111 protein-coding genes, 1 tRNA gene and 1 other RNA gene (2 of these 113 only partly in view) are annotated in these 114156 nt (G+C 52.9%); 71 read left to right on the forward strand and 42 right to left on the reverse strand.

Annotation, left to right across the window (positions count from 1 at the left end; translation table 11 throughout):
- Positions 1-100 carry the beginning of a DUF554 domain-containing protein gene (locus tag FDX14_RS09370; RefSeq protein WP_042310961.1) on the reverse strand. It extends 608 nt beyond the left edge of the window, so the window shows 100 of its 708 coding nt (coding positions 1-100); it begins with the start codon at positions 98-100; the stop codon falls past the left edge of the window.
- Positions 101-567: 467 nt separating this feature from the next.
- On the opposite strand from FDX14_RS09370, the gene FDX14_RS09380 reads away from it, so the two are divergent.
- Positions 568-2703 carry an ornithine decarboxylase gene (locus FDX14_RS09380; protein ID WP_137349412.1) on the forward strand — a complete coding sequence of 712 codons (2136 nt, stop codon included), beginning with the start codon at positions 568-570 and terminating at the stop codon, positions 2701-2703.
- 87 nt (positions 2704-2790) lie between these two features.
- Here FDX14_RS09380 and FDX14_RS09385 read toward each other — a convergent pair whose 3' ends face one another.
- From FDX14_RS09385 to mutY, 4 genes are all read right to left on the reverse strand, one after another.
- Entirely contained in the window at positions 2791-4047 is a 1257-nt protein-coding gene (locus FDX14_RS09385; RefSeq protein WP_137349413.1) for a nucleoside permease, read from the reverse strand.
- Between the two features lie 210 nt (positions 4048-4257).
- Positions 4258-5343 (reverse strand): membrane-bound lytic murein transglycosylase MltC, encoded by a 1086-nt coding sequence (gene mltC / locus FDX14_RS09390; RefSeq protein ID WP_094301040.1) that lies wholly within the window; start codon positions 5341-5343, stop codon positions 4258-4260.
- 86 nt (positions 5344-5429) lie between these two features.
- Entirely contained in the window at positions 5430-5699 is a 270-nt protein-coding gene (locus FDX14_RS09395; protein WP_003027126.1) for an oxidative damage protection protein, read from the reverse strand.
- Positions 5700-5726: 27 nt separating this feature from the next.
- Positions 5727-6779, reverse strand: coding sequence for an A/G-specific adenine glycosylase (gene mutY, locus FDX14_RS09400; RefSeq protein ID WP_042311165.1), 1053 nt, complete (start codon positions 6777-6779; stop codon positions 5727-5729).
- A gap of 160 nt (positions 6780-6939) precedes the next feature.
- Between mutY and trmB the strand changes: the two genes are divergently transcribed.
- The 4 genes from trmB to ansB all read left to right on the forward strand — a co-directional run bounded on the left by trmB (position 6940) and on the right by ansB (position 9989).
- Positions 6940-7659, forward strand: coding sequence for a tRNA (guanosine(46)-N7)-methyltransferase TrmB (trmB, locus tag FDX14_RS09405; RefSeq protein WP_038633629.1), 720 nt, complete (start codon positions 6940-6942; stop codon positions 7657-7659).
- Positions 7659-7985: a YggL family protein gene (locus FDX14_RS09410; protein WP_137349414.1), complete on the forward strand. Its 327-nt coding sequence runs from the start codon at positions 7659-7661 to the stop codon at positions 7983-7985. Before trmB ends, FDX14_RS09410 begins: the two co-directional genes overlap by 1 nt.
- Before the next feature lie 49 nt (positions 7986-8034).
- Positions 8035-8754, forward strand: a complete 720-nt coding sequence (locus FDX14_RS09415; protein WP_042310951.1) for a YggN family protein — start codon at positions 8035-8037, stop codon at positions 8752-8754.
- Positions 8755-8942: 188 nt separating this feature from the next.
- Positions 8943-9989 carry an L-asparaginase 2 gene (gene ansB, locus FDX14_RS09420; protein ID WP_038633619.1) on the forward strand — a complete coding sequence of 349 codons (1047 nt, stop codon included), beginning with the start codon at positions 8943-8945 and terminating at the stop codon, positions 9987-9989.
- Positions 9990-10105: 116 nt separating this feature from the next.
- Here the strand turns inward: ansB and hemW are convergent, their stop codons facing one another.
- From hemW to FDX14_RS09445, 5 genes are read right to left on the reverse strand one after another with little or no spacing between them, the layout of a single operon-like run.
- A complete protein-coding gene (gene hemW, locus FDX14_RS09425; protein WP_137349415.1) occupies positions 10106-11242 on the reverse strand; it encodes a radical SAM family heme chaperone HemW in 1137 nt (378 codons plus the stop codon).
- On the reverse strand, positions 11235-11828 hold the full coding sequence (locus tag FDX14_RS09430; RefSeq protein WP_038633614.1) for an XTP/dITP diphosphatase: 594 nt from the start codon (positions 11826-11828) through the stop codon (positions 11235-11237). Before FDX14_RS09430 ends, hemW begins: the two co-directional genes overlap by 8 nt.
- Positions 11829-11835: 7 nt before the next feature.
- Positions 11836-12126: a DUF167 family protein YggU gene (yggU, locus tag FDX14_RS09435; RefSeq protein WP_137349416.1), complete on the reverse strand. Its 291-nt coding sequence runs from the start codon at positions 12124-12126 to the stop codon at positions 11836-11838.
- Complete coding sequence (locus tag FDX14_RS09440; RefSeq protein WP_038633609.1) at positions 12123-12689, reverse strand: YggT family protein; 567 nt, start codon at positions 12687-12689, stop codon at positions 12123-12125. Before FDX14_RS09440 ends, yggU begins: the two co-directional genes overlap by 4 nt.
- Before the next feature lie 18 nt (positions 12690-12707).
- Positions 12708-13412 carry a YggS family pyridoxal phosphate-dependent enzyme gene (locus FDX14_RS09445; RefSeq protein WP_137349417.1) on the reverse strand — a complete coding sequence of 235 codons (705 nt, stop codon included), beginning with the start codon at positions 13410-13412 and terminating at the stop codon, positions 12708-12710.
- Between the two features lie 17 nt (positions 13413-13429).
- Here FDX14_RS09445 and FDX14_RS09450 point away from each other — a divergent pair, with 17 nt between their 5' ends.
- Positions 13430-14410, forward strand: a complete 981-nt coding sequence (locus tag FDX14_RS09450) for a type IV pilus twitching motility protein PilT (RefSeq protein ID WP_137349418.1) — start codon at positions 13430-13432, stop codon at positions 14408-14410.
- Here FDX14_RS09450 and ruvX read toward each other — a convergent pair.
- The 8 genes from ruvX to metK all read right to left on the reverse strand — a co-directional run bounded on the left by ruvX (position 14407) and on the right by metK (position 21593).
- Positions 14407-14823, reverse strand: coding sequence for a Holliday junction resolvase RuvX (gene ruvX, locus FDX14_RS09455; protein ID WP_038633601.1), 417 nt, complete (start codon positions 14821-14823; stop codon positions 14407-14409). The two genes, FDX14_RS09450 and ruvX, sit on opposite strands and share 4 nt — an antisense overlap.
- A complete protein-coding gene (locus FDX14_RS09460; RefSeq protein ID WP_032940453.1) occupies positions 14823-15386 on the reverse strand; it encodes a YqgE/AlgH family protein in 564 nt (187 codons plus the stop codon). The genes ruvX and FDX14_RS09460 overlap by 1 nt, the downstream gene beginning before the upstream one ends.
- 111 nt (positions 15387-15497) lie before the next feature.
- A complete protein-coding gene (gshB, locus tag FDX14_RS09465; protein ID WP_016154394.1) occupies positions 15498-16445 on the reverse strand; it encodes a glutathione synthase in 948 nt (315 codons plus the stop codon).
- Between the two features lie 12 nt (positions 16446-16457).
- Positions 16458-17189 (reverse strand): 16S rRNA (uracil(1498)-N(3))-methyltransferase, encoded by a 732-nt coding sequence (gene rsmE, locus FDX14_RS09470; RefSeq protein ID WP_042310938.1) that lies wholly within the window; start codon positions 17187-17189, stop codon positions 16458-16460.
- A gap of 74 nt (positions 17190-17263) precedes the next feature.
- Positions 17264-17971 carry a deoxyribonuclease I gene (gene endA, locus FDX14_RS09475; RefSeq protein ID WP_042310937.1) on the reverse strand — a complete coding sequence of 236 codons (708 nt, stop codon included), beginning with the start codon at positions 17969-17971 and terminating at the stop codon, positions 17264-17266.
- 94 nt (positions 17972-18065) lie between these two features.
- On the reverse strand, positions 18066-18563 hold the full coding sequence (locus tag FDX14_RS09480) for a SprT family zinc-dependent metalloprotease (protein ID WP_042310936.1): 498 nt from the start codon (positions 18561-18563) through the stop codon (positions 18066-18068).
- A 78-nt stretch (positions 18564-18641) separates the two neighbouring features.
- Positions 18642-20036 (reverse strand): galactose/proton symporter, encoded by a 1395-nt coding sequence (gene galP / locus FDX14_RS09485; RefSeq protein ID WP_003027074.1) that lies wholly within the window; start codon positions 20034-20036, stop codon positions 18642-18644.
- 402 nt (positions 20037-20438) lie between these two features.
- Positions 20439-21593 carry a methionine adenosyltransferase gene (metK, locus tag FDX14_RS09490; protein ID WP_006686850.1) on the reverse strand — a complete coding sequence of 385 codons (1155 nt, stop codon included), beginning with the start codon at positions 21591-21593 and terminating at the stop codon, positions 20439-20441.
- Between the two features lie 419 nt (positions 21594-22012).
- Between metK and yqgG the strand changes: the two genes are divergently transcribed.
- From yqgG to speB, 4 genes are all read left to right on the forward strand, one after another.
- The gene (gene yqgG, locus FDX14_RS25615) at positions 22013-22150 is read left to right on the forward strand and encodes a small protein YqgG (RefSeq protein WP_286364578.1); all 138 of its coding nucleotides are present in this window, start codon (positions 22013-22015) and stop codon (positions 22148-22150) included.
- A 91-nt stretch (positions 22151-22241) separates the two neighbouring features.
- Positions 22242-22373 (forward strand): acid stress response protein YqgB, encoded by a 132-nt coding sequence (yqgB, locus tag FDX14_RS09495; protein ID WP_064507034.1) that lies wholly within the window; start codon positions 22242-22244, stop codon positions 22371-22373.
- Between the two features lie 8 nt (positions 22374-22381).
- Positions 22382-24358 (forward strand): biosynthetic arginine decarboxylase, encoded by a 1977-nt coding sequence (speA, locus tag FDX14_RS09500; RefSeq protein ID WP_072014782.1) that lies wholly within the window; start codon positions 22382-22384, stop codon positions 24356-24358.
- A gap of 142 nt (positions 24359-24500) precedes the next feature.
- Positions 24501-25421 carry an agmatinase gene (gene speB / locus FDX14_RS09505; RefSeq protein WP_003027056.1) on the forward strand — a complete coding sequence of 307 codons (921 nt, stop codon included), beginning with the start codon at positions 24501-24503 and terminating at the stop codon, positions 25419-25421.
- Positions 25422-25607: 186 nt separating this feature from the next.
- On the opposite strand, the gene loiP is transcribed toward speB, so the two are convergent.
- Complete coding sequence (loiP, locus tag FDX14_RS09510; RefSeq protein WP_042310933.1) at positions 25608-26366, reverse strand: metalloprotease LoiP; 759 nt, start codon at positions 26364-26366, stop codon at positions 25608-25610.
- Between the two features lie 279 nt (positions 26367-26645).
- On the opposite strand from loiP, the gene tkt reads away from it, so the two are divergent.
- The 7 genes from tkt (at position 26646) to FDX14_RS09550 (ending at position 34304) form a co-directional block, all read left to right on the forward strand.
- Positions 26646-28637 (forward strand): transketolase, encoded by a 1992-nt coding sequence (tkt, locus tag FDX14_RS09520; RefSeq protein WP_042310931.1) that lies wholly within the window; start codon positions 26646-26648, stop codon positions 28635-28637.
- Positions 28638-28953: 316 nt separating this feature from the next.
- Positions 28954-29397: a PTS mannitol transporter subunit IIA gene (gene cmtB, locus FDX14_RS09525; RefSeq protein ID WP_042310928.1), complete on the forward strand. Its 444-nt coding sequence runs from the start codon at positions 28954-28956 to the stop codon at positions 29395-29397.
- A 27-nt stretch (positions 29398-29424) separates the two neighbouring features.
- Positions 29425-30804 (forward strand): PTS mannitol transporter subunit IIBC, encoded by a 1380-nt coding sequence (locus FDX14_RS09530; protein ID WP_042310926.1) that lies wholly within the window; start codon positions 29425-29427, stop codon positions 30802-30804.
- A gap of 22 nt (positions 30805-30826) precedes the next feature.
- Positions 30827-32104: a zinc-binding dehydrogenase gene (locus FDX14_RS09535; RefSeq protein WP_137349419.1), complete on the forward strand. Its 1278-nt coding sequence runs from the start codon at positions 30827-30829 to the stop codon at positions 32102-32104.
- The gene (gene glpX, locus FDX14_RS09540; RefSeq protein ID WP_079226009.1) at positions 32101-33072 is read left to right on the forward strand and encodes a class II fructose-bisphosphatase; all 972 of its coding nucleotides are present in this window, start codon (positions 32101-32103) and stop codon (positions 33070-33072) included. The genes FDX14_RS09535 and glpX overlap by 4 nt, the downstream gene beginning before the upstream one ends.
- Positions 33073-33087: 15 nt before the next feature.
- Positions 33088-33597: an MltR family transcriptional regulator gene (locus FDX14_RS09545; protein ID WP_038633553.1), complete on the forward strand. Its 510-nt coding sequence runs from the start codon at positions 33088-33090 to the stop codon at positions 33595-33597.
- Positions 33594-34304 (forward strand): nucleoside/nucleotide kinase family protein, encoded by a 711-nt coding sequence (locus FDX14_RS09550; protein WP_061382432.1) that lies wholly within the window; start codon positions 33594-33596, stop codon positions 34302-34304. Before FDX14_RS09545 ends, FDX14_RS09550 begins: the two co-directional genes overlap by 4 nt.
- On the opposite strand, the gene FDX14_RS09555 is transcribed toward FDX14_RS09550, so the two are convergent.
- Genes FDX14_RS09555 through FDX14_RS09575 form a run of 5 tightly spaced genes read right to left on the reverse strand, consistent with a single transcriptional unit; the run spans position 34261 to position 37339 of the window.
- The gene (locus tag FDX14_RS09555; RefSeq protein ID WP_061382431.1) at positions 34261-34944 is read right to left on the reverse strand and encodes an ABC transporter ATP-binding protein; all 684 of its coding nucleotides are present in this window, start codon (positions 34942-34944) and stop codon (positions 34261-34263) included. The genes FDX14_RS09550 and FDX14_RS09555 overlap by 44 nt on opposite strands.
- Positions 34938-35615, reverse strand: a complete 678-nt coding sequence (locus FDX14_RS09560; protein WP_137349420.1) for an ABC transporter ATP-binding protein — start codon at positions 35613-35615, stop codon at positions 34938-34940. The genes FDX14_RS09555 and FDX14_RS09560 overlap by 7 nt, the downstream gene beginning before the upstream one ends.
- The gene (locus tag FDX14_RS09565) at positions 35603-36310 is read right to left on the reverse strand and encodes an energy-coupling factor transporter transmembrane component T (RefSeq protein WP_137349421.1); all 708 of its coding nucleotides are present in this window, start codon (positions 36308-36310) and stop codon (positions 35603-35605) included. Before FDX14_RS09565 ends, FDX14_RS09560 begins: the two co-directional genes overlap by 13 nt.
- Positions 36311-36889: an ECF transporter S component gene (locus tag FDX14_RS09570; RefSeq protein WP_137349422.1), complete on the reverse strand. Its 579-nt coding sequence runs from the start codon at positions 36887-36889 to the stop codon at positions 36311-36313.
- Positions 36890-36913: 24 nt separating this feature from the next.
- On the reverse strand, positions 36914-37339 hold the full coding sequence (locus FDX14_RS09575) for a PPC domain-containing DNA-binding protein (protein WP_042310910.1): 426 nt from the start codon (positions 37337-37339) through the stop codon (positions 36914-36916).
- A gap of 374 nt (positions 37340-37713) precedes the next feature.
- Between FDX14_RS09575 and epd the strand changes: the two genes are divergently transcribed.
- The 7 genes from epd (at position 37714) to srsR (ending at position 44865) form a co-directional block, all read left to right on the forward strand.
- A complete protein-coding gene (gene epd / locus FDX14_RS09580; protein ID WP_038633548.1) occupies positions 37714-38742 on the forward strand; it encodes an erythrose-4-phosphate dehydrogenase in 1029 nt (342 codons plus the stop codon).
- Between the two features lie 39 nt (positions 38743-38781).
- The gene (gene pgk / locus FDX14_RS09585; RefSeq protein ID WP_006686863.1) at positions 38782-39945 is read left to right on the forward strand and encodes a phosphoglycerate kinase; all 1164 of its coding nucleotides are present in this window, start codon (positions 38782-38784) and stop codon (positions 39943-39945) included.
- 88 nt (positions 39946-40033) lie between these two features.
- Positions 40034-41113, forward strand: coding sequence for a class II fructose-bisphosphate aldolase (fbaA, locus tag FDX14_RS09590; protein ID WP_038633542.1), 1080 nt, complete (start codon positions 40034-40036; stop codon positions 41111-41113).
- A 191-nt stretch (positions 41114-41304) separates the two neighbouring features.
- Positions 41305-42165, forward strand: a complete 861-nt coding sequence (locus FDX14_RS09595) for a small-conductance mechanosensitive channel MscS (RefSeq protein ID WP_042310907.1) — start codon at positions 41305-41307, stop codon at positions 42163-42165.
- Between the two features lie 205 nt (positions 42166-42370).
- Entirely contained in the window at positions 42371-43006 is a 636-nt protein-coding gene (gene argO / locus FDX14_RS09600; RefSeq protein WP_079226012.1) for an arginine exporter ArgO, read from the forward strand.
- Between the two features lie 93 nt (positions 43007-43099).
- Positions 43100-43846, forward strand: a complete 747-nt coding sequence (locus tag FDX14_RS09605; RefSeq protein ID WP_003027002.1) for an oxidative stress defense protein — start codon at positions 43100-43102, stop codon at positions 43844-43846.
- 122 nt (positions 43847-43968) lie between these two features.
- Positions 43969-44865, forward strand: coding sequence for a LysR family transcriptional regulator SrsR (gene srsR, locus FDX14_RS09610; protein WP_042310905.1), 897 nt, complete (start codon positions 43969-43971; stop codon positions 44863-44865).
- Here the strand turns inward: srsR and scpC are convergent.
- The 5 genes from scpC to argP form a co-directional block, all read right to left on the reverse strand.
- Complete coding sequence (gene scpC / locus FDX14_RS09615) at positions 44862-46328, reverse strand: succinyl-CoA:acetate CoA-transferase ScpC (protein ID WP_137349423.1); 1467 nt, start codon at positions 46326-46328, stop codon at positions 44862-44864. The two genes, srsR and scpC, sit on opposite strands and share 4 nt — an antisense overlap.
- 24 nt (positions 46329-46352) lie before the next feature.
- Positions 46353-47138: a methylmalonyl-CoA decarboxylase gene (gene scpB / locus FDX14_RS09620; RefSeq protein WP_061382429.1), complete on the reverse strand. Its 786-nt coding sequence runs from the start codon at positions 47136-47138 to the stop codon at positions 46353-46355.
- A gap of 10 nt (positions 47139-47148) precedes the next feature.
- Complete coding sequence (meaB, locus tag FDX14_RS09625) at positions 47149-48144, reverse strand: methylmalonyl Co-A mutase-associated GTPase MeaB (protein WP_042310901.1); 996 nt, start codon at positions 48142-48144, stop codon at positions 47149-47151.
- Positions 48137-50281, reverse strand: a complete 2145-nt coding sequence (gene scpA, locus FDX14_RS09630) for a methylmalonyl-CoA mutase (RefSeq protein WP_061382428.1) — start codon at positions 50279-50281, stop codon at positions 48137-48139. Before scpA ends, meaB begins: the two co-directional genes overlap by 8 nt.
- A 222-nt stretch (positions 50282-50503) precedes the next feature.
- Positions 50504-51397 (reverse strand): DNA-binding transcriptional regulator ArgP, encoded by an 894-nt coding sequence (gene argP, locus FDX14_RS09635; protein WP_032940465.1) that lies wholly within the window; start codon positions 51395-51397, stop codon positions 50504-50506.
- A 170-nt stretch (positions 51398-51567) separates the two neighbouring features.
- Here argP and rpiA point away from each other — a divergent pair, with 170 nt between their 5' ends.
- Complete coding sequence (gene rpiA, locus FDX14_RS09640; RefSeq protein WP_016154364.1) at positions 51568-52227, forward strand: ribose-5-phosphate isomerase RpiA; 660 nt, start codon at positions 51568-51570, stop codon at positions 52225-52227.
- Between the two features lie 270 nt (positions 52228-52497).
- Positions 52498-53730 carry a phosphoglycerate dehydrogenase gene (serA, locus tag FDX14_RS09645; protein ID WP_006686878.1) on the forward strand — a complete coding sequence of 411 codons (1233 nt, stop codon included), beginning with the start codon at positions 52498-52500 and terminating at the stop codon, positions 53728-53730.
- A 380-nt stretch (positions 53731-54110) separates the two neighbouring features.
- Here serA and FDX14_RS09650 read toward each other — a convergent pair whose 3' ends face one another.
- From FDX14_RS09650 to zapA, 3 genes are all read right to left on the reverse strand, one after another.
- Positions 54111-54707, reverse strand: a complete 597-nt coding sequence (locus tag FDX14_RS09650) for a 5-formyltetrahydrofolate cyclo-ligase (protein ID WP_042310896.1) — start codon at positions 54705-54707, stop codon at positions 54111-54113.
- A gap of 19 nt (positions 54708-54726) precedes the next feature.
- Positions 54727-54910: non-coding RNA, 6S RNA (gene ssrS, locus FDX14_RS09655), on the reverse strand.
- 41 nt (positions 54911-54951) lie between these two features.
- Positions 54952-55281, reverse strand: coding sequence for a cell division protein ZapA (gene zapA / locus FDX14_RS09660; RefSeq protein WP_003026980.1), 330 nt, complete (start codon positions 55279-55281; stop codon positions 54952-54954).
- 167 nt (positions 55282-55448) lie between these two features.
- On the opposite strand from zapA, the gene FDX14_RS09665 reads away from it, so the two are divergent.
- The 8 genes from FDX14_RS09665 (at position 55449) to FDX14_RS09700 (ending at position 65671) form a co-directional block, all read left to right on the forward strand.
- The gene (locus tag FDX14_RS09665) at positions 55449-56027 is read left to right on the forward strand and encodes a YecA/YgfB family protein (RefSeq protein WP_137349424.1); all 579 of its coding nucleotides are present in this window, start codon (positions 55449-55451) and stop codon (positions 56025-56027) included.
- Between the two features lie 25 nt (positions 56028-56052).
- Complete coding sequence (gene pepP, locus FDX14_RS09670) at positions 56053-57378, forward strand: Xaa-Pro aminopeptidase (RefSeq protein WP_079226016.1); 1326 nt, start codon at positions 56053-56055, stop codon at positions 57376-57378.
- A complete protein-coding gene (ubiH, locus tag FDX14_RS09675; RefSeq protein WP_137349425.1) occupies positions 57375-58553 on the forward strand; it encodes a 2-octaprenyl-6-methoxyphenyl hydroxylase in 1179 nt (392 codons plus the stop codon). Before pepP ends, ubiH begins: the two co-directional genes overlap by 4 nt.
- Positions 58554-58634: 81 nt before the next feature.
- Positions 58635-59837 carry an FAD-dependent 2-octaprenylphenol hydroxylase gene (gene ubiI, locus FDX14_RS09680; protein WP_137349426.1) on the forward strand — a complete coding sequence of 401 codons (1203 nt, stop codon included), beginning with the start codon at positions 58635-58637 and terminating at the stop codon, positions 59835-59837.
- A 452-nt stretch (positions 59838-60289) separates the two neighbouring features.
- Positions 60290-61384 carry a glycine cleavage system aminomethyltransferase GcvT gene (gene gcvT, locus FDX14_RS09685; RefSeq protein ID WP_048215585.1) on the forward strand — a complete coding sequence of 365 codons (1095 nt, stop codon included), beginning with the start codon at positions 60290-60292 and terminating at the stop codon, positions 61382-61384.
- A 24-nt stretch (positions 61385-61408) separates the two neighbouring features.
- Positions 61409-61798: a glycine cleavage system protein GcvH gene (gene gcvH, locus FDX14_RS09690; RefSeq protein WP_006686886.1), complete on the forward strand. Its 390-nt coding sequence runs from the start codon at positions 61409-61411 to the stop codon at positions 61796-61798.
- Positions 61799-61975: 177 nt separating this feature from the next.
- On the forward strand, positions 61976-64849 hold the full coding sequence (gene gcvP / locus FDX14_RS09695; RefSeq protein WP_079226018.1) for an aminomethyl-transferring glycine dehydrogenase: 2874 nt from the start codon (positions 61976-61978) through the stop codon (positions 64847-64849).
- 78 nt (positions 64850-64927) lie between these two features.
- Positions 64928-65671 (forward strand): SDR family oxidoreductase, encoded by a 744-nt coding sequence (locus FDX14_RS09700; protein ID WP_137349427.1) that lies wholly within the window; start codon positions 64928-64930, stop codon positions 65669-65671.
- Between the two features lie 94 nt (positions 65672-65765).
- Here FDX14_RS09700 and bglA read toward each other — a convergent pair whose 3' ends face one another.
- On the reverse strand, positions 65766-67199 hold the full coding sequence (gene bglA, locus FDX14_RS09705; RefSeq protein WP_137349428.1) for a 6-phospho-beta-glucosidase BglA: 1434 nt from the start codon (positions 67197-67199) through the stop codon (positions 65766-65768).
- Between the two features lie 120 nt (positions 67200-67319).
- Positions 67320-68048 (reverse strand): MurR/RpiR family transcriptional regulator, encoded by a 729-nt coding sequence (locus FDX14_RS09710; RefSeq protein ID WP_042310878.1) that lies wholly within the window; start codon positions 68046-68048, stop codon positions 67320-67322.
- A 52-nt stretch (positions 68049-68100) separates the two neighbouring features.
- Here FDX14_RS09710 and yqfB point away from each other — a divergent pair, with 52 nt between their 5' ends.
- Positions 68101-68412: a N(4)-acetylcytidine aminohydrolase gene (gene yqfB / locus FDX14_RS09715; RefSeq protein ID WP_042310876.1), complete on the forward strand. Its 312-nt coding sequence runs from the start codon at positions 68101-68103 to the stop codon at positions 68410-68412.
- A gap of 161 nt (positions 68413-68573) precedes the next feature.
- Entirely contained in the window at positions 68574-69233 is a 660-nt protein-coding gene (gene trhA / locus FDX14_RS09720) for a PAQR family membrane homeostasis protein TrhA (protein WP_038633489.1), read from the forward strand.
- A gap of 91 nt (positions 69234-69324) precedes the next feature.
- Here the strand turns inward: trhA and ygfZ are convergent, their stop codons facing one another.
- Complete coding sequence (gene ygfZ, locus FDX14_RS09725; RefSeq protein ID WP_137349429.1) at positions 69325-70305, reverse strand: tRNA-modifying protein YgfZ; 981 nt, start codon at positions 70303-70305, stop codon at positions 69325-69327.
- 256 nt (positions 70306-70561) lie between these two features.
- On the opposite strand from ygfZ, the gene sdhE reads away from it, so the two are divergent.
- Together sdhE and FDX14_RS09735 are read left to right on the forward strand one after the other, a co-directional pair.
- Positions 70562-70828: an FAD assembly factor SdhE gene (sdhE, locus tag FDX14_RS09730; RefSeq protein WP_016154349.1), complete on the forward strand. Its 267-nt coding sequence runs from the start codon at positions 70562-70564 to the stop codon at positions 70826-70828.
- Positions 70809-71216, forward strand: a complete 408-nt coding sequence (locus tag FDX14_RS09735; RefSeq protein ID WP_038633481.1) for a protein YgfX — start codon at positions 70809-70811, stop codon at positions 71214-71216. Before sdhE ends, FDX14_RS09735 begins: the two co-directional genes overlap by 20 nt.
- Positions 71217-71315: 99 nt before the next feature.
- On the opposite strand, the gene fldB is transcribed toward FDX14_RS09735, so the two are convergent.
- Positions 71316-71837 (reverse strand): flavodoxin FldB, encoded by a 522-nt coding sequence (gene fldB, locus FDX14_RS09740; RefSeq protein ID WP_038633478.1) that lies wholly within the window; start codon positions 71835-71837, stop codon positions 71316-71318.
- 112 nt (positions 71838-71949) lie between these two features.
- On the opposite strand from fldB, the gene xerD reads away from it, so the two are divergent.
- From xerD to lysS, 5 genes are all read left to right on the forward strand, one after another.
- Complete coding sequence (xerD, locus tag FDX14_RS09745; RefSeq protein WP_137349430.1) at positions 71950-72846, forward strand: site-specific tyrosine recombinase XerD; 897 nt, start codon at positions 71950-71952, stop codon at positions 72844-72846.
- A gap of 23 nt (positions 72847-72869) precedes the next feature.
- On the forward strand, positions 72870-73583 hold the full coding sequence (dsbC, locus tag FDX14_RS09750; RefSeq protein WP_137349431.1) for a bifunctional protein-disulfide isomerase/oxidoreductase DsbC: 714 nt from the start codon (positions 72870-72872) through the stop codon (positions 73581-73583).
- Positions 73584-73588: 5 nt separating this feature from the next.
- On the forward strand, positions 73589-75322 hold the full coding sequence (gene recJ / locus FDX14_RS09755) for a single-stranded-DNA-specific exonuclease RecJ (RefSeq protein WP_137349432.1): 1734 nt from the start codon (positions 73589-73591) through the stop codon (positions 75320-75322).
- A gap of 91 nt (positions 75323-75413) precedes the next feature.
- Positions 75414-76512, forward strand: a protein-coding gene (prfB, locus tag FDX14_RS09760; protein ID WP_100194817.1) for a peptide chain release factor 2 whose coding sequence is annotated in 2 segments (ribosomal slippage) — positions 75414-75488 and positions 75490-76512 — 1098 coding nt in all. Because the reading frame shifts where the segments join, the coding sequence is not laid out codon by codon here.
- Positions 76513-76521: 9 nt separating this feature from the next.
- On the forward strand, positions 76522-78039 hold the full coding sequence (lysS, locus tag FDX14_RS09765; protein ID WP_006686909.1) for a lysine--tRNA ligase: 1518 nt from the start codon (positions 76522-76524) through the stop codon (positions 78037-78039).
- An 85-nt stretch (positions 78040-78124) separates the two neighbouring features.
- Here the strand turns inward: lysS and idi are convergent, their stop codons facing one another.
- Positions 78125-78673, reverse strand: a complete 549-nt coding sequence (idi, locus tag FDX14_RS09770; protein ID WP_137349433.1) for an isopentenyl-diphosphate Delta-isomerase — start codon at positions 78671-78673, stop codon at positions 78125-78127.
- A gap of 166 nt (positions 78674-78839) precedes the next feature.
- On the opposite strand from idi, the gene actS reads away from it, so the two are divergent.
- Together actS and FDX14_RS09780 are read left to right on the forward strand one after the other, a co-directional pair.
- Positions 78840-79598 (forward strand): amidase activator ActS, encoded by a 759-nt coding sequence (gene actS, locus FDX14_RS09775; protein WP_061382552.1) that lies wholly within the window; start codon positions 78840-78842, stop codon positions 79596-79598.
- A gap of 79 nt (positions 79599-79677) precedes the next feature.
- Positions 79678-79751 (forward strand) — tRNA-Gly (locus FDX14_RS09780).
- Positions 79752-79897: 146 nt separating this feature from the next.
- Here the strand turns inward: FDX14_RS09780 and FDX14_RS09785 are convergent.
- A complete protein-coding gene (locus tag FDX14_RS09785; RefSeq protein ID WP_061382413.1) occupies positions 79898-80827 on the reverse strand; it encodes a LysR family transcriptional regulator in 930 nt (309 codons plus the stop codon).
- 154 nt (positions 80828-80981) lie between these two features.
- Here FDX14_RS09785 and FDX14_RS09790 point away from each other — a divergent pair, with 154 nt between their 5' ends.
- From FDX14_RS09790 to FDX14_RS09845, 12 genes are all read left to right on the forward strand, one after another.
- Positions 80982-82070, forward strand: coding sequence for a 4-oxalomesaconate tautomerase (locus FDX14_RS09790; RefSeq protein WP_137349434.1), 1089 nt, complete (start codon positions 80982-80984; stop codon positions 82068-82070).
- A gap of 72 nt (positions 82071-82142) precedes the next feature.
- A complete protein-coding gene (locus FDX14_RS09795) occupies positions 82143-83387 on the forward strand; it encodes an MFS transporter (RefSeq protein WP_137349435.1) in 1245 nt (414 codons plus the stop codon).
- Between the two features lie 70 nt (positions 83388-83457).
- Positions 83458-84321 carry a fumarylacetoacetate hydrolase family protein gene (locus FDX14_RS09800; protein ID WP_042310857.1) on the forward strand — a complete coding sequence of 288 codons (864 nt, stop codon included), beginning with the start codon at positions 83458-83460 and terminating at the stop codon, positions 84319-84321.
- An 18-nt stretch (positions 84322-84339) separates the two neighbouring features.
- Positions 84340-85407 (forward strand): [citrate (pro-3S)-lyase] ligase, encoded by a 1068-nt coding sequence (citC, locus tag FDX14_RS09805; protein WP_079226027.1) that lies wholly within the window; start codon positions 84340-84342, stop codon positions 85405-85407.
- A gap of 24 nt (positions 85408-85431) precedes the next feature.
- Positions 85432-85722 (forward strand): citrate lyase acyl carrier protein, encoded by a 291-nt coding sequence (gene citD, locus FDX14_RS09810; RefSeq protein ID WP_079226028.1) that lies wholly within the window; start codon positions 85432-85434, stop codon positions 85720-85722.
- On the forward strand, positions 85722-86597 hold the full coding sequence (citE, locus tag FDX14_RS09815) for a citrate (pro-3S)-lyase subunit beta (protein ID WP_038633430.1): 876 nt from the start codon (positions 85722-85724) through the stop codon (positions 86595-86597). Before citD ends, citE begins: the two co-directional genes overlap by 1 nt.
- A 28-nt stretch (positions 86598-86625) precedes the next feature.
- Complete coding sequence (citF, locus tag FDX14_RS09820; protein WP_079226029.1) at positions 86626-88146, forward strand: citrate lyase subunit alpha; 1521 nt, start codon at positions 86626-86628, stop codon at positions 88144-88146.
- Positions 88147-88151: 5 nt separating this feature from the next.
- Positions 88152-88691 carry a citrate lyase holo-[acyl-carrier protein] synthase gene (gene citX, locus FDX14_RS09825; protein WP_137349436.1) on the forward strand — a complete coding sequence of 180 codons (540 nt, stop codon included), beginning with the start codon at positions 88152-88154 and terminating at the stop codon, positions 88689-88691.
- Positions 88666-89541: a triphosphoribosyl-dephospho-CoA synthase CitG gene (gene citG, locus FDX14_RS09830; protein WP_137349437.1), complete on the forward strand. Its 876-nt coding sequence runs from the start codon at positions 88666-88668 to the stop codon at positions 89539-89541. Before citX ends, citG begins: the two co-directional genes overlap by 26 nt.
- Positions 89542-89568: 27 nt before the next feature.
- Entirely contained in the window at positions 89569-90117 is a 549-nt protein-coding gene (locus FDX14_RS09835; RefSeq protein WP_137349438.1) for an RBBP9/YdeN family alpha/beta hydrolase, read from the forward strand.
- A 17-nt stretch (positions 90118-90134) separates the two neighbouring features.
- Positions 90135-92729 carry a bifunctional aconitate hydratase 2/2-methylisocitrate dehydratase gene (gene acnB / locus FDX14_RS09840; protein WP_137349439.1) on the forward strand — a complete coding sequence of 865 codons (2595 nt, stop codon included), beginning with the start codon at positions 90135-90137 and terminating at the stop codon, positions 92727-92729.
- A gap of 96 nt (positions 92730-92825) precedes the next feature.
- Complete coding sequence (locus FDX14_RS09845) at positions 92826-94265, forward strand: anion permease (RefSeq protein ID WP_137349440.1); 1440 nt, start codon at positions 92826-92828, stop codon at positions 94263-94265.
- Between the two features lie 183 nt (positions 94266-94448).
- Here FDX14_RS09845 and FDX14_RS09850 read toward each other — a convergent pair whose 3' ends face one another.
- Complete coding sequence (locus FDX14_RS09850; RefSeq protein WP_137349441.1) at positions 94449-94985, reverse strand: GNAT family N-acetyltransferase; 537 nt, start codon at positions 94983-94985, stop codon at positions 94449-94451.
- Between the two features lie 804 nt (positions 94986-95789).
- On the opposite strand from FDX14_RS09850, the gene pgaA reads away from it, so the two are divergent.
- From pgaA to FDX14_RS09880, 6 genes are all read left to right on the forward strand, one after another.
- Positions 95790-98252, forward strand: a complete 2463-nt coding sequence (gene pgaA, locus FDX14_RS09855) for a poly-beta-1,6 N-acetyl-D-glucosamine export porin PgaA (RefSeq protein WP_061388434.1) — start codon at positions 95790-95792, stop codon at positions 98250-98252.
- A 9-nt stretch (positions 98253-98261) separates the two neighbouring features.
- A complete protein-coding gene (pgaB, locus tag FDX14_RS09860) occupies positions 98262-100283 on the forward strand; it encodes a poly-beta-1,6-N-acetyl-D-glucosamine N-deacetylase PgaB (protein WP_061382401.1) in 2022 nt (673 codons plus the stop codon).
- Positions 100280-101614, forward strand: a complete 1335-nt coding sequence (gene pgaC, locus FDX14_RS09865) for a poly-beta-1,6-N-acetyl-D-glucosamine synthase (protein WP_061382400.1) — start codon at positions 100280-100282, stop codon at positions 101612-101614. Before pgaB ends, pgaC begins: the two co-directional genes overlap by 4 nt.
- On the forward strand, positions 101611-102117 hold the full coding sequence (pgaD, locus tag FDX14_RS09870) for a poly-beta-1,6-N-acetyl-D-glucosamine biosynthesis protein PgaD (RefSeq protein ID WP_042310833.1): 507 nt from the start codon (positions 101611-101613) through the stop codon (positions 102115-102117). The genes pgaC and pgaD overlap by 4 nt, the downstream gene beginning before the upstream one ends.
- 81 nt (positions 102118-102198) lie before the next feature.
- On the forward strand, positions 102199-102429 hold the full coding sequence (gene yjdI / locus FDX14_RS09875) for a 4Fe-4S mono-cluster protein YjdI (protein WP_032940569.1): 231 nt from the start codon (positions 102199-102201) through the stop codon (positions 102427-102429).
- Positions 102430-102440: 11 nt separating this feature from the next.
- Positions 102441-102713, forward strand: coding sequence for a GNAT family N-acetyltransferase (locus tag FDX14_RS09880; protein ID WP_003033869.1), 273 nt, complete (start codon positions 102441-102443; stop codon positions 102711-102713).
- A 35-nt stretch (positions 102714-102748) separates the two neighbouring features.
- Here the strand turns inward: FDX14_RS09880 and FDX14_RS09885 are convergent, their stop codons facing one another.
- Positions 102749-103678, reverse strand: a complete 930-nt coding sequence (locus FDX14_RS09885) for a LysR substrate-binding domain-containing protein (protein WP_032940477.1) — start codon at positions 103676-103678, stop codon at positions 102749-102751.
- A gap of 391 nt (positions 103679-104069) precedes the next feature.
- Here FDX14_RS09885 and FDX14_RS09890 point away from each other — a divergent pair, with 391 nt between their 5' ends.
- From FDX14_RS09890 to FDX14_RS09920, 7 genes are all read left to right on the forward strand, one after another.
- Positions 104070-104675, forward strand: coding sequence for an ankyrin repeat domain-containing protein (locus FDX14_RS09890; protein ID WP_042310828.1), 606 nt, complete (start codon positions 104070-104072; stop codon positions 104673-104675).
- Between the two features lie 15 nt (positions 104676-104690).
- A complete protein-coding gene (locus FDX14_RS09895; RefSeq protein ID WP_502704208.1) occupies positions 104691-105590 on the forward strand; it encodes an oxamate carbamoyltransferase subunit AllH family protein in 900 nt (299 codons plus the stop codon).
- Positions 105568-107115 carry an acyl-CoA synthetase FdrA gene (gene fdrA / locus FDX14_RS09900; RefSeq protein ID WP_137349442.1) on the forward strand — a complete coding sequence of 516 codons (1548 nt, stop codon included), beginning with the start codon at positions 105568-105570 and terminating at the stop codon, positions 107113-107115. The genes FDX14_RS09895 and fdrA overlap by 23 nt, the downstream gene beginning before the upstream one ends.
- The gene (locus FDX14_RS09905) at positions 107115-108530 is read left to right on the forward strand and encodes a YlbE family protein (protein ID WP_038633386.1); all 1416 of its coding nucleotides are present in this window, start codon (positions 107115-107117) and stop codon (positions 108528-108530) included. Before fdrA ends, FDX14_RS09905 begins: the two co-directional genes overlap by 1 nt.
- 120 nt (positions 108531-108650) lie before the next feature.
- Positions 108651-110201 (forward strand): xanthine permease, encoded by a 1551-nt coding sequence (locus tag FDX14_RS09910; RefSeq protein WP_137349443.1) that lies wholly within the window; start codon positions 108651-108653, stop codon positions 110199-110201.
- 26 nt (positions 110202-110227) lie between these two features.
- Positions 110228-111178: a carbamate kinase family protein gene (locus tag FDX14_RS09915; RefSeq protein ID WP_137349444.1), complete on the forward strand. Its 951-nt coding sequence runs from the start codon at positions 110228-110230 to the stop codon at positions 111176-111178.
- Between the two features lie 12 nt (positions 111179-111190).
- Positions 111191-112573 (forward strand): amidohydrolase family protein, encoded by a 1383-nt coding sequence (locus FDX14_RS09920; protein ID WP_137349445.1) that lies wholly within the window; start codon positions 111191-111193, stop codon positions 112571-112573.
- 45 nt (positions 112574-112618) lie between these two features.
- On the opposite strand, the gene FDX14_RS09925 is transcribed toward FDX14_RS09920, so the two are convergent.
- Positions 112619-113494: a nickel/cobalt efflux protein RcnA gene (locus FDX14_RS09925; RefSeq protein ID WP_042310818.1), complete on the reverse strand. Its 876-nt coding sequence runs from the start codon at positions 113492-113494 to the stop codon at positions 112619-112621.
- A 120-nt stretch (positions 113495-113614) separates the two neighbouring features.
- Between FDX14_RS09925 and rcnR the strand changes: the two genes are divergently transcribed.
- Positions 113615-113887: a Ni(II)/Co(II)-binding transcriptional repressor RcnR gene (gene rcnR, locus FDX14_RS09930; RefSeq protein ID WP_003825567.1), complete on the forward strand. Its 273-nt coding sequence runs from the start codon at positions 113615-113617 to the stop codon at positions 113885-113887.
- Between the two features lie 51 nt (positions 113888-113938).
- On the opposite strand, the gene FDX14_RS09935 is transcribed toward rcnR, so the two are convergent.
- Positions 113939-114156 carry the end of an amino acid permease gene (locus FDX14_RS09935; RefSeq protein WP_042310816.1) on the reverse strand. Its footprint extends 1012 nt past the window's final position, so 218 of the gene's 1230 nt are visible here — the last part of the coding sequence; its start codon lies off the right edge, out of view — the gene reads right to left on this strand; it ends in the stop codon at positions 113939-113941.

A 114156-nucleotide genomic window follows, 5' to 3' on the forward strand; every position in this document is an offset into this window, starting at 1 on the left:
TCGAGACCCGAATGCGCTCCGGTAAATGCTGGCTGAGTAGTGCGCCGAGAACGCCGCCAAATAAAATGGCGCCGCTATTAATAAACGGTCCGATTACCACGTTTGCTCCTGCATACCCATTATCATCTTGATACTAAAGACAATTGGCTGGGTGAAATTATGTTTCAGATTGCATTATTATGCCGCTAATTTCAGACAAAATGTTTGTTTATCTGTGAGGTTTTAGCTCTGGATTTTATCTTGCGCCTGTAAGTGAAAGGTGCCATGATTGCGCGAATTTTCTCCTGTCTGAATGGGGCTGCCTGGGATGAAATTACTCCCCCTACATCGCCTTCAATATCGCCTTTTTGCGCGACGCTTGTCCCTTCCTGCAACATATCTTACCACTCCCACCATGCGGTGAAGGCAGCGCACGCTCACTGCAGGATAACAGTAAGATCAGAGGCTATCTGCTTTTACTGATGTCTGGCGGTCGGGGCTGGTAACCAGTTTGACCTGTCATTTCGTGGGCAAAGCAATGCAGCTTTGCCGGGACTTTTGATTTTCCCGAAACGGGTTATTGCGCTTATGAAATCAATGAAAATTGCCGCCAGTGGTGAACTGGTCTCTCGTCTGTCCAGTCATCGTCAGGTGGTCTCGCTGGACAGTACCGATTTTACTGACGTTGCGGCAGTCGTCATTACCGTTGCGGACAGCCGCAGCGGGATCCTTGCTTTGCTTAAACGCACAGGTTTTCATTTACCCGTGTTTCTGTTCGCGGAGTCTAATGTGGATGTGCCAGCGGGCGTAAATGCGGTCATTCGCGGTCAGGCTCAGGAGTGGCTGGAGCTGGAATCTGCCGCCTGTCAGTATGAAGAAGATTTGCTGCCGCCGTTCTACGACACACTGACCCAGTATGTCGAAATGGGGAACAGCACGTTTGCCTGCCCGGGGCACCAACACGGTGAATTTTTTAAGAAGCATCCTGCGGGGCGGCATTTCTACGAATTCTTTGGTGAGAATCTGTTTCGTGCGGACATGTGCAACGCTGACGTTAAGCTTGGCGATCTGCTGATTCATGAAGGGTCAGCGAAACATGCGCAGAAATTTGCCGCTAAAGTTTTCCACGCGGATAAAACCTACTTTGTACTGAACGGGACCTCTGCGGCCAATAAAGTGGTGACCAATGCGCTGCTGACGCGTGGGGATCTGGTGCTTTTTGACCGTAACAACCATAAGTCGAACCACCACGGCGCGCTGATCCAGGCGGGCGCCACGCCGGTTTATCTGGAAGCGGCGCGTAATCCGTTTGGCTTTATCGGCGGCATTGATGAGCACTGCTTTGATGAGCAGTACCTGCGTCAGCAGATCCGTGAAGTTGCGCCACAAAAGGCTGACCAGCCGCGTCCGTTCCGTCTGGCGATCATTCAGCTCGGCACTTATGACGGGACGATCTACAACGCCCGGCAGGTGATCGACAAGATCGGTCACCTGTGCGATTACATCCTGTTTGATTCCGCATGGGTTGGATACGAGCAATTTATCCCGATGATGGCCGATGGCTCACCACTGCTGTTGGAGCTTAATGCTAACGATCCGGGGATCTTTGTCACTCAGTCAGTACACAAACAACAGGCCGGGTTCTCGCAAACCTCGCAGATCCACAAAAAGGATAACCACATTCGCGGCCAGGCGCGGTTCTGTCCGCATAAGCGGCTGAACAACGCTTTTATGCTGCATGCTTCCACCAGTCCGTTTTACCCGCTGTTTGCGGCGCTGGATGTTAACGCCAAAATTCATGAAGGCGAGAGCGGTCGTCGGCTATGGGCGGAATGCGTGGCGTTGGGAATCGAGGCCCGCAAAGCGATTATTGCCCGCTGTAAGATGATTCAGCCGTTTATTCCCCCGGTGGTTGATGGCAAACCATGGGAAACCTATCCGACGGCGGTGATTGCCAGCGAGCGTCGCTTCTTTAGCTTTGAGCCTGGCGCAAAATGGCATGGTTTTTCCGGTTACGCGCGCGACCAGTATTTTGTCGATCCCTGCAAGCTGTTGTTAACCACTCCGGGCATTGATGCGCAAACCGGGCAATATACTGAGTTTGGTATTCCGGCGACGATTCTGGCGCATTACCTGCGTGAAAACGGCATTGTGCCGGAGAAATGCGACCTCAACTCGATTCTGTTCCTGCTGACCCCGGCTGAAAGCGCAGAGAAAATGGCGCAACTGGTGGCGATGCTGGCGCAGTTTGAGCAACACATTGAGAACGACACGCCGCTGGCTGAAGTGCTGCCCACTATCTTCAACAAGTATCCGGTGCGCTACCGGGATTACACGCTGCGTGAACTGTGTCAGGAGATGCACTCACTGTACGTCAGCTTTGATGTGAAAGATCTGCAAAAAGCGATGTTCCGTCAGGAGAGTCTGCCTGCCGTGGCGATGAATCCGCAGGATGCGAACAGCGCTTTTATTCGTGGTGATGTTGAACTGGTGCGTATTTGTGATGCCGCTGGCCGCATTGCGGCGGAAGGTGCGCTGCCTTATCCTCCGGGCGTGCTGTGCGTGGTACCGGGTGAAGTCTGGGGCGGGGCGGTGCAACAATACTTCCTGGCGTTGGAAGAGGGGGTAAACCTGCTGCCTGGTTTCTCGCCGGAGCTGCAAGGCGTTTACAGTGAGACGGATGCAGACGGCATTAAGCGTCTGTATGGATATGTTCTGAAGTAAAAGCCGGATGGCACTAAACGCTTATCCGGCTTACGAACTGGTCAAAAAGAAGGTCACCTGATGGTGACCTTCTTTCATCAATAAAGATTAGTGTGCGATGGTCTGCGTGCCTGCCGGAACGCGCACGTGTTTGTATTTAAACAGCGCAACGAAGGCAAAAGCCAGAACCAGCGAGTAACCTGCGAAGATCAGCCACACGGTCTGCCAGTCGGTAATACCGTTCAGGGTGTAGTGTTCAACCACTTTGCCGCTCACCAGACCGCCCAGAATACAACCGAAGCCGTTGGTCATCATCAGGAACATACCCTGTGCGCTGGCACGAATTTCAGGGCGAACCTCTTTCTCCACGAACACGGAGCCAGAGATGTTGAAGAAGTCGAAGGCGCAGCCGTAAACAATCATCGACAGAACCAGCAGTACGGTACCGAACGGCGTAGGATCGCCGTAGGCAAACAGGCCGAAGCGCAGCATCCACGCGACGATACTGATCAGCATCACGTTCTTAATACCGTAACGGCTTAAGAAGAACGGGATGGTCAGGATAAACAGCGTCTCGGAAATCTGTGAAATCGACATCATCACCGATGCGTGTTCAACGATAAAGCTACCAGAGAACAGCGGGTTGTTATCGAAGCTGTGCAGGAAGGTATTACCGAACATATTGGTAATTTGCAGCTCCGCGCCCAGCATCATAGAGAAGATGAAGAAAATCGCCATACGCTTGTTTTTAAACAGCGCAAAGGCATCCAGACCCAGCATAGACGACCAGCTCTGGTTTTTCTGCTGATTGGCGACCGGAATATGCGGCAGCGTCAGGGTGAACAGTACCAATATCAGGGACAATGTCGCACCGATATACAACTGCATATGGCTCAGTTCAAAGCCGGAGAAGCTTACTGCCCACATCGCCAGAATAAAGCCGATGGTGCCCCAGATACGGATTGGCGGGAAGTCAGTTACGATATCCATTCCGGCTGATTGCAGGCGATAGTAGGAGATGGTGTTGATTAACCCCAGCGTTGGCATATAGGCCAGAGAGTTAAGCAAGATCACAAAGAACATGGCGCCTGGCGTGGTGACTTCGGCTGCGGCGAACAGCGTCCCTGCGCCGACCAGATGGCAAAGGGCGTAAACCCACTTCGCACTGATCCATTTGTCGGCCACGATCCCTAACAGCGTCGGCATAAACACGGCGGCGATCCCCAGCGAGCTATACACCGCGCCAATGGATGCACCATCGAATTTAAGGGTGACAAACATATAGGAGCCGAGAGTAGTCAGCCAACTACCCCATAAGCAGAACTGCAGAAACGAGAGAACTTTCAGCTGCAGCTTAAGATTCATGTTAATTTCCTCACACCGTAATGCGGATGAATGTTTTAAAAGGCACATTTGCCGTGGCTATATGATGTGATTCTATCAATGAGCAGCACTCTTTTTTTGTTACCTGTGACAAATATTTGCAAACAATTTCTAATTGCAAGGCAAAAGAGTGATGTGGTTAACACTTTTGGCTCTTCTGGCCCCCGTTTTAGGGGGCAGAAGAGGGATACATTAGCGACGTCGATATGATTTTTGTGCGGAATTGACCTTGTAAAGGTATCGGCGTGATTCAGCTGATGGGTGTCGGGTGGTCAGAGTTTGATAAACGTCTCCCGGGGACATGCTGTTAATGATATTCGCGGCCTGAATTTTATCATTCGAGAACACGCGCAGCACGCTGCCAGCACCGCCGTTATACGCGGTGATCACCGCATAGCGACGCGAGGTTGGATTATCAATGCCGCCCAAATAGACATTGTTGAGCATGGCCAGATAAGCCGTGCCGGTATCAATGTTGCTGGCCGGGTCAAACAGGAAACTGCGGCTAGGTGTGCCTGAGCGCCCTTGCGAGCGGAACACATCTTTACCGGCACTGTGCTGTACCACCTGCATCAGTCCCAGCGCATCGGCATGGCTGACCGCATACGGGTTAAACGAGGATTCGGTTTGCATGATGGCCAGAATCAGCGACTCGTCGACGCCATACTTACGCGATGCCTGACGCACCATGCCGATGTATTTATGTGCGCGCTTATCAAGGTGGTTTGGTACCAGATTGATCGTTACGCTATAAATGATACGCAGACCATTGCTGCGGCTTTTAAGTCGCGTTTGCAGCAGGTAGTTGGCAAAGTTGGTTGCACGTCCCTCCCAACGAATTGGCTGGCCGGTATTATCGACCACCTGTCCGTACAGGAACGGCTCTTTGGAAATCTTAATGTCGTCGACATCAGAATAGAGATCGATAGAACCCGGATCATCGCCCATCAGCAACGTCTTGATAATTGCCCGACGCAGATGCCCGGCAGGATCTGTCCCGGCAATGGTCTCGACGGTTATCGTACCGTCATCAAAGTTGATGTGGCTGCGGGTTTGGTACTGATCGGTATACTTTACGTAGTCCTTCGGACCCGCAATCAGCACTTCCTTAAATCCCCACAGGTTCTCAATGTTATGGGCAAATTGCCCCATCAGAATGTCAAAACCGTTGGTATCCTTGACCCAGGCTTCGTTATAGGAATCGCCTTTTTTGGTCGAGCTGGAACAGGAGATGAGCAACGGCGCAATAACGGCAAGCGCGAGAAATTTTTTCATCATTCCGGGAGTGCGTGTTGTGTTTGTTATTTGCAAGGACCAGATTAAATCGTCGGCCGGATCAGCGCAGCGCTATCCGGCAACGGTTTTTATGACTCTGGCGTATAGCCTTCAATATGCACATCCTTACCTTCAAACAGGAAGTTAATCATCTCCTGTTCCAGTAACTTACGGTGTTCGACGTTCATCATATTGAGTTTTTTCTCGTTAATCAGCATGGTCTGTTTATGCTGCCATTGCGCCCATGCTTCTTTAGAAATCTCGTTATAAATGCGTTTTCCCAGATCGCCCGGGTACAGCTGAAAATCCTGGCCTTCTGCTTCGCGTTGCAGGAAAGTGCAAAAAATCGTTCTGCTCATAAAAAATCCTCTCTATCGACCGCTACGTTAAACCTGTGTACCGGCATGTAATTGCTGTAACAAACGCTCCACGGGAGCCGCCAGTCCAACAGATGGCGGTTGCGCTAAGTTATACCAGAGCGCATTGCCTTCATCCATGCATGAACTGAATGAAGACACGGGAAGCCACATAGGCACAATATCTAAGTGGAAATGGCTAAAGGTATGGCGAAACGCATTAAGTTGGGTCAGATTATCTGCGTTAATTTGTCGTTGCGCCAGCCAGTTGCGCAGTCCATCTTCGTCGTCAAACTGCGGAAAACAGTATAAACCACCCCATAAGCCGCTGGGCGGTCGCTGCGCGAGCAGCACTTCGTCATCATGCTGTAGCAGTAAAAAATAGGCCGTACGTTCCGGTAACGTCTGTTTGGGTTTTTTACCAGGATACAGCGCCCAGCTTGCATTGGCGGCCGCTACACAGCCATTCTCTAGCGGACATAGCGAACATTTAGGCTTTGAACGTGTACAAACCATAGCGCCTAAATCCATCATCGCCTGGTTAAACCGCTCAACGCCGTGGGCAGGCGTAACCTGCTCGCTCAGCTCCCACAGTCTTTTTTCGACCTCTTTTTTCCCCGGCCAGCCGCTTACAGCATAACAGCGAGCCAGCACGCGTTTGACGTTACCGTCGAGAATCGGAAAATGCTGACCCAGAGAGAGTGAAAGGATCGCGCCTGCGGTTGAGCGTCCAACGCCTGGCAGGGCGGCTACCTCATCAAAGGTTTGCGGAAAAGTACCGCCATGCAGCGACACAACCTGCTGCGCGGCTTTATGCAAATTACGCGCACGGGCGTAATAGCCCAGCCCGGTCCATAAATGCAGGACTTCATCCAGCGGCGCATGGGCCAAATCCGTTACCGTCGGAAAGTGTGCCATAAAGCGCTCAAAATAGGGGATAACGGTGGCAACCTGAGTTTGTTGCAGCATCACCTCAGAGAGCCATACTTTGTAAGGCGTCTTGTCAATTTGCCAGGGCAGCGTTTTCCGCCCGTATTTGTCGTACCAGCTCAAAACCTGAGCTGAAAATTGAGAGGCTTGCATGATTACCGTTTCATTATTGCCGGGGGCAAGATTGCAGCACAGCGGCAACGGGGTGTAAACCGGAACTTTCCGCTGCTCACTTTCTTCCTTTACTTGCATCCGGCAACTAACTTTGGATAATGCCCGTTTTCAGAACTCAAACACAGCAGACTAAACTTTTATGAAGAACGACGTCATTTCACCGGAATTTGATGAAAACGGCCGCCCTCTGCGCCGGATTCGTAGTTTTGTTCGTCGCCAGGGGCGACTGACGAAAGGGCAGGAACACGCGCTGGAAAACTACTGGCCGGTGATGGGCGTTGAGTTCAGCGAAGAGCCTGTGGATTTCGCTGCACTGTTTGGTCGCGATGCGCCAGTCACGCTGGAAATCGGTTTCGGTATGGGAGCGTCTTTGGTAGCAATGGCGAAAGCGCGTCCAGAACAAAATTTCCTCGGCATTGAGGTACACTCGCCGGGCGTTGGTGCGTGTCTGGCTTCCGCCCATGAAGAGGGCGTCGAGAACCTGCGCGTCATGTGCCATGATGCCGTTGAAGTCCTGCATAAAATGATTCCTGACAATTCTTTATCTATGGTTCAGCTGTTTTTCCCTGACCCATGGCATAAAGCACGTCATAATAAACGCCGTATCGTTCAGGTACCGTTTGCTGAGCATATCTTAAGTAAGCTGAAGCTGGGCGGTGTGTTCCATATGGCAACCGACTGGGAAGCGTATGCGGAGCACATGCTGGAAGTGATGTCCTCTATCGACGGGTATAAAAACCAGTCAGAGAGTAACGATTATGTACCGCGCCCACAATCGCGCCCGGTAACCAAATTTGAACAACGTGGTCATCGTCTTGGCCACGGCGTATGGGACTTAATGTTCGAGAGGGTGAAATAATGGCAAAGAACCGTAGCCGTCGTCTGCGTAAAAAAATGCACATCGACGAATTCCAGGAAATAGGATTTTCGGTTGCATGGCGTTTCCCGGAAGGTACATCTGGAGAGCAGGTCGATAAAATCGTTGATGACTTTATCAATGAGGTTATCGAACCGAACAAACTGGCCTTTGACGGCAGCGGCTATCTGGCCTGGGAAGGTCTGATCTGTCTGCAGGAAATCGGCACATGCACCGAAGAACATCAGGCAATCGTCCGTAAGTGGCTGGAAGAGCATAAACTTGAAGAAGTGCGCACCAGCGAACTTTTCGATATTTGGTGGGACTAAGTAGCACAGGGTCGGCAAATGCCGGCCCGATTTGTATTGAGGGAAAGATATGATGCGCAAAACGCTGCTGGCGGCAGTCCTCACGTTCACGGCGATGGCCGCACATGCCGATTACAAGTGCAGCGTCACCCCACGTGACGATGTGATTTTGAGCCCACAAACGGTGCAGGTAAAAGGCGAAAACGGCGATCTGGTCATTACCCAGGCCGGTGATGTCACCTTTAACGGTAAGCAGTACAACCTCAACGCCGCACAGCGTGAGCAGGCTAAAGATTATCAGGCGGCGTTGCGTAGCAGCCTGCCGTGGATTGACGAAGGTGCCAGAGCGCGCGTAGAGAAAGGTCGCGTGGCACTGGACAAAATCATCGCCAAAGAGGTCGGTGAAAGCAGCAACATGCGTGGCCGCTTAACCAAGCTGGATGCGCAATTGAAAGCGCAGATGAACCGCATCATCGAACATCGTACTGATGGGCTGACCTTCCACTATAAGGCGATTGACCAGGTCCGCGCCGACGGGCAGCAATTAGTGAATCAGGCGATGGGCGGCATTTTGCAGGACAGCATCAACGAGATGGGCGCCAAAGCTGTGCTCAAAGGCGGTGGTAACCCGCTGCAGGGCGTGCTCGGGAGCCTCGGTGGTTTGCAAACCTCAATTCAGAACGAATGGAAGAATCAGGAACAAGACTTCCAGCAGTTTGGCAAAGATGTTTGTGCCCGCGTCGTGACGCTGGAAAACGATCGTAAAACGCTGGTTAGCACGCTGAAATAATTTTCACCTCTTTTTAACGGCACAGAAACATTCTGTGCCGTTTTATTTTGTATCTTTCTGTTTTTTTGATATCCATCTCTAAGAATGGCAATTTGATGGAGATATAAATCTGGTTAATTGGAACTCGTCACATTATTCATCTGTAAGATAGACATAATGCTGCAAATTCAAGTAACTGGAGAAATAACATGGAGTTTTTCAAGAAAACGGCACTTGCCGCACTGGTTATGGGTTTCAGCGGCGCGGCGCTTGCACTGCCAAACATCACTATTTTAGCAACCGGCGGGACCATTGCCGGCGGTGGTGATTCCGCGACAAAATCTAACTACACGGCAGGCAAGGTAGGCGTAGAGAATCTGGTTGAAGCCGTACCTCAGTTGAAAGACATCGCGGTTGTTAAAGGCGAGCAGGTGGTGAACATCGGCTCTCAGGATATGAATGACGACGTCTGGTTAACGCTGGCGAAAAAGATTAACACCGAGTGTGATAAAACCGACGGTTTTGTCGTGACACATGGTACGGATACCATGGAAGAAACTGCCTATTTCCTCGACCTGACCGTCAAGTGCAACAAGCCGGTAGTGCTGGTGGGTGCAATGCGTCCGTCTACAGGGATGAGCGCCGATGGCCCGTTCAACCTGTATAACGCAGTGGTGACGGCTGCAGACAAAGCCTCTGCCAACCGTGGCGTGCTGGTGGTGATGAACGACACCGTGATGGATGGTCGCGACGTGACCAAAACCAACACTACCGATGTAGCCACCTTCAAATCCGTTAACTATGGCCCGCTGGGCTACATCCATAACGGCAAGATTGACTACCAGCGTACGCCTGCGCGTAAGCACACCACGTCTACTCCGTTCGATGTGTCTAAGCTGACCGAACTGCCGAAAGTGGGGATTGTTTACAACTACGCTAACGCCTCGGATCTGCCAGCCAAAGCGCTGGTCGACGCGGGTTATGCGGGTATCGTCAGTGCGGGTGTAGGTAACGGCAACTTGTATAAAACGGTATTCGATACGCTGGCCACTGCCGCGCATAAAGGTACCGTCGTGGTGCGTTCCTCCCGTGTACCAACCGGCTCCACCACGCAGGATGCTGAAGTTGATGATGCGAAATACGGCTTTGTGGCTTCAGGTTCTCTGAACCCGCAAAAAGCGCGTGTTCTGCTGCAGCTTGCGCTGACGCAAACCAAGGATCCTAAGCAGATCCAGGAAATGTTTAATCAGTATTAATCGATGCAGGTGGCTGCGCTTATCGCCCTAACCCTGTAGGCCTGATAAGCGCAGCGCCATCAGGCAATTTGCCGGATGGCGGCTCAAGGCCTTATCCGGCCTACATCGTTACCGTATTACTCCGCCAGAAACAGCTCCAGCAGCGAATTCAAAAACAGCTTACCGTGTTGGGTAATCTGCCAGTATTCATCGCATTCACTCAGGTAACCCTGGGCGATAGCTGCATCAATCTGTCGACGAATAACGTCTTCGGCAAGCCCGGTGTATTGCGTGAATTCTGCACGCGGCGCGGCCTCCAGTAACCGGAAACGATTCATAAAGAACTCGAACGGCTTGTCGGCTTCGGCAACATCACGCTGGCTTTCCAGGTAACGTCCTTGCATGTATCCGCGTGGATGCCGCATTTTGGTGGTGCGCAAAATGCGTCCGTCCGGGAAAGTGATTTTGCCGTGCGCGCCACAGCCAATGCCAAGATAGTCGCCAAAACGCCAGTAATTGAGATTGTGCTGACACTGATAGCCCGGCTTCGCATAGGCTGAGGTTTCGTACTGCTGATACCCCGCTGCAGTCAGCAACTGGTGGCCTTGCTCAAAAATATCCCACAGTGCGTCATCGTCCGGTAGAACCGGCGGACGCGAACCAAATAGCGTGTTGGGTTCGATGGTCAACTGATACCAGGAAAGATGCGGCGGGTTGAGCGCGATGGCCTGCTGCAAATCATTCAATGCTTCTTCCAGCGACTGATCCGGCAGGCCGTGCATCAGATCGAGATTAAAGCTACGTAGCCCCAGACCGCTCGCCAGGTGTGCTGCACGTTTGGCTTCTTCCGGCCCGTGAATACGTCCCAGACGCTTAAGTTTGGCGGCGCTAAAGCTCTGTACGCCAATGGAGATTCGGTTTACGCCTGCGCGTTGATAATCAACGAAGCGATCGGCTTCCACCGTACCAGGATTCGCCTCCATCGTGATTTCTGCATCCGCGGCCAGCTTCAGACGTGCGCGCACGCCGTCGAGCAGCGTTTGCATTGCCGGGCCAGAAAGCAGGCTCGGCGTACCACCACCGATAAAAATGGTCTTTACTTCACGTCCCTGGGCGTGGGCCACCTCAGTATCCAGATCGCTCAGCAGATGCTGCACATAGTCGTCATGAGGAACGTCGCCCTTCAGCGCATGCGAGTTGAAGTCGCAGTACGGGCATTTTTGCACGCACCACGGGATGTGAATATAAAGACTTAGCGGCGGAAGCTTAACCATTACGCAGGGCATCCAGCAGCAGCTTCAGCGCCTGTCCGCGGTGAGAAATCGCACTTTTCTCTTCACGGGTCAGTTCAGCCGCCGTTTTCCCTTCAGTCGGCACAAAGAATATCGGGTCGTAGCCAAAGCCACCGTTTCCGGCAGGTTCACGGGTAATAATACCCGGCCAGCTTCCGTGGCAAACTACCGGCGTTGGATCGTCTGCGTGGCGCATATACACCAGCACGCAGTGGAACTGTGCCTGGCGCTTGTCATCAGGAACATCCTGCAGGGTATGAAGCAGTTTTTCCAGGTTCTGCCTATCGGTCGCATCTTCGCCGGAATAGCGGGCCGAATAGATGCCTGGCGCGCCGCCAAGGGCGTTCACCGCCAGACCGGAGTCATCAGCAATGGCCGGCAGTCCGGTAATTTGCGCTGCATGACGCGCCTTCAGAATGGCATTCTCAATAAACGTCAGCCCGGTCTCTTCTGCAGAATCAACACCCAGATCCGTTTGGGCAACGACATCAAGACCGAAATCACTCAGAAGAGAGGCGAGTTCACGCACTTTACCGGCATTGCCGGTCGCGAGGACAACTTTTTGCATGGGATACCTAATCAGTTAGCGCCGCAATTTCGGGCGGGATCTGTTGCGGATGAATGATTTTAACCTGTTTGTGACGGCCAAGCTCGCCCTTCTCAAGGATGACCTGGCTTTTTGCCACACGGAACTGTTTGCCGAGAAACTTCACCAGATGGCTATTCGCTTGCCCATCCACCGGCGGGGCGGTAATGGCGACTTTAACTTCGTCGCCATGTAAACCCACAATACTGTCACGGCTGGCTTTAGGCTGAATGTAGAGCCGTAAAACCAGACCGTCGTCGCAGGGTGTAACGGCACTCATAGCGCCATCCACAGCCCCGGCAGCAGCATATTGCCTGTCGCCTGTAACACTTCCGCGATACCCATGTTAATCACATAGAGCAGCAGAACCAGAATCATCGGCGAGAAATCGATGCCGCCCATGCCCGGGAGTATACGACGGATAGGACGCAGCAGCGGGTCTGCCAGTTGGATCAGTACATATTCCACAGGGCTACGGCCCTGGCTGACCCAGCTCATAATTGCCATCACCAGCAGTACCCAGAAAATCAGCAGCCCGATGGTCTTGAGGACAATCAGTACGGCAGCGATCCAGATAATCGGCTGGAACGTGACCACCTTAAACAGCACGATTGCTTTGATAAAGCTGAGAACGAGCGCCACTAATGCCGAGGCGCTGTCAATCGGCCCCATCGGGGGAATTACACGGCGTAACGGCCCAATAACAGGCTGAGTGATTTTCACTATAAACTGCGAGAACGGGTTGTAAAAATCGCAGCGAGACCATTGCATCCACACGCGTAGCAGCAGCGCCATGGTATACAGCTCAATTACCGTTGAGAGCAGGAAGGTCAACGTATTCATGGTGTTCCTTAGTTTTCCTTATTTTTTAGTGTAATCACGAGCACCAAAAATGGCGGTGCCAATGCGCACCATCGTGCTACCCGCCGCAATTGCGGCATCCATATCATCAGACATCCCTAGTGAGAGGGTGTCGATGCCTGGGTAGCGTGTTTTCAACCCGGTAAATGCTACAGCCATTTGCTGTGCAACTTCAAACTGCCTTACATAATCTGACTCTGGAGCCGGAATCGCCATCAGACCACGCAGGGTAATGCGCGGCAGTGCAGCGACTTCAGCGGCTAGTGCATCAAGCTCTGCCAGCGGAATTCCTGACTTACTGTTCTCATCGCTGATATTAATTTGAATCAGTACATTGAGCGGCGGCAGTTCCGCCGGGCGCTGTTCGCTCAGACGGGCAGCGATACGCAGACGGTCGATCGTATGGCACCAGTCAAAGTGCTCAGCGACCAGACGACTTTTGTTGGACTGCAGCGGGCCGATAAAGTGCCACTGCAGATCGTTGACGCCTTGTTCCCGGAAGTAGCGGATTTTATCCACCCCTTCCTGCACATAGTTTTCACCGAAGGCACGCTGCCCTGCGGTAATGGCTTCTTCGATGGCGCTCGCAGGTTTGGTTTTGCTGACTGCAAGCAATGTAACTTCTTCTGAAGACCGCCCGCAACGCGTCGCGGCGGCTGAGATTTTGTCCCGGACATGTGCCAGGTTATGCGCGATATCGTTCATTTTCCGAGGATGTTCATATGAATATGGAAGAAATAGTGGCCCTTAGTGTAAAGCATAACGTGTCGGATCTACACCTGTGCAATGCATGGCCTGCGCGTTGGCGCATACACGGAAATGTCGAAATCGCGCCGTTTACCACGCCTGACGTAGAGACGTTGCTGATGTGCTGGCTCAGCGAGCAACAACAGGTACAGTGGCAGAAACAGGGGCAGCTGGATTTTGCCATTACGCTGACGAACTCACGGCGTCTGCGCGCGAGCGCATTTGTTCATCAGCAGGGAATCTCTCTGGCGCTAAGGCTGTTGCCGCTTGATTGCCCATGTTTAGATGATCTCCAGACTCCCGCCGCCTTAGCTGAGCTGCTGCATAGCGAAAATGGATTAATTCTGGTGACAGGCGCCACCGGCAGCGGTAAATCAACGACCCTGGCGGCGATGGTGTCATATCTTAATCAGCACGTCGCGGGACATATTTTGACGCTGGAAGATCCCATTGAATATCGTTACACCAGCCAGCGTTGTCTCATTCAACAACGGGAGGTAGGCGTACACTGCGCTTCTTTCGCCGCCGGTTTGCGCGGCGCGCTGCGCGAAGATCCTGACGTCATTCTGCTGGGCGAGCTGCGCGATGTGGAAACCATTCGTCTGGCGTTAACGGCTGCGGAAACCGGGCATCTGGTGCTGGCAACGTTACACACGCGAGGGGCGGCGCAGGCCATTGCACGGCTGGTGGATACCTTTCCCGCACAGGAGAAAGATCCGGTGCGTAATCAGCTGGCAGACAGCCTGCGGGCGGTACTTTCGCAAAAGCTGGAACAAGATAAGCAGGGAGGACGCGTGGCGCTATTCGAACTGCTCGTCAACACGCCCGCCGTCGGTAACCTGATCCGTGAAGGGAAAACGCATCAGCTACCCGGCATAATGCAAACCGGGCAACAGACAGGCATGCAGACGTTTACGCAGAGCCAGCAGCAGCGCCAGGCGCAGGGACGGCTTTAGTAGCCCTGCTCGAAATAGCTTTCGAGAATAATAACGGCAGAAGCGGAGTCCACTTTACCTTTATTCAGTGCCCGGTACCCGCCTTGCTCAAACAGGCCGGAGCGGGCTTCGACGGTACTCAAACGCTCATCATGCAACGTTACGGTAACGCCAAAACGACCATGAATACGGTTAGCGAACTTGCGTGCGCGTGCGGTAAGGGGTTGCTCGGTGCCATCCATATTGAGCGGTAAACCGACAATGATTTCGTCCGGCTGCCATTCTTTCAGCAGACGTTCAATCAGATTCCAGTCCGGCGTACCGTCCTGTGCTTTGATCGCGGGCAAGGGTCTCGCGGTACCGGTAATGCGCTGACCAATTGCGACGCCAATGCTTTTTGTACCAAAGTCGAAAGAGAGTAATGTTCCGCTCATCAGGCATGTCCCGCCACGCCAGGCATGGTAAGAATATCTATCCCGATAAGTTTTGCCGCATCACGCCAGCGGTCGGCAATCGGCGTTTTAAACAAGATGTTGAGATCGGCGGGGGCCGTAAGCCAGGCGTTATCCAGCAGTTCTTGTTCCAGCTGGCCTTTTTCCCATGATGAATAGCCTAACGCAACCAGCACCTCAGAGGGTTGCTCCTGCGTACCTAAGGTTTCTAATACATCGCGGGAGGTGGTGATGATGGTGTTATCTGAAATGCGGATACTGGATGCAAAGCGTGACGGCGGGGTATGCAGAATAAATCCACGGTCTTCCGCCAGCGGTCCGCCGAGCATCACCGGTTTATCCAGACGAATAGCCGGATCGCGCGCTTCAGGGGTAATTTTCAGCTTTTCCAGAATCCCTTCAATTTGTAAGTTTTCCAGAGGCTTATTGATGATAATCCCCATTGCTCCGTTCTCATTGTGTTCACAGATATACACCACGGAACGGCGGAAAATCGGATCCTGGAGAGCAGGCATGGCAATAAGAAAGTGATGCTGTAAATTCATTGTCAGAGGTTCTGTTTCCTGGTTCAAAAAAGCAACAGCGCCCAGTATGCGTACAAATACGAGCGCTGTCACTATGAGTATTGGTAGGATCCCTTCTACCGGCGAGTTCTTTTATTTTTGCAAACGTGCCTCAATGGCATCCATCAACATACCGGTAATCGAAACCGGGAATTCTGCTTCAATCTCACGAATACAGGTTGGACTGGTGACGTTAATTTCCGTCAGGCGATCGCCAATGATATCCAGACCGACAAAAATTAATCCCTTCGCTTTCAGCGTTGGCCCAATGCGGCGGGCAATTTCCCAGTCGCTGTCGGTTAATGGACGCGGCTCGCCACGACCACCGGCGGCCAGGTTGCCACGGGTTTCACCACCCTGCGGAATACGCGCCAGGCAGTACGGAACGGGTTCGCCATCCACAACCAGTACGCGTTTGTCGCCGTCTTTAATCGCTGGCAAATAGTTCTGCGCCATGCAATAGCGGGTACCATGTTCGGTCAACGTTTCGGCAATGACACCGAGGTTCGGGTCACCTTCTTTCACGCGGAAAATAGACGCGCCGCCCATGCCGTCCAGCGGCTTGAGAATGATGTCGCTATGTTTTTGCCAGAAGGCTTTCAGCTGCGCTTTGTTACGTGTGACCAGCGTTTCTGGCGTCAGGTCGGCAAACCATGCGGTGAACAGTTTTTCGTTGCAATCGCGCAGGCTCTGCGGTTTGTTGACGATTAACGTCCCTTTTTCTTCTGCGCGTTCCAGAATATAGGTCGCGTAAATGAACTCGGTATCAAATGGCGGATCCTTACGCATCAGAATCACGTCCAGATCGGCCAGCGGGAGATCTTGCTCGCTGTTGAACTCATACCATTTGTCGTAGTTCTGCTCTACGCTCAGGGTCCGCGTACGGGCGCGGGCTTCACCGTTGATCAGATAAAGATCGGCCATCTCCATATAGTGAATTTCGTAACCACGACGTTGTGCTTCCAGCAGCATTGCGAAGCTGGAATCCTTCTTGATGTTGATGCTTGCGATGGGATCCATCACGATGCCGAGCTTGATCATTGTTCTTCTCCGTTAGCCCAGATCGCCAAAACGCACCTGTAGCGCGGTAATGGCGGTGAGCGCAGTTGTCTCAGTACGCAGAACGCGAGGTCCTAACAGAATATCAGTAAACTGATAACGTGCGGTCATGGCAATTTCATCTGCCGACAGTCCACCCTCCGGGCCAATCAGCAAGCGGATGCGCTCTACCGGCAGCGGCAGCGTATTGATGCTGGCGCTGGCGCGAGGATGCAGGTTCAGTTTCAACCCTTCGTCCTGTTCCGCGCACCATGCTTCCAGATCCATTGCCGGGCGAATTTCAGGCACCCGGTTACGACCGCACTGTTCGCAGGCGGCAATGGCGATTTTCTGCCACTGCTGGAGCTTTTTGTTCAGGCGTTCACTATCCAGTTTAACGCCGCAGCGCTCAGAAAAAAGTGGCGTAATGAGGCTTACACCCAGTTCGATCGATTTCTGGATAGTAAATTCCATTTTTTCGCCGCGCGACATCACCTGGCCCAGGTGGATGTGCAACGGCGATTCACGATCGTCGAGTTCGGCGTTAAGCACCTTCACGTCCACGCTTTTCTTGCTTGCGTGAGTGATTTCGGCGTCAAACACCTGGTTGCTACCGTCAAACAGCTGTAGCGCCTGGCCAGGTCCCATACGCAGCACACGGCCGATATGGTTGGCGGCATCTTCACATAGTGAAATTTGGCTGCCGGAAACGAGTGGCTCAGGGTGATAAATGCGAGGAATGCGCATAGTTAAACATCCGCGTCATGGCCCTGGGCTGCGAAAGGCCAGGGCATGGTTAAAAATATTGACGCTAGTGTAGGTTAGCTCTTTTGCGCCTGGCAAGCGCGTTGCACATATGGGTTATGGTTCCCCTGTACCTTTGCAATGCGTTCGTCGCGCTCACACTCCCAGTCGGTGACCGGATATTGCTTATTCCAGGCGTTAAAAAGCTGGGTTTGTTGGCGGGAGAGCGTCAGGTCGTACTGGTCACGCATGTAAAAATAGGTGCGTGCGATAGCGCCGCGGGCGCGGGCTGGCGGCTCGGCAACTTTCTCTTTGAAATCAACCTTCATGGCGCACTGTCCATACTGTCCTTCGCCACCGTTCCACTGGCTGTACATAAAGTTTGCGCGATCGCCATTCACTTCACCCACTGCAGGCTGCAGGTTATGCATATCGCTTTCCATCTGGCGATAGACCGGATCTTTGGCGCAGTTTTTACGCCCTCCGTCCTGCCAGCACTGGCGCTGATGACCAAACTGCCAGGCGGGAACAACGTGTTCCCATTCGATACGACTGGCGCGGTTTTCGTTTTTTCGCACTTTATAGCCGCAGGATTCAAGGTCAACGACCCCTTTTTTACCTTGCCAGTTAATTTTGCAACCACAGTAGAAATCTCCCGGCGCATCGGCGTTAACTTTGACGCCTGCTGCTTTCGCCTGAGAAAAACTGTTGATACCTTCGGCTAACACCGGGCCAGAAAACGCAGCGGCTAACATGGCCGCGGCAAAAGAAAGATTACGGTACATCACGAACTCCGTGTCAAAACGAGCCCGCAACGTAGCGAAAGTTGTTCTTGTATGCAATCAGCTAGATCAGAAAGGTTCCTGATAATTCTGAATATTATTCTGCAATCAGTGGTTCGCCGCAATGGACGCAGCGGTAGGTGGCCTCACCGCGCACAACGCGGTTATGGCGGCGAACGGTCAAGTGATGTTCCTGGCACTTACAGCGGTAAGCAAAGGTTTTACGCTGAACGGATTGCAGTTCAAACTGATGCGTGCGTCGGGCCGGGACGCCCAGCACACTCTCCATCATCCATTTCCACTCTTTTCCGTGCGGCGGGACGCGGCCAAAGTGCTTCCACACCAGCAAATGTGCTAGTTCATGGGGGACCACTTCGTTAACGAACGCATCGACGTTTTCCATCAGCAACACCGGGTTGAGGCGGATTTCGTAAGTTTGTAGCCACGCCGTGCCCGCGGCGGTGCCGCGCTGTTGGTAAACAAGCTTTGGCTCCGGGTAATGACGTTCCAGCTTGAGATTGGCCTGGGCGAGTTTTTCCCGCAGGCTGCGCATAACGGCTTGCTGGATGGCGATGGGAAGTCGGGAGGTTTTCATAACGCAAGAGGATAGTGCGACAGGGAAGGGACTGCAAGAGGAAGGCTCCCTCCCGCCCGGGGAGGAAGCCTTGAGTGATTAGTCGTGTGCGCCAATTTCGCGCAGTTTACGACCTTTCATCAGGTTACGTTCAATGTGTTCCAGAGAGACGTTTTTCGTTTCCGGGATTAGCCACAGAGTCAGGAAGATGAACAGTACGTTCAGACCGCCGTAGACCCAGAAGGTGTTAGCGCTGCCCAGCGAGTTCAGCATCGTCAGGAAGGTTGCGCCAACGATCATGTTAGCAATCCAGTTGGTTGCGGTAGAGCAGGTGATGCCGAAATCGCGACCTTTCAGCGGCTGAATTTCAGAACACAGTACCCAAATCAGCGGACCGGCGCTCATCGCGAAGCCAACGATAAACATCAGCAGCATCAGCACGGCAAAGTACTGGGCGGCCGCGGAGTGGATACCTACATGCATCATAGTGCCCAGCACGCCCATACCCACCGCCATGACGATAAAGCCAAGAATCAGCGTAGGTTTACGGCCCCAGCGGTCAACCAGGCCAATGGCGATAAAGGTTGCCAGTACGTTGGTCAGGCCAACGATAACCGTTCCCCACATCTGCTCGGTGGTGTTGGTATAACCTGCCAGTTCAAAGATTTTTGGCGCGTAATACATAATGACGTTCATCCCGGTGAACTGCTGCATCACCTGTAACAGCACGCCAAGGAACACTGCGCGACGGAAGTTGCTGTTTTCTTTAAACAGCGCCCAGCCACTTTGTTTAACCTGCAGACTCTCACGAATTTCATCCAGCTCGCGTTTGGCCTCGGCGCTGGTATCACGCAGACGCAACAGAACGCGCTCTGCATCGACAAAACGACGTTTAGCTGCAAACCAACGTGGGCTGTCCGGCAGGAAGATAACGCCAACCAGCAGTAACAGAGCAGGGATAATGATTACGCCCAGCATCCAGCGCCATGCGCCGCTATAACTGAATGCGGTATCGGAGAGGTAAGCGCCGAGGATCCCGATGGTGATCATCAACTGATACATCGAGATCATGCTGCCGCGAATTTTTTCCGGTGCTATTTCGGACAGGTACAGCGGCGCAGTATAAGACGCAACACCAACGGCCAGGCCCAGCAGCACGCGGGAAACCAGCAGCACTTCAACGTTTGGCGCGGCGGCGGAGAACAATGAACCGGCAACAAACAGGATTGCGCCAATCATCAGGCTCTTTTTACGCCCCAGTTTGAAGGAGAGCCAGCCGCTGCCAACAGCGCCTACAGCCGCACCAAACATCATTGAGCTCACCACCCATTCCTGAGTGTGCGGGGTAATTTGAAACTCGTCGGTGATGAACGGTAAAGCACCGGCAATAACACCGATATCCAGGCCAAAAAGTAATCCAGCCAGGGCTGCAAGAAAGCAGACAAAAAATGTCATGGCTTTGTTGGAACGCCCCGTTTTTTTATTGTCAGGCATGATGCCCTCCGGTTGGGTAGCTAGTTTTGTTGATGTTAAGGGTAGGTGAGTGCGGGGTAAAAAAATGCGAATTACATCACATTAGTGTAATCGCTTACACTGGCATTCATTGCGTTTATCATTTATTTAATTGAAAAATAACGTTTTTTATAAGGGTGCGATAAAGCTGGTTGCCTGAAATTAAGACAATGCTGAAAGATAATGTAACAATGATGCACAAGAGATGGCCTGGATATGTTAATTCAAAGTGGGTGGAAACACTGCTTGATGTAATCGCTTTCATTTCCGTTCGAAAAGAGGATTGCGAGGCTGTTCTGGTAATGGTAGGTAGAAAGAAAATGTGCATAAAAAAGACCAGCCGGGGCTGGTCTTAGGAAGTATACGCGTTCAGTCGTGGGTGAATTACTTCAGCCCGGCAGCGTCACGCAGCAGTTGCGCTTTGTCGGTTTTTTCCCAAGGGAAATGCTCGCGACCAAAGTGACCATAGGCTGCGGTTTCTTTGTAGATTGGGTGCAACAGATCCAGCATCTGAATCAGACCATACGGGCGCAGGTCAAAGAACTCACGCACCAGCAGGGTCAGTTGTTCTGAAGGCACTTTTTCGGTACCGAACGTTTCAACCATGATAGAGGTCGGTTCAGCCACGCCGATGGCGTAGGAAACCTGAATCTCACAACGGTCAGCCAGACCAGCGGCAACGATGTTTTTCGCGACGTAGCGCGCCGCATAGGCTGCGGAACGGTCAACTTTAGACGGATCCTTACCAGAGAATGCGCCGCCACCGTGACGAGCCATGCCGCCGTAGGTATCAACGATAATCTTACGACCCGTCAGACCGCAATCGCCCATTGGGCCGCCGATAACGAAACGACCGGTTGGGTTGATGAAGAATTTGGTAGAAGCATTCAGCCATTCAGTCGGCAGCACCGGCTTGATGATTTCTTCCATAACGGCTTCTTGCAGCGATTTCTGGTCGATATCTTCAGAGTGCTGAGTTGACAGAACAACCGCATCAATACCGACGATTTTGCCGTCGTCATACTGGAAGGTGACCTGGCTTTTTGCATCCGGACGCAGCCAGGATAAGGTGCCGTTTTTACGCACTTCAGCCTGACGCTGCACCAGACGGTGAGCATAGGTAATTGGCGCTGGCATCAGCACGTCGGTTTCGTTGGTGGCGTAGCCAAACATCAGGCCCTGGTCGCCCGCGCCCTGTTCCAGCGGATCGGCACGATCAACGCCCTGGTTGATGTCCGGAGACTGTTTACCAATTGCGCTCAGTACCGCACAGGAGTTGGCGTCAAAACCCATGTCGGAATGCACATAGCCAATTTCGCGCACCGTGTTACGGGTGATCTCTTCGATATCGACCCATGCGCTGGTGGTGATCTCACCGCCAACTAAAACCATACCGGTTTTGACGTAGGTTTCGCAGGCAACGCGTGCTTTCGGATCCTGTTCCAGGATTGCATCCAGCACGGCATCAGAGATTTGGTCAGCGATTTTGTCAGGATGCCCTTCTGATACGGACTCGGACGTAAAAAGGTGTTTTGCCATATTTAATTTCACCTAAGGAGAATTTGGTTAGCTCAAACTGTCGAGTGGGATAGCCATGTGTAGAAGATTCTACCATGAGTCTGCAGATGACGGACACTGGCAGTCTGAGTGTTAATCGGTATAGATGGATTAACATCTGGACGGCTATTTTAGGACAGTTCTTCGCCTGATTTCCAGCTTTTTTTGAGTAAGGTCTCATTGTACTGAAAATGTAACTGGAAATTTTTCCTGACGGTGCTGGCAATGTGCGTATTTATCTTTTGCTTTTTGACTTTCTTATCGGTATAAAACGCGGCGCGCGGCTCATACAAAAAGCACACGACATTTTCATCGTGTTGCCACTTCCAGCCGGGTTAAAACTTTAGCTTTGGCTTGTGGGTTCGTTCCGTAAGGAGCAACCGTGGAGGTGATACGAGATAATGAACCGTTGTATTCTGCTGAATCTGTCGCACCGTTCTGGTGTACATATGTCCCTCGCAATCTGCATCTTGCATACCTGCCGATGTTATACCCATCTCGGCGCTTCTCAGGACTCAAGAGCCGGTAACGGTCACTAAGAACTGAACAAGGGCGCTCTTGGTAAACAAGAGTTTTCTCGTGGTTTCGCCGAACCGTCAGCAGTACGTTCGGTTACGTGTTTACAATGATATGAAAAAGAAACCGGTCGCACAGTCGGAGCGTCAGCACTATCTGCTGGAAATTCTGCCTGTATTTGGGTTGTTATCGCGTCTTTGGATTGCGATAGTAGTCAACTGTTTTACACTTGTTAATAAAATTTGAGGTTCGCTATGTCTGACGACATTTCTTTGGGTTCGCCTTCGTCAGCAGGCGAACACGGTGTACTACGCTCCATGCAGGAGGTTGCAATGAGTTCCGAGGAAGCCAGCAAGATGCTGCGTACTTACAATATTGCCTGGTGGGGTAATAACTACTATGACGTCAATGAACTGGGTCACATCAGCGTGTGCCCGGATCCGGACGTGCCAGAAGCGCGCGTTGACCTTGCTGAGTTGGTGAAAGCTCGTGAAGCGCAGGGCCAGCGTCTGCCTGCATTGTTCTGCTTCCCGCAGATCCTGCAACACCGACTGCGTTCGATTAACGCCGCGTTCAAACGCGCCCGCGAATCCTACGGCTACAACGGTGATTATTTCCTCGTTTACCCGATCAAGGTTAACCAACACCGTCGCGTGATTGAATCACTGATTCACTCCGGCGAACCGCTGGGACTGGAAGCGGGTTCCAAGGCTGAACTGATGGCCGTTCTGGCCCATGCCGGAATGACCCGGAGCGTCATCGTCTGTAACGGCTATAAAGACCGTGAATACATCCGTCTGGCGCTGATTGGCGAGAAGATGGGCCATAAGGTCTATCTGGTTATCGAGAAGATGTCTGAAATCGCCATCGTGCTGGATGAAGCTGAACGCCTGAATGTCGTTCCGCGTCTGGGCGTGCGTGCGCGTCTGGCGTCGCAGGGTTCCGGCAAGTGGCAGTCCTCCGGTGGTGAAAAATCCAAATTCGGCCTGGCGGCAAACCAGGTACTGCAACTGGTAGAAATCCTGCGCGAGCGCGGCCGTCTGGACAGCATTCAACTGCTGCACTTCCACCTCGGCTCGCAGATGGCGAACATTCGCGATATCGCCACCGGTGTGCGTGAGTCGGCCCGTTTCTACGTCGAGCTGCACAAGCTGGGCGTGAATATTCAGTGCTTCGATGTGGGCGGCGGCCTGGGCGTGGACTATGAAGGTACCCGTTCGCAATCCGACTGCTCCGTAAACTACGGCCTGAACGAATACGCCAACAACATTATCTGGGCGATTGGCGACGCTTGTGAAGAACATGGTCTGCCGCACCCAACGGTGATCACTGAATCGGGTCGTGCCGTTACCGCGCACCATACCGTGCTGGTTTCCAATATCATTGGCGTTGAGCGTAGCGAAATTACCGAAGCGACGCCTCCGGCAGACAACGCGCCGCGCTCCCTGCAAAGCATGTGGGAAACCTGGCAAGAGATGCACGAGCCGGGCACGCGCCGTTCGCTGCGTGAATGGCTGCACGACAGCCAGATGGACCTGCACGATATTCACGTTGGCTACTCCTCTGGCACCTTTAGTCTGCAGGAACGCGCGTGGGCAGAGCAGCTCTATCTGAACATGTGCCACAATGTGCAAAAACAACTCGATCCGAGCAACCGCGCGCACCGCCCGATTATCGATGAGCTGCAGGAGCGGATGGCGGATAAGATTTACGTCAACTTCTCACTGTTCCAGTCAATGCCGGATGCGTGGGGGATCGATCAACTGTTCCCGGTGCTGCCGCTGGAAGGGCTGAACCAGGCGCCTGAGCGCCGCGCGGTGCTGCTGGATATTACCTGTGACTCTGATGGCGCTATCGACCATTACGTTGACGGGGATGGTATTGCCACCACTATGCCGATGCCGGAATACGACCCGGAGAACCCGCCGATGCTGGGCTTCTTTATGGTTGGCGCGTATCAGGAGATCCTCGGCAACATGCACAACCTGTTCGGCGATACCGAAGCAGTCGACGTGTTTGTTTTCCCTGACGGCAGCGTGGAAGTTGAGCTGTCTGACGAAGGTGATACTGTGGCGGATATGCTGCAGTACGTGCAGTTGGATCCGAAAACGCTGCTGACGCAGTTCCGTGATCAGGTGAAAAACACCGATCTGGACGCCGAGCTGCAACAACAGTTCCTCGAAGAATTTGAAGCGGGTCTGTACGGATACACCTATCTGGAAGACGAGTAAAGCTGTGCGGGTTCGCTTGAATCCGTACAAATTAACGGCGATAATTCGCCAAAACAAGTAGTCACGTAAATCAATCCCTTCCTCGTCGGGCTTAACGACGCGGAGGGGATTTTTTTTCATCGATTTTTAAAGAGGTCAGTACATGAGCACCTTAGGTCATCAATACGACAACTCCCTGGTTTCTAACGCCTTTGGTTTTTTGCGTCTGCCGATGAATTTCATGCCATACGACAGCGACGCCGATTGGGTGATTACTGGCGTGCCGTTTGATATGGCAACGTCCGGTCGTGCTGGCGGCCGTCATGGTCCGGCGGCGATCCGTCAGGTATCCACCAACCTGGCGTGGGAGCACAACCGCTTCCCGTGGAACTTCGATATGCGCGAGCGCCTGAACGTCGTGGACTGCGGCGATCTGGTTTATGCTTTCGGTGATGCCCGTGAAATGAGTGAGAAACTGCAGGCACACGCAGAGAAACTCCTTTCTGCGGGTAAGCGCATGCTCTCCTTTGGTGGCGACCACTTCGTCACGTTACCGCTGCTGCGCGCGCACGCTAAGCACTTTGGTAAAATGGCGTTGGTGCATTTCGATGCCCACACTGATACCTACGCTAACGGTTGTGAATTCGACCACGGCACCATGTTCTATACTGCGCCGAACGAAGGGCTGATCGACCCGAACCATTCGGTGCAGATTGGTATCCGTACCGAGTTCGACAAAGACAATGGCTTCACCGTGCTGGACGCCTGCCAGGTGAACGATCGCAGCGTGGACGACATCATCGCCCAGGTTAAGCAGATCGTCGGCGATATGCCGGTGTACCTGACCTTTGATATCGACTGCCTGGATCCTGCGTTTGCGCCAGGGACCGGCACGCCGGTGATCGGCGGCCTGACCTCCGATCGCGCGATCAAGCTGGTACGGGGTCTGAAAGATCTGAACATCGTCGGGATGGACGTGGTGGAAGTGGCGCCGGCTTACGATCAGTCTGAGATCACCGCACTGGCGGCGGCGACGTTAGCGTTAGAAATGCTGTATATCCAGGCGGCGAAGAAAGGCGAATAATAGTCGGACTATTTTACTCGTCATTTTGGGTCCGGGCAGTGCTCGCCATCCTCACGTACTACGTGTACGCTCCGGTGGCTGTGCGCTGGCCGGGCCCAAACTGACTTCGCCAATTACGTCCGATAATGGGATGAAATCTGTAGGCCGGATAAGGCATTCACGCCGCCATCCGGCACTGTTTGAAGATTACTTAATTCCGTCTGCGCTCATGCGATCGCGAATATGCTGCGCACGTTCTGCGGATGCCGGGTGATCGTCAAACATGGAGCTTTGACGTCCGGCTTCCAGTTTTGCCAGTTTCTCAAAGCTGGTTGCCAAACCTGACGGATTGATCCCGCGTTTGCGCAACAAATCATACGAGTAATCATCCGCTTCGGATTCCTGACGCTGGGAGAACTGCGAGTTCACCAGTTTCTCGCCAAGATCGCCCAATTGCGACTGCGACAGGCTGCCGACAATGCCGCCAGCGGAGGCCGCCGCTGCACGCACGGCGTTCGTGCCCAGCGCAACCTGCATGCCTTTTTTCACGTGACCCAACGCGACGTGGCCCATTTCGTGGCCGATCACCGCTTCGACTTCGTTATCCGTCATCATATCCATCAGGCCGCTGTATACGCGGATACAGCCGTTCGCCATGGCAAAGGCATTCACGTCTTTCGCCATATAGACTTTGTAGTTCACCGGCTGGCCGTTAATGTTATCGCCAAGCGCGGAGGCGATTTTGCCAAGACGCGTTGCATACTCGCTGCCAGCCGGGGCGATGGTAGCTTTGCTGTCCATATCCTTACAGGCCTGATCGCTCAGCGCTTTCACCTGAGTATCGCTCAGACTGTAGGCCTGAAAAGCCTCTGCGCCTGAGGAAAGCAGTCCGTTTGAGTCCATGTTCTGGCAGCCGGTCAATGCCGTCGCCATGCTCGTAGCAAGCAGTAAAGCGCGAATTTTCATTTTTTCTCTTCCGCACAAAGTCAGGATTATTCTAAAAAATGCGTCGTTTGCAGGTAAACCGACGCTCGGCATAAGTATAAAGAAAAGAACAATAAGCGGGCGAGAAGATTGCGCAACATGCGTGCATGATCCAGAGATTTCTGAAGCGGTAAAAGGATGCTCCATGTACATGACACGCGGCTTAGGTTACATTGTTGGCACTTTTTTCCGGCGTAGCCCAAAACGCGCTGTCGTCAAGTCGTTTAGGGCGTGGCCTTCATTATCCGATCTGGAGTCAAAATGTCCTCACGTAAAGAGCTTGCCAATGCTATTCGTGCGCTGAGCATGGACGCAGTACAGAAAGCCAAATCCGGTCACCCGGGTGCCCCGATGGGTATGGCTGACATTGCCGAAGTCCTGTGGCGTGATTTCCTGAACCACAATCCGCAGAACCCGTCCTGGGCTGACCGTGACCGCTTCGTGCTGTCTAACGGCCACGGCTCCATGCTGATTTATAGCCTGCTGCACCTCACCGGTTATGACCTGCCGATGTCCGAGCTGCAGAACTTCCGTCAGTTGCATTCCAAAACGCCGGGTCACCCGGAAGTGGGTTACACCGCGGGTGTTGAAACCACGACCGGTCCTCTGGGCCAGGGTATTGCGAACGCAGTCGGTATGGCTATCGCTGAAAAAACGCTGGCGGCGCAGTTTAACCGCCCAGGTCACGACATCGTTGACCACTTCACCTACGCTTTCATGGGCGACGGCTGCATGATGGAAGGTATCTCTCACGAGGTATGTTCTCTGGCTGGTACGCTGAAGCTGGGCAAACTGGTTGCGTTCTACGATGACAACGGCATCTCTATCGATGGTCACGTTGAAGGCTGGTTCACCGATGACACCGCTAAGCGTTTCGAAGCTTACGGTTGGCACGTGGTTCGTGGCGTTGATGGTCACGATGCTGACGCGATTAAACGCGCAGTTGAAGAAGCGCGCGCAGTGACCGACAAACCGTCTCTGCTGATGTGCAAAACTATTATCGGTTTCGGTTCTCCGAACAAAGCGGGTACTCACGACTCTCACGGTGCGCCGTTGGGCGATGCTGAAATCGCACTGACCCGTGAACAGCTGGGCTGGAAATACGCGCCGTTCGAAATCCCGTCTGAAATCTATGCTCAGTGGGATGCGAAAGAAGCAGGCCAGGCAAAAGAAGCTGCGTGGAACGAGAAGTTCGCAGCATATGCGAAAGCCTTCCCGCAGGAAGCGGCTGAGTTCACCCGTCGTATGAAAGGTGACATGCCAGCTGATTTCGACGCGAAAGCGAACGAGTTCATTGCTAAGCTGCAGGCGAACCCATCCAAAATCGCCAGCCGTAAAGCGTCTCAGAACGCGATTGAAGCATTCGGTCCTCTGCTGCCGGAATTCCTTGGCGGCTCTGCTGACCTGGCACCTTCTAACCTGACTCTGTGGTCTGGTTCTAAAGCGATCAACGAAGATACCGCTGGTAACTACATCCATTACGGTGTGCGTGAATTCGGTATGACCGCTATCGCTAACGGTATCTCCCTGCACGGTGGTTTCCTGCCGTACACCTCTACCTTCCTGATGTTCGTAGAATATGCCCGTAACGCGGTGCGTATGGCTGCGCTGATGAAACAGCGTCAGGTGATGGTCTACACCCACGACTCCATCGGTCTGGGCGAAGACGGCCCGACTCACCAGCCGGTAGAGCAGGTGGCTTCTTTGCGCGTGACGCCGAACATGAGCACATGGCGTCCGTGTGACCAGGTTGAATCCGCCGTGGCGTGGAAATACGGTGTTGAGCGTCAGGATGGCCCGACCGCCCTGATCCTCTCCCGTCAGAACCTGGCACAGCAGGAACGTACCGAAGAGCAGCTGGCGAACATCGCTCGCGGCGGCTACGTGCTGAAAGATTGCGCTGGTCAGCCAGAACTGATCTTCATCGCGACTGGTTCTGAAGTTGAGCTGGCTGTGGCTGCGTGGGACAAACTGACTGCTGAAGGCGTGAAGGCGCGCGTGGTTTCCATGCCGTCCACCGACGCATTCGACAAGCAGGATGCCGCTTACCGTGAGTCCGTACTGCCGAAAGCTGTCTCTGCACGTGTTGCCGTGGAAGCGGGTATCGCTGACTACTGGTTCAAATACGTGGGTCTGAACGGCGCTATCGTTGGTATGACTACCTTCGGTGAATCTGCTCCGGCAGAGCTGCTGTTCGAAGAGTTCGGCTTCACCGTCGACAACGTTGTCGCGAAAGCAAAAGAACTGCTGTAATTACGGTTACAGATGAAAACGGGTCGCTTAGGCGGCCCGTTTTTTTAGTAATAATATGTTTGTTTATTTCTTCGCAATGATTAATTGTAGATCTTTGTCACAAAGATGACATTTAGTGATGTTGTGAATATGCAATGCAGGTCACATAATTGCTATTGCTTTTTATTTATCTATAAATAACTTTTTGTTTTTAAAGGGTTTATGAAAATGCAGTTTGCACTGCATGGCTTTTCTCCCTCGATTGATTTCGCTTTGCCGCACGAGTATTTTATTTTTAACGCTAACTCGTACCCTAAAAATAAAATAAGGAAAATGTATGCGGCTAATTGATTACTTTCCAGAGTCATCTATCTCAATAAAAAATTCAGCAAGGAACTGGCAGGAGGCAATAGATTTTTCTATGTCATCCTTGCTGGCTAACCATTATGTTAATTCAGATTATGTTCAGGCCATTAAGGATTCAACAATCAGCAATGGTCCTTATTATATTTTGGCTCCTGGCGTTGCGATGCCGCACGCTCGACCAGAATGTGGGGCGTTAAAAACTGGGATGTCGTTAACGCTTCTCAAACAGGAAGTAAAGTTTGCCGATGATGACGACGGTATAAAATTATTAATCGGGTTATCGGCAGCGAATGCCGATTCACACATTGGCGCTATCCAGGCCTTAAGCGAATTATTATGTGAAGAGGAAGCATTAACCGCTTTATTAACGGCTAAATCAGAAAAACAACTGGCGGATATTATCGCCCACGCATAATTCACAGCCTCCTTTCAGGACATTATTATGGAAAACAAGTCTGCTCGTGCCAAAGTCCAGGCTTTTGGTGGGTTTTTGACTGCGATGGTCATTCCCAACATCGGCGCTTTTATTGCCTGGGGTTTTATAACTGCATTGTTTATTCCTACCGGTTGGATGCCGAACGAGCATTTCGCCAAAATTGTCGGTCCGATGATTACCTATTTACTACCCGTCATGATTGGCTCCACTGGGGGACATTTGGTGGGAGGGAAACGTGGCGCAGTAATGGGTGGGATTGGTTCTATCGGCGTGATTGTGGGCGCGGATATCCCGATGTTCCTTGGCGCTATGGTGATGGGGCCGCTTGGCGGCTGGGTGATTAAGCATATCGATCGTCTGCTGGAAAAACGCATTCCTGCAGGTTTCGAGATGGTTATCAATAACTTCTCCCTTGGTATTGCGGGAATGCTCTTATGCTTGCTGGGGTTTGAAGTCATTGGCCCGGCGGTTCTCGTGGCTAACAATTTTGTGAAGGAGTGTATTGAAGCATTGGTTCATGCGGGGTATTTGCCGCTGCTATCCGTGATTAACGAGCCTGCGAAAATCCTCTTTCTGAACAATGCCATCGATCAGGGCGTGTATTATCCGCTCGGCATGCAACAAGCTTCAGAAACGGGAAAATCGATATTTTTCATGGTGGCCTCCAACCCAGGGCCGGGATTGGGTTTGCTACTTGGCTTTGCCATCTTTGGTAAAGGGATGAGTAAGAAATCTGCGCCAGGGGCCATGATTATCCACTTCCTGGGGGGTATTCATGAACTGTATTTCCCCTATGTTCTGATGAAACCCCTGACCTTGATTGCCATGATCGCTGGGGGAATGACCGGGACGTGGATATTCCATCTGCTGGACGGTGGGTTGGTTGCGGGACCGAGTCCAGGATCAATATTCGCTTACCTGGCATTAACGCCAAAAGGTTCTTTCCTCGCGACTATTGCAGGCGTCACAGCGGGAACGATTGTCACCTTTGTTATCACTTCTTTAATCCTGAAAATGGAAAAGAACGTCGCAACAGAAAATGAAGATGACTTCGCGGAATCTGCCAGAACCGTCAAGGCAATGAAGCAGGAAGGTAAATTCTCTTATAAAAATATAAAGCGTGTCGCTTTTGTCTGTGATGCTGGAATGGGTTCCAGCGCTATGGGAGCCACCACATTCCGTAAACGTCTGGAAAAAGCGGGATTGAATATTAATGTGGCGCATTATGCCATCGAAAACGTTCCACAAGATGCCGATATTATTGTCACCCATGCCAGTCTTGAAGGTCGTGTTAAACGCGTAAGTGAAAAACCATTAGTGCTGATTAAGAACTATATTGGTGACCCGCTACTGGATGATTTATTTAAACGCATGACTGCGAACTAACCTTCTTTTTTTTGGAGTGAATATGAAAACGAAAGTCGCTGCCATATATGGTAAGCAGGATATTCGTATCCGTGAATTTGAACTTCCTGCAATTACAGATAATGAATTACTAGTAAGTGTAATCTCAGATAGCGTTTGTTTATCAACCTGGAAAGCGGCTGCATTGGGTAGCGATCATAAACGTGTTCCGGATGACCTGGAAAATCATCCGGTTATTACCGGCCATGAGTGCGCAGGTATCATCATTGAGGTTGGGAAAAACCTGACGGAAAAATATAAAAAAGGCCAGCGTTTTGTTTTACAACCCGCGATGGGCTTGCCAAGCGGATATTCAGCAGGATACAGCTATGAATATTTTGGTGGCAATGCTACCTACATGATTATTCCTGAGGTGGCGATTAATCTGGGCTGCGTTTTACCGTACCACGGTTCTTATTTTGCCGCAGCATCCCTGGCGGAGCCGATGTGTTGCATCATTGGCGCTTATAACGCGAACTATCACACCACGCCTTACGTGTATGAGCATCGTATGGGGATTAAGCCAGGAGGCAGCATTGCGTTGCTGGCCTGCGCCGGGCCGATGGGGATTGGCGCTATAGATTATGCCATTAACGGCAATATTCAGCCGTCACGCGTGGTGGTCGTGGATATCGACGAAGCGCGACTGACGCAGGCTAAAAAACTGTTGCCGGTTGAGTTAGCGGCAGAAAAGGGGATTGAGCTTATCTATGTGAACACTACCGGCATGGATTCCCCCACAGCGATGTTGCGCGCGTTAACTGACGATGCAGGTTTTGATGATGTCTTTGTGTATGCGGCTGTGCCAGCGGTGATTGAAATGGCAGATGATCTCCTCGCGGAAGATGGTTGTCTGAACTTCTTTGCCGGCCCGACTGACAGCAACTTCAAAGTGCCGTTTAATTTTTATAACGTTCACTATAACAGCACTCACGTTGTCGGAACGTCCGGTGGTTCAACGGATGATATGAAAGAGGCTATTGCGCTCAGTGCAACCGGTCAACTACAGCCCTCGTTTATGGTAACGCATATTGGGGGGCTGGATGCCGTACCGGACACGGTATTGAATTTGCCTGCGATCCCTGGAGGTAAAAAGCTGATTTATAACGGTGTGACGATGCCACTTACAGCCATAACGGATTTTGCTGAGAAGGGGAAAACGGACCCACTTTTCAAAGAGCTGGCAAGGCTGGTGGAAAAAACGCACGGTATCTGGAATGAAGAAGCGGAAAAATACCTGTTGGCGCAATTTGGCGTGGATATTGGGGAGGCGGCAATATGATGTCGTTGGCATGGCCGCTGTTTCGTATTACTGAGCAGGCCGCGCTGGCGGCCTGGCCGCAAACCGGGTGCGGTGATAAAAACAAGATTGATGGTCTGGCCGTGACGGCAATGCGGGAAGCATTGAACAGCGTTGCCATTCGTGGGCGAATCGTTATTGGCGAAGGAGAAATTGATCGCGCCCCGATGCTGTGGATTGGTGAGGAAGTGGGAAGTGGCGCCGGACCAGAGGTGGATATTGCCGTCGATCCCATTGAAGGAACCCGAATGGTGGCGATGGGGCAAAGCAATGCGCTGGCGGTCATGGCGTTTGCCCCCCGCGGTAGTTTGTTACACGCTCCTGATATGTATATGAAAAAACTGGTTGTTAATCGGTTTGCAAAAGGGGCGATTAATCTGGCGCTGCCGTTGGCAGATAATCTGCGTAATGTGGCTGCGGCGTTGGGCAAACCGCTGGAACGACTGCGGATGGTGACGCTGGATAAACCGCGTCTTCAACCGGCGATTGCCGAGGCGACACGACTTGGCGTCAAGGTCTTTGCGCTGCCCGATGGTGATGTGGCCGCCAGCGTACTGGCCTGTATGCAAGAGAATCCCTATGACCTGATGTACACCATCGGCGGGGCACCTGAAGGCGTTATTTCAGCCTGCGCGGTTAAAGCGCTGGGGGGCGATATGCAGGCTGAGCTAATCGATTTCTGCGAAGCGAAAGGGGATAACGCCGATAATCGTCTGATTGCGAAACAGGAACGTCAGCGCTGTGCCGAGATGGGCGTTGAGGTCAACTGTATCTATGCGCTCGACGAATTGGTAGGGGGAAATAAGATCCTTTTCAGCGCGACGGGGGTCACAGGCGGCGATCTTGTTAAAGGGATCCAACAGGTTGCGAATGGTGTGCGCACGCAAACTTTACTGATCGGCGGCGCGGATCGAACGTGTAATATAATAGACTCTCTGCATTCATGGTGATTTATCGAGAAACGAATGACGACGCTGACAGAAGACGATGTGCTTGAGCAACTGGATGCTCAAAATAATTTACTCTCGTTTATGACGACGGCACATAACATTTTGCTCCAGGGCATTAAGCGCTTTCTACCGTCGCTGTTCGTCAATAACGATGAAGAGATCGTGGAATATGCAGTGAAGCCGTTACTCGCCCAGAGTGGGCCGCTTGACGATATCGACGTTGCGTTACGTCTGATTTATGCGCTGGGTAAAATGGATAAGTGGCTTTATGCCGACATTACCCATTTTTCTCAGTTTTATCAGTATCTGAACGAGCAGGATAACATTCCCAGTTTTGCCGATGACATTACCTGGGATTTTGTCAGCAACGTGAACAGTATCACCCGCAACGCGACACTCTATGGTGCGCTGGAGTCGATGAAATTTGCCGACTTTGCTGCGTGGTCTGAAGTGCGCTTTAGCGCAATGGTCAAGACGGCAATGACGCTGGCAGTGACGGCGATTTTAAAGGAATTGACGCCGTGAAAATCGAACTAACGGTGAATGGGCTACAGGTTGAAGCACATTACCTTGATGATGAGATAAAGAACGTTCACAAACCCATATTACAGCAACTGGCCAAAATACATTCCACGAATCCGCAGCGACGAACGATTGTTTTTCTCAGCGCGCCGCCGGGAACGGGAAAATCGACGCTGACCACCTTCTGGGAATATCTTTCCCGTCAGGAACCCGGTCTGCCGGAGATCCAGACGCTGCCAATGGATGGCTTCCATCACTACAATAGCTGGCTGGACACCCATAATCTACGGGCATACAAAGGGGCGCCGGAAACCTTTGATGTGGAGAAGCTTGCACGGAATTTGCAGCAAATAAGAGACGGGGAAGGTGCCTGGCCGCAGTATGACCGGCAAAAGCACGACCCGGTCGAAGAAGCCATACAAGTGACTGCACCGATTGTCATTGTGGAAGGAAACTGGTTATTGCGCGATGACCAAAGATGGCGGGCTTTAGCTGAATTTTGTGATTACTCGCTGTTTATTCGCGCCCCCGCCAATGCGCTTCGTACACGACTGGTAGGCCGTAAACTGGCTGGCGGACTATCGCAAGCTGACGCTGAAGCGTTTTATGAGCGTACCGACGGACCGAATGTTCGTCGGGTACTGGAGGGGAGCCGACCAGCCGACTTTATGCTGGAGATGACGGTCGATGGTGAATATCGGATTGCGTGAGATTTTTGTTGTGTAACCTTACCACTCGCGAGAAATGGCGCTGCGTAAACGCAGCGTCATGACTGATCGCCACAACGCTTGCGCCACGCGCACGGCACACCGCCAGCCAGTGCTCGAAAACACCCAGCCAGTGCGCATCAAAATCCCGGCTGGGCTCATCCAGCAGCAGAATCGCAGGTGCCAGGGCTTCCAGACTGGCGACGGCAACCATTCGGCGTTGCGCGGTATGCAGATCCAGTGGGTGTGCGTCGGCAACCTCTTCTAGCTGACATAATTGCAGTGCCGCCGCAGTGCGTTGCGCAACTTCTACTGCAGGAAGCTTTTGTAACCGTAATCCAAAGGCCACTTCATCTCGTACCTTACTGTGGAAGATCTGATTTTCCGCCTCCTGAAACAGCACGCCGATCGCCCTGGCGCGCTCCCGGTTTTTCAGTTGCGCAATCGCACGGTTTTGCACCGTTACTGAGCCGGAAGAAGGGGAGAGCAGCCCGGCCATAATGCGCAGCAGCGTGGATTTACCGGCGCCATTATCGCCGGTCAGCGCCAGCCATTCACCTTCATGGAGTTCAAGTGAAATATTGCGCAAGCAGTCATCGGCGGCATTTGGCCAGCGCCAGGTTACCTGGTTTAGCGTTAACATAGTGGTGACAGCACTCCGTCGCGCAGTTGCCACGCCTGCTGGCAGTGGCTGAGAAAAGGTGAATGATTGCGTTCGAAAAGCACCACTAAAGCATGCTGTTCCTGCGCCCATTGTTGCAGTCGCTCCAGCATCATTGTCGTGGCCTGCGCGGTGAGGCGACTGAATGCTTCATCCAGAACCAATATTTTCGGCTGCATGGCGAGCGCGCTGGCAATCACCACACGCTGGGTTTCGCCGCCGGAAAGCGTGCCTGGATGACGATGACGCAGTGGCTGGCATTCCGTTAGCGTGAGCGCCGCGTCAATGCGGCGCACAATTTCAGCCTCGGTAAGGCAAAGATTCTCGGGACCAAACGCCACTTCCTCCTCAACGCTGAAAGTACAACCGGAAAGCTGCAGGTAAGGTGATTGCTGCACCAACTGAATGGTGCTTGATTGCTCGACGAGCGACAGCTGTCCGATGGGGTTACCCAATAATGTTCCTGTGCCCTCAATTTCACCGGGCAGGAAATCGGGGTACCAGCCTGCCATCAGCTGCGCCAGCGTACTTTTCCCACTACCGTTATCGCCAAAAATGGCTACCATGCCAGGCTTTGTATAGTGGAAATCGAAACAGGCTGGCGGTCGCATAGCATGCGTTGGGTGATAGCGAAACTGCTCTAACGTAACCATATCCAGACTCCAGTCTCAATCACCATCAGAACCACCATGCCGTAGCGAATCATACGCTGTAAGGTGCTGTCCGGCGGCGCCCACAGCGTGGTACGTGTGCGATGCAGGCGAAATCCGCGCATATCCAGCGCTGCGCCGCGTACGGCCAAATCGTTGAGCGCATTATGGGTGAGCGGCACAATCAGTGCAGGCATGGCGCGTAAACGTTGATGCCAGGACTCATCCAGCGGTACACCGCGCGCCCGCTGGGCCTCATGAATAATCGCCAACTGGTGTTTGAGCTGCTCGACGACCAGCAGCGGGCCTGCAAACAGATAGGCAACGCCAGGTGGTAAGCGTGAAGCAAACAGCGCGCGTATAAAGCGCGAAACCGGTACGTACTGCATCCACATCTGTGATGTCGACACAATGGCCAGGATCCGCGACCAGAGCGTGACGGCATCGGCCCAACGTTCTGGCGTGCGCGGTTGTCCGCTGAGCCATTCTGTAAGCCATCCGCCGTGAACCAGCCATAGCCCCAGACCTAAGGGAATCATCAGCCAGAGTACGTATTTTGCCCGTGGGCGTGTGGCCTTCATACACAACAGACCGATGAACGTCGCCGCGCTGTAAAGGCTGAGCGGCGCTCCGGCTGGCAGCAGGAGCGTGGAGCAGGCGGCGAGCGCCCACAGGGTTAACGAGGTAAACGGATGCATTTAGCGCACAGCAGACATCGTGGGGAAGTGACGCGTGGTACGCAACGGAAGCTGGCGTAGCAGCACCCAGACGATGATCGCCGTGAGGATTTTATCGACCAGATTCGCGCCAATGACGGTGATGGCAACGGATTCCACCAGGTTCTGACCGACCGAGTACACCCAGGCGACAAAAAGATCGGCACCACTGCCGGTGACGCCGCCAAACAGGGTGGTACGAATCGGTACGGCCACGAGGGTGACGGCCAGTGTAATGATCACGCCGCTGACAACGACTTTGGGTAAGGTGCGAAACCATCCCGCCCGCGCCAGCCAACCGGCCACCAGCCCGATGACCATCGCCACAGGAGCAAAGGCGGCGGCGATGGGAGCGGTCAATAATCCCCATAACAGGTTTGTGAGCAATCCGGTCAGCATTCCTACCACCGGACCTAGTAGCACTGCGCTGATTAAGGTGCCAATGGAGTCGAGAAAAATAGGTAATTTCAACATGCTGATAAGCTGTCCACCGACCATGTTGATGGCAATAGCAATGACAATCAGCACCAGAGACTGGCTGGAAAATTGGCGATGCGCCATAGAAGACCTCATTCAAATGAAACGTTAGCGGGATGAAATAACCAGTTCGTCATAACCGGAGATGGCGCAGGGTTGTCGGCTAAATGCCAGCGACGTTAGCTCGCCAATCACCAGTTCCAGCGTGGTGCGCACGGTACAGCCCGGCATCATGTGGCCGCCCAGCATCGCGCCATGCGGGTCGGCAACCGCCAGATGGAGATGCTCACCAGTGAGCTCCAGTGTGCCGTTCAGGGAGATGATCTCCCATGTGCCGGTGAGTAATGTGGTTTCCTCACGACCTGCGTAGCGCAGGGCAACGTTGGTTAGGCTTCCAGTGCAACCCGCTATCCAGGCTGCCTGCAACTGATGCTGTTGGACAAATGCGTGTAGCGCAGAAAAGAGTTCCTGACCGGGTAATAATCGCAGCGCCAAAAAGCGCGCGTCAGATGATTGGGGAGCGAATGTAGCCATAGTTGAGGGACTCCGAGACTCGGACGTAGCGCTGATAATATAGACGCGGGTTAGGGAGCTTTCTGATATAAATCAGGATTTGTGACATAGCAACGAAATAATCTTGCTACGGTTATTCGCAATTCTGGAATATGGAATAAATTTAGCGACGAAGGGCGTTAAAGTGTGATGTAAGTCAGATAACTGCGTTCTGTCGCTGGACAATCATTCCTTTTATTCCGCGTTTCGCTTATTCTAGCTGAAGCGTTTCAGTCGATTAAATGTTCGACAATTAACCAATTAGTCGCAGTTTGCGACAGGTAAGGTTTCCCTGAGCGATTTGCTGCATTACTCTGTCAGCCACATCGTTTCTGAGAAATCCTTGCAGGAGACCTATGACCGTACGCGTAGCGATTAATGGTTTCGGTCGCATCGGACGCAACGTGGTTCGTGCTTTGTATGAATCCGGGCGTCGGGCGGAAATCACCGTGGTGGCAATCAACGAACTGGCGGATGCTGCAGGCATGGCGCATTTGTTGAAATATGACACCAGCCATGGGCGTTTTGCCTGGGATGTTCGTCAGGAACGTGACCAGCTCATCGTTGGTGATGACGCGATCCGCATTCTGCATGAGCGAACGCTCGACGCGCTGCCATGGCGTGAACTGGGTGTTGACGTTGTGCTGGATTGTACGGGCGTCTTCGGTAACCGCGAACACGGCGAGGCGCATATTGCCGCTGGTGCAAAAAAAGTGCTCTTTTCACATCCTGGTAGTCCTGACATCGACGCAACGGTTGTATTTGGCGTTAATCAGGATCAGCTGCGCGCTGAGCACCGAATTGTATCCAACGCCTCCTGCACCACGAATTGTATAATTCCCGTCATTAAATTGCTGGATGATGCTTATGGCATTGAGTCTGGTACCGTCACGACGATCCACTCTGCGATGCACGATCAGCAGGTGATTGATGCCTATCATCCTGACCTGCGTCGTACGCGAGCGGCCAGCCAGTCAATTATTCCGGTTGATACCAAACTGGCGGCGGGCATTACGCGAATTTTTCCGCAATTTAACGATCGTTTTGAAGCGATCGCGGTGCGTGTACCGACCATAAATGTGACGGCGATCGACTTAAGCGTGACGGTGAAAAAACCGGTAAAAGCCAGCGAAGTCAACCAGTTGCTGCAAAAAGCAGCACAAGGTGCATTTCATGGTATAGTTGACTATACGGAATTACCGTTGGTCTCTGTAGATTTTAACCATGACCCGCACAGCGCCATCGTTGATGGTACGCAAACGCGTGTGAGTGGTGCTCACCTGATCAAGACCCTGGTCTGGTGTGATAATGAATGGGGCTTTGCTAACCGTATGCTCGACACAACGTTAGCGATGGCTGCTATTGGTTTCAGGCTCGACGCTTGAGCGTCGACAAAACTTTAAGTATCAACGAGAGGATTCACCATGTCTGTAATTAAGATGACCGATCTGGATCTGGCTGGTAAACGCGTTTTTATCCGTGCCGACCTGAACGTACCAGTTAAAGAAGGGAAAGTAACCAGCGACGCGCGTATCCGTGCTTCCCTGCCGACCATCGAACTGGCCCTGAAGCAGGGTGCTAAAGTGATGGTAACTTCCCACCTGGGTCGTCCTACCGAAGGCGAGTACAACGAAGAATTCTCTCTGCTGCCGGTTGTTAACTACCTGAAAGACAAATTGTCTGCTCCGGTTCGCCTGGTAAAAGATTACCTGGACGGCGTTGAAGTCGCTGCCGGTGAGCTGGTGGTTCTGGAAAACGTTCGCTTCAACAAAGGCGAGAAGAAAGACGACGAAGCTCTGTCCAAAAAATATGCGGCGCTGTGCGACGTATTCGTGATGGACGCTTTCGGTACGGCTCACCGTGCACAGGCTTCTACCCACGGTATCGGTAAATTCGCTGATGTTGCTTGCGCAGGTCCTCTGCTGGCTGCTGAGCTGGACGCGCTGGGCAAAGCGCTGAAAGAACCGGCTCGTCCGATGGTGGCTATCGTTGGTGGCTCTAAAGTTTCTACCAAACTGACCGTTCTGGATTCCCTGTCTAAAATTGCTGACCAGCTGATCGTTGGCGGTGGTATCGCCAACACCTTCGTTGCCGCTCAAGGCCACAACGTCGGTAAATCCCTGTATGAAGCTGACCTGGTTGACGAAGCAAAACGTCTGCTGACCACTTGCGACATCCCGGTTCCGACCGATGTTCGCGTAGCGACTGAGTTCTCTGAAACTGCGCCGGCGACACTGAAATCCGTTAGCGATGTGAAAGAAGACGAGCAGATCCTGGATATCGGCGACGCTTCTGCACAGCAGCTGGCTGAAATCCTGAAGAATGCGAAAACCATTCTGTGGAACGGCCCGGTTGGCGTGTTCGAATTCCCGAACTTCCGTAAAGGTACTGAAATCGTTGCTAACGCTATCGCAGACAGCGAAGCGTTCTCCATCGCGGGCGGCGGCGATACCCTGGCAGCAATCGACCTGTTCGGCATTGCTGACAAAATCTCCTACATCTCCACTGGCGGCGGCGCATTCCTCGAATTCGTGGAAGGCAAAGTTCTGCCAGCAGTAGCGATGCTCGAAGAGCGCGCTAAAAAGTAAGCATTTAATGGGCAGGGAAACCTGCCCAATTATTAGCGCGCTTTAGAGCGCGCGCCCTTTCCAAGGCCGAAGATACAGGACTCGCAACATGTCTAAAATTTTTGATTTCGTAAAACCAGGCGTAATCACTGGTGATGACGTACAGAAAGTTTTCCAGGTAGCTAAAGAAAACAACTTTGCTCTGCCAGCTGTTAACTGCGTTGGTACCGACTCCATCAACGCCGTACTGGAAACCGCTGCAAAAGTTAAAGCGCCGGTAATCGTACAGTTCTCCAACGGTGGTGCTTCTTTCATCGCGGGTAAAGGCGTGAAGTCCGACGTGCCTCAGGGCGCTGCAATCCTGGGTGCTATCTCTGGCGCGCATCACGTTCACCAGATGGCTGAACACTACGGTGTTCCGGTTATCCTGCACACTGACCACTGCGCGAAGAAACTGCTGCCGTGGATCGACGGTCTGCTGGACGCGGGTGAAAAACACTTCGCAGCAACCGGCAAACCGCTGTTCTCTTCTCACATGATCGACCTGTCTGAAGAGTCTCTGGAAGAGAACATCGAAATCTGCTCCAAATACCTGGCGCGCATGTCCAAAATGGGCATGACTCTGGAAATCGAACTGGGTTGCACCGGTGGCGAAGAAGACGGCGTGGACAACAGCCACATGGACGCTTCTGCACTGTATACCCAGCCGGAAGACGTTGATTATGCATACACCGAGCTGAGCAAAATCAGCCCGCGTTTCACCATCGCTGCTTCCTTCGGTAACGTACACGGCGTTTACAAGCCGGGTAACGTGGTTCTGACCCCGACCATCCTGCGCGACTCTCAGGACTATGTTTCTAAGAAACATAACCTGCCGCACAACAGCCTGAACTTCGTCTTTCACGGCGGTTCCGGTTCTACTGCTCAGGAAATCAAAGACTCCGTAAGCTACGGCGTAGTGAAAATGAACATCGATACCGATACCCAATGGGCGACCTGGGAAGGTGTTCTGAACTACTACAAAGCAAACGAAGCTTACCTGCAGGGCCAGTTGGGTAACCCGAAAGGCGAAGATCAGCCGAACAAGAAATACTACGATCCGCGCGTTTGGCTGCGTGCTGGTCAGACAAGCATGATCACCCGTCTGGAACAGGCTTTCAAAGAACTGAACGCGGTTGACGTTCTGTAATTTACGCCGTTCTATGTGACATGAGGCCCGCCAATGCGGGCCTTTTTTATTGCCATTTCAACAGGCTGCTGGCAGAGATTTCTGTGATCTGTTTGGCAAAAATCAGGTTTATTGTTTACTCTTGTCAGATTGCCAGTCCCGGCGGGGCGGCTTTATTTTTCCCATTTGGGTAAGCAAAAAAGGAATAGTAAATGGAAGATTTGAATGTTGTCGACAGCATAAACGGGGCGGGCACCTGGCTGGTCCGCAATCAGGAACTGCTGTTGAGCTATGCCGTCAACATCGTTGCGGCCATCGCCATTGTTATCATCGGTATGATTGTGGCGCGTATCGTATCAAACACCGTTAACCGCCTGATGGTGGCGCGGAAAATTGATGCAACGGTTGCCGATTTTCTCTCCGCACTGGTGCGCTACGGTATTATCGCTTTCACGCTGATTGCCGCGCTGGGCCGCGTTGGGGTGCAAACCGCCTCCGTAATCGCCGTTCTCGGTGCCGCAGGTTTAGCCGTTGGTCTGGCATTGCAAGGTTCGCTGTCCAACCTTGCCGCAGGCGTGCTGTTGGTAATGTTCCGTCCGTTCCGGGCGGGTGAGTATGTAGACCTCGGCGGCGTGGCGGGAACCGTACTTAACGTGCAGATTTTCTCCACCACCATGCGTACCGTAGACGGTAAGATTGTGGTGATCCCAAACGGTAAAATCATTGCCGGGAACATCATTAACTTCTCTCGCGAACCGGTTCGCCGTAACGAATTCATTATCGGCGTGGCCTACGATTCCGATATCGATCAGGTAAAGAAAATCCTCACCGATATCATCCAATCCGACGAGCGCATCCTTAAAGATCGTGAAATGACGGTGCGCCTGAATGAGCTGGGTGCTTCTTCGATTAATTTTGTTGTACGCGTCTGGAGCAACAGCAGCGATCTGCAAAGCGTCTACTGGGACGTACTGGAGCGTATTAAACGCGAGTTTGACGCCAACGGCATCAGCTTCCCGTATCCGCAGATGGATGTGAACTTCAAGCGTGTGAAAGAGAACGTGGCAGAGTAATCTTTTTCTGCACCACGGTGCCGGATGGCGCTTCGCTTATCCGGCCTGGTCAGATTTCTATACTGTAAGCCGGAAAGGCGTTAGCTGACATCCGGCAAAGAACCTCTCATTAATTCCTCTAATCTGCGATTAAAATTATCCATTTCCGCTAATGATTCTCCCGCGCTATAGTCTGCTCCTAAGAGAAACAGTACGGGATAAAAACGTGTTATCGTATTACTTTCAAGGGCTTGCACTTGGTGCGGCCATGATACTTCCGCTTGGTCCGCAAAACGCCTTCGTGATGAATCAGGGCATTCGTCGCCAGTATCACATTATGATTGCATTACTCTGCGCCATCAGCGATCTGGTGCTGATTTGCGCGGGGATCTTCGGTGGTAGCGCCTTGCTGATGCAGTCGCCGTGGCTGATGGCGCTGGTCACCTGGGGCGGGGTCGCATTTTTACTCTGGTACGGTTTCGGCGCGTTAAAAACGGCCATGAGCAGTAATCTGGAACTGGCCAGTGCTGAAGTAATGAAGCAAGGACGCTGGAAAATCATCGCCACGATGCTGGCGGTGACCTGGCTCAACCCACACGTTTATCTGGACACCTTTGTGGTGTTGGGGAGTCTGGGGGGTCAACTGGACGTGGAGCCTAAGCGCTGGTTTGCGCTGGGTACCGTCAGCGCCTCGTTCCTGTGGTTCTTTGGCCTGGCATTGCTGGCGGCCTGGCTGGCGCCGCGTCTGCGTACGGCTAAAGCACAGCGCATCATCAATACGTTAGTCGGATTAGTGATGTGGTTTATCGCTTTTCAACTGGCAAAAGAAGGCGTTACGCATGTTCATGCGCTGTTCAACTAAGTGTTGTCTGATGGACAATGCAGCGAGATCGGCTAAGCTTGCCTGCATGTGCCCTGAGTTTCGGGGTAATTAATGAAACATGGAGGAACGACCGTGAAGTTCAAAATAATGGCCCTGGCGGCATTAGTCGGATTCAGCGCACTATCGGTACAGGCAAATGAGTTGCCAAACGGACCGCACATCGTGACTTCCGGAACGGCAAGCGTGGATGCAACGCCTGATATCGCCACCCTGGCGATTGAAGTCAATGTTGCTGCGAAGGATGCGGCTTCAGCGAAGAAGCAAGCCGATGAGCGCGTGGCGCAATATCTGTCCTTCCTTGAGCAGAATCAGATAGCGAAGAAAGACATTAGCGCTGCTAACCTGCGCACGCAACCGGACTACGATTACCAGAACGGCAAAAGCATCCTCAAAGGCTATCGTGCGGTGCGTACCGTTGAAGTGACGCTGCGTCAGCTGGACAAACTCAACGCTCTGCTTGATGGCGCACTTAAGGCCGGTCTGAATGAGATCCGTTCGGTATCGCTTGGCGTTGCCCAGCCGGACGCTTACAAAGATAAGGCGCGTAAAGCGGCAATTGATGATGCCATCCATCAGGCCGAGCAGTTGGCGGCGGGCTTTAACAGCAAACTGGGACCCGTTTACAGCGTGCGCTACCACGTTTCCAATTATCAGCCCAGCCCGATGGTACGGATGATGAAAGCGGATGCAGCGCCTGCGGCATCAGCTCAGGAAACCTACGAACAGCCGGTTATTCAGTTTGACGATCAGGTTGATGTGGTCTTCCAGATTGAGCCTACGGCGGGACAGCCGGCAGCAACGCCTGCCAAAACCCAGTAATCTTTCAAACCCGGCTTTCCAGCCGGGTTTTTTCTGTGTGTAACTGTAAAAATGAGATCTTACATCCAGTCTTTTTTTTCGGCGTAATGAGGATAGGCCATAGCGATTTTAAAGGGGACGCTATGGATATTTTTATCTCGAAAAAGATGCGTAATTTCATTCTGCTGGCGCAAACCAATAACATCGCCAGAGCGGCAGAAAAAATCCATATGACCGCATCGCCTTTCGGTAAAAGCATTGCCGCACTGGAAGATCAAATCGGCTATACGCTGTTTACCCGCAAAGATAACAACATCAGCCTGAATAAAGCCGGGCAGGAGTTGTATCAGAAACTGTTCCCTGTTTATCAGCGTCTCTCCGCTATTGATAACGAAATTCATAACGCCTCTCGCCGCTCGCGAGAAATCGTCATCGGCATCGATAATACCTATCCAACGATTATTTTTGACCAGTTAATTAGCCTTGGCGACAAGTACGATGGCGTAACGGCCCAGGCCGTTGAATTCAGCGAGAATGGGGTGATCGATAACCTGTTCGACCGGAAACTGGATTTTATTATCTCACCGCAGCACGTTTCCCCTCGCGTGCAGGAACTGGAAAATCTGGCGATTAGCGAGCTGTCTCCTCTGCGTCTGGGGTTTCTCGTTTCCCGGCGCTACGAGGAAAAACAGCCGCAGGAGCTGCTGCGCGAGCTGCCCTGGCTACAAATGCGCTTCCAGAATCGCGCCAACTTTGAGGCAATGCTCGATGCTTACATGCGGCCATGCGGAATTCATCCGACGATTATCTACCGTCCGTACAGCTTTATGGCCAAGATTAGCGCGGTGGAGCGCGGACAGTTTTTGACGGTGATCCCTCATTTTGCCTGGCGACTGGTTAACCCCTCGACGTTGAAATATTTCGATGCGCCCGGCAGTCCTATGTATATGCAGGAGTTTCTCTATTCGCTGAAAAACCATCGTTATACCGCCACGATGCTTCAGCATATTGCTGAAGATCGTGAGGGTACGGCAAGTTAACCGAGCATCGATCCGGTTTCGATCAGGTTACGATGCATATCGAACGCATGGCTGAGATCGTGATGGATATGCCCGCCGGGCGCGAGCTCCAGATAGCGGTGCAGGTAGTCCCGATACAGAGGATGCGCACAGTTATCGATAATCGTGTGCGCCCGCTGCATTGGAGATAACCCACGCAGATCGGCAATCCCCTGTTCGGTGACGATCACTTTGACGCTATGTTCGCTGTGATCGACATGGCTACACATCGGCACGATGGTGGAGATTTTCCCGCCTTTGGAAATCGACGGCGCCATAAAAATAGACAGGTAGGCGTTGCGCTCGAAATCGCCACTGCCGCCAATGCCGTTCATCAGGTTTACACCTGCTACGTGTGTGGAATTGGCATGACCGTAGATGTCAAACTCCAGACCGACATTGAGCGCAATGACGCCCAGCCGACGAATGATTTCCGGGTTATTGGAAATCTCCTGCGGGCGCAGCACAATCCGGCTGGCGAAGAAGTCCATGTTGTCGTAAATCTTCTGCAACGACGGGGCTGAAATAGTCAAACTGGAGGCACTGGCGCCGGTTATCTTGCCCGTTTCCAGCAGATGCACCACAGATTCTTGCAACACCTCGGAATACATCATAAAGGGTGGAATATCCGGGTTCTCGCCCAGTCGCGCCATTACCGCGTTGTTGATATTGCCCACGCCGCTTTGTAAGGGCAGGAATTCCGCTGGGATGCGTTTGTGCGCCATTTCCGCCAGCAGAAATGTCACCACGTTATCGGCAATTTGCTGGCTGACCGGGTTGCTTTTATCCGCGGCATTTCCGGCATCGGGAAGTTCGGTATCCACGACCGCGATAATTTTTTTCGGGTCTATCTGCACACACTGGCTGCCCACGCGATCCATGGTGTGAAAAATCGGTACGCTGTTTCGCCGCGGCGGTGCGCCGGGTATCACAATGTCGGCAAACTCCGCCACGCGCGGGTTATGGTAATGATTCAGCTCGATAATCACCTTTTTCGCCCGCAGCAGCCAGGTCGGCGCGTTGCCGATGCCGCTGGAAAGCCAAATCCGACCATCTGGCGCAATGGCGGAGGCTTCAATGACGGCAACATCGATATCGCCAAAAAAGCCATAATTGACCATTTGCGCCACTTCGCTCAAATGGAGATCGACAAACCTCACCTGACCCTGATTAATTTTCTCGCGCAGGCCCGATGATGTTTGATAGGGAGCCCGCCAGGAAACCGCATCCGCCGCGGATAACGCATCATCAGCGGCAGCGCCAATTGATGCCCCGGTCAGCAGGCGGATTTGAAAAGGCTGCCCGACCTGATGCCGCTCGCAAGCGAGTTGAGCAATTGCGTTAGGTAATGCTTTTGGCGAACCCGCAGGGGTAAAGCCGCTGAATGCCACCATATCGTCGTGCTGGATAATTTCTGCCGCTTCTTCGGCACTCATCCGTTTCATGGCCGTCTCCTTCCTCGAGCGTGATTAATGGCCGACAAAATTGGGTTTACGTTTTTCCATAAACGCGTTCATCCCTTCCTGATAATCCTCGCTGTCGTACACCGCGCGGCGCATGCCCTGAATACGCTCAAATTCGTCTGAGTTCATGGTGTGCGCTTCGCCCAGTACGCGCAGTTCTTCTTTGATGACGGCGATGGCCAGCGGCGCTTTCTCCGAGATGTGGTGCGCCATTTGCAGAGTGAAATCCTCCAGTTCGTCGACAGGAACCACATGGTTGAGGATCCCGACGGCCATCGCTCGCTGAGCGGTAATCGGCGAGGCGGTAAAGATCAGCTCTTTCACGATGTGGAACCCAGCATCGCGGGTCAGGTTGTGGATGCCGACCAGGTTATATGGCACGCCGAGGTTGACGGGTGTCATCGAGAAGGTAGAGGTTTCAGCGGCGATGATCAGATCGGAACTCATGATCATCTCAAACGCGCCGCCCCAGACGCTGCCTTCGACCATGGAGATCACCGGTTTTGGATATTTTTGGATCATGCGGGTGATCTGGCGCAGCGGATCGTCATAGGAGAGCGGATCGCGACGTCCGGAGGGGAGTTCATGAATATCATGTCCGGCAGAGAACACTTTGGCCCCGCTCGGGGCGCGCAGAATGATACAGCGAATTTCCGGACGATTAAGATCGCTAAGCGCCCGCATCAGATCGTCGATAAACACTTTGCTCAGCGCATTGAGTTTGCGGGTGTAATTGAACTCAATAACCGCGACTTTCTGGATGATGACTACGTTGACGTATTGATAAGACATAATGTTCTCTTTATTCAAAGTAATGATGCTGGATAAATTCACTGATGTGACGCAGACCGGTACGCGGCGAAAGGTCGTTATTTTTGACGGCCTGCAGCGTCTGCTGGAAATAACGGTCGAAATCAGTCCGGGTAAATAGCAGATGCAAAGCTTCTTCTTCAGCCTGCTTGTGTAACCAGTCCACCGCTTGCTGCTGGCGGACTTTTTCCAGTCGACCGCTGACGGTAAGGCACGTTTTAAAGTCGGTTATCGCCTGCCAAATCTCCTCAATGCCACGTTTTTCCAGGGCGCTACAGGCCAGAACCTGCGGCTGCCACTCGTCATATTTGCGGCGCAGAATATGCAGAGCGGATTCGTACATATGGCGGGCGATGGCAACCTGGTTACGGTTATCACCGTCGTCCTTGTTGATGACGACCAGATCCGCCATCTCCATCAGGCCCTTTTTGATGCCCTGCAGATCGTCACCGCCGCCGGCAATTTGCAGTGAGATAAAGCAATCCACCATGCTGGCGACTTCGGTTTCTGACTGCCCGACGCCGACGGTTTCTACAATCACCACGTCAAAGCCCGCCGCCTCGCACAACAGCATTAATTCACGGGCGCGCTGGCTGGCGCCGCCTAAATGACCGCTGGAAGGCACCGGGCGGATAAATGCCGATTCTGCACGGGCCAGTTCCGTCATTCGGGTTTTATCGCCAAGAATGCTGCCGCCGCTAACGGGGCTACTGGGATCGACCGCGATCACTGCCACCCGTAATCCCCGGCGGATCAACAGCATACCGAACGCCTCCAGAAAGGTGCTTTTGCCCGCGCCCGGCGTGCCGGTGATGCCCAGACGCAGCGCGTTACCGGTGAACGGCATAATCGCGTCCAGCAATTGCGTACTCAATGGCTGGTGGCGTGGGTGGCTGCTCTCAACCAGCGTCATCGCCTGAGCAAGCGTGGCCCGTTCACCGCGCCGCAAGCGTCGGACGGCATCGTCAAGCGTGGCGGCGTTAATCATGATGCTGACTGATCCGGGTCAACACATCGCGGACGCTGTCGAGCATCGGTGTGCCGGGGCCATAAATGGCGGCCACGCCATGCTCGTACAGGAAGGCGTAGTCCTGGGGTGGAATCACACCGCCTGCCACCACGCAGATATCTTCGCGTCCCCAGCCTTTCAGCGCCGTGACCAGTTCAGGGATCAACGTTTTATGCCCGGCAGCCAGTGACGATGCGCCTATGACATGCACATCGTTTTCTACCGCCAGACGGGCGATCTCTTCTGGCGTGGAGAACATCGGACTGAGATCGACGTCGAAGCCGAGATCGGAGTAGGCGCTGGCGATCACTTTCGCGCCGCGATCGTGACCATCCTGGCCCATCTTGGCGATCAGGATCCGAGGTCGGCGACCATTTTCCGCGAGGAACTGTTCGGTTTGCGCAACAATGGCGTCGAACTCATTGGCGGATTTGTCGGACTGGTGATAGCTTTGCGCAATCACGCCGGTGACGCACTGGCTGGGCACCAGATAGCGGTCAAAAGCGGCTTCCAGCGCGTCGGAGATCTCACCGAGCGTGGCGCGAACGCGGGCGGCGTTAACGGCGGCGGCTAGCAGATTTTCATTATGCTGCGCGGCGTGGGTCAGCGCCGTCAGCGCGGCGTTGACGGCATCATTGTCGCGAGTGGCGCGGATATGTTGTAGTGAAGCAATCTGTTCGTTGCGCACCTTCACGTTGTCGATTTCCAGTACCGACGTTTCGTCTTCTTTATCCAGCTTGTACTTGTTCACGCCAACGATGACGCGTTTGCCCTGGTCGATCAGCGACTGCTCGCGCGCCGAAGCTTCTTCGATCATCCGTTTGGGGAGTCCAGCTTCAATCGCCTTCGCCATGCCGCCCGCTTCATCAATCTGTTTAATGATCGTGCGCGCCTGCTTCACGATTTGATCGGTGAGTGACTCGACGTAGTACGATCCGGCCAGCGGATCGACGGTGCGGCAGATCTCTGACTCTTCCTGAATGATGATCTGCGTATTACGCGCGATGCGGGCGGAGAAATCGGTGGGTAGCCCGAGCGCTTCATCAAAGGCGTTGGTATGCAGCGACTGGGTGCCGCCAAGCGTGGCGCCGAGCGCTTCAATGGTCGTGCGGATCACGTTGTTGTAGGGATCCTGTTCGGTCAGACTCCAGCCGGAGGTCTGGCAGTGGGTACGCAGAGCGAGAGATTTCGGGTTGGTTGCGCCAAAACCGCTGACGGCTTCACTCCACAAATAGCGAGCCGCGCGCAGCATGGCGACGTTCATAAACAGATCCATGCCGATACCGAAGAAGAATGACAGACGCGGGGCGAAGTCATCAATTTTCAGCCCGGCAGACAGTGCGGCTTTGATGTACTCAATGCCGTCAGCCAGCGTAAACGCCACCTGCTGGACGCAGTTCGCTCCGGCTTCCCCCATGTGATAACCGCTGATACTGATGGTGTTATAGCGCGGCATATTGGCGGAGCACCAAGCGATGATGTCGGCGATGATGCGCATTGAAGGCTTTGGTGGATAAATGTAGGTGTTGCGGCACAGATACTCTTTCAGAATATCGTTCTGAATGGTCCCGGTGAGCTGTTCCGGCGTTACGCCTTGCTCCTCAGCCGCGACGATATAAAACGCCAGTACCGGCAGCACCGCGCCGTTCATCGTCATCGACACCGACATCTTATCCAGCGGGATCTGATCAAACAGCACCTTCATATCTTCGACGGTATCGATCGCCACGCCCGCTTTGCCGACATCGCCCGCCACGCGCGGGTTGTCAGAGTCATAGCCGCGGTGGGTGGCAAGGTCAAAGGCAACGGAAAGCCCTTTTTGTCCGGCGGCGAGGTTGCGGCGGTAAAAGGCGTTGGATTCTTTGGCGGTAGAGAAACCGGCATACTGGCGGATGGTCCACGGCTGCGCGGTATACATGGTGGCGCGTGGACCGCGCACGTAAGGTGGCAGGCCGGGCAGGGTGCCTGTGACTTCCAGATTATCGAGGTCAGCCTCGGTGTACAGCGGCTTGATGACAATCCCTTCCGCCGTCTGTCTTTCCAGCGACTCAACGGTTTTTTCCCGTCGACTGAGTTCTTTATTGGCAAGTGTTTGCCACTCTTGCACGTTAGCCATTTTTTGCTCCGTATTACGCAATAAGTTGAATCTTTACGAGATACGGTGAGCTTTTTCATTTGGCTTGTCGCCAGCAAAAAATAGCCAACTGGGCGTCGTTTTTTGCCGCGTGGTATGTTTTATTTTGTGATGTATTTCAAAGACGTGGCGGGAATAGCATGAAAAGGCGATAGAGTCATAAATGCCGGATCGGCAAAGCCCACCCGGCATTCATATGGGGAATTAATCCTGACGCAGTACGTTGTGACCGTAAGCCAGCAGCGCGTCGGTAACGTTGCGCATCATGCGGCTTTCCGGCGCAAAACGGTGCCAGTACAACATCCGACGCTGGAACAGGCCCGGCGTCAAGTCGATAAGCTCACCGCTTTCCAGCTCTTTTTCTATCTGTAAGTGCGGGATCATGCAGCAGGTCGTGCCCTGACGGGCCAACTGGACGAAGGCTTCTGATGAGTTAACGATATGGCACGGCACGCTGCCTGGCGGCAGATCGAAGTTTTGTTGCAGGAACGCCTGATGCATATCATCAAGATGGTCAAACGCCACCGCCGGAGCTTTCAGTAGTGCAGAGCGGGTGACGCCGTTGGGGAAATAGCGCTCGGCGAACGCTTTTGAACCCACAAACAGGTAATCCAGCGCGCCAAGTTTATCCACCAGACAGCTTGGCAGAGCCTGATGTTGAATACTCACCGCACCGACCACTTCACCACGGCGCAGACGTTCCTGGGTGCGCGTTTCATCCTCAACCTGCAGGTTCAGGCGAATCGGCGAATTAGCCAGTACCGGGGCCAGCGCCGGAAGCAACCAGGTCGCCAGACTGTCGGCGTTCACCGCCAGCGAAAGCAGCAGCGGCGTGGAGCCAGTTTGCTCATCACCCAGCCACTCATCTTCCAGCAGTTCAACCTGGCGTAAAAGCGCCAGCAGTTTCTGCCCTTGTTCAGTAGGGCGAGGCGGTACGGTACGCACCAGCAGCGGCTGTCCGAACATATTCTCAAGCTGTTTTATGCGCTGTGAAACGGCGGATTGCGTGATGCACAGCTTTTGCGCCGCGCGCTCAAATCCTCGTTCACGAATAACCGCATCCAGTGCTTGTAGTGTTCTGTAGTCCGGACGTTTCATTGCTTTGGCGCACTCCTGAAATTTTTGCTTGTTCTGCACTATGACACAAATTTGGGTTGGGTAAAGACGAAATCAGCCACCTGGTAGCGGGTGTGGGGACATTTTTCTGCACAATGTTCTATAATGCGCGTGAATTTTCCCACCATATTCACACCACAGGCGAAACGATCATGACGCAGGATGAACTGAAAAAAGCAGTAGGATGGGCGGCACTTCAGTATGTACAGCCCGGTACCATTGTGGGCGTAGGTACAGGTTCAACAGCCGCACACTTTATTGATGCGCTGGGCACAATGAAAGGTCAGATTGAAGGCGCGGTGTCCAGTTCTGACGCCTCGACCGAAAAACTCAAAAGCCTTGGCATCCACGTGTTCGATCTTAACGAAGTGGACAGCCTCGGCGTCTACGTTGACGGCGCAGATGAAATCAACGGCCATATGCAGATGATTAAAGGCGGTGGCGCCGCGTTGACCCGTGAAAAAATCATTGCTTCCGTGGCGAAAAAATTTATCTGCATCGCTGACGCGTCTAAAGAAGTCGATATTCTCGGTAACTTCCCGTTGCCGGTAGAAGTTATCCCAATGGCGCGTAGCGCAGTGGCTCGCCAGTTGGTGAAGCTGGGCGGTCGTCCTGAATACCGTCAGGGCGTGGTAACTGACAATGGTAACGTGATCCTTGATGTGCACGGTCTGGAAATCCTCGACGCCATCGCGCTGGAAAACGCCATTAATGCGATTCCGGGCGTGGTAACCGTAGGTTTGTTCGCTAACCGTGGTGCGGATGTCGCGCTGATCGGTACCCCAGACGGCGTGAAAACTATCGTAAAATGATCTGATGGGAGCGTCTTCTCCCGTTAAAAAAATTTTGGCAGGGCAAATTTGGTGACTTGTGTCACGTTTACAATATTGCCCTGCCGATCTCTCCAAAGAAAAAGTTATCGCCAGTATTTTCCTCTGACATTTCCCGCTGAATGACATTTCCTCAGCATGACGACGCAAACGTTCATATTGCCGCAATATTATTTTTTGATATGTTGAAGAGGCGGATGAAAATCCCACACACAACACATCAGATTGAACAAAAAAGACAGGGTCGGGGAAATGGCAAAGGTATCACTGGAGAAAGATAAGATTAAATTTCTGCTGGTAGAAGGCGTGCATCAAAAAGCACTCGAAAGCCTTCGTGCAGCAGGTTATACCAACATCGAGTTTCACAAAGGCGCTCTGGACACCGAACAACTGAAAGAGTCCATCCGTGATGCCCACTTCATTGGCCTGCGATCCCGTACCCATCTGACTGAAGATGTAATTGCCGCCGCAGAAAAACTGGTCGCGATTGGTTGCTTCTGCATCGGCACCAACCAGGTTGATCTTAGCGCTGCGGCAAAGCGCGGGATCCCGGTGTTTAACGCGCCATTCTCTAACACTCGCTCCGTTGCTGAACTGGTGATTGGTGAACTGCTGCTACTGTTACGCGGCGTACCAGAAGCGAACGCCAAAGCGCACCGCGGCGTGTGGAATAAACTGGCTACTGGCTCTTTTGAAGCGCGCGGCAAAAAACTGGGGATCATCGGCTACGGGCACATTGGTACTCAGTTAGGCATTCTGGCGGAATCGCTGGGGATGCATGTCTATTTCTATGATATTGAAAATAAACTTCCGCTGGGTAACGCCACGCAGGTTCAGCATCTTTCCGATCTGCTCAATATGAGCGACGTGGTGAGTCTGCACGTGCCGGAAAATGCCTCTACCAAAAACCTGATGGGCGCGCGTGAGATTTCGCTGATGAAACCGGGCGCGCTGCTGATTAACGCCGCGCGCGGTACGGTGGTTGATATTCCAGCCCTGTGCGACGCGTTAGCGACCAAGCACCTGGCAGGGGCGGCAATTGACGTTTTCCCAACCGAACCGGCAACGAACAGCGATCCGTTCACTTCGCCGCTGTGTGATTTCGACAACGTGATCCTGACGCCGCATATTGGTGGTTCCACGCTGGAAGCGCAGGAAAATATCGGTCTGGAAGTGGCGGGGAAACTGATCAAGTATTCCGACAACGGCTCCACGCTGTCTGCGGTTAACTTCCCGGAAGTTTCGCTGCCGCTGCATGGTGGTCGTCGTCTGATGCACATTCACGAAAACCGTCCTGGCGTTCTGACCGCGCTGAACCAGATTTTTGCCGAGCAGGGCGTCAACATTGCTGCGCAGTATCTGCAGACTTCCGCACAGGTAGGTTATGTGGTTATCGATATTGAAGCGGATGAAGATGTGGCGGAAAAAGCGCTGCTGGCGATGAAAGCCCTTCCGGGAACCATTCGCGCCCGTCTGCTGTACTAATTTCCTCTAAATGGGCAGGCGATGACCTGCCCATCCTTCCTCTGATTTCCCGGCCTCAAAATTTCTTTCTGTAACGCCTACATTCTGTTTTCGAGCCTTGCCGCAATTGGCAACTAAAGGCAGTGCTGCGTGTTGTACAGCACTAAAAGAAATTTACGATAGGGGCTCAGCATAGTGCTGAAACGGGAAAGCCCCTACCGAAGCAGGGGCTCTAAAAAGGAAAGGGACGATGATGAGATACGTCATCATGCTGCTGATCCTGTTAATCATCGCTACGCCAGCATATTAACAGAGAGTACGCAGGAGGGAGGTTCGCCTCCCTCACCCTTCACCGAGGAATTTAGGTCAAAAAAACGGCGCTGTCAATCGGCAAAAAACGGCTACCACTGCCAAATTTTGGATGGTGTCACCACCGCAGGCAGTGGGATATCCCACTCTTCGACAGGCAGCTTTTCCACTAACTGGCAATCATGTGCGTAGCCCACGGGTTGGATCTTATGCTGTTGCCAGTTTTGCAACGTGCGGTCATAAAATCCGCCGCCCATGCCCAGACGCTGGCCGTCTTCATCAAACGCGACTAACGGCGTAACCAGTACATCCAGCTTTGCCAGTGGCAATACGTCGCGGACATCAAGTCGTGGCTCCTGGATCTTTAAGCGGTTGGTCACCAGCGCACTCTGTGGATGATAGTGCAGGAACAGCAGGTTGCCAGGGCTAAAGGGATGAAGAACCGGAAGGTAGACGCGCTTACCCGCTCGCCACAGCTGTTCAATCAGCGGTTGGGTGTCGAGTTCGCCATCGAAAGAGAGAAACACCGCTACGGTATGGGCAAGAACAACAGGGGGAAAACTGAGCATTCTGGTCGCGGCTTGCTGACCAAAGTGTTGTTGCTGATCGCTGGTAAGCGCACGGCGACGCTGACGAATCAGTGTGCGTATTTCTTGTCGGGATAAAGGGAGTTCAGAAAGTAGTGTCATGGCTGTTGCCAGGTAGAAGGGAATCTCCGAGATGCCGCCGCAGGCTGTAACCCTTGAACCCTTGGTTCAAGGTGAATGCGTCGTCACAGTTTTAAGGCTTCTCGGACGGGCCGAGCATGCTCACCAACCGTGGAGCGCCACATTCTTGTGGTATGAAATATCGGCTCAGGGGACTGGCCCGCTTGCAAACATCTCAGAGAAATTTTGTCTTCACGGTCACTCTACCACAGTAAACCGAAAAGTGTTATTCAAAGTTTTGGCCCGTTTTTTCGGTTATGCGACCCTGATCAAGCAACGCTTGTTCGATGGTCTGTTGCAGCATCCGAATACGTTGTTCCATGCTCGCCGCGTACTCACGCGTCTTCGCTTTTTCCTGAGTTAATTCATAGCTGATGTTCAACGCGGCGATGAAAACCAACTGCTCAGTATTTGTGACTCTAGTGCGAACTTTCAGATCTTGCAATCGCTGATTGAGATCGTCCGCAGCCTGATTCAACGCATCCCTTTGTTCAGGCGGGCAATTCACTCGCAGTGAACGGCCAAATATTTGGATATCGACGGGTTGTGCAGACATGCCACCTTCCTGCTGATTGACTGCGCTGCCTTCGTCTCCAGACCTTGGGTCCGCGAAGGGGCGACACTATAGCTACCCTGGTATCAAGATACAAGCCCTTTTCTGGTCCACCAGGGTCCAAAGTGGTAGCATATCATGAATATTCCTCCCTTTGATGACGAATGCTTATGTCTATACAGAACGAAATGCCTGGCTACAGCGAAGTTAGCCAGTTTTTGAACCAACAAGGGGCTGGATTAACCCCGGCCGAAATGCACGGCTTAATCAGCGGGATGATTTGTGGTGGCAACAACGACAGCTCATGGCAGCCGCTGTTGCACGACCTGACGAACGAAGGTCTGGCCTTTGGTCACGAGCTGGCTCAGGCACTGCTGAAAATGCACTCTGCTACCAGCGATGCCCTTGAGGACGACGGCTTCCTTTTTCAGCTTTTTCTGCCTGAAGGTGATGACGTCAGCGTGTTCGATCGCGCCGATGCGCTGGCTGGCTGGGTAAACCACTTTCTGCTGGGTCTCGGCGTTACGCAGCCTAAGCTCGACAAAGTGACCGGCGAAACCGGTGAAGCGATTGACGACCTGCGCAATATCGCTCAGTTGGGATATGACGAAGACGAAGATCAGGAAGAGCTGGAAATGTCGCTCGAAGAGATCATCGAATACGTGCGCGTAGCCGCCTTGCTGTGCCATGACACGTTTACGCGTCAGCAGCCGACGGCGCCGGAAGTCCGCAAACCGACTCTGCACTAAATACAACAACGCCAAGGAGAGTGTTATGAGTGAGATATCTCAGCAAGAATTCCAGCGTCGTCGTCAGGCTTTGCTGGCACAAATGCAGCCCGGCAGCGCCGCGCTGATTTTTGCCGCGCCGGAAACGACGCGCAGCGCGGACAGTGAATACCCGTACCGCCAGAACAGTGATTTCTGGTATTTCACCGGCTTTAACGAGCCTGAAGCCGTGCTGGTGCTGATTAAAAGTGATGACACTCATAACCACAGTGTTTTGTTCAACCGGGTTCGCGACCTGACGGCTGAGATCTGGTTTGGCCGCCGTCTGGGCCAGGATGCCGCACCGGCAAAACTCGGCGTTGATCGGGCGCTGGCCTTCAGTGAAATCAATCAACAGTTGCATCTGCTGCTCAATGGTCTGGACGCGGTGTATCACGCTCAGGGCGAATATGGCTGGGCCGACGAAATTGTCTGCACGGCGCTGGATAAACTACGCAAAGGCTCCAGACAAAATCTGCACGCACCTGCCGCGATCATCGACTGGCGTCCGATGGTGCATGAAATGCGCCTGTTCAAATCACCGGAAGAGATTGCGATCATGCGCCGTGCCGGAGAGATCACCGCCCTGGCGCATACCCGCGCGATGGAAAAATGCCGTCCGGGGATGTTTGAATACCAACTGGAAGGGGAGATTCACCACGAATTTACCCGCCACGGCGCGCGTTATCCATCCTATAACACCATTGTCGGAAGCGGTGAAAACGGCTGTATCCTGCATTACACCGAAAATGAAAGTGAAATGTGCGATGGCGAGCTGGTGCTAATTGACGCTGGCTGTGAATACAAAGGCTATGCGGGCGACATTACGCGTACCTTCCCGGTTAATGGCAAATTTACCCCCGCGCAGCGTGAAATCTACGATATCGTACTGGAATCCCTGGAGACCAGCCTACGTCTGTATCGCCCCGGAACCTCCATTCAGGACGTCACCGGTGAAGTTGTGCGCATCATGATTACCGGTCTGGTGAAGCTTGGCATCCTGCACGGCGACGTCGACCAGTTAATTACCGAGAATGCGCATCGCCCATACTTTATGCATGGTCTTAGCCACTGGCTGGGGCTGGATGTGCACGACGTTGGCGTTTATGGTCAGGATCGTTCGCGTATCCTTGAGCCAGGAATGGTGCTTACCGTCGAGCCAGGGTTATATATCGCACCGGATGCCGATGTACCGGCTGCTTATCGTGGCATTGGCATTCGTATAGAAGATGACATCCTCATCACCGAAGACGGTAACGAAAACCTGACCGCCAGCGTGGTGAAGAAAGCGGATGATATTGAAGCCTTAATGGCTGCGGCGCGACTGCAATGAGCGTAATTATCGTCGGTGGTGGCATGGTCGGTGCGACGCTGGCGCTGGCCATTTCCCAGCTCAGTCATGGGACGCTGCCAGTTCATCTGATAGAAGCGAGCGAACCTGAAACTGACCGTCATCCTGGGTTTGACGCCCGGGCGATTGCGCTGGCGGCAGGCACCTGTCAGCAGTTGGCGCGAATTGGCGTGTGGCAGGCGATTGCCGATTGCGCAACGGCAATCAAAACGGTCCACGTCAGCGATCGCGGCCATGCTGGATTTGTTACGCTGGATGCGCAGGAATATCGTCTCCCGGCGCTGGGTCAGGTGGTGGAACTCCACGATGTTGGGCTGCGTCTGTTTGCGCTACTGCGTAAAGCGCCGGGCGTCACGCTACATTGTCCCGATCGCGTAGCCAGCGTGGCGCGTGCGCAGGAACATGTTGAGGTCACGCTGGAAAATGGCGAGGTTATTACCGGTCGCGTGGTGGTCGCCGCTGACGGTACGCGTTCCGCGCTGGCTACCGCCTGCGGCGTGGACTGGCAGCAGCAGCCTTATGAACAACTGGCGGTAATCGCCAATGTCACGACCTCCGTTCCTCACGATGGGCGAGCGTTTGAACGCTTCACGCAGCATGGCCCGCTGGCAATGCTACCGATGTCTGATGGTCGCTGCTCGCTGGTATGGTGCCACCCGCTGGAGCAGCGTGATGAGATCATGGCCTGGTCCGACGAACGGTTTTGTCGTGAATTGCAAACCGCGTTTGGCTGGCGGCTGGGGCGTATTACCCAGGCCGGTAAACGCAGCGCTTATCCGTTGTCATTAACTACTGCGCTGAAGGCGATGACCCATCGTACCGTGCTGGTGGGGAATGCCGCTCAGACGCTACATCCCATTGCCGGACAAGGTTTCAACCTTGGTCTGCGCGACGTAATGAGCCTGGCTGAGACGTTAACTCAGGCGCAAAACTGCGCGGAAGATATTGGTGATTACGCAGTGCTGGCACGCTATCAGCAACGCCGCGAGCGCGATCGCGAAACGACGATTGGTGTGACCAATAATTTAGTGTATTTGTTTGCCAATCGCTGGGCTCCGCTGGTTGTTGGCCGCAATGTCGGGCTGATGGCGATGGAATTATTCACACCCGCGCGCGATGTGCTGGCGGAGCGGACCCTGGGTTGGGTTGCGCGATAAATATGGCCTGTAAGCCGGATGGCGGCGTAAACGCCTTATCCGGTCTACGGTTTTGATTGTTCCGGTTTCCAGGAGTAAACAGTGCAAAGTGTTGATGTAGCAATTGTCGGTGGCGGCATGGTGGGACTGGCGGTTGCCTGCGGCTTGCAGGGCAGCGGGTTACGCGTTGCGGTGTTAGAACAACATGTTCCGCAGCCGTTGGCGGCGGATGCAGCTCCTCAGCTTCGCGTGTCGGCAATCAATGCCTCCAGTGAAAAACTGCTTACTCGTTTGGGCGTCTGGTCAGATATCGTTGCCCGTCGCGCGTGCTGCTATCACGGTATGGAAGTCTGGGACAAAGACAGCTTCGGGCGCATTGAATTTGACGACCAGAGCATGGGCTACAGCCATTTGGGCCACATCGTCGAAAACTCAGAGATCCATTACGCGCTGTGGCAAAAGGCGCAGCGTTCGCCGGATATTACGCTGCTGGCACCCGCTGAAATACAGCAGGTAGCCTGGGGTGAGAACGAGGCATTTCTGACCCTGAAAGAGGGCGCAATGCTGACGGCTCGCCTGGTGATCGGCGCGGATGGCGCTAACTCCTGGCTGCGTAATAAAGCAGACATTCCGCTCACCTTCTGGGATTACCGTCATCATGCGCTGGTGGCGACGATCCGTACGCAGGAAGCCCACGGCGCGGTTGCGCGCCAGGCGTTTCACGGCGAGGGTATCCTGGCATTCCTGCCGCTCAGTGACCCGCATCTGTGCTCTATCGTCTGGTCACTTTCTCCGCAGGAAGCCGAACGCATGCAGCAGGCAAGCGTTGACGAGTTTAATCAGGCGCTAAATATCGCTTTTGATAACCGTCTGGGACTGTGCAGCGTTGAAAGCGAACGGCAGACGTTTCCGCTGACGGGACGCTATGCGCGTCAGTTCGCCGCCCATCGTCTGGCGCTGGTGGGGGATGCGGCACATACTATCCATCCGCTGGCGGGTCAGGGGGTTAACCTCGGCTTTATGGATGCGGCAGAGCTTATCGATGAGCTTAAGCGGCTACAACGTCAGGGCAAAGATATTGGCCAGTATCTCTATTTGCGTCGCTATGAGCGCAGCCGTAAGCACAGCGCAGCAATGATGCTGGCCGGTATGCAGGGCTTCCGTGAACTGTTTGCCGGTGAGAATCCGGCGAAGAAACTGCTGCGTGATATTGGTCTGAAACTGGCCGATACCCTTCCGGGCGTAAAACCGCAGCTCATCCGTCAGGCGATGGGACTGAACGATCTTCCCGAGTGGCTACGTTAGCGTCCGTAAGGACAATCTTAAGAGTTTGAGACCCGTCACATTTTCCTCTCCCGGCCCTCGCGCCGGGATGCTTCTCTCATTTGAAATAATCTAATTCCACACCTTTTTTCGCATTAGTTTTTTTAATATCACGTTTTTTTCATAACGCCATTTTTGACATTTTTTCCACATTTAATGTTGTTTGCTGCTGATCACTCTTCCTTATTTATGCTTATTATTCTGATTTTTTGGTGTGGTTATGGGTTTTTATTCTGTCGTCGATCTGGCCATTTTTTGCCATAAGCTAATGTGATGGCTAATTTTGCCTTATGGTTTAGCGTCTGTTTCGGTGGTAAGTTCAGGACAAAGAGAACGTTTGCGTCGTAGCCCCTGGAGCGGCTGCGGTGCTGGGTTTCGTGGCGAAAATTTCACCGCGAAAGAGTTGGTAGCCCCGCTTATTCAACGAGGAAAAGATGGCTCAACAGACTCCTTTGTACGAACAACACACGCTATGTGGCGCGCGCATGGTAGATTTCCATGGCTGGATGATGCCACTGCATTACGGTTCTCAGCTCGATGAACACCATGCTGTTCGCACCGATGCCGGTATGTTTGATGTGTCGCATATGACCATCGTCGACCTGCGCGGCAGCCGCACCCGGGAGTTCTTGCGTTATCTGCTGGCAAACGACGTCGCGAAGCTAACGAAGACGGGTAAAGCCCTCTACTCCGGTATGCTTAACGCATCGGGCGGTGTGATAGATGACCTGATTGTCTATTACTTCACTGAAGATTTCTTCCGCCTCGTTGTAAACTCCGCCACCCGCGAAAAAGACCTCTCCTGGATTACCCAACACGCTGAACCTTACGCCATCGACATCACCGTTCGTGACGACCTGTCGCTGATTGCGGTGCAGGGGCCAAACGCGCAGGAAAAAGCAGCAACGTTGTTTACTGACGAACAGCGCCATGCGGTAGAAGGTATGAAGCCGTTCTTCGGCGTTCAGGCGGGTGATTTGTTTATCGCAACCACCGGTTATACCGGCGAAGCAGGCTATGAAATTGCCATGCCGAATGAAAAAGCGGCTGATTTCTGGCGTGCGCTGGTACAGGCAGGCGTCAAACCTTGCGGTCTGGGTGCGCGTGACACGCTACGTCTGGAAGCGGGCATGAACCTGTACGGTCAGGAGATGGACGAAGGGATTTCTCCACTGGAAGCCAACATGGGCTGGACCATTGCGTGGGAACCTGCCGACCGCGACTTTATTGGTCGTGAAGCGCTGGAAATGCAGCGTGAAAAAGGCCACGAACAGTTGGTCGGACTGGTGATGACCGAGAAGGGCGTGCTGCGTAATGAACTGCCAGTGCGTTTCACTGACGCTTCCGGTAACCAACATGAAGGCATTATCACCAGCGGAACATTCTCCCCAACGCTGGGTTACAGCATCGCGCTGGCGCGTGTCCCTGCGGGTATTGGTGAGACCGCGATCGTGCAGATCCGTAACCGCGAAATGCCAGTAAAAGTCACTAAACCTGTTTTTGTGCGTAACGGCAAAGCCGTCGCGTGATTCATCCTTTTTGGAGATTGATTGATGAGCAACGTACCTGCAGAACTGAAATACAGCAAAGAACACGAATGGCTGCGCAAAGAAGCTGACGGCTCTTACACCGTTGGTATCACCGAACATGCTCAGGAGCTGTTGGGTGACATGGTTTTCGTAGACCTGCCAGAAGTTGGTGCCACCGTCAGCGCGGGCGATGACTGCGCCGTTGCGGAATCCGTAAAAGCGGCTTCTGATATTTATGCGCCGGTAAGCGGTGAGATCGTCGCGGTTAACGACGCGCTGAGCGACTCCCCGGAACTGGTCAACAGCGAACCGTATGCCGGTGGCTGGATCTTCAAAATCAAAGCCAGCGATGAAAGCGAAATCGAATCGCTGCTGGATGCTACTGCGTACGAAGCATTGTTAGAAGACGAATAAATACGCTTCATTCTTCACGTTGCAGGTGTGTTGGCTTCCTCGCTCACCCCAGTCACTTACTTATGTAAGCTCCTGGGGATGTGCTGCGTCGCCGCCGTCCTGCAACGCGAATTATTTTGCGTATTCAGGTAAGTAGAGACACCTACGATTCACTGCACGTTTCAGGAACCATCGCCCATGACACAGACGTTAAGCCAGCTTGAAAACAGCGGCGCTTTCATTGAACGCCACATCGGACCGGACGCCGCGCAGCAGCAAGAGATGCTGAATGCGGTTGGCGCCGAGTCGTTAAACGCGCTGATCGGCCAGATTGTGCCGAAAGACATTCAGCTCGCAACCCCGCCACAGGTAGGCGAGGCGGCGACAGAATACGCTGCGCTGGCCGAATTAAAAGCCATCGCCGGGCGTAACAAGCGCTTCACGTCCTACATCGGCATGGGCTACACCGCCGTGCAGTTGCCACCGGTTATCCTGCGTAACATGCTGGAAAATCCGGGTTGGTACACCGCGTATACGCCGTATCAGCCGGAAGTCTCTCAGGGCCGTCTGGAAGCGCTGCTGAACTTCCAACAGGTCACGCTGGACCTGACGGGGCTGGACATGGCCTCCGCCTCTCTGCTGGATGAAGCCACCGCGGCGGCCGAAGCCATGGCGATGGCCAAACGCGTCAGTAAACTGAAAAACGCCAACCGTTTCTTTGTGGCGGCTGATGTTCATCCGCAAACGCTGGACGTCGTGCGTACTCGCGCCGAAACCTTTGGTTTTGATGTCATTGTGGATGATGCAGCGAAAGCACTGGATCACCAGGATGTGTTCGGCGTGCTGTTGCAGCAGGTTGGTACCACTGGTGAAGTGCACGACTACAGCAAACTAATTGCTGAGCTGAAATCCCGTAAAGTTGTGGTCAGCGTCGCTGCCGACTTTATGGCGCTGGTGCTGCTGACGGCTCCAGGCAAACAAGGCGCGGATATCGTTTTCGGCTCTGCGCAACGCTTCGGCGTTCCGATGGGTTACGGTGGTCCGCACGCGGCATTCTTTGCCGCCAAAGACGAATTCAAACGCTCCATGCCAGGCCGTATTATCGGCGTATCAAAAGATGCGGCGGGCAATACCGCACTGCGCATGGCGATGCAGACTCGCGAGCAGCATATCCGTCGTGAGAAAGCGAACTCCAACATTTGTACCTCGCAGGTACTGCTGGCTAACATCGCCAGTCTGTATGCCGTTTATCATGGTCCGGTCGGCCTGAAGCGCATCGCAAATCGAATCCACCGCCTGACCGATATTCTGGCGGCAGGTCTGCAACAGAAAGGCTTAAAGCTGCGTCATGCGCATTACTTTGACACGCTGTGTGTTGAAGTGGCTGATAAAGCTGCGGTACTGGCGCGTGCGGAAGCGGCAGAGATCAACCTGCGCAGCGATATTCATAACGCGGTAGGTATTACCCTCGACGAAACCACCACCCGTGAAAACGTGGTGCAGTTGTTCACTGTTCTGCTGGGTGACAGCCACGGCCTGAACATCGACACGCTGGATAAAGACGTGGCGCTCGACAGCCGTTCCATTCAGAGCAGCATGCTGCGTGATGACGCGATCCTCAGCCACCCGGTGTTTAACCGCTACCACAGCGAAACCGAGATGATGCGCTACATGCACTCGCTGGAGCGTAAAGATCTGGCGCTGAACCAGGCGATGATCCCGCTGGGTTCCTGCACCATGAAGCTGAACGCCGCCGCCGAGATGATTCCTATCACCTGGCCGGAATTCGCTGAACTGCATCCGTTCTGCCCGCCAGAGCAGGCGGAAGGGTATCACCAGATGATTGGTCAGCTTTCCGAGTGGCTGGTAAAACTGACCGGCTATGACGCAGTCTGCATGCAGCCGAACTCCGGCGCACAAGGCGAATACGCTGGCCTGCTGGCGATTCGTCATTATCACGAAAGCCGTAACGAAGGCCATCGCGATATCTGCCTGATCCCGGCGTCAGCCCACGGTACTAACCCGGCTTCCGCACAAATGGCGGGGATGCAGGTGGTGGTAGTCGCCTGTGATAAGAACGGCAACATCGATCTGGACGATCTGCGGGCAAAAGCAGAACAACATGCCGCGAACCTTTCTTGCATCATGGTGACCTATCCGTCCACCCACGGCGTATATGAAGAAACGATCCGCGAAGTGTGTGAAGTTGTGCATCAGTTCGGCGGCCAGGTGTACCTCGACGGCGCGAACATGAACGCCCAGGTTGGAATCACCACGCCGGGCTTTATCGGCGCGGACGTTTCGCACCTCAACCTGCATAAAACCTTCTGCATTCCGCACGGCGGCGGTGGCCCAGGTATGGGACCGATTGGCGTTAAATCGCATCTGGCACCGTTCGTACCGGGCCACAGCGTCGTTCAGATTGAAGGGATGCTGACCCGTCAGGGCGCGGTGTCTGCCGCACCGTTCGGTAGCGCATCCATTCTGCCAATCAGCTGGATGTACATCCGTATGATGGGCGCAGAAGGTCTGAAGCAGGCAAGCCAGGTCGCGATTCTTAACGCTAACTACATTGCCAGCCGTCTGAAAGATGCCTATCCGGTGCTGTATACCGGTCGCGATGGCCGTGTAGCGCATGAATGTATTCTCGACATTCGCCCACTGAAAGAAGAGACCGGCATCAGCGAACTGGATATTGCCAAACGTCTGATCGACTATGGTTTCCATGCGCCAACCATGTCGTTCCCGGTAGCGGGTACGCTGATGGTGGAACCGACCGAATCTGAAAGCAAAGTGGAACTGGATCGCTTTATTAACGCGATGCTGGCAATCCGCGCTGAGATCGAGCGCGTGAAAGCCGGTGAGTGGTCGCTGGAAGATAACCCGTTGGTAAACTCGCCGCACACCCAGAATGAGCTGGTGAGTGAGTGGAACCACGGTTATAGCCGCGAAATTGCAGTCTTCCCGGCAGGCGTGGCGAACAAATACTGGCCTACCGTGAAGCGTCTTGATGACGTTTACGGCGACCGTAACCTGTTCTGCTCCTGCGTGCCGATGAGCGAATATCAGTAACTTTTCCGCGCAGTTAAACAATTTCCAGGCCGGGTAAGGCGAAGCCGCCTCCCGGCTTTTTCATATCTGGAGGTCTCTATGGGAATCGCACTTGTTACTGGCGGCAGTCGCGGTATCGGGCGAGCAACCGCGCTGCAACTGGCACTGGAGGGTTACACGGTCGCGGTTAATTTTCATCACAATATTCGTGCGGCCACCGAGGTGGTGAACAACATCGTCGCGGCAGATGGTAAGGCATTTGCTCTGCGTGCGGATATCAGTGATGAAAGTCAGGTGCTGGCGATGTTTGAATCGATCGACCGTGAAGGGGAACCGCTGACTGCGCTGGTGAATAATGCCGGGATTTTATTTGAACAGACCACGGTGGAAAACTTAACTGCAGAGCGAATTAATCGCGTACTGGCGACCAATGTTACCGGCTATTTTCTGTGCTGTCGGGAAGCGGTAAAGCGCATGTCGTTTAAGCGCTGCGGTCAGGGTGGGGCGATTGTGAATGTCTCTTCGGCGGCATCACGGCTCGGCGCGCCATTCGAATATGTCGATTATGCCGCTTCAAAAGGTGCGGTGGACACGCTCACCACCGGACTGGCACTGGAGGTGGCGGCGCAGGGGATCCGCGTAAACTGCGTACGTCCTGGCCTGATCTACACTGAGATGCATGCGTCAGGTGGAGAGCCGGGAAGAGTTGATCGCGTGAAATCCATGTTGCCTATGCAGCGTGGCGGGCAGCCGGAAGAAGTTGCGCAGGCGATTTGCTGGCTACTGAGCGAGAAAGCATCTTACGTAACGGGCAGTTTTCTTGAACTGGCGGGCGGGAAGTAGGGATTTAATTGCCGGACAGTGCTGCGTTTATCCAGCCTACGGGTGTATAACCTGTGGGCTGGATAAGGCGTTTACGCTGCCATCCGGCTAAAAATCACAGATTCTCGCCGTTGCTGGCGATTACCGCTTTATACCACTCAAAACTCTTCTTACGTGAACGTGACATATCGCCCGTGCCGTCATCGTGCTTATTCACGTAGATGAAGCCGTAGCGCTTGCTGTACTGCCCGGTGGTGAACGAAACGCAGTCGATGCAGCCCCACGGCGTGTAGCCCATCAGATCTACGCCATCATAGGTTACCGCCTTCATCATCTCTTCGATGTGGGCGCGCAGATAATCGATGCGGTAATCATCATTGATACTGCCATCTGTTTCCACTTTATCGTAGGCGCCAAACCCGTTTTCAACGATAAACAGCGGCTTCTGATAACGCTCGTACAGCTCACATAAAGCATAGCGCAGGCCAACCGGGTCAATCTGCCATCCCCAGTCGGAGGCTTTGACGTGCGGGTTCGGTACGCTGCCCTCAAAACCGGAAATGGCATCACCGCTACCACCTTCCGCTTTCACCGCGTTGGTCATGTAGTAGCTGAATCCGAGATAGTCGCAGGTTCCTTCACGCAGGATTTGCTTGTCGCCGTCTTCCATCCTGATGTTAAATTCGCGACGTTCCCACTCGTTCAGCACATAGCTTGGGTAGTAGCCGCGCAACTGGACGTCAGTGAAGACATAGCGCTCACGCATTGACTCCTGGGCGAACATGACATCTTCGGGCTTACAGGAGAACGGATAGAGCGGCACCATTGCCAGCATGCAGCCCACTTTCATTTCCGGATTGATGCGGCGTGCGGCTTTCACTGCGAGCGCGCTGGCCACGAACTGGTGATGCAGCACCTGGTACATGGTCTCTTCCGGATTTTCATGCTCGGTATACACCACACCGGAGCAGCAATAGCCAAACAACGGTGCGCGCCAGTTACGTTGGTTATTGATCTCGTTGAAGGTCATCCAGTATTTGACTTTGTGTTTGTAACGCTCAAAGACGACTTCGGCAAATCGAACAAAGAAATCAACAACTTTGCGATTGGTCCAACTCCCATACTGTTGAACCAAATGTAGCGGCATTTCGAAGTGGGAAAGGGTGATGACCGGTTCGATGTTGTATTTCAGTAATTCATCGAACATGCCGTCATAGAACTTCAGACCTTCTTCGTCCGGCTGGGTTTCGTCCCCATTGGGGAAGATACGGGTCCATGCGATGGAGGTACGGAAACATTTGAAGCCCATTTCGGCAAACAGTTTAATGTCTTCTTTGTAATGACCGTAAAAATCGACGGCTTCGTGGTTGGGGTAGTATTTACCGGGCACGACTTCCTGAGTGATTTCTCGTGGAACGCCGTGTGCCCCACCGGTCAGTACGTCGCAAATGCTGGGGCCTTTGCCACCTTTGTTCCAGCCGCCTTCGACCTGGTGCGCCGCAACTGCGCCGCCCCATAAAAAATCTTTTGCTAAGGTAAGTTTTTTCATCTGCGCTCAGTCTCAAATTAATACAATCTGATTTTGAGTCTAACAAAGGAAACCTAAATGTCACGATATAACAAAATAACGTTAATGTGATTTGTTACATCAAAAAAACAGATTGTTTTTTTACGCTATTCTTTTCGCCAGCTTGCGGCCAAGTGATTCCAGAATATAAATAACAGGGATTTGCGTGGTAATATCGTATACCCCGGCAATGCGCGTTTGTGGAACGTGCCAGGAGAGATTAAAGTCGGCGAGTTTCGCCAGACGTGAGTGTTCATGGCTGGTTACAGACAGCACTTTACAGTTGTGCAGGCTGAACTGGCTGGCAAAACGCAGGATCTCTTCTGTTTCGCCGGAGACGGAAAGCACGATTGCCAGCGCGTTTCTGGCCATGTCATTGGTTACCGGAAAATAAGGGTCGTCAATATGATTACTGAATTTGCCGACGTTGGAGAAAAAACGCGCGCCGTATTTCGCAAGAGCTCCTGACGTTCCTGCACCAACAAATATAATACGTTCGGAAGATAATATAATATCAACAGCCTGATCGAGCAGTTTATCGAATTCGTCGTTATTGACGCTTTTAAAAAAGCTGATAATTTCGCTGGCGCTGAAATTAGCCTGTTGCGGTTCATTCTGCTCTAAATATAATTTGAAGCGTACGCGAAATTCTGAGTAACCTTCACACTTAAGCTTGCGGCAAAAGCGCAGTACGGTGGTAGTGGAAACACCCACGGCATCGGCCAGTTCGCGAATGGTCATGTACATGACTTTGTCACGATTTTTGATGACATAGTTGTAGACCAGCATCTCAAGATTGTTGAGACTGGCGATGGCAGCGTGGGAGAACATACTCACAATAGCAAAACTCACTCATCAGACTTCATCTACAGGGAATAATAACATGCAGCCAAATGACATCACTTTTTTTCAGCGTTTCCAGGATGACATACTGGCCGGACGCAAAACCATCACCATTCGTGACGAGTCCGAATCACACTTCAAAACCGGTGACATTCTACGGGTTGGGCGCTTTGAAGATGAGGGATACTTCTGCACGATTGAAGTTGTTGGCACGTCAACCGTCACGCTGGATACGCTGACCGAAAAACATGCCCAACAGGAAAACATGTCGCTTGAAGAACTGAAACACGTGATCGCCGAGATTTACCCAGATCAAACGCAGTTTTATGTGATTGATTTTAAATGTATTTGATTTAATGTGTACGCTTGTTAGCTGAAAAGGTAAAATTAATTATATGATTTTTATGAACTATTTATTTTAATATAAATATTACAGCTAACATGTGTTCACTGGAACCATTCTCAGTTACGCTAGAGGGGCAATACGAAGTGTTCGTTTCTCGGGAGTAAGCTATGGTTCAGAAACCATTAATCGCGCAGGGATATTCGCTGGCAGAGGAAATAGCCAACAGCATCAGTCACGGTATCGGGTTGGTGTTTGGGATTGTCGGGCTGGTGTTGTTGCTGGTTCAGGCAGTGGATACCAACGCCAGCGCTATGGCGATTACCAGTTATAGCCTGTACGGCGGCAGCATGATCCTGCTGTTCCTCGCCTCAACTTTGTATCACGCGATCCCCCATCAGAGAGCGAAAGTCTGGCTGAAAAAATTCGACCACTGCGCGATTTATCTGCTGATTGCCGGGACCTATACGCCATTTCTGCTGGTGGGGCTTGATTCGCCGCTGGCACGTGGACTGATGATTGTTATCTGGAGCCTGGCGCTGCTCGGTATTTTATTCAAACTGACCATTGCGCACCGCTTTAAAGTTCTGTCGCTGGTGACTTACCTGACAATGGGCTGGCTATCGCTGATTGTGGTGTATCAATTGGCAGTTAAACTGGCGGCGGGAGGCGTGACGTTGCTGGCCGTTGGTGGTGTGGTCTATTCGCTGGGCGTTATTTTCTATGTCTGTAAGCGCATTCCATATAACCACGCGATCTGGCACGGCTTTGTACTGGGCGGCAGCGTTTGCCACTTCCTGGCGATTTATTTGTATGTTGGACAGGCGTAACCCTTGATTGCGGATGGTGGCTAACGCCTTATCTGGCCTACAAAATGTGCTTGTAGGCCGGATAAGCGTAGCGCCATCCGGCGTTAAGCTTTTACTCTTCCAGCGAATACGGCAGCGGCACAATATGCAGCGTTTTTGCGTCATCGCGAACACGGAACACGCTGTCGGTTTCCATGTCGTTATTCATCACGACCTGCACCAGTATCTGGCCATCAGCGAGCTGTACTGCGGCAAGTACGGTACCGGTACGACGCCAGTTCTCACCCATTTTCAGTTCCAGGTCTTCGCCTGCTTCCGGCACCCGGCTGGCCGTACCTGCCAGAGTCCACATGGCGCGTTTGTTGGCGCCGCGGAATTTGGCGCGCGCCACCATTTCCTGGCCGGTATAGCAGCCTTTTTTGAAGCTGATCCCGCCCAGAGCCTGCATATTGGTCGCCTGGGGAATAAACTGTCCGCTGTTGGCTGTATCAATGACCGGAATACCCGCTTCGATATCCAGCGCCAGCCACTGTTGACTGTTATTTAACTCCGCTTCGCCGCGCAGTTTCTCAACCAGGCTTTCCGCTGTTGCAACATCAACGATCAGCAGGAAACGCTCGGCAGGGTGTTCGAACCACAGTATTGTGGAAGCACCTTCGGTAATAACCTGTTTATCGCTGTTCGGTAATTCGCTAAAGAGATTGGCCAGCGCCGCTCGTGCCTGGAATCCCGCTACGCCCAACAGAACACGCTCGTCGTCCGGCGCAATCACTACCTTCGAGAAGACCGCATATTTCTTCAGTTCTGTAAGCTGCGCATCGCGCAAGCTGCGGCGTTCAAGCCATGCAAAACCGTCACTGTTACGGAACAGGCGCAGATTGCTCCACATTTTACCTTTGGCATCACAATGGGCTGCCAGCACGTGCTGATACTCGGTCATCTGGCTGACATCAGCTGTGACCTGACCCTGAATATACTTCTCACTGTCGACACCGGTAATGGTGGCGAGCGCCCAGTCATCGAGCGTCATTAGCGTCAGAGGTAAACGCGTTGACGCAAAAGGCTGGCGAGGAGGAAAAGATGTAAAAGCCATAATAATGTCCTGATTTGCTTAACGCCGTGATAATGACTAATGGTAAAAGAGCTATGGCCCATTGCAAGCGGTTTAAACAGGCTATTTGTGCCATATAGTAAGCTTTGCGAGGTGACATCCAAAAATGATGAATCCTTTGACTTAATGCGGTTTTATTTAGCGAACGTGCTTCCATTAGCTGATATTCCCGCAAAAGCGTGTGAAAAACACGTTACAATAGCCGGATACTTCGTTTTCGCGAGACAGGAAGAAGAACATGGATATTAATAACAAAGCACGTATTCATTGGGCATGCCGCCGCGGTATGCGTGAGCTGGACATCTCTATCATGCCGTTTTTCGAACATGAATATGACAGCTTAAGTGACGAAGAAAAACGTATCTTTATCCGTCTGCTAGAATGTGACGATCCAGATTTATTTAACTGGTTGATGAATCATGGGAAACCAGCTGATGCTCAGTTGGAGCAGATGGTGCGACTTATCCAGACACGGAATCGGGAACGTGGTCCAGTGGCAATCTGATTTACGCGTTTCGTGGCGCGCGCAGTGGCTTTCGTTGCTTGTTCATGGGCTGGTCGCGGTATTTATTTTATTGATGCCCTGGCCTTTGAGCTACACCCCCTTATGGATGGTTTTGCTCTCTCTGGTGGTGTTCGATAGTGTACGCAGCCAACGTAGAATTAACGCCTGTCAGGGCGAGATTAGGCTGTTGATGGATGGTCGTCTGCGCTGGCAAGGGCAGGAGTGGACTATCGTGAGCGCGCCCTGGATGGTCAAAACAGGCATGATGCTGCGTTTGCGTTCAGATACCGGGAAACGTCAGCATTTGTGGCTGGCGGCAGACAGTATGGATGAGGCTGAGTGGCGAGACTTACGGCGGTTAATGCTGCAACAGGCGAAGCAGGGGTAATGCCACCGTATGTCTGATGGCGTGCAGCTTTAAGGCTTAGGTTTGATGCGTGAGGTAAGCCGGATAAGGCGTTCACTGCGCCATCCGGCAACACGGTTATCAGGACCAGTGTTCGGCCATTTCCCCAAGAATTTGCTCGCACCAGTTCTGGATGCGTTCATCGCTGAGATCGTACTGGTTCGTTTCATCCAGCGCCAAACCAACAAACAGCTGTCCATCGGCAATGACGGGTTTATCGCTGGTAAATTCATAGCCTTCGGTTGGCCAGTAACCGACAAACTTGACGCCTTTGGTGACCAGTTTATCGTGCAGCATACCCAGCGCATCCAGGAACCATTCGCCATATCCTAACTGATCGCCCATCCCGTAAAGCGCGACAATTTTGCCTTCCAGGTTGAGGTCGTCCAGTTGCTCCCAGACCGCTTCCCAATCCTCCTGAATTTCACCGAAATCCCAGGTCGGGATGCCCAAAATGAGCACATCATACTGCTCCATTAAGGTCGGGGAATCATCTTTGAGGTTGTGCAGTGTCACCAGTTCGGGACCCAGGATATCGCGGATTTTTTCTGCTGCCATTTCGGTGTAGCAGGTACTGGAACCGTAAAAAAGACCCATGTTCATGACGTAAACATCTCAATTCTGCTGTAGCGTTGCGGGTAGTGTAACAGAATCGCCGCAATCCCGGCACAATGAGGCATAATGCATCAAAAATGAGAGTGAATAAGGGGCGCGAGTGGAACAGGATCTGGCGCGCATCGAGCAGTTTCTTGATGCCCTGTGGCTGGAACGAAATCTGGCGGAAAACACATTAAGTGCGTATCGTCGCGATCTGACCATGCTGGTCGAATGGCTGCATCATCGCGGCGTTTCACTGGCGACGGCGCAAAGTGATGATCTGCAGGCATTGCTGGCCGAGCGGATGGATGGGGGATATAAAGCCACCAGTTCCGCTCGCTTGCTCAGTGCCACGCGGCGCTTTTTTCAGCATCTGTACCGCGAAAAATTTCGCGAAGACGATCCCAGCGCCTCGCTAGCATCACCGAAGCTTCCGCAGCGTCTGCCCAAGGATCTCAGTGAAGCGCAGGTAGAGCGGTTGTTGCAGGCGCCGCTTATTGAGCAACCGCTGGAGCTACGCGACAAAGCCATGTTGGAAGTATTGTATGCAACGGGCCTACGCGTGTCTGAGCTGGTGGGACTGACGATGAGTGACGTCGGCCTGCGTCAGGGCGTGGTACGGGTGATCGGTAAAGGTAATAAAGAGCGCCTGGTGCCGTTGGGTGAAGAGGCGGTGTACTGGCTGGAAACGTATCTGGAACATGGCCGCCCATGGTTGCTCAACGGCGTATCGATTGATGTGCTGTTTCCCAGCCAGCGGGCGCAACAGATGACCCGTCAGACCTTCTGGCATCGTATTAAACACTATGCTGTGTTGGCGGGAATCGACAGCGAAAAACTGTCACCGCACGTCCTGCGGCATGCTTTTGCCACGCATTTGCTCAATCATGGCGCTGACCTGCGCGTGGTGCAGATGCTACTGGGGCATAGCGATCTCTCAACAACACAAATTTATACTCATGTCGCAACGGAGCGCTTGCGTCAACTACATCAACAGCATCACCCGCGAGCGTGAGTGCTGACAGGATAGGATAGGTTATGAAAAAACGTTTTATGATGTTCACTCTGCTGGCAACGGCGTTTTCCGGCATGGTACATGCAGACGATACGGCGATTCGCCAGTCATTGGCAAAGCTGGGCGTCCAGAGCACAGAGATTCAGTCTGCTCCGGTGGCGGGCATGAAAACCGTACTGACCAATAGCGGCGTGCTGTACGTAACTGAAGACGGTAAACATATTATTCAGGGACCGATGTATGACGTGAGCGGCGCAAGCCCGGTGAATGTCACTAACCAGCTGCTGATGAAGCATTTGAACGCACTGGAAAAAGAGATGATCGTCTACAAAGCGCCGCAGGAAAAACACGTCATTACCGTTTTCACCGATATCACTTGTGGCTACTGCCACAAGCTGCATGAAGAGATGAAAGACTATAATGCGTTGGGGATCACCGTTCGTTATCTGGCCTTCCCACGTCAGGGTCTGGAAAGCCAGGCTGAGCAGGACATGAAGTCGATCTGGTGCGCGAAGGATAAAAACAAAGCCTTTGATGATGCGATGGCAGGCAAGGACGTGAAACCAGCAACCTGTGATGTGGATATCGCTAACCACTACGCGCTGGGCGTGCAGTTTGGCGTTAGCGGCACGCCGGCGATTGTGCTGAGCAACGGCTATGTCGTGCCTGGCTATCAGGGCCCGAAAGAGATGAAAGAATTCCTCGACGCACATGCAAAACAAACCAGCGGTAAATAATTCGCGTGAAACAAAAGATACAACTTCGTCGGCGTGAAGCCGACGAGACAACCGAGCTACCTGATGACCTGCCGCCATTGCTGCGTCGTTTATACGCCAGCCGCGGCGTGAGAACGGCTAACGATCTGGAGCGAAGCCTGAAAGGAATGCTGCACTGGCAGACGCTGACGGGTGTGGAAAAAGCGGTTGAGATGCTGCATGACGCGTTTGAGAAAAACCTGCGCATTATGGTGGTCGGCGATTTTGATGCAGATGGCGCGACCAGCACCGCATTAAGCGTTCTTGCGCTGCGGTCGATGGGCTGTGATACCGTGGAATATCTGGTTCCCAACCGTTTTGAGGACGGCTACGGCTTAAGTCCTGAAGTGGTCGATCAGGCCCATGCACGCGGCGCACAAATGATCATGACGGTGGATAATGGGATCTCCTCCCACGCCGGGGTCGATCATGCGCATGCGCTGGGTATCCGCGTTCTGGTTACCGATCACCATCTGCCGGGGGAAATACTGCCCAATGCCGACGCCATTGTGAACCCAAACCTTGCGGACTGTCCTTTCCCGTCAAAATCGCTGGCGGGAGTGGGGGTGGCGTTCTACCTGATGCTGGTGCTGTGTAATCATCTAAAGAGTAAGGGCTGGTTTGACGCGCGTGGAATCGCGGTACCGAAGATTGTGGAATATCTCGATCTGGTCGCGCTGGGGACAGTGGCGGACGTTGTTCCGCTGGATGCTAACAACCGTATCCTGACCTGGCAGGGCTTGTCCCGTATTCGTGCGGGCGTCTGCCGTCCGGGTATCAAGGCGCTTCTGGAAATCGCCAATCGCGAACCGGCTAAGCTGGTGGCGAGCGATTTGGGTTTTGCGCTGGGACCACGGCTGAATGCCGCTGGCCGTCTGGATGATATGTCCGTCGGCGTGGCGCTGTTGCTGTGCGACAACATTGGCGAGGCACGCGTGCTGGCCAATGAACTGGACGCGCTCAATCAGACACGCAAAGAAATTGAGCAGGGCATGCAGGCGGAAGCGCTGACCCTGTGTGAAAAGCTGGAGCGCAGCAGCGAGACGCTACCGGGCGGCCTTGCGATGTACCATCCTGAGTGGCATCAGGGGGTAGTCGGCATTCTGGCATCGCGCATTAAAGAGCGTTTTCATCGTCCGGTGATTGCGTTTGCTCCTGCCGGCGACGGTACGCTCAAAGGCTCCGGGCGTTCGATTCAGGGGCTGCACATGCGTGATGCGCTGGAGCGCCTGGACACCCTTCATCCTGGCATGATCCTCAAGTTTGGCGGTCACGCCATGGCGGCGGGCTTGTCGCTGGAAGAGGCGCAGTTTGAGCGTTTCCAGCAGCGTTTCGGCGAACTGGTAACCGAGTGGCTGGATCCCGCCTTGCTGCAGGGCGAAGTGGTGTCAGATGGCCCGCTAAGCGCCGCGGAGATGACCATGGAGGTCGCGCAAATGCTGCGCGATGCCGGGCCGTGGGGGCAAATGTTCCCGGAACCGCTGTTTGATGGACATTTCCGTCTCCTTCAGCAGCGTTTGGTGGGGGAGCGTCATCTGAAGGTGATGGTGGAGCCGGTTGGCGGGGGACCTCTGCTGGACGGAATTGCGTTCAACGTTGATACCAGTTGCTGGCCGGACAACGGCGTGCGCGATGTTCAGTTGGCCTATAAACTGGATATTAATGAGTTTCGCGGCAACCGCAGTTTGCAGCTAATAATCGACAATATCTGGCCACTTTAGCGTCACTAATCGCTATAAAAAAGGGCGTGGATTAGTTACAATCCCGCTCTTATAACCGCATTTTGACTAGTCCAATAAAAGAAATCAGACAATGTTTGAAATTAATCCGGTAAATAACCGCATTCAGGACCTCACGGAGCGCTCTGACGTTCTTAGGGGGTATCTTTGACTATGATGCCAAGAAAGAGCGTCTGGAAGAAGTAAACGCCGAGCTGGAGCAGCCGGACGTATGGAACGAACCCGAACGCGCGCAGGCGCTGGGTAAAGAGCGTTCCTCCCTCGAGGCTATCGTCGATACACTCGACCAAATGAGCCAGGGCCTGGAAGATGTCTCCGGCCTGTTGGAACTGGCTGTAGAAGCCGACGACGAAGAAACCTTTAACGAAGCCGTAGCAGAACTCGATACCCTGGAAGATAAGCTGGCGCAGCTGGAATTCCGTCGTATGTTCTCCGGCGAATATGACAGCGCAGATTGCTATCTCGATATTCAGGCTGGCTCCGGTGGTACGGAAGCGCAAGACTGGGCAAGCATGCTGATGCGTATGTATCTGCGTTGGGCTGAAGCACGCGGCTTTAAGACTGAAATTATTGAAGAATCTGAAGGTGAAGTGGCGGGTATTAAATCCGTGACCATCAGAATTGCTGGCGAATATGCGTACGGTTGGCTGCGGACTGAAACCGGCGTACACCGTCTGGTACGTAAGAGCCCGTTCGACTCCGGCGGTCGCCGCCATACGTCGTTCAGCTCGGCGTTTGTCTATCCGGAAGTTGACGATGATATCGATATCGACATCAACCCGGCGGATCTGCGCATTGACGTTTATCGCGCCTCTGGTGCGGGCGGTCAGCACGTTAACCGTACAGAATCGGCGGTACGTATCACCCACATCCCGACCGGGATTGTGACGCAGTGTCAGAACGACCGTTCCCAGCACAAGAACAAAGACCAGGCCATGAAGCAGATGAAAGCGAAGCTTTATGAACTGGAAATGCAGAAGAAGAATGCCGAGAAACAGGCGATGGAAGACAATAAGTCAGATATCGGCTGGGGTAGCCAGATTCGTTCTTATGTCCTTGATGACTCCCGCATTAAAGATCTGCGTACCGGGGTTGAAACCCGTAACACGCAGGCGGTGCTGGATGGCAGCCTGGATCAATTTATCGAAGCAAGTTTGAAAGCAGGGTTATGAGGAACCAACATGTCTGAACAACACGTACAGGGCGCTGACGCGGTAGCCGATCTTAACAATGAACTGAAAACGCGCCGTGAGAAGCTGGCGAGCCTGCGTGAGCAGGGGATCCCGTTCCCAAACGATTTCCGTCGCGATCATACCTCAGACCAACTGCATGCTGACTTCGACGCGAAAGAAAACGAAGAGCTGGAAGCGCTGAACATCGAGGTATCCGTTGCTGGCCGTATGATGACCCGCCGTATTATGGGTAAAGCCTCATTCGTTACACTGCAGGATGTTGGCGGCCGTATTCAGCTGTACGTTGCTCGTGACGATCTGCCGGAAGGCGTTTACAACGAGCAGTTCAAAAAATGGGATCTGGGCGATATCCTTGGCGCGAAAGGTAAGTTGTTCAAGACCAAGACCGGTGAGCTGTCCATTCATTGCACCGAGCTGCGTCTGCTGACGAAAGCGCTGCGGCCGCTACCGGATAAATTCCACGGGCTGCAGGACCAGGAAGCGCGTTATCGTCAGCGCTATCTGGATCTCATCTCTAACGATGAATCCCGCAATACCTTTAAAGTGCGTTCACAAATTATGGCTGGCATCCGTCAGTTCATGGTGGGTCGCGGCTTTATGGAAGTGGAAACCCCGATGATGCAGGTGATTCCTGGCGGTGCCGCTGCGCGTCCGTTCATCACCCATCATAACGCGCTGGATCTGGATATGTACCTGCGTATCGCGCCGGAACTGTACCTCAAGCGTCTGGTGGTTGGCGGCTTCGAACGCGTGTTCGAAATTAACCGTAACTTCCGTAACGAAGGCATCTCAGTTCGTCATAACCCAGAGTTCACCATGATGGAACTCTACATGGCGTATGCAGACTACAAAGATCTGATCGAACTGACCGAATCACTGTTCCGTACGCTGGCGCAGAACGTTCTGGGCACCACCGAAGTGCCTTACGGCGAAGAAGTCTTCGACTTCGGTAAGCCGTTCGAAAAACTGACCATGCGCGAAGCGATTCAGAAATATCGTCCGGAAACCAACATGGCCGATCTGGATAACTTCGACTCTGCTAAAGCGATCGCTGAATCTATCGGCATCAAAGTTGAGAAGAGCTGGGGTCTGGGCCGTATCGTGACCGAGATCTTCGAAGAAGTCGCGGAAGCGCATCTGATTCAACCGACCTTCATTACCGAGTACCCGGCAGAAGTTTCTCCGCTGGCGCGCCGTAATGACGTAAACCCGGAAATCACCGATCGCTTCGAATTCTTCATCGGCGGACGTGAGATCGGTAACGGTTTCAGCGAGCTGAACGATGCAGAAGATCAGGCGCAGCGTTTCCAGGATCAGGTTAACGCCAAAGATGCAGGTGATGACGAAGCGATGTTCTACGATGAAGACTACGTTACCGCTCTGGAACACGGTCTGCCGCCGACTGCGGGTCTGGGTATTGGTATCGACCGTATGGTTATGCTGTTCACCAACAGCCACACCATCCGCGACGTGATCCTGTTCCCGGCGATGCGCCCGGTTAAGTAAGATGTGAAATGCCGGATGGCGTCTGATGCCTTATCCGGCCTACGATTCGTTATGTAGGCCAGCTAAGCATAGCGCCATCAGGCAATTAATTCCCGTTGGCAAACTTGCGCAGTAATCCTCGCGCCTTATCGTTTGAAACCTGCATTACCATCCACGGGCTAAACGCCCACGGCGTCGCGTCAATCCCGCTCAACACATCCTCAAGATCGCTCCACTGGTAATCCATCACTTCATCTGCGTTTAGCTGGAGCGAACTCACGATATGTGCGGCGTACACCGGACACACCTCGTTTTCCATAATTCCGCTCGGGTCCGTGGCACAATAACGGAAATCAGCATATACGGAGCTGAGCGAGTCAATGTCTGTACCCAGTTCGAACCGAGCGCGGCGGACAATAGCGGCTTCGGTGGATTCACCCGATTGGGGATGACCGCAGACAGAGTTGGTCCAGACGCCTGGCCAGGCTTTTTTGTGCAGTGAACGGCGCGTCACCAGCAGTTGTCCCTGGTCGTTAAATATCCAGCAGGAAAACGCAGCGTGCAGAGGCGTTGTGGCGGTATGCGCCGCATACTTTTCCTGCGTCCCGCAGGGCTGACCCTGCTCATTTAATAAAATGACATGTTCCTGTCGCATAGCGTCCACCATCAATCTTAAGCACCCACATTATATGCTTAATTAAGACAATTTGATTAACAGTGGGTGTGAAATACCAGCGCCGAGGGTTCGTTACGCGATATGATTTGGCATCCGGTTTCTGGCTGCTATGATAAAGCGTCTGAAAATGTTGCGAGGTATTGTTTTGAGTGCAGGACGCCTGAAGAAAAATGGCCTGAGTGTCGCGATGCTGCTGTGTGTCGGTCTGCTGTTATCTGGCTGTTCCGGGAGTAAGTCGTCTGACGCAGGAAGTTATTCCGGCTCCGTATATACCGTGAAGCGGGGAGATACGTTATACCGTATTTCACGCGCCACCGGCACCAGCGTGAAAGAGATCGCTCGCCTGAATAACATTTCCCCACCCTATACCATTGAAGTGGGGCAAAAGCTAAAGGTCAGCGGCGGCGCGAAATCCACTTCTTCCTCTGGTAAAACAAGCTCGAAATCCTCTACCAAAACGGCGGCAGTCAGACCGTCTTCTTCCGTGCCTCAGTCGTCCTGGCCGCCGGTAGGACAACGCTGTTGGCAGTGGCCCGCCAGCGGTAAGGTGATCCTGCCTTATTCTACGGCGGACGGCGGTAACAAGGGCATTGATATCTCAGCTGCGCGCGGTACGCCGATTTATGCGGCCGGAGCGGGGAAGGTGGTCTATGTCGGCAATCAACTGCGGGGCTATGGCAACCTCATCATGATTAAGCACAGTGAGGACTACATCACTGCCTATGCGCATAATGACACCATGCTGGTGAACAACGGTCAAAACGTGAAAGCCGGGCAGAAGATCGCCACGATGGGCAGCACGGATGCGACGACGGTGCGTCTGCATTTCCAGATCCGTTATCGCGCAACGGCTATCGATCCGCTGCGTTATTTACCGCCGCAGGGCAGTAAGCCAAAATGCTGACGGTGAATTAATCGCCAGTCAGTCGGCTAGTCCCTTGCCAAGAAGAGCGTAAGGTTTATAATCCCTTACGCACTTCAATGCGGGCGTAGTTCAATGGTAGAACGAGAGCTTCCCAAGCTCTATACGAGGGTTCGATTCCCTTCGCCCGCTCCAAAGTCACTTCCCTTGATGTTTCCCTCTGGTCTGCCTCATTCCCACCTTCTACAATTAATTTTCTTAATGAAATCAATGCGTTGACTTCCTCTGTTGATGCTGTGGGAGAGTTCTCATCGATCATACATTGGTCGCCCAACGGTGAGTCACAACTGAGTAAACTTGTTGATCCAGGGGCTGCTATTTTCGCCCGACCACAGATGTAATATCAGCTGGCGGAATTTTTCCGCCGCAGGACTAAGGGTTGTTTCACTGCGTTTTACAAGGCCAAGCGTACGGCGTATGACGGGTTCTATCAGTGGACGACTAACAAGGACGTGATGTTCATCGGCCGGCATCGCCAGACTGGGAACGACAGACACACCAAGACCCGCTTCCACCATCCCAAGTGACGTTGAAAGATGACGCACTTCATAAAACCAGTTAGGTTTCCAGGCCATTTTCTCGAAAGCCTGATCGATCAGCGATCGGTTTCCGCTGGAGCGTCTTACCCCAATCAGCTTCATTCCTGCCAGATCGTCCCATGTTACCAGCGATTTATTCGCCAGCTCATTGTCGCGTCGGCATGCCAGAACGAAGGGTTCGTTCACCAGCGGCGCAAAATCGATATTTGGATGTGTGACGTTTATCATATTTATACCGAAATCTGCATCGCCATTTAAAACTGCTTCCAGGCAATCGCTGGCGCTGTGCTCCAGTATGCGGATTCGGATGTTTGGGTAGTCATTGTTGTAATCTCGTATCACTGAAGGCAGAAAATAGAACGCGGCAGTAGGGATACAGGAAACCGTAATAACACCAGCCTGATGTGTCGCCATCTCTTTAATACTGAGGATGGAACTTTCATAAAAATCTATTAAATTCTTAGCTTTAGGTAAAAATTCTCTTCCTACTGCCGTGAGCTTAACGCTGCGCGTAGAACGTTCAAACAGCGTGGTTCCCAGGCTATCTTCCAGTTTCTGAATTCTGCGTGTTAAAGCAGGTTGTGAAATGTGAAAAAATTGAGATGCTTTTGTAAAGCAGCCGATTTCTGCAATTTTTACAAACGCTTGTATCCCCTGAAGTTCATGCGGCATAGCTGTATCCCATTCTCGCTTTTATATAACCACCATAACGCACGGGCTATTAATGTGCAAAACGTATTAATCCTGCTTTTTTTGGCATTAGAGTTATCAACCGGAGTGTGAAAACCTTATAGCGTTCCAGACAAAAGCGAAGTGAGATAAACACATGTTAAAGATCCCTTGCGTATTAATGCGTGGCGGTACGTCAAAAGGGCCGGTGATTCTGGCCAGCGACCTGCCTGTGGAAACAGAAGCGCGCGACGCAGTTTTACTCAGTTTGATGGGGGCAGGCCATGAACTCGAAATTGACGGTATTGGCGGTGGAAGCCCGCAAACCAGTAAGGTGGCGATAGTCAGCACTTCAGAAAGCCCTGACGCGGATGTGGATTACCTGTTCGCGCAGGTGATGGTGAACGAACGTCGCGTCGATACCACACCTAACTGCGGCAACATGCTCTGTGCGGTTGGTCCCTTTGCCATTGAAAAGGGGCTGGTGAAGGCGCAAAGCCCGGTAACGACGGTGCGGATCCGCAATCTCAATACCGGAACGCTGGTCGATGCAGAAGTGCAAACGCCTGATTATCGGGTGGTGTATGAAGGCGATACCCAAATTGATGGTGTCCCGGGGACCGCCGCACCCATTGGCTTAACTTTCCTGAACTCTGCGGGTTCTAAAACGGGGAAATTGTTGCCGACGGACAGTGCGACAAACGTCTTCGACGGTATTGAAGTCACCTGTATAGATATGGCGATGCCGATGGTATTGATTGACGCTTCAGCGCTGGGGAAAACAGGAGTGGAATCTCCTGCCGAATTAGATGGCGATAAGACATTTAAAGAAAAGCTGGAGAGTCTGCGTCGTCAGGCTGGTGCAGCTATGGGCTTAGGGGATGTAGCAAACAAGGTGATCCCGAAACCGGTTCTTCTCAGCCCGGCGCGTAACGGCGGAACGATTCAGGTACGGTATTTCATGCCGCACACATGCCATAAATCACTGGCGATTACCGGATCGATTGGTATTTCGACCGCAACGCTGATTGAAGGATCCGTCGCGGCAAAAATTGTCGCCGATCGTCCAAAGGGGCTCTTCACAAATATCATCGATATTGAACACCCAAGTGGAAAAATATCTGTGTCCTTGTTGAAGGAAGGTAACAATATCGAAAAAACCCGTGCCGCTGTCATACGTACTTCACGCAAGTTATTTGAGGGTGCCGTATGTGTACCGGAAAAAATGCTCACTGAAGTTGAGTAAATAAAATCTAAATAAAAAACATCTGCCTTAAAAAATTACACTCTGTACCCTAACAATAATACCGAGGTTATTATGGCGTTAACTCATGCTAACAATACCCTGAAAGCTTCAGATTCTGTAAAAGCCGGTGCGCATATTCGCGTGATTCTGGCCCTGGCATTATCCGGGCTTGCAGAGCTTGCTTCTCTGTTTTTTATTCAGCCACTGCTTCCGACACTTGCTGTGGAATATAATGTTCCTGTCAGCCAGGTGAGTATTATCTTATCAGCAGAAACGGCCTTGCTGGCGATTGGATTGCTGTTTACCGGGACGTTATCCGATCATTATGGCAGAAAACGGTTAATTATTGTTTCCCTCCTGTTAGGCGGTATTCTTACGCTGCTCTGCCCGCTGATGGAATCCTGGGCGATGCTGGTGGCGCTACGTGCGGTAATTGGTCTGGCGCTGAGCGGCATCGCTGCGGCAGCCACCGCCTACATCAGTGAAGAAGTCGCCCCGGTGGCGGCAGGTATTGTAACGGGATATTTTGTCTTCGGTAATTCGATGGGCGGCATGTCCGGTCGTATTATTGCCAGCCAACTTATTGATCACGTTTCAATAAATGCTATCTTTTACGGTTTTGCGACCAGCTTGATTGTGGTTGCCATTCTGGTTAAGTTTTTACTGCCTGAATCTAAAAACTTCACCCCAACGCAAAACCTTAACGTTACGCGTATGGTGAAAGGGGCTGCATCGCATTTCAAAAACAAAAATCTGGCGCTGGCTTTTGTCATCAGCTTCATTATTTTCGGCGCATTTACCTCGCTTTATAACTATCTGGCCTTCTTCCTGAAAGGGGAGCCGTTCCATATTTCACCGGCAAATGCAGGTCTGCTCTCCTTTAGCTTCGCCCTGAGTTTCTTTACGGCTCCGCAGGCTGGTCGTTTAAGTGCGAAATATGGCGCGATGAAAGTATTGCGCGTGCTATTCCTGATCATGGCCTTAGGCATGCTGCTGACGCTGACGTCGAATGTCATCGCCTTTATTGCTGGCGCGGTGATTTTTACCGGCTGTTTCTTCGGCTGTCACTCTATTGGTTTGAGCTGGGTAAGTAAAAATGCAACGCATGCAAGAGGCCAGGCCGTTGCACTCTATTTATTCTTCTACTACATGGGCGGTTCGGTGATTGGTTTTATCAACGGTTTTGTTTTCCATTCACTGGGCTGGGTGGGGATGACCGGGTTGATTCTGGTATTGCTTGGCGTTGGCGTTGTCGTGGCAACGTATCTGGCAGCCGGTACAAAACCGGTACTGGTGCCCGCCCAGTCCGCAGAATAAAAAGTTTGGCAATTTGTTTACGCCTCAGGGCGTAAACAAAAATAGGCATGTATATCAATCGGGTGTCATCATGAAATTAGCAAGTTATATTCATCAGGGCCGTAAAAGCTACGGGATTTATACAAAGTTCGGCGTTATAGATTTGGGTAATAAAATCGGCCATCAATATGCGACGTTGAAAGACCTTCTTCAATGGGATGCCGTTGACGTCGCAAGGCAATACAACGATTGCCCTGTGGATATTACGCTTGAAGATATTACCTTTTTGCCCGTTATCGAAGAGCCAGGAAAAATTTTCTGCGTTGGGATGAATTACGCTGAAAAAAGAAAAGAGTTTGCCGAGACGAATAATGCCCCGACGCTGTTTATCCGTTTTCCTGATTCGCAAACAGGTCATGCCCAACCTGTGCTTAAACCTGAGTTGTCGAGAGAATTCGATTATGAGGGCGAGCTGGCCGTCATCATTGGTAAACCGGGCTCCCGAATTGATGTAAATAACGCGCTCGATCATGTCGCGGGATACAGTTGCTATATGGATGGCTCCGTTCGTGACTGGCAGCACGCGTGGTTTACCGCTGGTAAAAACTGGAAGCAAACCGGCGCTTTCGGCCCCTATATGACTACAGCGGATGAGATACCCGATCCTCATGCGTTGACCATCCATACCTGGCTTAATGGCATGCTGGTTCAGAACGACTCCACTGGTAGCATGATCCACAAAGTTGCAGATCTTATCGCCTATATCAGCACATTCACCTCCCTCAGCGCCGGTGACGTCATTATTACAGGTTCGCCTGGCGGCGTCGGTAAAAAACGCAATCCTCCGTTATTTATGCATGATGGCGATCGGGTTGAAGTTGAAATCGAAAATATTGGTCGTCTGATTAATACCATTGTGGAAGCCCAACCGCAGCAAGAAGCGTTGCTTGTTTAGACGGTCAGGAGAGAGACGATGTACACCGCCAGAACGCCAGAATTTGAGATTATAAAAGCCGGTAACGCTCAGGCCAGAGAGGAAGTTGCCCGCTTCCTGGCACGCAACGGTTTAGGCATTGATGACGATATCTCGCAATTTATTGTTGCACTCTACCAGCGTCAGATTATTGCCTGCACCGGTATTGCGGGTAACACCTTAAAATGCATTGCAGTGGATTCCGGGTGGCGCGGCTCGTCGTTAATCCTGACGTTAATTCATGAGGCCGAACTTCTGGCGGCACAAAACGGCGAACATCAGCTCTTTCTTTTTACCTGTCCGGATAATGTGAAGTCGTTTCGCGGATGCGGATTCTATCCGCTTGTCACTGTGAATAATTGTGCGGCATTAATGGAGAATACGCCGGTCGGTATTCATCGTTACTGCAGTCAGTTGCGTAATCATCATTTCGTGCCGGGGAAAAATATAGGCGCGATCGTGATGAACGCGAATCCATTCACGCTGGGCCATCAATATCTTATCGAGCATGCGGCAAGCCAGTGCGACTGGCTCCATGTTTTCGTGGTTCAGGAAGATGTCTCCGCTTTTTCGTTTAAAGAACGTTTTGCGATGGTCAGGGACGGATCGCGGCATCTGAAAAATGTCACTGTTCATCCGGGGTCTGCCTATATTATTTCGCGCGGGACATTCCCTGGCTATTTTCTGAAAGATAAGCAGGTGATAGATAAAGCCTACGCGGCAATTGATCTTATGCTGTTCAGAAATTACATCGCACCTGCGCTGAATATCACTCACCGTTTTGTGGGGACGGAGCCATTCTGTCAGTTAACCGCAGAATATAACCGGGCGATGCATCACTGGCTGGAAAACGCAACGAGCACAGCGGCCTGTATCCACGTACACGAAATAGAAAGAAGAACGGACGGTAATGATGTGCCGGTCTCTGCGTCAGCCGTTCGTCGTTTATTAAAAGAAAACCAAATTGCTGCCGCCAGTCGTATGGTGCCTGCCACCACGCGCGCGTTTCTGAATAACGGGGGACAACATCAGCCTCGTTTATACGAGTCGCTGTCGGCAGCGGTTTAACCGCATTATCACAGGAAAACTGATATGAAAATTGTACAAGCCGCGATGGCGGGAACGCTGGAGTCCAGTGATCTTATGGTAAAGGTCAGCCCCGTCGAGAGCGGGCTGGATGTGGTCATCCACAGCGAAGTGTATAAGCAGTTCGGCGACAGAATTACCGAAGTGGTGAATGAAACCCTGGCTGCGTTCAACATCGAGCAAGGGCAGATCATTATTGATGATAAAGGCGCGCTGGATTGCGTGATCCGTGCTCGTTTACAGGCTGCTCTGCTCAGAGGCTCGGCTCGGGAAGATATTGCATGGGAAAAGTTATAATGAAAAAGTTACGCCGCAGTATGTTATTTATTCCCGGTTCAAGTGCCGCCATGCTTTCTACGGCATATATTTATAAACCGGACTCCATTATGTTTGATCTGGAAGATGCCGTAGCGCTAAAAGAAAAAGACAGCGCTCGCCTTCTGGTATTTCATGCCCTGCAAAACCCGATGTACAAAGATATTGAAACCGTTGTCAGAATTAATCCGCTGAATACACCTTTTGGATTAAAAGATCTGGAAGCCGCCGTCAGGGCGGGCGTTGATGTTATTCGTTTACCGAAAACCGACTCTCCGGAAGATATCCATCAGCTTGAACGCGAAATTGTTCGCATTGAAGAAAATTGCGGACGTCCTGTTGGCTCAACGAAATTAATGGCAGCGATCGAATCTGCCGTTGGCGTTATTAATGCCGTTGCCATTGCGAAATCGTCCGACCGTTTAATGGGGATTGCGCTGGCCGCCTTTGACTATGTGATGGATATGCAAACTGAGCGAGGCGACGGGACAGAACTGTTCTACGCCCGCTGTGCCGTATTACATGCCGCACGCGGGGCGGGTATTGACGCTTTCGATGTGGTGTACGCCGATGTGAATGATGAGGCCGGTTTCCTGAAGGAAGTGGATCTGATTCGACGGATGGGCTTCAACGGAAAATCGCTGATTAATCCGCGACAAATTGAAATTCTGCATAACGCTTACGCGCCAACCCAGGAAGAAGTGGATTACGCACAACGCGTGATTGCAGCTGCAGAGGAAGGGGAGCGCAACGGACTCGGGGTGATTTCGCTGAACGGCAAAATGATTGATGCGCCGATTATCAACCATGCCCGCGTGGTTATCGAACGCAAAAATGCTTCCGGCATTCGTCAGTAATTCCCCATTGCAAGCGACAGGATGAATAATGAAAAACCTAACAGAAACTCTGCATCACATTCCAGACTCCCGTCGTGAGTACGTCGCATTCAGCGGCGCGAACGCAACGACGCCTTATCTTGCTGATAATCAGCAAAAATACCAGCGCAAACTTTTTGCCAGCGTGGACGATGTTCTGGCCCGCTGCGATCTGCATGACGGTATGACAGTTTCCTTTCACCACGCCTTCCGCGAAGGGGATAAGGTCATCAATTACGTGATGGATAAGCTGGCTCAGCGCGGCCTGAAAGGGATCACGCTCGCGTCCAGCTCGTTAATGTCGTGCAATACTCCGCTTATTGAACACATTCGCAATGGCGTGATCGGCAAAATCTACACCTCCGGTATGCGGGGTGATCTGGCGGATGCAATTTCGCACGGCCTGATGGACGAGCCGGTACAAATCCATTCCCACGGCGGGCGGGTGAATTTGATTCAGAAGGGCGAAATTGCCATTGACGTCGCGTTTCTGGCGGTTTCCTGCTGCGATGAATATGGCAATGCCAGCGGCAACGGCGGCAAATCGCAGTGCGGCTCCCTCGGTTACGCCATGGTCGACGCAAAATATGCCAAAAAAGTGGTGTTGCTCACCGAAACCCTGAAGCCTTTCCCCAACTTGCCAGCCAGTATCGTTCAGGATCAGGTTGACTATATTGTGCAGATTGAGAGCGTCGGCGACCCGGCAAAAATCAGCGTAGGCGCCGCCAGGGTCACCAGTAATCCACGTGAGCTGATGATTGCCCGCTCTGCTGCCGACGTGATCGAACACTCAGGTTATTTCCGCAACGGTTTTTCCATTCAGACCGGTTCAGGTGCGGCGTCAACGGCGTGTACGCGTTTTATGGAAACCCGAATGCGCAAGCACAACATTGTTGCCCGGTTCGCACTGGGCGGAATCACCGGCAGCATTGTCGATCTGCATCAGAAAGGGTTAATTGAAAAGATCCTTGATACGCAAAGTTTTGACGGTGCGGCGGCAGCCTCCATGGCGGTCAATCCCGACCATGTGGAAATCTCCACTAACGTCTATGCGAACCCGGCCGCAAAAGCCGCCTGCTGTGACAGAGTGGATGTGGTCATCCTCAGCGCACTGGAAGTAGACACCCAGTTTAACGTCAATGTCCTGACCGGCTCCGACGGCGTAATGCGCGGCGCGTCGGGCGGACACTGCGATGTCGCGGCAGCGGCAAATCTCACTATTGTCGTTGCCCCGCTGATCCGCAGCCGCATTCCTACCGTCGTCAGGCAGGTCACTACGCTGGTAACGCCGGGTGAAAGTATTGACGTTCTGGTTACCGATCACGGTATTGCCGTTAATCCGGCGCGCCCGGAAATCCGTGAACGTCTGATCAACGCCGGACTGCCCATCGTCGACATTGAAGCCTTGTATCAACAGGCACTGCTGATCTCGGGCAAGCCTAAGCCGGTTGAATTTACTGACCGAATTGTCGGTGTGGTACGCTACCGCGACGGCAGTGTGATTGATGTGGTTCGCCAGGTGAAGGAGTAATTCCCATGACGGATAAAGCCTCGAACGTGAATGTCTCTCTGGAACAGGTTCTGGCTTCCCGGGAGCAACGAGCCCGTCGGCAGCAGGCGTGGCTGTTTCAGTCGGATCATACCGTGGTTTCCGTCACGCTGGTCTGGCCGGGCGAGGTGAAGGATACCGCGCTGGCCAGACGCGTGATGGCTGTCGCGAATCAGGCTCTCGGAGACCTGTTCCACACGCATCAGTGGAAGGTCTGTCGGCATCAGGTGTTACACCCGGTCACCGGGCCGGAAGGTCTCTGGTCGGTAGCGGCTCCCGCGTGGATGATAAAACACGTCACTGCACATCTGGAAGATAACCATCCTTTGGGACGTCTGTGGGATATCGACGTGTTTTGTCCGAAAAAGGGGCAGCTGAAAAGAAATGCCATCCAGCAGCCGATGCGTAGATGCTTTATCTGCCATGAACCTGCTCATGTTTGTTCCCGTTCGCGACGTCATTCGCAGGCCGAGCTAACGCGCGTGATCGAGGAGTTAACCGATGACTACTTCGCTTGCCAGATTTAACGAACCAGACGTGCAGCGCTCCTTTGCTGAGCTGGCTGTCGAGGCCCTGTACCGGGAAATTAATTTAACCCCGAAACCGGGTCTGGTGGATCGCGTAAACAGCGGGGCGCATAGCGATATGAATTTCGCACTGTTCATAACCAGTATCGCGGCGATTGCCCCCTGGCTGTCACTATTTTTCAACACAGGCAGAGAGAGTGCTTATCTTACTGGCCCACAAACGCTGCGGGCGCTAAGGCCGACTGGCCTGGCCTGTGAGCAGGCGATGTTTACCGCCACCGGCGGGGTGAACACCCATAAAGGGGGGATCTTCTCGTTAGGGTTGCTGTGTGCTGCGGCGGGGCGTCTTACCCAAAGGCATGAAGCGCTCACGCAACGTAGCCTGTGTCATGAGACCAGCCTTATATGTACCGGCATTGTCGAGCAGGAATTGAAAAATAGCGGTATCGCAAAAACGAAGGGAGAGCAGCAGTTTCAGGCATACGGGTTCACTGGGGCAAGAGGGGAAGCCGCCAGTGGTTTTATCACTGTACGCCAGTCAGGTCTTCCGTATCTGCAGACCGCGTTACGTCAGGGAGAATCCGAAGAGGTGGCGTTACTGAGAATGTTACTGGGCCTGATGGCGGCAAATCCGGATACCAATCTGGTTTCTCGGGGAGGGACCGCAGGGCTGAATTACGCCAGACGCTACGCCAGACGATTATTAAAAATACAGCGTCTCACGGCGGATAAATTAGTGAAGGCGTTATTCAGAATGGATGCGGAATTTATCAAACGGAATTTAAGCCCTGGCGGTAGCGCAGATCTTATCGCCGTTGGATGGTTATTGTCGCAATTTCCCGCCGAATAAGCGCGAATAGCGTAACAGGAAAACGTCATGATTGAACAACGCCTGCAGCAGCTCAGTAACGTTTATACCCTTATGCTGGTGCCGGGTCTGAGAGACAGCGATGAATATCACTGGCAAAGCTGCTGGGGGCGACGTTTTCCTTTCTGGAGGCGGATTCAGCAAAAAAACTGGCTAGAGCCTGATATTGAAAACTGGGTTTCCGCCATCACCCGCGAGCTGGCGCTTTCCCCGCTGCCTGCCATTCTCGTCGGTCATAGTTTTGGCGCGCTGGCGTCGTGCAGATTACTGCAAACGCGACGGGTAAACGTCGCCGGTGTCGTTATGGTCGCACCGGCGGAACCCGCGTTTTTCGGCCTTGAAGAGGCTATTCAGCCAGCGGCTTTACCCGTTCCCTGCCTGATGTTTGCCAGCAGAAATGATCCCCTGATGCCTTTTTCGCGCGCGCAGTTCTGGGCGGCTTGCTGGGAGGGGCATTTAATCGATATCGGGGAGGCGGGACATATTAATGCCGAGTCTGGCTTTGGCGAATGGCCGTACGGACTCGAACGCTTAACAGAATTTTGTGAACAACTTTAGTTTTAACAGGAGAACCTATGTTAGATGATTATAATCAGCACCTGCATGCGCGTGCTGAATCGGGTATTCCGGCGAAACCCTTAACAGCGCAACAAACTGATGCACTGATTCAGCGTTTAATCAATGATGCACCCGCACATCATCCGGAATTAATTCATTTATTGACCCATAGCGTACCACCGGGTGTCGATCCTGCGGCAAAGTTAAAAGCCGAGTTTTTATTTAAGGTGGCGATGCAGGAATACCGTGTTGACGGGCTTACTCCCGAAGCAGCAACGGCGCTGCTGGGCTCCATGCAGGGCGGCTATAACGTCCAGCCACTGATCGATCTTCTTGAGCATCCTGATCTGGCACCGCTGGCCGCGCAGCAGCTTTCTTCTACGATCCTGATCTTCGAAAAATTCAGCCTGGTTGAGGCCAAAGCACTGAGCGGTAACGTCCAGGCACAAGAGGTACTGCAGTCCTGGGCTGATGCCGAATGGTTTACCCGCCGTCCGGCCATGGCTGAAAAAATCACCCTGAAGGTGTTTAAGGTTCCCGGTGAGACCAATACCGACGATTTGTCTCCTGCGCCGGAGGCGTGGTCACGCCCGGATATTCCGCTGCACGCGCTCTCCATGCTCAGTAACGTCAGGGAAGGGGTTGCACCTGATGAACCCGGCGTGCGTGGTCCTGTCCGTCAGTTGGCAGCACTAAAAGAGGGCGGTTGGCCGCTGGTGTACGTGGGTGACGTCGTGGGGACCGGATCATCACGTAAATCCGCTACCAACTCCATCCTGTGGCACATCGGGAACGATATTCCGTACGTGCCGAATAAACGTAACGGCGGGTTTGTGTTTGGCGGCAAGATTGCCCCTATTTTCTTTAACACCCTGGAAGATTCCGGTGCCCTGCCGATAGAGATGGATGTCTCTGCGCTGACGACCGGGATGCTGATCGATCTTTACCCGTACAAGGGCGAAATTCGTGAGACAGAAAGCCAGCGGCTGGTGACGACCTTTACCCTTAAAACCGAAGTGCTGCTGGACGAAGTACGCGCCGGCGGGCGGATCCCGTTGATTATCGGACGCAGCCTGACGGCGAAAGCGCGGGAATCGCTGAAACTTGGGCCTTCCGCGGTATTCCGCACGCCCGCTTTGCCTGCGCCATCCGAAACCGGCTTTACGCTGGCACAGAAAATGGTGGGTAAAGCCTGCGGCGTCGCGGGGATCCGTCCAGGGCAATACTGCGAGCCGAAAATCACTACCGTCGGTTCTCAGGACACTACCGGTGGGATGACGCGCGACGAGCTAACCGACCTGGCGTGTCTCACGTTTTCAGCCGATCTGGTGATGCAGTCGTTCTGCCACACCTCTGCATATCCTAAGCCTGTAGATGTTCTACTCCATGAAACCCTGCCGCAGTTTATCACCAGCCGTAACGGGGTTGCGCTGAAACCGGGCGACGGCATTATCCACTCATGGCTTAACCGCATGCTGCTGCCGGACACGGTTGGTACAGGCGCTGACTCCCATACTCGCTTCCCGCTGGGGATCTCCTTCCCTGGTGGTTCCGGGCTGGTGGCGTTCGCTGCCGCGACGGGCATTATGCCGCTGGATATGCCTGAATCTGTACTGGTGCGCTTTAAGGGCGAGATGCAGAAAGGGATCACCCTGCGCGATCTGGTGCATGCCATTCCGCTGTATGCCAAAAAGCAGGGGCTGTTAACGGTCGAGAAAAAGAATAAGCGCAATATTTTCTCGGGCCGGATCCTCGAAATTGAAGGGCTGGAAATGTTGAGTGCAGAGCAGGCGTTTGAACTGGCTGATGCTTCTGCCGAGCGCTCCGCTGCGGCCTGCGTTATGCGTCTGGCGGAAGACAATGTCGCGCAATATTTGCGCTCCAATGCGGCCCTGCTGCGCTGGATGGTTAAGCAGGGTTATGAAAACGCCGCCACGCTTGAACGCCGTATTGCTGAGATGGAGGCATGGCTGGCTAGCCCGTCGTTGCTTTCTGCCGATCCTGATGCGGAATATGCTGCTGTCATTGATATTGATCTTAATGAAATCACCGAACCGGTAGTCTGTGCCCCGAACGATCCGGACGATGCCCGGTTACTTACTGAGGTTGCCAGCACGCCCATTGAAGAGGTCTTCATTGGTTCCTGCATGACAAACATTGGTCATTTCCGCGCTGCGGGTAAAATCATGGCCGGTGGCCGCGAAAACCAGGCGCGCTTGTGGCTGGCGCCGCCGACTAAAATGGATGCCCAACAGCTCTCCCGTGAAGGCTATTTTAGTCAGTTTATTAAATCAGGGGCGAGAATCGAGCCAGCGGGCTGTTCCCTGTGCATGGGGAACCAGGCGAGGGTGCGCGAAGGGAGTAACGTGGTATCGACCTCTACGCGAAATTTCCCGAATCGTCTGGGAACGAATGCTAAAGTATTTCTTGCCTCCGCAGAATTAAGCACCGTCGCGGCCATGTTGGGTAAAATGCCCACCGTTGAAGAATATTTTAGCTATACCGATAAGCTTCATGACGCACATGAGGATATCTATCGCTATCTCAGTTTTGATATTTTAAGTGAATATCAAATCACGGAAAACGATAATATCAAAATTGTGAATCTGTAATATTTATTATTTTTTTTGATGAATGTATTTAGTGTGCGGAGGCTCCTCCCCGGAGCGGCCTCTGTTATTCAGGGACCCTTTTCTCATGGGTGAGATATGCTTAAATCGAATATTTTAAAAACAATACTGCTTGCCGTGATAATATTATTATCAATATTAATCCCTCCGCCTGATGGATTAACCAAAGAGGCGTGGATACTGGCAGGAATATATTTATCTGCTATCGTTGGGCTGGTTATTAAACCCTATCCTGAACCCGTCATTATGCTGGTTGCGGTTGCGTTAACCTGTTTTACCGTGACAAAATTCCCGGATTCACCCGTCAAATCACTGGATGTGCTGAGCGGGTACGCGTCAGGCACCACCTGGCTGGTGTTTAGCGCCTTTACACTGAGTGCTGCATTTGTCACTACCGGCCTCGGGAAACGGCTTGCCTACTGGTTTATCCTTAAATTTGGCAGTACGACGCTGAGACTGGGGTATGTTACCGCCTTGCTGGATTTGGTGTTGGCACCTGCGACGCCCTCAAATACCGCGCGGGCAGGTGGGGTGGTTTTCCCTATTATTAACAGTATCGCGACAGTATTGGGCTCAACGCCAAAAGAGTCACCCAGCAAAGCTGGCCGTTATTTAATGGTCAACGTCTATATGGTCACGAAAACGACCAGCTATATGTTTTTAACGGGCTTTGCCGGTAACGCGTTAGCGCTACAGCTCATTTCAGATATTTTCCATATTCGTATTAGCTGGATCGGCTGGATGCTGGCGGCAGCACCGTTGGGGTTATTGATGCTATGTATCATTCCCTATATCTGCTACCGGGTTGCTTCCCCGGAAATTAAAAAAATTGATAATGTCGCTATTGCGACCAACGGACTTCAAAGTCTTGGGGCAATGAGCCTCAAAGAGAAAGGGCTGGTGGTCATTTTTGTCGCTGCATTATTGGGTTGGATCTTCTCACGTAAACTCGGACTCAATGAATCTGCGGTCGCCATTATCGCAATGGGTGCGGCACTGCTGTTTAATATTATTGGCTGGAGTGATGTCCAGAAAAATAAAGGCGGCTGGAATACCCTGATGTGGTACGGGGGCATCATTGGTCTGAGCGCCACCCTGAGCAAGGAGGGATTTTTCCGCTGGCTGGCCGATTTCATGTCAGCGCATCTGGATTTTCTCAGTGCCGGGAATATGACTATTGTGATTATTGTGTTTCTCAGCGTGCTGGTGCGCTATTTCTTTGCTTCCGGCGGGGCATACGTCGCAGCAATGGTGCCGGTCTTTGCCACTGTAGGTCTGGTTACCGGAACGGCACCTGTTTTGCTGGCGCTTGCCATCCTATTTTCCAACTCCTACGGCGGTTGCATCACTCACTATGGTGGCGCGGCGGGGCCGATTATCTTTGCCGCAGGGTATAATGACATTAAGTCGTGGTGGACAATCGGTACTATCGTGGCATTGAGCACGTTTGTGATTCACATGCTCGTCGGTATTCCCTGGTGGGGGTTCTTGATCCAGCACGGTATGCTGCAGTCTTAATCGCCCGGTGGCGGCTACGCCTGATCTTGCCTGAAATGGCTAAAACCGTAGGTCGGGTCAAGCGTAGCCGCCACCCGACCAAATTACTATTGCGACGGGTTCGTAAACAATAAATTATGTGGCATGCTCTAAGTCCTTCGCCTACTCCAGATTTCCTTTTCCTGAAATCATCCCTTAGAAAGGTTAAATAGCGGCATCTATATCCGCTGGTAGTGTACTGTTCCCTTCCCCCAGAGTTCGTTGCAGCAAAACCGTATCCAGCCAGCGACCATGCTTGAAGCCAACGTCTTTCAGCGTGCCTATTTCTGTAAATCCGACCTGCTGATGGACTTTGAGCGACCCCTGATTATTGCTGTCGCCGACCATGGCAATTAACTGTCGATAGCCGTGCGTTTCGGCCCAGTCAATGACATGGCGCAGTAGCGCTTTTCCCGCTCCCTGACGCTGCGCCGTCGGGTCAATGTAAATTGAATCTTCTAGGGTATAGCGGTAGGCATAACGTTCGCGGTAGCGAGTGAGATAACAATATCCTATGACCCTGTCTTCCTGCAGGGCGACAACCCACGGCAACCCCAGACTATGAATTTTTTCCAGCCGAGCCAGCATTTCGTGGGTATCCGGTGGGTCAGTTTCAAAGCTGCCTGTACCGTGAATAACGTGGTGTGCATAGATATCGCGTATGGCGGGGATGTGTTTTTCTTCTGCATTAACGATTTTCATCGACCAACTCCTGGTGGCATCTTTTTTCAGATTACCTGAAAGTCTGAAAGGAAGGTAAGCGCAAAAAGTTATGCTTCAATCAGGAGCTCACAATGAAATTAAGCTTGTTAATAGTAAGGGTAAAAATAATTGTGGTTAATGCTGTCAATAGCAAGTCAGGGTGATAAATAGAGAAGCTGATAAATTTTCAGACCAATATGGCCGGATGAAAAAATACTATCATTCAATTGTGAATTAATAAACCACTTTGATTTCATGGTATTATCACTGTGCCTAATGTTTATCGTGGCTGTACCTTTAATTTGACTTCATCAATACTGCCTGTAAATTAAAATTACGTTGTCGAGTTTGTCTCATTATTTTTATAGTGATAAGAGTGGTTGCTATCAGAACTTTCTCTATTCATACCAAATAGTTACTGTGCAAACAGTTACGGAGTGTAGCTATGTTACCCAACAATAGTTTGCATCGTCACATGGCTTCGTCACGGAAAATTAATCTAAATCCAGAATGCAATCCCAAGAGTATTAGGATAATTTAGTTTAAAATACTTTTTTTGCCTAAGCATTATCTTATTACATAGCCATGAACTACGTTGAGTGATAAAATTCTCGAGTTTATGCCTCCTTTCCAAGGATTAGAGGGCGAGGCAAAGGTAGTCAATAAGACGAAAGAATTAATTGCTTCATAACCCTATTACGAAATAAGCGGCAGTGCGTCTTACATGGTCGGCAACCGTCAGGGATTGACTGTAACTTATTGAAAACGCTTATTTTTACTCTGATGTAAGATATAAGGGCAGATATGTTAAGTATGCGTCGACATGCCAACTTCATTAAACGTTTTAAGTCTGTAAGCTGTTTATTTACGGTAAGCATTCTTTTCCCGATGCCAATCTCTGCGGCGGTATCAGATTATGATGCTTTAGTTATTGAAGCACGGGGAGGTAATAGTGCACCGCTATTACGTTTCCTTGAGGATCAGGGAAAGAAAAGCGCACTAACGCCCAATCAGGTTGCCGACTGGCTGCAAGTTTCCAGTTGGGTCGATAACAACGATAAAACCACAATTGAAATCTGGCAGCAGTATCGTGGACAGATGAATATACCTGCCCGGGGAAAAGTCGCTGCTGCACGAGCGTATCGCAATCAGAAGAACTGGAATGATTCTTTAGCCGTCTGGGAAAGTGTTTTACAGGAAGAGCCTGATAACGTTGATGTTCGTACCGGCTGGATAATGACGTTGGCGGATGCTCGCTACAATCAGCAAGCCCTTACTGAAGCGAATAAATGGGCGCAGGCACATCCCGGGGCTGATTCTGATGCGCTACTTGCCTATGTCTACCATTCGCAGGGAAAAAACTGGGATGCATTGTTAGTCGCCAGCCAGGCGGATGACGTCGATCCGGGCAACAAAAATGCAAAATCCACATTGCTGTCTGCGCTGTCAGCAAACCGCGTTTCCGGGCCCGCCTTAAATATGGCAGAGGTGGTACCAACGGCAGACCCGGTGAAGCGTCGCCTTGAGCTTGATGCCGCAGCAGAAATGGTACGTTCCTCCTATACGTCCGCACGTAATGAAGAAGAACGGTTTATCGTGGCCGATAAAGCGCTGGCCCGTTATGACCAGTTGCTGGCTGCCTGGAAGGATGAACCGTCCGCGCAGAATGATGTCCGTCGGGCCAGAATTGACCGCATGGGCGCCTTGTTGGTGCGTAAGCGTACTGCCGAAGTTATTCAGGAATATGATTCGCTGTCCGCAAGTGGTGAAGTGCCAAACTATGCTAAACGCTGGGTGGCATCAGCATGGTTGAGCGAACGCCAGCCGGAAAAAACCGAAGCGATGCTAACGAGCATCTATTATCCGAACGGACCGATTCCGGTTACGCCGCTCGGTCCTGAGGATCAACAGGATCTGTTCTACGCGCATATCGATAATGAAAACTTTGATGCGGCGAAAAAGCAGGTCGATGCGTTAATCAAAGACAGCCCGTACCTGCGACGCATCTATGGTTCGCCAACGCCGCAGCCTAACGATAACTGGCTGCTCGGACAGTCGCTGCTGACGCAATATCATATCGCAGCCAATGAACTGCCGGAGGCAGAAAAACTCGCTGAGCATCTGGCACGCACAGGCTCAGGTAACCAAGGGCTGCGCATATCCTATGCTTCTGTTCTTGAAGCCCGTGGACTGCCGCATGCGGCGGAGAAAGAGCTGAAGCTGGCGGAAGTGATTGAACCCAGTAACCTGGAACTGGAGCGTCAGCAGGCTTATGTGGCGCTGGATCTCCAGGAGTGGAAGCAGGCCGATGAACTGACGGATGACGTTATTGCTCGCAGCCCGGATGATGAAGCGACGCTGCGCCTCGCGCGTATTCGTGATGTGCATAAAATGTCGGAAGTACGTATTAGCGGCACGCAGGGGATCTCGTCCGATAGTCCGGTCAGCGGTAAGAATGATTTCAACATCAACACGGCGATTTACAGCCCGCCAATTGACGACAACTGGCGACTGTTTACCGGATTCAACTTCGCTACCGGTGAATTTGAGGAAGGGAAGGGCATCAGCCGCGATCTGGCGGCGGGTGCAGAATGGACTTCCCGTGATTACTGGGCCGAAATGGAAGTGTCTGGCCGAAATTATGGTGATGGTCAGAAGATTGGTGGGCGTCTATCTGGCTGGCATGACTTCAATGACAACTGGCGCGTTGGCGGTTCGGCCGAGCGTCTTTCGCGCAACACGCCACTGCGCGCGCTGCGTAGCGGCGTGTATGCCAACGGCGGCGATATGTTTGTCCGCTGGTATCAAAACGAACGACGTGAATATCAACTGTCGTTTGCCGCATCACATTTCTCGGACGGTAACGATCGCATCGAATACGGGCTGAGCGGAAAAGAGCGCATGTGGACTACACCGCGCTTCACGCTGGACTTTACGCCGGGCATTGGCGGGAGCACCAACACCAAAGAAAATGTGCCGTATTACAACCCGAAGAGTGATTTTTCGGTTGTCCCTGGCCTGAGCGCGGAGCAGGTTCTTTACCGCCACTATGACACCGTGTGGACCCAGCAAGGCATAGCCGGAGTCGGCGGTTATTGGCAGCAAGGTGAAGACGCAGGCGCTATCGTCCAGGTGGGATACGGACAACGGCTGAAATGGAACAACGTCGTAGATGGCGGGGTGATGCTGGTTTGGGATAAACGCCCCTACGACGGTAAACGTGAGCGGAATATCTCCCTCGCTTTCGATTTAAATGTCAGGTTTTAAGGATTGTTCATGCTGAAAAGATGCCTGTGGCTTAGCGCATTAATCGCTGGCTGGTTGATGATTACCGCGTGCAGCAGCGCGCATAATACAACGCCTCGCTATGTTCCTCCCGCAGAGAGAACGCCGCTGACGGCGGATCATCCGTGGCCGAAGAATAGCTTTCTGGTGCTCGGCTACCATGATGTTGAGGATGGCGCCGCCGACCAGCGCTACCTCTCCGTGCGCACCAGCGCGTTGAGCGACCAGATGGCCTGGCTGCGTGATAATGGCTATAACCCGATCAGCGTGCAGCAAATTCTGGACGCCCATGACGGTAAAATTGTGTTGCCGGAAAAAGCGGTCTTACTCACCTTTGACGACGGATACAGCAGTTTTTATACCCGCGTCTGGCCGCTACTGAAAGCCTACAACTGGCCTGCGCTCTGGGCTCCAGTGGGCAGTTGGGTTGATTCTCCAGCCAATAAAAAAGTCGATTTTGGCGGCTTGATGACGGCGCGAGATAAATTTGCCACCTGGAAGATGGTCGAGGAAATGGGCAAATCGCCGTTGGTGGAAGTGGGCGCGCACACCTGGAACTCGCATTTCGGTGCTGAGGCGAACCCGCAGGGAAGTAAAGAACCTGCGGTGGCGAACCGCCTTTTCGATAAGAAAACCGGAACTTACGAAACCGACGAACAGTACAATCGTCGCATTAATACTGATATCTCGCTGATTACCAATAAGATTAAATCGGTAACCGGGAAATCGCCGCGCGCGTGGGTATGGCCTTACGGTGCGGCTAACGGCACCACCTTAAACCTGGCCAAAGAGCATGGCTATAAGATGGCCTTTACGCTCAACGAAGGGCTGGCGAACGCCGCGTTTCTGGATGATATCCCGCGCGTACTGATCTCTGATAATCCGTCCCTCAAGCGCTTTGCCAGCCAGGTCGCTCAGGTACGTGAACCGCAAACGATGCGCGTCATGCACGTCGATCTGGATTACGTGTATGACAAAGATCCTGCCCAGCAGAAGCGAAACATCGACAAGCTGATCCAGCGCGTTTATGACATGCGCATTTCTCATGTCTTCCTGCAGGCGTACGCCGATCCTAAAGGCGACGGGAATATTCGCGAACTCTATTTCCCTAACCGTTGGCTGCCGATGCGCGCCGATCTGTTTAACTATATCTCCTGGCAGTTACAAACGCGGGCCGGGGTGACGGTGTATGCCTGGATGCCGGTACTGGCTTTCGACCTCGATGCGTCCATTCCACGCGTGACGGCATGGGATCCGAAAACAGGACGCACTGCGATCAACCGCGAGAATTATTTGCGTCTGTCTCCCTGGGACAGCGAAGCGCGTAAACGCATTACTGAAATCTATGAAGATCTGGCAAAGCACGCCAGTTTCAAAGGGATTTTGTTCCACGACGATGCTTTCCTGACGGACTTTGAAGATGCGTCACCGGAGGCGTTAGCCGCCTACCGCGCCGCAGGTCTTCCGGGAAGTATTGAGCAAATCCGTAGCAACCCTCAGACCTTCGAGCGCTGGACGCGCCTGAAAAGTAAGATGTTGATCGACTTTACTAAGCAGCTGACGCAATCGGTACGTAATATTCGCGGCCCACAGGTAAAAACCGCGCGTAATATTTACGCATTACCAGTGCTGGAGCCTGAAAGTGAAGCCTGGTTTGCACAAAACCTGAATGATTTCCTCAATACCTATGACTGGACGGCGCCGATGGCGATGCCATTCATGGAACAGATCCCGGCTAATGATGCCAACGCCTGGCTCGACAGATTAGTGAATGCCGTTGCACAAACGCCCGGCGCGCTGGACAAAACCGTGTTTGAACTGCAGGCACGAGACTGGCGCAAATCCGGGGACGAAGCAGAAATCAGTGGAAAACAAATAGCTGAATGGATGCGCCAGCTGAAACTTAGTGGTGCAGGTAACTATGGCTATTATCCGGATGATTTCATCAGCGACAAACCTGAGATGTCAGAGATTCGCTCGACGTTCTCCTCATACTGGTACCCGCAAAAATGACCGATCGCATTATTGCTTTCCTGATACTTTGCCTGATGTTCAGCCTGCCGTTTGGCGTGGCTGTCATCTTTACAGGTGAAGTCATGTTGAACTTCGTCTTCTTCTGGCCTTTATTCATGTCTGCATTATGGATAAGCGGCGGGGTCTATTTCTGGTTTTATCGTGAGCGTCACTGGAAATGGGGAGACGATACACCGCCACCAACGCTGGAGGGAAATCCGCTGGTTTCCATTCTGATCCCCTGTTTTAACGAAGGGATTAACGCGCGTGAAACCATTGAGGCTGCACTGGCACAGCGATATAAGAATATCGAAGTGATTGCCATCAACGATGGTTCGACGGATGACACGCACGACGTACTGGAACAACTGGCAGTGGAATACCCCAGCCTGCGGGTGATTCATCTGGCTGAAAACCAGGGTAAAGCACTGGCGCTCAAGACCGGTGCGGCCGCAGCGCGCAGTGATTACCTGGTGTGCATTGATGGCGATGCGTTACTGGATCGCGATGCCGTGGCGTATCTGGTGGCGCCTCTGATCCAGTTCCCGCGCGTTGGTGCGGTGACGGGGAACCCGCGTATTCGAACCCGCTCTACGTTAATCGGTCGTGTGCAGGTAGGTGAGTTCTCTTCCATTATCGGCTTGATTAAGCGCACTCAGCGAGTCTATGGGCAGATCTTTACCGTTTCCGGCGTCGTTGCGGCGTTTCGTCGTCGCGCACTGGCCGAGGTCGGCTACTGGAGCCCGGACATGATCACCGAAGATATCGATATCAGTTGGAAGCTGCAGTTGCGCCACTGGTCGGTATTTTTTGAGCCGCGCGCGCTGTGCTGGATCCTGATGCCTGAAACGTTAAAAGGGCTGTGGAAGCAGCGCCTGCGCTGGGCGCAAGGTGGGGCGGAGGTGTTTATCGTTAACATGCGTCGTCTGTGGTCGTGGGAGTTCCGCCGCATGTGGCCGCTGTTTTTCGAGTTCTGCTTTTCTACCGCCTGGTCGTTTGCCTATGCGATCAGTATCGTGCTGTTCCTGCTGGGACTGATGATTCCGATGCCGGACTCGTTGTATGTACAACATCTGTTCCCGCCAGCCTTTACCGGACTTATTCTCGGTGTGGTCTGCTTAATACAGTTTGCAGTGAGCCTGATGATTGAACGACGCTATGAAAAAGGCATTGGCGCCTCGTTGTTCTGGATTATCTGGTTCCCGGTGGTGTACTGGATGCTAAGCCTGTTCACTACGCTGGTGGCTTTCCCGAAAGTGATGCTTAAACGCAAACGCGGCAGGGCGCGCTGGGTGAGTCCTGATCGTGGAATTGGGAGGATCGAATCATGAGCCAGCCACTGATCTTTACGGAACGGCGTCTACTGCCGCGCATCATCGACGTGCTGTTGACGGTCATCGCCTGGGTTGGTTTTTTATACCTGATCTATAAAGGGCTGATCACGGCCCTGGCGCATTCACCGTATATGGGCGTGCGTCCCTTTTTCACCACGCTGGATACGGTCACGTTTTATATCCTTGTCGCGCTGGTCAACGGACTGGTGCTGATCGGCTGGGCGAAATACAACCAGTTTCGCTTTCGGGTGGAGCGTCGCAGCCGTAGACCAGGACTGGAACACCATGAGCTGGCAGAAAGTTTACGCATTACCCGTGAACTGGTTACGGAGTTGAACAAAGCGAGGGTGCTGACGGTCCATCATCATGAGAATGGCGAAATCAGTCATATCGATGTGGACAAGCACATCGCCGATAACCGCCTGCCGCCGCCGACGCCTGCAATGCTGGAATATTTGCCGCCGGAGCGGGAGCCATCGTTACAAAAAGGGACTGAGTGATATTTCTGCTACCCGCCACTTCCTTCAGACTCGCATCGGTCTATGATTAGACTCAGACAATAAAAAATGCGAGGCAATGTCGTGGAAAAGGAACTACTTGATGCAGGCTACCGGGCCTATACCGGCGAGAAGATTGACGTCTACTTCAATACGGCGATATGTCAGCATTCAGGGAATTGCGTGCGGGGAAGCGCGAAGCTTTTCAATCTGAAACGCAAACCCTGGATAATCCCCGATGAAGTGGATGTCGCGACGGTGATTAAGGTTATCGATACCTGTCCAAGCGGTGCGCTGAAATATCGCCAGAAATAAGTGAGGGAACCATGGAAATTCTTGCAGGCCACAACAAATTTTATGTCAACGATGCCGAAGGCAATCAGGTTGCCGAGATTGTCTTTGTGCCGACGGGCGAGCATCTGAGCATCATTGAACATACCGATGTTGACCCCAGTCTGAAAGGTCAGGGCGTCGGCAAACAACTGGTGGCGAAGGTGGTGGAGAAAATGCGCGCTGAAAATCGCAAAGTGATTCCACTGTGTCCGTTTGCCAAACATGAATTTGATAAAACCCGCGAGTACGACGATATTCGCGCCTGAAGTATGATTTTCGCCGGATAGACTTATCCGGCATATCACTCCCGATGCAGCAAATCCTGATAAATGCCCGTCAGTACCCCTTGCGGGCCAAACTCTTTTTTAATCCACTGGGTTACTCGACCGGTTGCCGAATGTTGGGTCGCCAGCAGCATCCGTGAATCCTGACGCGGGTTGTGGATCTGTCGCGTGACCAGCAGCGACTTTTCCATCGCTTCGCGCACCATATAGTCCGGTAAAAAACCGATGCCTTCGCCCAGAATTTGGCACTGACATTTGGTATTAAAATCGGGAACCAGAATCGACTCCTGACCGTGTAACAGCCACCCGACCTTTTTGTTAATGGTGTGGGCGGTGTCTTCCACCATAATGTTCGGATACAAACGCAGCTGGCTCTCAGAAATCGGTTCAGGCATGAAAGCCAAGGGATGATCCGGGGCAATGGCAAACGACCAGCGAATAGCGCCGATCTCGGTATAATCAATCCCGCCGCCGTCCAGTAACGTATCGGGCGCGCCAATGGCGATATTGGCAAGGTTGTTGATGATCGAATCCCAGACGCCGTTATACACCTCGGTGGTGACGGTTATCTGGCAGGTAGGGAACTGTTTCTTGAGTACCTGCAGCAGTCGTGCCGTATGCTGTGGGGTGTACAACAACTGGTTAATACAGATGCGCACCCGGGCTTCAATGCCCTGAGCGATGGTATCAATGCTGCGCTTAATCGCGTGGAAATCGTTGAGCAGGTCGGTGGCCTTGCGAAACAGATAGCGACCAGACTCAGTCAACTCAATGCTACGGGTGCTACGCGTAAACAACACCACATCGAGCCCCATCTCCATGCGTTTAATGGTGTAGCTAATTGCTGATGTGGTTAAACCTAGCTCCTCCGCAGCTTTGCTGAAGCTGCTGTAGCGGGCAGCCATAGTAAATGCCAGCAGATTTTCCTCGGTAAAAATGGAATTCATCTTTTCTCCCTTCAGGCAACCAACACGCCCCGCCACATAATGATTGTTGAATGTATTTGTAATCCTTATACAGAGCAATCAGTTTTGAACAGAATTTAACACTGGTTTTACATTTGATTTGAAGGTAATCACACTTCTGCATATTAATTGCAGGCCGCTATCCGTGCAGCATACCGCTCGATTTGCCTGACTATTAATTAGTGGCAAAAAACGCCCCAGCCATAAGGGAAAGATTGCACTACAGCACGGTTTCCTCTCATTGTTAAATTTTATTCAATAATTGACACGCTTACGATGAATGAAATTTAAGCGGATGTTATTCTCTACACTCTGTTGCTATTCTCAGCTTATCGGATATTTAAAAAGTCTAAAAAACTGCAGGAGAGCAATTATGTCAGAGAAAGAACTCATTACTGAATTTCTGCTGGCGGCAGAGCAAGGTAATGCCGATGGATTAAAATCCTGTCTGGCAAAAAATGTGGATATTAATGCCACGAACCGCCAGGGACGTACCGCTATTATTATTGCCAGCCTGAATAAGCATTATGACTGTGTTTCTTTATTGATTGCCGCCGGTGCCGATATTAATAAACAGGACCAAACCTGTTTTAATCCTTTCCTGATTAGCTGCCTGACTGACGATTTAACGCTGCTGCGTACCGTATTGCCTGCTAACCCCGACCTTAACTGCCTGAGTCGTTTTGGCGGCGTAGGCATTACGCCTGCCAGTGAAAAAGGTCATGTGGAGATTGTGCGCGAACTACTGCTGCGTACTGATATCAATGTCAACCATACCAACTTTGTTGGCTGGACGCCGCTTCTGGAAGCCATTGTGCTTAATGACGGCGGCGCGAAACAGCAGGAGATCGTCAAGCTGCTGCTCGATCATGGCGCGAATCCGCATATGACGGATAAATATGGTAAAACCCCGCTGGAACTGGCGCGGGAGAAAGGTTATCACGAAATTGCCGAGCTGCTGATTGCTGCCGGAGCCTGACAGAGGAGCGCCGCTATCGCTACGCCATCACGGCGATGCGTACAGGCGCTAACCGCAGATAGCGCGTTTCTCGCTTTCCGGGGGACGGGGCAAGTTGAACAGGTTTTTTCCCGCGCGGTGAACCTGTTGATACCTGGCCAGCAGCGACTGTTGACGTTGCTGAGTGAAGGTTGTGATAACGCGCCTAATAGCTGTCGGCTGGCGCTGACGCATTGCGCGGACCTGTTTCTCCCCGGTGAGCAGGTCAGATTTACCGAGTCGGGGATAGCCGTTGGCAAAGATAAATGGATAGAGACCTCTGGTTGCCTGCCGTGGCGCATACCACAGTGGACGCCAGATGCAGTAACCCTTGCCGCAGTCCGCTGGCAGCGCTGGGAAGAGGTAATCCGCCAACAGTTAAGCAGCGACGACACATTATTTTTGTATCAGGGGGACAACCCGTTTTATCAGGAAATCACCCGTCAATTACTCAACCGCCGACAAACACTAATAGCGGCGCTATATACGGGAGTAAATATTTCTACAGCGGCTAGCCATTTAATTGGTCTGGGAATTGGCCTGACACCATCATCCGACGATTATTTAGTGGGCTTAAGCGCCATTTTATTAATCCCTGGTCATCCGCTGGAGAAATATCGTGGGGATTTTTTAGCGGCATTACAACGCGCCGGAAATAATACGACGCTACTTAGCAAAATAACGCTCGAAGAAGCTTTGCATCAACGTTATCGGGAAAGCGTCGTGCGGCTGCTACAGTATATTATTACTGAGCAACAACCCGTTTCTACGCAATATATTACTGACATTAAAAATATTGGCTCAAGTTCTGGCTGCGACATGCTGTATGGCATGGCGGACGCCTGCGCCCTGAGCCACAGGTCCGGAGGGAATTATGTCGATCAGGATAGTTGTTAAAAAGAACACGTATTTTGATTCCGTTTCACTGATGTCTATCTCCACACGTGCAAATAAGCTCGATGGCGTTGAGCAGGCATTCGTGGCGATGGCCACGGAAATGAACAAGGGTGTGCTGAAGAATCTCGGCCTGCTGACGCCTGAACTGGAAGAGGCAAAAAGTGGCGATCTGATGATTGTCATTAAAGGTGCCAGCGAGGCGGCGAACGACCAGACGCTGGTGGCAATTGAAGATCTGTTTACGCATAAAGAGCAGGGCGGCCAGCATGAAGCGCGCTATGCCACGGTTGCTAGTGCCAAGAAGCATGTGCCTGACAGTAACCTGGCGGTGATCTCGGTCAATGGTTTGTTTGCGGCGCGTGAAGCGCGTCAGGCGCTGCAAAATAACCTCAACGTGATGCTGTTCTCGGACAACGTTTCTCTTGAGGATGAACTGGCGCTAAAACAACTGGCGCACGAAAAAGGGCTGTTGATGATGGGGCCAGACTGCGGAACCGCCATTATTAACGGCGCGGCGCTGTGCTTTGGCAACGCGGTACGTCGCGGCAACATTGGGATTGTTGGTGCGTCCGGTACCGGTAGCCAGGAACTGAGCGTACGTATTCACGAGTTTGGCGGCGGGATTTCCCAACTGATTGGCACCGGTGGTCGCGATCTAAGTGAGAAGATTGGCGGCCTGATGATGCTTGATGCGATTGGCATGCTGGAAGCCGATCCGCAAACCGAAATCATTGCGCTTATCTCTAAACCACCTGCCCCAGCGGTGGCGCGCAAGGTGCTGGAACGTGCGCGCACCTGCCATAAGCCCGTCGTGGTGTGCTTCCTCGGACGCGAAGCCGCGCCTGCGGATGAAAAAGGTCTGCAGTTTGCACGCGGTACCAAAGAAGCAGCGCTGAAAGCGGTGCTTCTGACCGGCGTGAAAAAAGAGAGCCTGGACCTGCATCCGCTCAACTGGCCGCTGATTGAAGAGGTCCGCGCCCGCCTGACCCCGCAGCAAAAGTACATCCGTGGCTTATTCTGCGGCGGCACGTTGTGTGATGAGGCGATGTTTGCTGCCATGGAAAAACACGCGCAGGTTTACAGCAACATTCATCCGGATCCGGCGTTTCGCCTGAAAGATCTCAACCGCAGCGTGGCGCATACCTTCCTTGATTTCGGTGATGACGATTTTACCAACGGTAAACCACACCCGATGATCGATCCCACCAACCGTATTAGTCGTCTGTTGCAGGAGGCGCGCGATCCTGAAGTGGGCGTGATCGTGATGGACTTCGTGCTTGGATTTGGATCGCATGAAGATCCGGTCGGGGTGATGCTGGACGCGATCGTTGAAGCCAAAGCGATCGCCGCCGCAGAGGGGCGTCCGCTGGAAATCCTCGGCTATGTGCTGGGAACCGATCTCGATACGCCGTCGCTGGAAAAACAGTGCCAGATGCTGACCGACGCCGGGGTTATCTGGGCGAGCAGTAGTACCAACACCGGGTTGCTGGCGCGTGAATTTATCTGTAAAGGGGAGGAAGCCTGATGAGCCAGACACTGTTTAACCAGCCGCTGAACGTGATTAATGTCGGCATCGCGATGTTCAGCGATGACCTGAAAAAACAGAATGTGCCCGTGACTCAACTCGACTGGACGCCGCCGGGCCAGGGCAATATGCAGGTCGTGGCCGCGCTGGATGACATTGCTGATTCGCCGCTGGCGGACAAAATCGCGGCCGCTAACCAGCAGGCGTTGGAGCGCATCATCCAGTCGCATCCGGTGCTGATTGGTTATGACCAGGCCATCAACGTGGTGCCGGGCATGACCCGCAACACCATTTTGCACGCCGGCCCGCCGATCCGCTGGGAAAAAATGTGCGGCGCGATGAAGGGCGCGGTAACCGGGGCGCTGGTGTTTGAAGGGCTGGCGAAAGATCTGGATGAAGCCGCCGAACTGGCCGCCTCGGGAGAAATCATCTTCTCTCCGTGCCACGAGCATGACTGTGTTGGCTCGATGGCGGGGGTGACGTCGGCGTCGATGTTTATGCATATCGTGGAGAACAAAACCTACGGCAACCGCGCATATACCAATATGAGCGAGCAGATGGCGAAGATCCTGCGCATGGGGGCGAACGATCAGAGCGTTATCGATCGACTGAACTGGATGCGCGATGTGATGGGACCGATGCTGCGTGATGCTATGAAGCTGGCGGGTGAAATCGATTTGCGTCTGATGCTGGCGCAGGCGTTGCACATGGGCGATGAGTGCCATAACCGTAACAACGCCGGGACAGCGCTACTGATTCAGGCGCTAACGCCGTGGATTATCCAGACCGGTTATCCGGTTGAGCAGCAGCGCGAGGTATTCGAGTTCGTCCTCAGCAGCGATTACTTCTCCGGGCCGACCTGGATGGCGATGTGTAAAGCCGCGATGGATGCCGCACACGGCATTGAATACAGCACCGTGGTCACGACGATGGCGCGTAACGGCGTCGAGTTCGGTCTGCGCGTCAGCGGGTTGCCGGGGCAATGGTTTACCGGTCCTGCGCAGCAGGTGATTGGTCCAATGTTCGCGGGCTATAAGCCGGAAGATTCCGGGCGTGATATCGGCGATAGCGCGATTACCGAAACCTATGGCATTGGCGGTTTTGCCATGGCGACGGCGCCTGCCATTGTGGCGCTGGTCGGCGGTACGGTCGAGGAGGCGGTCGATTTCTCTCGCCAGATGCGCGAAATCACCCTCGGTGAAAACCCCAACGTTACCATTCCGCTGCTCGGTTTTATGGGGGTACCGACCGCTATCGACATTACGCGCGTGGGCAGCACCGGCATTTTGCCAGTGATCAACACCGCCATTGCGCACAAAGATGCGGGGATCGGCATGATCGGCGCCGGAATCGTTCACCCGCCATTCGCCTGTTTTGAAAAGGCGATCCTCAACTGGCGTGACCGCTACTGCTAATAACAACAACCGGGGCTAACGGCGTTAGCCCCACAGTAGCAAAGCGTTAAACGTTGCTTACCTGCAGGGCTGGGCGATCTCCGCGATCGCAAACGATGCTTAACCTGTTAAGGATATTCCATGAACAGCATAAAACTAGAATGGAAACGTGGTGACTGGGCGGCTTACTTCGGGCTGATGACCAACAACCTGACGAACCTGCTGACAATGATGGGGCTGCTCATTTTTGTCGTCGGGATCCCTACCGAAATTGTCTATGGTCGCATTGCGCCTGCCTTTGGTCTGGCGGTGCTGGTGGCCAGCGTCTGCTACGCCTGGTTTGGCCTGCAAATGGCAAAACACACCGGACGTAATGACGTAACGGCGCTGCCGTCCGGTCCCAGCGCACCGTCGATCTTTACCGTGACCTTCCTGGTGCTGATGCCGGTTTATCAGCAAACCAAAGATGCCAACTTCGCCATCCAGATAGCGCTGGTGTGGTGCTTTGTGGAAGCATTAATCCTGGTGGGCGGCTCCTTCCTTGGCGAGACCATCCGCAAGATGATCCCACGAACGGTACTGCTCTCTTGTTTATCCGGCCTGGGCCTGCTGCTGTTGGCGATGAACCCAATGCTGCAGGCATTTGAAGCGCCAACCGTTTCTTTCATCGTCCTGCTGCTGATCTTTATTAACTGGTTCGGTAAGAAGCCGATTTTTGCCCGTATTCCTACCGGTTTGCTGCTGCTGATTGCCGGTACGGCCCTGGCGTGGATCTCGGGTTTGCAAAGCCCGGAAGCGATTAAAGCGTCGATGTCTTCTTTTGGCTTTAACCCGCCGGAAATTCATGTCGACAGCTTCTTGCAAGGGCTGCCGCACGCGCTGCCGTATCTGGCGTCTGCGGTTCCGCTGGGTCTGGCGAACTACATTTTTGACCTCGAAAACATAGAAAGTGCGCATGCCGCGGGCGATGAGTACAACACCCGTAAGGTCATGATGGCGAACGGTTTTGCTTCCATGCTCGGCTGCATGCTGGGCAACCCGTTCCCGGTGACTGTGTATGTCGGCCATGCGGGCTGGAAAGCGATGGGCGCCAGCATCGGCTATACCCTCGCTTCGGGGATCACTATGTTCCTGGTGCCGCTGTTTGGTCTGGGGGCGTTTATGCTCGCCATTATTCCGATGACTGCGATAGTGCCAATTTTGGTGTTTATCGGCGTGGTGACCGCCAACCAGGTGGTGCGAGAAACGCCCAAAGTCGAGGTTCCCGTTATCTTCATCTGCCTGTTCCCGTGGATCGCTAACTGGGCGCTAACCATCGTTAATAGCGTGATGGGCGCGGCCGGTACGTCAGCCGGAAAACTGGGTAGCGACCTGCTGCACAGCAAAGGCGTCTATTACGACGGGCTGGTGCATCTGGGAAGCGGCGCGCCGCTGGCCAGCATGCTGTGGGGCTGCGTCGCCATCTTCGCCATTATGAATAAGCCGTTGCGTGGGGCGATTGCCGCTGCCTTTGGCGCCCTGCTGTCGCTGTTTGGTGTGATCCACTCCCCGGCGGTCGGCTTTGCAGAGGGCAGTTCGATGATGTTTGCGCTGGCCTACCTGATGATGAGCGGCATGTTTGTCCTCAAGCACGTGCTCGACAGTCGTGAAGCGGTGACTGCGCCTGAGCAACAACCGACGAAATCCACCTGAATCGTCTGCAAGCGGAAGATAACACTATGAAAGAACTTGTGGTCGTTGCCATTGGCGGCAACAGCATTATCAAAGATAACGCCAGCCAGTCGATTGAGCACCAGGCTGAAGCGGTGAAAGCGGTTGCGGACACGGTGCTGGAAATGTTGGCATCGGACTACAACATTGTGCTGACGCACGGTAACGGACCGCAGGTGGGACTGGATCTGCGGCGGGCGGAAATCGCACACGAGCGTGAAGGGTTGCCACTCACCCCGCTGGCAAACTGCGTTGCCGATACGCAGGGCGGTATTGGTTATCTGATCCAACAGGCGCTGAATAACCGTCTGGCGCGGCGCGGTGAGCAGAAGGCAGTTACGGTGGTCACGCAGGTGGAGGTCGACAAAAACGATCCGGGCTTCGCGAATCCAACCAAACCTATCGGCGCGTTCTTTAGTGCAGCCCAGCGCGATGAACTGCTGCGGGTCAATCCGGGCTGGCGTTTTGTGGAGGATTCCGGGCGCGGCTACCGTCGGGTGGTCGCTTCGCCAGAGCCGAAGCGCATCGTCGAAGCGGAGGCGATTAAGGCGCTAACCCGGCAAGGCTTTGTGGTGATTGGCGCGGGCGGCGGCGGGATCCCGGTGGTGCGTGGTGAGCAAGGTGATTACCAGAGCGTGGACGCGGTGATTGACAAAGATCTTTCCACAGCGCTGCTGGCCCAGGAGATTCACGCCGACATTCTGGTGATCACCACCGGTGTTGAGAAAGTGTGTATTCACTTTGGCAAACCTGAGCAGCAGGCGCTGGATACGGTGGATGTCGCCACGATGACCCGCTACATGCAGGAAGGACATTTCCCGCCGGGCAGCATGCTACCCAAAATCGTTGCCAGCCTGACATTCCTGGCACGCGGCGGTAAGCGGGTAATCATCACCACGCCGGAATGTCTGCCCGCCGCAATCCGCGGCGAAACGGGTACCCACATTGTCCATTCCTGAGAGGAGATGCGAATGAAAGAAAGTAACAGCCGCCGCGAATTTTTAAGCCAGAGCGGAAAAATGGTGACCGCTGCCGCGCTGTTTGGCGCAGTGGCTCCGGTCGCGTATGCTGCTAATCCTGTCGGGAACACCTGTGACACGAAGAGCACGATGACAATTAACGATAAACACTATTACCTGGACAACGTTCTGCTGGAAGCAGGGTTTGATTACGAAAACGCGGTGGTGGTACATACCCGTACCGCACTGCAAACCGTTGAAATCCAGGACGGGAAAATTGTTGCGCTGCGTGAGAATAAGCTGCATCCGGATGCGACGCTGCCGCACTACGATGCGGGTGGCAAGCTGATGCTGCCCGCCATGCGCGATATGCACATCCATCTGGATAAAACCTTTTATGGCGGTCCGTGGCGCTCACTGAACCGTCCGGCTGGCACCACTATTCAGGATATGATCCGCCTGGAACAAAAGCTGCTGCCTGAACTCCAGCCTTACACCCAGGAGCGCGCGGAAAAGCTTATCGATTTGCTGCAATCTAAAGGTACCTCGATTGCCCGCAGCCACTGCAACATAGAACCGGTTTCCGGGCTGAAAAACCTGGAAAACCTGCAGGCGGTGTTGGCGCGTCGCCAGCCGGGTTTTGCCTGTGAAATTGTGGCGTTTCCACAGCATGGCCTGCTGTTATCAAAATCTGAACCGCTGATGCGTGAAGCGATGCAGGCGGGGGCGCATTACGTCGGTGGTCTGGACCCAACCAGCGTCGACGGGGCGATGGAAAAATCCCTCGACACCATGTTCCAGATTGCGCTGGATTACGATAAAGGCGTGGATATTCATCTGCACGAAACCAGCCCGGCGGGCGTGGCGGCGGTGAATTACATGGTGGAAACGGTAGAGAAAACGCCGCAGTTGAAGGGCAAACTGACCATCAGTCACGCTTTCGCGCTGGCAACGCTGAACGAACAGCAGGTTGACGCGCTGGCGACCCGTATGGCGGCGCAGCAGATTACCATTGCCTCGACGGTGCCGATTGGCACGCTGCATATGCCGCTCAAACAGCTGCGAGACAAAGGCGTGGAGGTGATTACCGGCACCGACAGCGTGATTGACCACTGGTCGCCGTACGGGCTGGGAGACATGCTGGAGAAGGCGAATCTGTACGCCCAGCTCTATATTCGCCCCAATGAGCTTAACCTGTCGCGCGCGCTGTTTCTTGCCACCGGCGATGTGCTGCCGCTAAACGATAAAGGTGAGCGCGTCTGGCCAAAAGCGCAGGATGAAGCCAGCTTTGTGCTGGTGGATGCCTCCTGTTCGGCAGAAGCGGTTGCCCGCATCTCCCCCCGCACCGCGACCTTCCATAAAGGGCGACTGGTATGGGGGAATGTCGCCAGCTAGCCTGGATTTACGCGCAGCGGCAATCGCTGCTGCGCGTTCTGTTCGTTAACCGACGATCCCCATATAGCCGTGAATCCCCATATATAAGCCGACCATGGCGATGAGCGCGCTGGAAAAATAGGGCGCTTTGCGTGCCAGCGTATTAAATCCACTCCAGCGTTTGGCCGCCTGCTGTACGCTGATTGCTGCGCCCACACCCACCGTCACCAGCGTCAATGCCAGTCCGAGGCTGAAGCACAGCACCATAGTCGCGCCCAGCGTGAAGGCTTTGAGCTGGATGCAAATCAGCAGCACCGTAATGGCGGCAGGGCAGGGGATTAACCCGCCGGTCAAACCAAATAGTAATATTTGGCCGTTAGTGACCTCTTTACCGGCAAAGCGGCGCTGAATGTCGGTGGCATGCGCCCGTTCGTGGGCATCCTGATACTCTTTTGAACCCTCGCTCAGCCCTGCCAGCGCGGCATGGTCATGATCGTGGTGATGGTGGTGGTGCTCGCCGTCGTGATCGTGATGATGATCGTGGTGGTGATGATCATGATGTTCGTGGCCATCATCGTGATGCGTCTGGGCCAGCCAGCTCTGCTCTCCCTGCCGGGTTCGCCAGAACATCCAGAATGCGGTGCCGAGAATGATAATCGCCGAGACAAACTGCAGCCATGGCTCAACGGCCTGGGCGGTAAACGCTTTGCTGATATACATCCCGCCGAGCGCGATCAACCACACCACTGCGGTATGCGACAGCGTTGCCGCCAACCCCAGCATCACTGCCTGTTTGATGGTGCCTTTAATGGCAATAATAAAAGCCGCCATCATCGTTTTCGAATGCCCCGGTTCCAGACCATGTAACACACCCAATAAAATCGCGCTGGGAATGAAAAACCAGGCGTTGCCTTGCTGAAGAAGCGTAGAAAACTCACCCATGAGAATGATTCTTAGTTGTTTAATTTCGCCCGATTCTACTCCCCCCCAGTATTAAATACTACCCCCCAGTAGAATGTCGATGGTATTGTCGCTACAGCCAGACGTTAAATAGGTAAAGTTATGTCACATACGATCCGCGACAAACAAAAGCTGAAAGCCCGAACCAGCAAGATTCAGGGGCAGGTAGCGGCGTTGAAAACCATGCTGGATGAACCGCATGAATGCGCGGCGGTATTGCAGCAAATAGCGGCGATCCGCGGGGCGGTAAACGGATTAATGCGTGAGGTGATTAAAGGTCATCTGACCGAGCACATCGTGCATCAGGGCGATGAAATAAAGCGCGAAGAAGATTTGGATGTGGTGCTGAAAGTACTGGATTCGTACATCAAATAAGTCAGTTTAACGGCTCATCCACATACAGGAATGAGCCGTTAACTATACGTTCTAGCCAAAAAACATCACAGATACACACAGCAACCCGACAATCAAAGTGATCAGATTACCCACTGAACGGTACGGCTTCAGCGCCGGGATCAGATAGGTAGATAATGTCGGCATGATAAACAAAATCATGGCGATGAGTGGCCCGCTAATGGCGTAAATCATTGAAATCGCATTAGGATTAATGCAGCAGATGATAAACGTAATGGCCGACACTAACA

The sequence above is a fragment of the Citrobacter sp. wls710 genome (genome assembly GCF_005281115.1).
Lineage (GTDB): Bacteria > Pseudomonadota > Gammaproteobacteria > Enterobacterales > Enterobacteriaceae > Citrobacter > Citrobacter werkmanii.

Excerpts from the sequence above, each read along its gene's own strand:
- FDX14_RS09380 (WP_137349412.1), top strand. The coding sequence starts at position 568 with ATGAAATCAATGAAAATTGCCGCCAGTGGTGAACTGGTCTCTCGTCTG.
- FDX14_RS09385 (WP_137349413.1), bottom strand. The coding sequence starts at position 4,047 with ATGAATCTTAAGCTGCAGCTGAAAGTTCTCTCGTTTCTGCAGTTCTGC.
- mltC (WP_094301040.1), bottom strand. The coding sequence starts at position 5,343 with ATGATGAAAAAATTTCTCGCGCTTGCCGTTATTGCGCCGTTGCTCATC.
- FDX14_RS09395 (WP_003027126.1), bottom strand. The coding sequence starts at position 5,699 with ATGAGCAGAACGATTTTTTGCACTTTCCTGCAACGCGAAGCAGAAGGC.
- mutY (WP_042311165.1), bottom strand. The coding sequence starts at position 6,779 with ATGCAAGCCTCTCAATTTTCAGCTCAGGTTTTGAGCTGGTACGACAAA.
- trmB (WP_038633629.1), top strand. The coding sequence starts at position 6,940 with ATGAAGAACGACGTCATTTCACCGGAATTTGATGAAAACGGCCGCCCT.
- FDX14_RS09410 (WP_137349414.1), top strand. The coding sequence starts at position 7,659 with ATGGCAAAGAACCGTAGCCGTCGTCTGCGTAAAAAAATGCACATCGAC.
- FDX14_RS09415 (WP_042310951.1), top strand. The coding sequence starts at position 8,035 with ATGATGCGCAAAACGCTGCTGGCGGCAGTCCTCACGTTCACGGCGATG.
- ansB (WP_038633619.1), top strand. The coding sequence starts at position 8,943 with ATGGAGTTTTTCAAGAAAACGGCACTTGCCGCACTGGTTATGGGTTTC.
- hemW (WP_137349415.1), bottom strand. The coding sequence starts at position 11,242 with ATGGTTAAGCTTCCGCCGCTAAGTCTTTATATTCACATCCCGTGGTGC.
- FDX14_RS09430 (WP_038633614.1), bottom strand. The coding sequence starts at position 11,828 with ATGCAAAAAGTTGTCCTCGCGACCGGCAATGCCGGTAAAGTGCGTGAA.
- yggU (WP_137349416.1), bottom strand. The coding sequence starts at position 12,126 with ATGAGTGCCGTTACACCCTGCGACGACGGTCTGGTTTTACGGCTCTAC.
- FDX14_RS09440 (WP_038633609.1), bottom strand. The coding sequence starts at position 12,689 with ATGAATACGTTGACCTTCCTGCTCTCAACGGTAATTGAGCTGTATACC.
- FDX14_RS09445 (WP_137349417.1), bottom strand. The coding sequence starts at position 13,412 with ATGAACGATATCGCGCATAACCTGGCACATGTCCGGGACAAAATCTCA.
- FDX14_RS09450 (WP_137349418.1), top strand. The coding sequence starts at position 13,430 with ATGAATATGGAAGAAATAGTGGCCCTTAGTGTAAAGCATAACGTGTCG.
- ruvX (WP_038633601.1), bottom strand. The coding sequence starts at position 14,823 with ATGAGCGGAACATTACTCTCTTTCGACTTTGGTACAAAAAGCATTGGC.
- FDX14_RS09460 (WP_032940453.1), bottom strand. The coding sequence starts at position 15,386 with ATGAATTTACAGCATCACTTTCTTATTGCCATGCCTGCTCTCCAGGAT.
- gshB (WP_016154394.1), bottom strand. The coding sequence starts at position 16,445 with ATGATCAAGCTCGGCATCGTGATGGATCCCATCGCAAGCATCAACATC.
- rsmE (WP_042310938.1), bottom strand. The coding sequence starts at position 17,189 with ATGCGCATTCCTCGCATTTATCACCCTGAGCCACTCGTTTCCGGCAGC.
- endA (WP_042310937.1), bottom strand. The coding sequence starts at position 17,971 with ATGTACCGTAATCTTTCTTTTGCCGCGGCCATGTTAGCCGCTGCGTTT.
- FDX14_RS09480 (WP_042310936.1), bottom strand. The coding sequence starts at position 18,563 with ATGAAAACCTCCCGACTTCCCATCGCCATCCAGCAAGCCGTTATGCGC.
- galP (WP_003027074.1), bottom strand. The coding sequence starts at position 20,036 with ATGCCTGACAATAAAAAAACGGGGCGTTCCAACAAAGCCATGACATTT.
- metK (WP_006686850.1), bottom strand. The coding sequence starts at position 21,593 with ATGGCAAAACACCTTTTTACGTCCGAGTCCGTATCAGAAGGGCATCCT.
- yqgG (WP_286364578.1), top strand. The coding sequence starts at position 22,013 with ATGAACCGTTGTATTCTGCTGAATCTGTCGCACCGTTCTGGTGTACAT.
- yqgB (WP_064507034.1), top strand. The coding sequence starts at position 22,242 with ATGAAAAAGAAACCGGTCGCACAGTCGGAGCGTCAGCACTATCTGCTG.
- speA (WP_072014782.1), top strand. The coding sequence starts at position 22,382 with ATGTCTGACGACATTTCTTTGGGTTCGCCTTCGTCAGCAGGCGAACAC.
- speB (WP_003027056.1), top strand. The coding sequence starts at position 24,501 with ATGAGCACCTTAGGTCATCAATACGACAACTCCCTGGTTTCTAACGCC.
- loiP (WP_042310933.1), bottom strand. The coding sequence starts at position 26,366 with ATGAAAATTCGCGCTTTACTGCTTGCTACGAGCATGGCGACGGCATTG.
- tkt (WP_042310931.1), top strand. The coding sequence starts at position 26,646 with ATGTCCTCACGTAAAGAGCTTGCCAATGCTATTCGTGCGCTGAGCATG.
- cmtB (WP_042310928.1), top strand. The coding sequence starts at position 28,954 with ATGCGGCTAATTGATTACTTTCCAGAGTCATCTATCTCAATAAAAAAT.
- FDX14_RS09530 (WP_042310926.1), top strand. The coding sequence starts at position 29,425 with ATGGAAAACAAGTCTGCTCGTGCCAAAGTCCAGGCTTTTGGTGGGTTT.
- FDX14_RS09535 (WP_137349419.1), top strand. The coding sequence starts at position 30,827 with ATGAAAACGAAAGTCGCTGCCATATATGGTAAGCAGGATATTCGTATC.
- glpX (WP_079226009.1), top strand. The coding sequence starts at position 32,101 with ATGATGTCGTTGGCATGGCCGCTGTTTCGTATTACTGAGCAGGCCGCG.
- FDX14_RS09545 (WP_038633553.1), top strand. The coding sequence starts at position 33,088 with ATGACGACGCTGACAGAAGACGATGTGCTTGAGCAACTGGATGCTCAA.
- FDX14_RS09555 (WP_061382431.1), bottom strand. The coding sequence starts at position 34,944 with ATGTTAACGCTAAACCAGGTAACCTGGCGCTGGCCAAATGCCGCCGAT.
- FDX14_RS09560 (WP_137349420.1), bottom strand. The coding sequence starts at position 35,615 with ATGGTTACGTTAGAGCAGTTTCGCTATCACCCAACGCATGCTATGCGA.
- FDX14_RS09565 (WP_137349421.1), bottom strand. The coding sequence starts at position 36,310 with ATGCATCCGTTTACCTCGTTAACCCTGTGGGCGCTCGCCGCCTGCTCC.
- FDX14_RS09570 (WP_137349422.1), bottom strand. The coding sequence starts at position 36,889 with ATGGCGCATCGCCAATTTTCCAGCCAGTCTCTGGTGCTGATTGTCATT.
- FDX14_RS09575 (WP_042310910.1), bottom strand. The coding sequence starts at position 37,339 with ATGGCTACATTCGCTCCCCAATCATCTGACGCGCGCTTTTTGGCGCTG.
- epd (WP_038633548.1), top strand. The coding sequence starts at position 37,714 with ATGACCGTACGCGTAGCGATTAATGGTTTCGGTCGCATCGGACGCAAC.
- pgk (WP_006686863.1), top strand. The coding sequence starts at position 38,782 with ATGTCTGTAATTAAGATGACCGATCTGGATCTGGCTGGTAAACGCGTT.
- fbaA (WP_038633542.1), top strand. The coding sequence starts at position 40,034 with ATGTCTAAAATTTTTGATTTCGTAAAACCAGGCGTAATCACTGGTGAT.
- FDX14_RS09595 (WP_042310907.1), top strand. The coding sequence starts at position 41,305 with ATGGAAGATTTGAATGTTGTCGACAGCATAAACGGGGCGGGCACCTGG.
- srsR (WP_042310905.1), top strand. The coding sequence starts at position 43,969 with ATGGATATTTTTATCTCGAAAAAGATGCGTAATTTCATTCTGCTGGCG.
- scpC (WP_137349423.1), bottom strand. The coding sequence starts at position 46,328 with ATGAAACGGATGAGTGCCGAAGAAGCGGCAGAAATTATCCAGCACGAC.
- scpB (WP_061382429.1), bottom strand. The coding sequence starts at position 47,138 with ATGTCTTATCAATACGTCAACGTAGTCATCATCCAGAAAGTCGCGGTT.
- meaB (WP_042310901.1), bottom strand. The coding sequence starts at position 48,144 with ATGATTAACGCCGCCACGCTTGACGATGCCGTCCGACGCTTGCGGCGC.
- scpA (WP_061382428.1), bottom strand. The coding sequence starts at position 50,281 with ATGGCTAACGTGCAAGAGTGGCAAACACTTGCCAATAAAGAACTCAGT.
- argP (WP_032940465.1), bottom strand. The coding sequence starts at position 51,397 with ATGAAACGTCCGGACTACAGAACACTACAAGCACTGGATGCGGTTATT.
- rpiA (WP_016154364.1), top strand. The coding sequence starts at position 51,568 with ATGACGCAGGATGAACTGAAAAAAGCAGTAGGATGGGCGGCACTTCAG.
- serA (WP_006686878.1), top strand. The coding sequence starts at position 52,498 with ATGGCAAAGGTATCACTGGAGAAAGATAAGATTAAATTTCTGCTGGTA.
- FDX14_RS09650 (WP_042310896.1), bottom strand. The coding sequence starts at position 54,707 with ATGACACTACTTTCTGAACTCCCTTTATCCCGACAAGAAATACGCACA.
- zapA (WP_003026980.1), bottom strand. The coding sequence starts at position 55,281 with ATGTCTGCACAACCCGTCGATATCCAAATATTTGGCCGTTCACTGCGA.
- FDX14_RS09665 (WP_137349424.1), top strand. The coding sequence starts at position 55,449 with ATGTCTATACAGAACGAAATGCCTGGCTACAGCGAAGTTAGCCAGTTT.
- pepP (WP_079226016.1), top strand. The coding sequence starts at position 56,053 with ATGAGTGAGATATCTCAGCAAGAATTCCAGCGTCGTCGTCAGGCTTTG.
- ubiH (WP_137349425.1), top strand. The coding sequence starts at position 57,375 with ATGAGCGTAATTATCGTCGGTGGTGGCATGGTCGGTGCGACGCTGGCG.
- gcvT (WP_048215585.1), top strand. The coding sequence starts at position 60,290 with ATGGCTCAACAGACTCCTTTGTACGAACAACACACGCTATGTGGCGCG.
- gcvH (WP_006686886.1), top strand. The coding sequence starts at position 61,409 with ATGAGCAACGTACCTGCAGAACTGAAATACAGCAAAGAACACGAATGG.
- gcvP (WP_079226018.1), top strand. The coding sequence starts at position 61,976 with ATGACACAGACGTTAAGCCAGCTTGAAAACAGCGGCGCTTTCATTGAA.
- FDX14_RS09700 (WP_137349427.1), top strand. The coding sequence starts at position 64,928 with ATGGGAATCGCACTTGTTACTGGCGGCAGTCGCGGTATCGGGCGAGCA.
- bglA (WP_137349428.1), bottom strand. The coding sequence starts at position 67,199 with ATGAAAAAACTTACCTTAGCAAAAGATTTTTTATGGGGCGGCGCAGTT.
- FDX14_RS09710 (WP_042310878.1), bottom strand. The coding sequence starts at position 68,048 with ATGTTCTCCCACGCTGCCATCGCCAGTCTCAACAATCTTGAGATGCTG.
- yqfB (WP_042310876.1), top strand. The coding sequence starts at position 68,101 with ATGCAGCCAAATGACATCACTTTTTTTCAGCGTTTCCAGGATGACATA.
- trhA (WP_038633489.1), top strand. The coding sequence starts at position 68,574 with ATGGTTCAGAAACCATTAATCGCGCAGGGATATTCGCTGGCAGAGGAA.
- ygfZ (WP_137349429.1), bottom strand. The coding sequence starts at position 70,305 with ATGGCTTTTACATCTTTTCCTCCTCGCCAGCCTTTTGCGTCAACGCGT.
- sdhE (WP_016154349.1), top strand. The coding sequence starts at position 70,562 with ATGGATATTAATAACAAAGCACGTATTCATTGGGCATGCCGCCGCGGT.
- fldB (WP_038633478.1), bottom strand. The coding sequence starts at position 71,837 with ATGAACATGGGTCTTTTTTACGGTTCCAGTACCTGCTACACCGAAATG.
- dsbC (WP_137349431.1), top strand. The coding sequence starts at position 72,870 with ATGAAAAAACGTTTTATGATGTTCACTCTGCTGGCAACGGCGTTTTCC.
- lysS (WP_006686909.1), top strand. The coding sequence starts at position 76,522 with ATGTCTGAACAACACGTACAGGGCGCTGACGCGGTAGCCGATCTTAAC.
- idi (WP_137349433.1), bottom strand. The coding sequence starts at position 78,673 with ATGCGACAGGAACATGTCATTTTATTAAATGAGCAGGGTCAGCCCTGC.
- FDX14_RS09785 (WP_061382413.1), bottom strand. The coding sequence starts at position 80,827 with ATGCCGCATGAACTTCAGGGGATACAAGCGTTTGTAAAAATTGCAGAA.
- FDX14_RS09790 (WP_137349434.1), top strand. The coding sequence starts at position 80,982 with ATGTTAAAGATCCCTTGCGTATTAATGCGTGGCGGTACGTCAAAAGGG.
- FDX14_RS09795 (WP_137349435.1), top strand. The coding sequence starts at position 82,143 with ATGGCGTTAACTCATGCTAACAATACCCTGAAAGCTTCAGATTCTGTA.
- FDX14_RS09800 (WP_042310857.1), top strand. The coding sequence starts at position 83,458 with ATGAAATTAGCAAGTTATATTCATCAGGGCCGTAAAAGCTACGGGATT.
- citC (WP_079226027.1), top strand. The coding sequence starts at position 84,340 with ATGTACACCGCCAGAACGCCAGAATTTGAGATTATAAAAGCCGGTAAC.
- citD (WP_079226028.1), top strand. The coding sequence starts at position 85,432 with ATGAAAATTGTACAAGCCGCGATGGCGGGAACGCTGGAGTCCAGTGAT.
- citE (WP_038633430.1), top strand. The coding sequence starts at position 85,722 with ATGAAAAAGTTACGCCGCAGTATGTTATTTATTCCCGGTTCAAGTGCC.
- citF (WP_079226029.1), top strand. The coding sequence starts at position 86,626 with ATGAAAAACCTAACAGAAACTCTGCATCACATTCCAGACTCCCGTCGT.
- citX (WP_137349436.1), top strand. The coding sequence starts at position 88,152 with ATGACGGATAAAGCCTCGAACGTGAATGTCTCTCTGGAACAGGTTCTG.
- citG (WP_137349437.1), top strand. The coding sequence starts at position 88,666 with ATGACTACTTCGCTTGCCAGATTTAACGAACCAGACGTGCAGCGCTCC.
- FDX14_RS09835 (WP_137349438.1), top strand. The coding sequence starts at position 89,569 with ATGATTGAACAACGCCTGCAGCAGCTCAGTAACGTTTATACCCTTATG.
- acnB (WP_137349439.1), top strand. The coding sequence starts at position 90,135 with ATGTTAGATGATTATAATCAGCACCTGCATGCGCGTGCTGAATCGGGT.
- FDX14_RS09845 (WP_137349440.1), top strand. The coding sequence starts at position 92,826 with ATGCTTAAATCGAATATTTTAAAAACAATACTGCTTGCCGTGATAATA.
- FDX14_RS09850 (WP_137349441.1), bottom strand. The coding sequence starts at position 94,985 with ATGAAAATCGTTAATGCAGAAGAAAAACACATCCCCGCCATACGCGAT.
- pgaA (WP_061388434.1), top strand. The coding sequence starts at position 95,790 with ATGTTAAGTATGCGTCGACATGCCAACTTCATTAAACGTTTTAAGTCT.
- pgaB (WP_061382401.1), top strand. The coding sequence starts at position 98,262 with ATGCTGAAAAGATGCCTGTGGCTTAGCGCATTAATCGCTGGCTGGTTG.
- pgaC (WP_061382400.1), top strand. The coding sequence starts at position 100,280 with ATGACCGATCGCATTATTGCTTTCCTGATACTTTGCCTGATGTTCAGC.
- pgaD (WP_042310833.1), top strand. The coding sequence starts at position 101,611 with ATGAGCCAGCCACTGATCTTTACGGAACGGCGTCTACTGCCGCGCATC.
- FDX14_RS09880 (WP_003033869.1), top strand. The coding sequence starts at position 102,441 with ATGGAAATTCTTGCAGGCCACAACAAATTTTATGTCAACGATGCCGAA.
- FDX14_RS09885 (WP_032940477.1), bottom strand. The coding sequence starts at position 103,678 with ATGAATTCCATTTTTACCGAGGAAAATCTGCTGGCATTTACTATGGCT.
- FDX14_RS09890 (WP_042310828.1), top strand. The coding sequence starts at position 104,070 with ATGTCAGAGAAAGAACTCATTACTGAATTTCTGCTGGCGGCAGAGCAA.
- fdrA (WP_137349442.1), top strand. The coding sequence starts at position 105,568 with ATGTCGATCAGGATAGTTGTTAAAAAGAACACGTATTTTGATTCCGTT.
- FDX14_RS09905 (WP_038633386.1), top strand. The coding sequence starts at position 107,115 with ATGAGCCAGACACTGTTTAACCAGCCGCTGAACGTGATTAATGTCGGC.
- FDX14_RS09910 (WP_137349443.1), top strand. The coding sequence starts at position 108,651 with ATGAACAGCATAAAACTAGAATGGAAACGTGGTGACTGGGCGGCTTAC.
- FDX14_RS09915 (WP_137349444.1), top strand. The coding sequence starts at position 110,228 with ATGAAAGAACTTGTGGTCGTTGCCATTGGCGGCAACAGCATTATCAAA.
- FDX14_RS09920 (WP_137349445.1), top strand. The coding sequence starts at position 111,191 with ATGAAAGAAAGTAACAGCCGCCGCGAATTTTTAAGCCAGAGCGGAAAA.
- FDX14_RS09925 (WP_042310818.1), bottom strand. The coding sequence starts at position 113,494 with ATGGGTGAGTTTTCTACGCTTCTTCAGCAAGGCAACGCCTGGTTTTTC.
- rcnR (WP_003825567.1), top strand. The coding sequence starts at position 113,615 with ATGTCACATACGATCCGCGACAAACAAAAGCTGAAAGCCCGAACCAGC.